This window comes from Amycolatopsis circi, assembly GCF_003385235.1.
GTDB lineage: Bacteria > Actinomycetota > Actinomycetes > Mycobacteriales > Pseudonocardiaceae > Amycolatopsis > Amycolatopsis circi.
The window spans coordinates 1-85,493 of sequence record NZ_PQIA01000026.1; the positions used below are offsets into that span (position 1 = coordinate 1).

Below are 85,493 nucleotides of genomic sequence, written 5' to 3' on the forward strand. Positions count from 1 at the left end.
CAGCTGGCTTGACGGCCTGATGTTCAACATCGGGGACTCGCCGGGTGGCGGAGGCGGGGCTGCTGCGGGCGGTGGTCCGGGTTCGGGAGGGCAGGGGTTCAGCCTCAGCCATGATGAGGCGATGAGCATGCTGAATCTGGCGCGCGGCATCCGCGACGATCTGGCGAAGATGATCCCCAAGGCAGAACGTCTCACGCATCTGAACCCGCCTGCCGAGGACCCTGCCAGCAAGGGCTACAACGCACTTCTTTCCGGATCAGGCGCGGGCGCCAGCGCATTCGGCCACGGCCTGGGCCACATTCAGCGCGAACGCGACTACGTCTCGACGCTGATCGAACGGCTGGAGAAGGCCCTGCACATCACCCAGAGCGGCGACGGCGACGCCGCCGGAGCGGTGCAGAACGCCGCGAACTCGGGCGGAGGACTCGCCTGATGGCTTCGCGCACACTCATGCAGTCAGCCGGGCTGGTCGTGCTCGCCGCGGTCGCGGCCAGCTGCAGTTCGCCCGGCAATTCCGGTTCCGGCCTCCCGACGTCCGCAGGCCCGTCGGCGAGCACCTCCTCCTCGGCAGCCCTGCCGCACAGCGGCGCGCCGAAGGTCGCGAACCCGCTGCCGTCGACGACCCTGGACGGCTCGCCCTGCGACGGCGGCCTCACCGGGGACCAGTTGAACGAGATCATCGGCCAGGCCCCGCAGGGCTCGCCCGACACCAAGTCCAGCCTGGGCCCCAGCTGCACCTGGATCAACAGCGTCAAGGGTTCCTACGTCGACGTCGCCTACGACACCAAGAGCGACGACGGACTCAGCTCGTGGTACGCGAACACCAAGCCCAAGTCGGTGGTGTGGAAGGAATCCGACGTGCTCGGGTTCCCGTCGGTCGCGCACGTGACGCAGAGCAGCGACTCCCCCGACGAGTTCTGCCAGGTCACCATCGGGATCAACGACCAGCGGACCGTGGACGTCTCCATCGGCCTCAGCGCAGCGAAAAAGGGAACCGTCGACCCCTGCTACGTCGCGAACGTCGCCGCCCAGCGGGTGATGACGAATCTGAAGCACAAAGCGGGTTCATGATGTCGATCTTCGATGTCCTGGGCGACGCCGCGAAAGCCGTCGGGCACGCCGTCGAAGGCGCCGTCGAGTGGGTCGGAGACCGGGCCAGCGACGTCGGCGGATGGTTCGGCGAGCTGTTCGAGGGCAACCTCGGCGAGCAGGCCGTGTCCCAGTCGGAACTGGTCAAGCAGATCATGGCGAGCAAGGGCGCGCCGGACTGGCACGGCGGCGCCGACCAGGCCGCGGAACTGGCCGAGCAGCACGCGCAGGTCAGCGGCCGCGTGCAGCAGCTGATGTCGGGCATGGAATCGTCCTGGACCGGTGGCGGCGCGGACGCCGCGCAGGCGCGGATCAAGCCGCTGGCGGAGGTGTCGCAGGCCGCGTCGCAGACCTTCACCGCGAACTCGCAGAACGCCAGCGGCCTGGCGCACGGGTTCGACCAGCTCAAGGCGTCGCTGCGGCCGATGCCCGAGACTCCGCCGCACCGGACGTTCCTGGACGAGGCACAGTTCTGGCGGACCACTGACACCGAAGCGAAAATCAACCAGTACAACGAGATCGCGCAGCAGAATCTCGACAAGTACAACTCCTACGCGGACACCGCGAAGTCCGCGGGCCAAGGCTTGAAGATCGACTACGGGCAATTGCAGGACTTCGGCGACGGCAACGTCGACATCACCTCACAGCCGAACGAGCCCGCCGACCACAGGACAGGCCCGGACAGCACTCACCAGCGCAGCAGAGGCCACCAGCCGCCCGTGGCAGCTCCGGGCACCAGCGGGCCTGCGCAGTCGTTCGCTCCCCCTCCGCCGCCGTCGACGCCGGTGCAGTACCAGCCGCCGGCCAGGGACGCGGCGGGGCTGCCGCGCTACCAGCCTGGAGGCGGACCCGGCGACGGGACGACCACAGCCGGATGGATACCGCCGGCATACGAGCGCCCGAACAGCCCGGGCTGGGCATCTCCCACGCTGCCGAACACCGGTGCCGGCGTCAACGGCGGCAACCCCTCGCCGGGGTTCGTCGCGGGCTTCGGCCCCACGGGCGGCTTCGGGCCCACCGGCGGACTGCCGGGGACCGGTTCGGGCAGTCCTGGCGGGAGCACGGGCGGCCGAGCCGGCGGGTCCGCCGGACCGGGCGCGGGTTCCGGTGCCGCGGAAGAACCGGGGGCCCGCGGCGGCGCGAACTCGGCCGCGGCCCGAGGCGCGGCCGGTGCCAAGGGAACGCCCGGGATGGGCGGCATGGCCGGCGGCGGCAAGGGCGGGAAAGGCGAGGAAGACAAGGAACACCAGCGCAAGTACGGGCTGGACGACGATTCCGCGTTCGACCTCACCGACGACGAGGACGGCCGGCTGCGCGACCCGCGCACCGGCCTGCCGCCGACCCCGCCCACCATCGGAGGCTGACCCGCGCCGATGACGATCATCGACAGACCGGTCCGGATGCCGCGACCGGCGTTCTTCGCCGCCTGGAACTACACCGGCCTGACCAGCCTCCCGGTCGTGGTAAGCCCTGAACACGCCTACATGACCGCCGAATTCGCCGCCGAGCGGGAGCGGCGAGCGATGGACCGGTTCGCCGCCCTCGGACTCGCCACCCCGGACGGACGGCTTACCCCGCAGTTCCGGGCCACCCTGGAACTGCTCGCCGCACCCGCCCGCGAGTGCTACTCCTGGACCGCGTTCGCCCACCGCCCGCACGACGACGGCGCGTTCTTCGTCGCCGCGGCCGGACGCGACGCCGTCCGGCTGATCACCGACCACCAGTCGATCCAGCTCGACCCGATCCCGCCCCGCAACCTCGCCACCGCACTAATCGAGGCCCTGCCGGAACACCCACCAGCCCGAATGACAACCCTGCGGATCCCCACGACCTACCTCGAAGACACCGACGTCGACCCGCTCTCGGAAATGTCCGGCCACGCCGACGACCTGCGCCACCTCCTCCGAAGCGAACGCACGGCTGTGCACAAGCTCCACGCCGCGGTCGGACACAGCGCCGACCGCGTCCACAGCACAGCCCTGACCGTCTACGACCTCACCCGCGCAGGCCGCGTGCTCGCCTTCACCAGCGACACCCCAGACGGCGGACTGGAAGCCACCGTATGCAGCGGCAACCGCACCAACCTCGTCGACGCGCTCAACCTCACCCTCAACGGACTCGCCTGAACCCATGGATCACGGCCCCCTGGCATACGCAATCCGATGCGGCTACCCGGACAGACGGTGATCCTGCCGCAGACACCCGCGGTCGCCTCTTCCGCGCTCAGCACTGGCTCCACGGGTAAAGCGCGCTGAACTGATCGAACGCGTCATTCAAATCCTCATCCCGAGCCAGACCGTCCACGACGACCGACGCTCCCGAAAGCACATCCGCAGCAGCGAGCACACCGACGACAGCTTGCACGACCGCGGCATACCGACCCGGCGGCACATCAGGCGGCAACTGCACCCGAAACTCACGAGGCACCACACGAGGAAGGCTGCCTGTCATCAGTTGGTGACGCCAACTCACGTTGTGACCGGACTTAGTCGCTGTCCGGCTGACGGATTTGCTTACGAGCGGTCAAATAGCCATCGGCTGGCGGGGCCACCCCTGCGACCGAATTACGATGTGCGACCGAAAGACTGAGGAAGGCACGGCACAACCTGCTAGCTGACGCCCTCGACGCCGACGTGGTGCTCATCCGCCCGAATGCCCTGGCCAGCACGAACTCTGCGTAGCGACAGTCCAGAGTGGACCATGGAATTTCCGGACATCCGCCCGGCAAACACGCGGATTCAGCAAGCTTACGGTTAGAACTTAGGCTGCCTCTGTGATCATCGCCATTGCCCTGCGCGTCGCTGTATGCCAGGTTCCTCTGGCCTCTTCCCAGCCCTGCCGATCCGGGCGATGACGCCGGTGCCCCTTCGGCCAGCTTTCGGTGCACCGGAAGTGATGCTCCAGCACCACCTGTGGATCTTTGAAGCCGTAGCCGCTGTCGAGGACGGCGCTGTCATAGCCGCCAGGACTGGCGAGGGCAACGGCAAGCCGAGGCGGATCGGTCCGGTCTGCAACCAGACTTACACGGTTCTTGTAGTCATCCACACGGTCGGCTGCGTAGTACCCGACCAGCGTCAAGTCCTCGGACTCTGCGCCTCGCCAGTCAGGATCGCCCGGCCAAGCGAGTACAGCGCCGGGGTGCAATATCCCGGAGACGACTGGCGCGGGCTGCTGAGCAGACATCGGCCCAACGGCCCGCGACCGACGGTCACGCAGACTCCAACCGAGGCCGGACAAAGGCAGAGTCAAGACCGCAGCTGACAGCCGTGGACCTCGTGTGGTTCGTCGTGGTCGACGCGCCGCCACATCGCGATACGTTCCTTCTCAAGCCCGGTCGGCCGGAACGGCCGGAAACGAACCCTGACGCCGTCCAACCACACCGCGTTCAGCTCGCCGAGCGCGTTCATCCCGGGGGAAAGCTCGCCCGGCTCGACTGTGCCGGTGTCCGGATTCTCCGCGAAGTGCAACAGTTCACGGACGACCTCCCACGCGTACGGGCCGCCGACCCAGTCGAGGTCGATGTGACCGTCAATCGTGCGCCACCGGTCCCGCTGCTGGACACCGTCGAGGATGTAGCTGTCGCGCAGCGCCAGCTCGATCGCGCCAAGGGCAGCGCGATGCTGGCGAACGGTCGGGTACGGCCGACTCCGCCGCTCCGGGTCCGTATCCCAGATCACGGGCAGATGTGGGTACTCGGCGGCGATCTTCAGCTCCCGCAGGATCTCGCGTTGGGCCTGTCGGAAAGTCACGTCATTCACGTGCTGGCGAGCACGAATGATCGCTTTTAGCTTGCGGTCCTGCGTCATGGCCGATGTCCTCACCGCGAGGTCTCCCACGCAGCCTCGCCGGGGATACAGGATCGAACCGACGGGTTTCTGCACGCGATTCTGAGAACCTTGTCCTCAACGCGCCGTCGGCGTGGGCGGATCGACGCTCGGAGACAGGCCTGCGTGCCGGCCCGCCATCACGATAGCCGCTCCGCCACGAACCGGCACCGCTGGGCGGAACCGCCCCTTGATCTTCAACATGGCGCTGGTTCGGAGCCGATAGCAGGCCATCGGTTACGAAACTCAGCTGCATCCATGCCGTAATCACCAGCATCACGGCGACAACGCCCATCCACCTCGGTTCGATGAAATTGATCTGTCTGATCGCCATCGCATCACGTCGCCGAAGCTCCCGCAGCCCAGTCTCCAGAGCGATCGCCGAGTTGCCGTTCCTGGCCGACTTTGGTGTTGAGATAGGTGGCTGTGGTGTAGGCGTCGATCATCCGGCATCGATGCGCGTCAGCGACATGGAGAACGTAACCCTTGCCCAGGCCACGCACGATGTTGCGGCGTCAATCCCTACCTCCAGTCGGGCAAGTAGATGCCTGCGGCTCGCACGTTTGCAGCAACTCCTCCCTGGCCTCGCTGTGGCGGCGATAGCCTCGCGCCATTCGCCCATTGGAGTGGCTCCATGTATCCACTCCATCACCGCCCGCCTCCTCTCCGGCACGACTGCGGTCCGGAGATGAGAGGAAACAAACGTGGATCCGAACTTCGACCTGGGCGCGTTGACCGAGCAAGCGGCTCAGGTGGTGGTGAAAGGCTTCATGACCGGCGCAGCAACGGCGCTGCGCGACCGTCTTGTGCAGCTGTTCACCCGGGGGAAATCCACCGAGGAACCGACGGCGGAGGAGCGCAGGCTCGACGAGACGAGCAACCAGCTCGAAGCGGCCTCCGACGACGAGCGACACGACGTCGCCGAGCAACTCGCCACGAGTTGGAGCCGACGCCTGCTGGTCTTCCTCGAGGACCACCCCGAAGCCGCCGAAGAGCTACAGCAGATCATTGCCGAATTCGCTCCGGACGAAGACGAAGAGGCCAGCAGGCCCCGGTCGGTATCCGCCAAAGCCGGAGACAACTCGATCGTCATCGCGTCTGGCCGGAATACCAACATCAAGGGTGGTGTCCAGCGATGACTGCCTCATACGAGGAATCGCCAGCCTTCCCGGAAGTTCCAGACACTATGGTCAGCGCGAGCGGCGGCGATCACAGCTCTGTTTACGCGGCGGGCCGCGACCTCACGATCCTGCTCGGGAAGGCGCTCGGGCTCCAAAGCCTGCAACCAGAATTACAGCAGGTGCAAACCTGCTATGCGCCCATCGCGGCGAGCGAGTGGGCCCAGGTCGTTAAGGCCTGGCGCGCATCGCGTCTGGTGATCATCACGGGTCCGCCCCGGGTCGGCAAGCGCACGGCGGCCCTACGGCTGCTCTCGCAGCGCGACTCGGACACCAAGCTCGCTGACTTCAGCCTGGCGGGAGTACGCGAGTTGCGCAAGGACTGGGAGACACCCGATGTCGGGATGCTCCCCGTCCTGCCAGGCACGTATCTGCTCGATCTGGGCGAGACACCAGCGGAGACCCTCCCCGAAGACTTCGGGGAGGGCTTGCGGTCATTCGTCGAGGACCCGGCGCACACGAAGATCCGACTCGTTGTAACGATGACCGACGACGCCAGTACGCGGTGCGCGAGCTCGTTGCACCAGCAAGTCGCGCGGGTGACGCGTCCTTCGCCGACCGACGTCGTCAAGGCACACCTGCAGCTGCTTGACCACGAAACACGCGCGGAATGGATCGATCACGAGCCACTGGACACACTGCTCACCGCGGATTCCTCACCACGGGATGCCGTGAGCCTCGCGCGGGCGATCGCGCACGCGCCCGACCCGGGAACCGACAAAGACAAGATCCTCGCCAGCGTCGCTGACGAGTTCCGGCGCTGGAGCGGGTACCTGACGGCCAAGTTCAACGGCCAGAACAGAAAGGCCGACGACGTCGCGCTTTTCATCGCCGCCGCAGTGGTAGACGGCGCCCCGCCGGACGTCGTCTGGAAAGCAGCCATGACGCTGCTCGGCCCGAATCGCCTGCACCCCACGGTCGAACAGCTCCTACTCGAAGACGATCTCGAAACCAGGCTTCGCGCCATCACCGGCCACGGAAACGACGCTGCCTTGGACCGCGTGTCTCTCGACGTTACGCGCCGCGGAATCAGCACCGCCGTGCTACCGCACCTGTGGCGCCAACGACCACAGCTCGTCCCGGCGCTTCTTGCCTGGATTCAGGCGATCACCGGCTCCGACGGCGTCGCCAAGGAACATCTGCCTGCGATCGGGGAACGGCTGGCTGTGCTGGCCGAAACACACCCGGGTGCCGGACTCGTCGACACCTTCCTGAAGTGGGCCGAGAAGGACATCGAGAACAGGCAGCTGGTGGCTGCTCTGCTGACTCGGCTGGCCGGTGACGGTGCCGTTGGCACCGAGATACGGAGGAGGACCTGGGACGCGGCCTACAACTACCACAAACGGACCACTACCACGACCTCCACGCATGAAGCGGCGGTCGTCGCAGAAATGTGCGCCGGCCGGTTCGCCATCGATTACCCCAATGAAACACTTGTGCGGCTGAAGTGGCTGCTGGACGGTCCGGCGTCGGAAGACGTCCACGCCCCAGCCCGCCGGGCGCTGCGCAAGCTCTGCACGTCCACCGATCAGGTCATGGCTCTCCTGCGCACCGCGCTGGCGTGGCGCAAGGAAGCGCCGAACGCGAGTGCCCGGGTCGTGCTGTACTTGCTCGACCCCGATGACGGAGAGACCTCGCTTGCGCTGCTCGAACTGGCCGAACGCCAACCGGAGGTGCTCGAAGCTGTCCGCGCCGGCTGGGGAATCCTGCTCGAAGCGAACGCCGTGCGCAGAGAAACCGCGAAGTTGATTCGAGAGTGGCTGACCGCGGTACCGTCCGGTGCGCTGCCACCCGAGCCGACCAAGACCGTGCTCGCCGAGGTTTTGCGTACCAGCGTCAGCAACAACGAGGTGGCTAAGGCGTTTCTGCCGGAGGGTGCCGACGATGTGCAGGGCCAACTCATGACCGAGATCATCGCGAAGAGCTGGCAGTGAGGCGATGGGGAAGCCGTCACGGCGGACGAGGCCGGATCCAGTTCACCGCGCGGCTGGACAGCAACCTGCCAACCGTCAGGTTCAGTGCGGCCATGACCGTAGGGTGGAATCGCACCACGGCGCAACAACAGGAACCTCTCGTCCGCGCGATCGTCCGGAAGGACGTGGAGGCAGCGCTCGGAAAGGAGTCCCCGCACGACCTCGGTGCAGCAGCCGATGCCGTCTGGTTGCACACAGGAGGCGGATTCAATTCCCAGCAGCACGGTCTAACTATCAAACTCGAGGCTGTCCAAATCAGGCTGGACGAGGAAGCTCGCAGAGCGCTCGCGGATCATGAGGAGGCTTCTCGGCTCGCCTGGCAACGCGCCGAAAACCTCACGATGCAAACGAAGTCATTGCGAGATCTGCTCAAAAGCCAGGACACCGGCCTGGCATGGCTGCTTCGCCAGCACGGCCAAATAGTCCTCACGAACTCGATCGACGCCGATCGTCTGATAACTATCCTGAACAATATCGCGGCCGTGCGACCGGTGCCGTCCGTCGGCAAGACCCTAGTCGACCAGCTTGTCGATCTGATGCGGCAGTTCGTCGCACCCATCACCGAACCAGCTCAGAAGCAGTTGTTCCTGCAGATGCTGCCTTTCTTCTTCACTCATTACGGGAGGGACGACCTGGCGCAACAAGCAGAAGAGCTCGCCAAGAATCCGATAGACGAGCGTCCGCCATAACCTGCTCGTCGATGAGGCCGCCAGTGAGCGTCATGCTCATACCGCACCGAGGCCAATAAGGGTACCTGCCTAACAGCGAATCGCGGAGGGAACGATGAGCGAGGCCATTGCGGAAGGCCCGGATTTTCGTGGCTCGACAGCACGAAACGGTGGCGCTGATGTTGGCCGACCTCGAGCCAAAACTGCAGCCTCGAACAAGACGGCATGCCTGCAACGATGGATCGCGCGGCTGCTCATGATCACCGCTGCACCAGGCATCTTGCCCTCGCACTTGTGGAGTGCGCCTCTGCGCGACGCGGAATCACGGTACCTCGCTGATAACGGAGTTCCGGAGCGCTATCGGGAACTGATCTTTCGGGCGACGCGCTGTCAGACCCGGATGACATTCATCGGCTTGCTCACGGTCGTGGTTGCCGTGGTATTGCTGGAGGTGGTGCTCGTGCTGCCGGTTCAGTTTCCTGCCATGCCACCGTTTCTGGTAGGCAGGGACGGGTCATTTGTTGCGGGTACTTTTCTTGCCTTCCTCTCGATGTGGGTGCTTTCGTTGCTGAACGGGTCGCCGCGAAGACGGCTCATGGTCTCGGTAGGGCGCGCGGCGCGCTTGGTCCTGCTTCTTGATCCACGCGCGGAGCAGTCCTGGCGCGGCCGCGTCCTTCAGTCCTACCTCGCGGAGCCCAGGGTCCGGCGCAGGCATGTCGAGGGAGTGGCGTGGGCGCTCACTCGAGACACCGCCATCCTCACAGGGCAGGACGCGGCTGCAGGCATGACGGTAGGCGAATTACTGCTCTGGTTCGCCGAGAACCCGGCCGACCGGCGACGACGACCAGTTCTCGGCATATACGTGGCTGAACTGGCGGCCGCTGCCGCAGGCGGATACTCCATTCCCCATGCCCAGTTCATGCCCGCGGCTCGATTTCGGACCCGGTCGCCCAGAGAACCGGCCTTACGTCGGCTACGCAGCTTCGTCGGCGGAGCACTGGCAACCGGGATCGTCGTCGCGATCGTCACGGCAGTCTTGCGCCTCTGGTTCAAGTAAAGTCCAGGATGACGATCAATCCCAACCTCGAGGTCGGCGGGCAGGACGCCGAGGCTTGGGCGGCGCGTGCAGTGACGGCTTCGGCAGGTACCCGTGTAAGCGATCACGATGCCAATGCGGGAGATCCGCGGCCAACCGGTGCCCCAGAGTCCGTCACGGAACCAGGCAGCACCCACACCACCTGGCCGAACGGGTCCAAGGCCCGCCGCCCCGTCGGGTGCCCGGGCGCAGTCTGCGTCGGCTGAGCACTCGGCCGCCTGCCCCGTTGTTAGCTTGTGCCGACCTGAGGTCTCGGTTAGCTCGCTCTGGCTTCTGCCGAGACGTCGGCGTCAGTCTGTTTAGCCTATGGTGCCGAGCACATAAAGTCGGGTCTGGATTCATGGGCCGCGGCGAGTTCTCATCTCTGCTAGCCTCGCAGCATCCTCCTGAGAGGTCGCGGCCGTGTGCGAAGGACTGCGATGGCATGTGCGGCAGGGCTCCGGTGCCCCCGCTGGCAATGCCGAAGGGTGTGGGGCACCCACTTCGCGCGCAGCGATGGAAATGATCGTAGGAACGTGACCATGTGCGGGCCGGAACGCAGAATGGATCACGCATGCCCTCATCACCCCGGCGCAAGCTAAAGGACATCCGGCGCTTGTACACTGGCGAAGACAAAGCGAGCGCGAAGGCCGGCGTAGGCAGGGGCGACCTCGGCCTCGATCGATGTTCGCCTCAACAGCGGCGATTCCGCGCGCTGCTGGCGGTCTACCTCTTCAACGCCAACATGGCTAACACGCCTTTCGCTGCTCAGCACAGCGCGAACGCGTTCCTGTCCTACAGCATGACCGTGTCGCCATGGTTCGACGCCTTCGTCTGCGTCATACCTAGTGCCGTCGAGAACGCCGTCGGCCGGCTTTTGGCCTCACCCACGGACGGTGACCTGCAGTACGGGATACCAGGGCTGCGCGTAACCGCGGCCGTCGACTTCAGGACGTACCACCTCGTCCACCTGTCCACCGGCGCGAAGATGGTGCTGGCTTCCCGGCCGGACTTCCCGCCCGTGAGCGAAATCCAGCGCATCGGCCCGTACCGCGAAACCTGGAGCGCCAAGCACTACGTCGGTGCCGAGATCCCGCTCACCGAGGTGGAACGCGGGGCCCTGTCCCGCATTCCCTCGATGTCTCCTGGAATCGAGCGGATTCTCGCGGCACTGGTAGCCCGGCTCGATGCGCGCGACCCCTCCGGCAAGTGGGCAATGGGGATGTGGTGGTACGACCCGCTCCTTCGCCCGCATCCGCTGGAGTATCGCCGCGGCCGCAAGATCTCGCTGTGGGGCCAAGGATCGACCTGGGAACTTCGGTGGAACGGCTGGCCGTCACCAGAGGACCTCACCGCGTGCGTGACAGCACCCGTCATCGGCGCCCCGCACCTCACTGCCACGCAACGCTCGTCATCCGAATGGGTCATAACACTCGACGGATGCAGGCTGACGTTGACATACACGCCGTACGAACGTCCATGAGCACACCGTGCATCCGCAGAGAGCGAGATCGTGTACGCTCGTCGGTGCTCGGAGCGCAAGGGGCCGGGGCTGCGGCGGATCTACCCAGACGATCCCGCTGGCGGCAAGAGGGTGTGGGGCACCCACCTTGCAATACAGCAGTGTTGGGTCGTCAGCACGTCTGGCACGTGTCTACAGTCGAGTCTGGGCGACAGGAGACGCGCCATGCCTGGAACTTCCCGACTGCACTTCGCCGGTCTCCGCAGCCAGTTCACTCGCGAACCGCGCTCGCTCGCGGCACGCGCTATCCCGCGGATCACTCCCGGCACCACGCCGTCAGCACTGGGGCTGGACAGCTGCAATCCTGCTCAGAAGCGATTCCGTGCGTTCGCCGCGCCCTTCCTGCTCAACACTCCAGACGTGCCGCCCTGGGTTCGGGACCCGCGCGCTCGGCCCGCCGCAAGGCCGAGCGCCGCCCGGGTCGGTTGGAACAGGGTTGTCGTCTCCCCTCAGTACAACGACTTCAGCATCCTCGCTGAGGATCCTGATCACCTGGTGCAGTACCTCGCAGACAACGACGACGACTATCTGACCCTCGGCATCCCAGGCTTGCGCCCTGCGGAGGTGGAGGGGCGTGGCGAGGCACTGTTGATGAAGCACCTCCCTACCGGAGCGTGGTTGCGGGTGCGCTATCACAACCGTTACACGCCCAAGCTGCGAACGCCGCCGTGGTTTTTCCCGACCAATTGGCGACATCTACGGCGTGACGTCGTCCTGGGACTGCAAGAACGCGACTCCCTCGACGCGATCCCGTCGATGGGCGAGGATGCCGTAGACCTGCTCGCTGGCTTGGTCGCGCGGCTCACGTGCCGAAGCGACGACGAGGGGTGGGCAGTCGGCTGGTTGGTCAGCGATCCCATGCAACGGGCGTCTCGCGAGCAGAGCTGGTTCGACTTCATACAGCTGTGGGGAGGTCAAGATCGCTGGATCTTGCAGTGGGGCGGCTACGGCTCGGTACCGGCGAGTGATCTAGCCCGGGCGCTCACGCATCCAGTCATCGGAGTCCTCGGTGCCCGCGCCACGAAGTCGGAGGAAACGCGCGCCGAAGTCCGGCTCCGGAAAGCGTGCTTGACGCTGGAACTACACGACGTTCCCACATCCATGCACTTCGCCAACGCTCACCGCGGTGCCTCTGGCGAGGCGACGCGATGAACAGCACACAAGAGCCGCTGTCCTGGAAGCACGTCGTGGACAGCTGCCTCCGCGATCACCGGCGATTCCGTCGCATGCTCGTCCTGGTCATCGTCCTCGCAGCCTTCACGCTCACACTCGTGGCCATCGCAGGCTGGCCGTTGGCCGGCATCGGCTCGATAGCAACCTGCGCCTTGGCGCGCCGCCGCACAAGACAACTGCACCCACGCGATTGACAGACAGCCCCGCAAAGAACCGTCTCCGTTATTCGCAACCGCTACCGGCATGCGACCCACCAGCCGATCACGGTGATGATCAGTCCGCCGCAACCGCTGGCGAGCCCCTTCAACAACCCCAGCGCGATCTCCGCACCTGCCCGCCGCCACAGTCCCTGCGACTGTTCGGTCTTCTTTTCAGTCATGTCCGTTCCCCCTTGTCGTGGATCGATGCAGGTCACGCTGCCGTATGGGCTGATGTTGCATCAATTGCAACGCGTTGCAAAAGGTTGTGCAACAGCTGGCCAACGCGCAGCTGCTGGGGTTTACTTGGCGAGTGCGGCACACCTCCGGTCACCTTGCGCCGCTCAGAACGGACCTCCCCGCCGAGCGATTCGCACTCGCGAATGCGCTGCGCGGGCAGTTCACGATGCTGCTTCCGATGTCCGTACGTGCATATGCAAGGAAGCAGGCGCTCCAGGCGAGTACAGTGACCCGCTACTTGAGCGGCGCGGTGCTACCGTCCGAGGACTTCATCAACGACCTCGTCGACGAGGTCCAGCTACGGTGCAAGAAACCGCAACCTGGGCAGCCCCGAGATCTGTTGAGCCTCCTGCACGCCGCTCAAGACGCTCAGAGCGGGACGTGGGGACACGCGAAGCGCTTGCAGAAGCAGGCGGCAGCTCTCCGAGCTCGTGTTGAGTCTCTCGAGCTGAGCCGTCAAGAGTTATTCGAAGAAAACCGCGAGCTCAGGAACCGTCATGCCTCAGCGAGCGAGTCCATACGCCAGCAGCTGCAGGTAGCGCACACCCGAATCACCGAACTCGAGTGCGAACGCGCTGCCCTCCTCGCACGTCTTGACGACTCAGCCGCCGCCCACCAGCCAGAAACACGAGCGCTCCGCAGAGGGTACTGGCACTTCTACCGAGAAACCCTGCAAGCCCAAGGCTGGTCCGCCCAGGCGATCGCCAACGCCGATTCCGTGGCCACCTCGGTACTCACGCGCTTAGCGGCTCCCTCGGCCATCGCGCCTGGTCACCGTAGAGGACTGGTGATCGGACAGCCAGGAAGCGGCCGAACTGCCGCCGCTATCGGGCTCATCGCGAAGGCTATTGACGCGGGATACCGCTTGGTCATCGTCCTCGGAGGCAACCAGAACGCACTCCGTCGACAGGTTCAGGACCGCCTCGACGAAGCGCTCCCCTCATTACCAGGCGAGCCTGCCATCATCCGCTTAACCGGCGCTGACCTCGACTACAGCAGGCTGGGCCCGCGCTTGCGCGGGCTGGAGTTCGAGAAGCAGCAACCGGACCAGCCGCTGAACTCACCGGACAACCTCAATAACACCGCAGTACGACTGCTCGTGGTCAAGAAGAACGCCGCAGTATTACGAAAACTAAACGGAGATCTGAACGCCGGCGCTTCGCTTGCCGAGGTCCCAACCATCATTGTCGACCTGGACACCGACATAGCACAGCCAGGGTTCGCCGTTGACCGGCACATCAACGGCCTGCTCCGCACTCTTCCAAATGCACAGCACGTTGCCTACGCCTACAGTTCGTTTGCCGACCTTCTAGCCGACGACGGAATCGACTTCGTCGTCGACTTGCCAAGACCCGCCGAATACATTGGTCCCGGCACCTTCCATGACACCGACCAGGACGTATCAGTCGAACAGCGGGACCTGGCCAGATCGGGAGAAGCTGCCTTCGTCCGCCGCGTCGATCCGCAGGAACGCGGCCTTGTGGCCTCAATGGACGCGTTCGTACTGACGGGCGCGATGAAGATTCATCGCACACCGCAGGTTGGCGAGGTGTTCGACAGACACACCCTATTCGTGCACGGATCAGCCCGGATCAAAGAACAAGAAGATCTTCGCGCTCAGGCTGCCGCCTTATGGCGGAAAACCAGCTACGCAAGCATCGAAAGCATCACCCGACTCCGCGAACTCTTCGAAACAGACTTTTTGCCAGTGTCGCGAGCTCGCAACACAGAGGTACAGCTGCCATCGTCCTTCGACGAGCTGATCCCTGCCATCAAGACAGCCTTGACTCGCATCGGAGAAAATCCGATCGCCCGCGAACCGGACATCGGTGCGAGCCGTTTGTGGAAGATCTTCGTATCCAATTCCCGCTCAGTAGGCGAACCCGCCAGCGAAGGACTCACCATCCTGCACGTGCGCGACAGCGCTGGACTAACGACAATCCTGAAGCTTGCGGACATCTGGTTCGGCTTCCGTCCGCACTATACAGACTTGGTGCGCCTTCACATTCCCACATCCAGCAAGTCCGGCCGCGACCTCTATACAGACCTTTCCGAAACCTGGCAAGAATCAGAAGAACTTCGCGCCGAAATATTCGGCCTAACAAATTCCACCCCTTCTGAACTCGAATGATCAGGCACACAGGAAGGCGACGGCACATCACGCCTTCACAACGACAGCGGTGATAATTAATCGAATAACAGACCAGCCGACATCGAGGTCCGCAGACATCTCCCATGCTGCAACTATGACTTCAAGAACCGACCCAGGAACCTCATGCGCGCCAGGCGGGCACCCTCCTCAAAGGCGGCGAACGCTACGAACTGCGGCTACCAGACCTCGAGAGATCGGACCACTCAACCCGCTACCAACGAATAAGGCCGGCGAGCTCATATCACGGCTGAGCGTCACCGCCTCGAAGCACACGCTCATCCCGGTGTTGAGCACTCGCCCCGGCATCGTGCGGCTGCTGCGCGAGTTCGACGACGACCCGACGCGGCCCGCAGGTTCCGCGCCGGTTACACGGGCCAAGGCTGTGATGGAACCAGTTCTGCCGCAGCGCGACCGCGCCTGCCGCAACCGCCGATCACCTCGAACAACCACAGACGGCCCGATGTCCTTCGCGTTCCACGGCACCGTGCGCGAGAGCGGCACCGCACATTCCGGCAACACCCACCAGCTACGAGACGAGCAACGAGGACGACCTCAACCACGCCGCCGAACGACAGCGACTCCGCCTCGTCATGCGATCACACCACCACCCATGTCCAGCCAGGCGATCAATGGCTCGGATACGGACATTGGCAGCTCTGGCTCGTCCCTCGCGCTCCCATCACCGAAATACAGTTCGATTGACGGACCATGGTCACTCGCCACCTGGAGTGATAGTGGGTGCCTCCAGCAGTCGTGTCTGAATTGCCCGGGCATGCTGCCCGATGAGGCGAGGGGGTGTTCGAATACCTAGACAGTGGATATCCCTGGCTGGCTTGACCAGGCTACGAAGGCTGAGATCCGACTCTGGCTGCGGGCTGCTTCAGGAGACTTCGTCGTCAATGAGCCCGTAGGGAGGTTGGTCTTCTCGTCGCGAGTAGCGAACAACGACGTCGGGGTCGGTGGAGCTCGGAGGCGCATTGTCAACGACAATGATCTGGGCGCCTTGACCCGCGCCTGCGAGCCACGTGTGCAGGTGCTGATAGAAATCCGTGACGGCAATGCTGTCAGCGAATTCGGTGTCGCGGTCGCCGCCCTGACCGAGGTTCTTTTGCGGGCTGTCGATCATGAGGAAGCCAGGGTGAGCGCTGCCGGTCTCCCAGGCGATCTGGAAGATTGCCAGTATCCAGGCCAGGGAGATCAGGGTGCGCCCCCCAGAGGAAGCGTTGGTATAGCTCATACCGCGCATGTGGGGGACGAGGCGACCGTCGATGAACGCCTGGTCGAGCTTGGGGTAGCGCCAAGAGGTGAGGATGGCAACATAGCGCTCGCTGATGCGGTGAATGACGTCGTTGCGGTCCGGCTGCATAGCGGCTTCGTTCATCTCAGTCCGCAACGCATCGACGTTGGTTTCGAGGCGAGCAACTGTAGCTCCGCGTCGGTCGAGGCTGTCGAGCATCCTGATCGCGGTCTTCGCCCGGTCCAGGCTGGCCGCGGCGGCCTGCTGCTGACGCATCAGGTCGTCGCGCTGGCTGAGGTATGGGCTCACCGCGGCGTTGGTCGCGGCGTCCACCTCGTGCGCGAGGCCAGCCTCGTTGTCGTTGGCTTGCTTGGCCTCGATACGCAGATGTCCGAGTTCTGATTCGAGCTCCTCGACGAATGTAGTGATTTCCGCCAAGCGTGCCTTGGTGGCTCGCAGCTCGGTGGAGACGTCGAACTTCGCCTCGGTTACGGTGCCTGCAGTGTCCTGCGCGGTGTTGTTCGCAGATGAGCCGTTGGTGGACGCGGTGGTGCCGGTGGATTCTGTTGCTGGCAAGGTGACTTCAGAGCTGCATAGCGTGCAGTGGCCGTCGGCGATGTGCGGGGCGTCCCGGAGCACAGTCAGGCAAGCGGGACAGACCTTCACTTGCAACGGATCGAATAACTTGCGCGCCTCGGCGAGCATTGTCAGCTTGGTGATGTCGGCGGCGTACTGGGCACGGAGAGGAACGAGGCGGCGTAGCTGGGTCTCACGGTCGCGCACGAGCGCCGCGGCCTGCTGTGCCTGCCGAGACGCATCGCGGTGCCTTGCGCGCAGGTCCGCGGCAAAGGTGGATGCAGCGCGGATCTCGGTGTCCAGGGTTTCGAGCGCGCGCGTGGCCTGTTCGACCTTCTGCTCGGCATCCCCGCGGATCAGTTCGATCTCAACGCGCGTGCCGAATTCCTGCTCGTCGAGGAACCCCTGGGTGGTGGTGTACTCGGCGCGAGCCTTGGCCAGTCGGTTCTCCAGCTCTCTGATTCGGCGGCCGAGTTCGACTGCCTTGTCGTCGTGGACGCCAAACACGACGTCGACCACTTGGCCGAGCTTGAGGCGCTTCATGGGAGAGCTCTCGAACAGCAGGTGCTTGTCGTCGAGTCGCTCGTTGGGCATGTAGCTGAGCCACAGCAGATCGCGGATGCTGAGCGGATCGGTTCCGGACTCCGCCTGGGTGGGTGCCTCGCGCAGCTCCACGCCTTCGAGACCGCAGTAAGACAGGAGGAAACTCGAGAGGCTGTCCGCAGCACCGGCAGGCCTGATCATCTTCTTGTCGAGGGGTGGGATCTCGACATCCCCAAGGCGTCCCGTCCTGACGAACGCGGCAGTGGATGGCTCACCGACAGCCCGCTCAATGACGTGAGGTTGCCCGTTGAGCTCGACTTCGAGGAGCGCCGACCTGACCTTGCGGAGGATCTCCGGATGCTGTGGGTGATCTTTTCCGCCAAGGCAGTAGGCAACGAACTCAAGCACCGAGGACTTGCCCGTGCTGAACGCCCCGGCGATGACAGATAGCGACCGCAGTTTTGTTTCGGTGTCCCGGAAGTCGACCTCGTAGTCGCGGTCGATGCCCTTGAGTCGGAGGCGCACGAGCCGGATACCACGGGGAACGACGATGGGCTCGGAGGAGCCACCCGCGGTGGGCGGGTTGTCCCGAACAGCCTTGCCAGGGTCATTCTCGGTGCTCATGTACGGCGTCCATCGTGGGGCGGAGGAACAGGTGCGTCGGCTAGGAGCAAGTCGGAGGCTGACGGGCTCTCCTCCACCAGGTGGATGGCGTCGAGGAGGTCGAGCGCTTCTGGACGCGCGGAATCGCGTGCCGTCATGGTCCAGGTCTGGACCGCATCGCGTAGACGGGAGTCGCTATAGCGGCGCAGCTTGGTGAGCAGAATCTCTGCAGACAGCCGGTATGACCTTGCGTAGACGGCGCTGAACCTCTCAGCGAGTTCGACGCCTTCGGCAGTCGCGGCGTACAGCACGCTCTTGTCCACCGCTGGCTCCACCAAGCCGTAGGCCACGAGCAGGGCCAGGTCATGCTGGAGGCGCTCCCGCCGGGTGGTGAAGCGGTGTGCCGGACTGGCGTAGCTCAATGCCCGACCGTCGAAGCCCGCCATAAGCAGCCGTTTCCGGTCCCGGTCTTCCTCATCGGTGAGCACCAGCATCGGGTTGGCCACGAGAAAGTCGTAGTAACCCAACCGCTCGATCGACGCTCCGGGAAGATTGAACTCACGTAGCGACGCAAGTAGCAGCACCAGCTGCGCCAGCCGGAAGACGACGTCGTCCTCCGGCACCACGACCGGCGGCCGGGAGCCCGAGCTCGTTGGGGCGTCGGTCGGGCTGGTCACGACGGCTCCGCTGTGGCCGCGGTGTCAGGAACCTCGCCTGGTTGCCCGGTCTCGGCAGGATTTACGTGGTCCTCCGCGACCTGCCGCCAGTGGCGGACCCACCCGGCCCGTCGGTCGTCGACGACTCGGTGCATCAGGCCGGTCGTGTGGACCGCACCTGCGGGAAGCCCAGCTCCCAGGGCTTCGTGCTGGGACCTGATCTCACCCATCACCGACTTCTGCAGGCCTGGCAGGCGCGAGCCCTCGTGGATCTGGCACGCGTCGTTGAAGTGGTCCTCCCACAGGCCATGCACCGCCGCGTCGGCGTGGGACAGTGCGGCGACCTCTGAGGGGACTCCCTTGTCCACGATTTCTCTCGCCATCAACTCGGCGTTGAAAAATTGGTGCTTGGATGCGGAGACTTCCACATGGCCTGCCTCACGGAGCTGACGCACGAACAACGCTGAATCTAGCCGGTCGGAGTCCTCATCGGCCAAGTTCACGACTTGGGCGACCGTGCGCACCGACCGAGCGGGCTCGTAGTAGTGCCTGCGCACAGCCTCCGCGTCAGGTGAGAGCAGAAGTCCTCGCAGCTCGTTCTCGTCCCACAACTCGATCAAGACCCCGTGCTGTTTCTCCGTCCGCTTCTTCCAGCCCGACCACCACTTCGATGTAGGCGCGTCCATGCTGGACGGTACGCAGAGAACCCACTGGTGCAATACGAACTTCTCGTTGGCGGCGTTCTTCACCGCCGAGTTGAAGGACTCCCGGATTTGCGCTTGATGGGTACTGCCCGCAACCTCGGGCATAAAGTACTTCGACTGCCAAATCGTGATGTGACCGCCAAGGTCGCCGATGAACACATCGATGCCCCAGTCACCGGGGTTGGCGGCAACCATCGCTGCCACCCCGGGCCGGACGGCGCGGACCAGCTGACCGATCATCTCCTCGAAGTCTTGTCGAGCGCCGTGGGTGTTCGCGCGAACTTCGTGCGCACGGAAATTGATAGGTGAACCGCCAGCAGCCACGCCCGAAGGCGAACTCGTCACCGCAGCCGTACCCTGCGACAACCTGATCACCTGCCTCCATCGCTCAGACTGGCTCTGACGTGCTCTGTTGCCCACCGCAACATCGACTTACTAGCGCGGCACGTTACCGCCATCGTGGTGTGTCGCCGGACCGTAATCGTCTTGTTCTTCGATTCACCTGTCCGGCGGGCCATCACACGGCGTGAACTGTCGACCTTCTCGACAGCGTGGGGCTTCTTACAGAGCACGAAGGCAGACGACGACCTGTTCCAAGATGACTGGCCGCATGCTGGCCCCAGCCGGCGGTCGCCGTTGATGTTGATGTTCTCGACGTCGGTGTCGGCCAGCGGCGACTGCAAAGCCGACCAGGACGAAAGACCTGGGCGGCTTGCAGCCGCCGCTGCTCGACGTTGGGCGGCACCAGCATTCCGCCAGCCGCGGAGTTGCGTAGCTCGGCCTGCGCGTGCGCGTTGGTCAAGATGACCTCGGTCAGCCAGCGGCGCGACGAGTCGTCCATCGTCGGCTGGCTGGCGGTCTCGCCGACGCGGTTGGGACGGTTAGTCAGGAGTTGGCCGCCGGGGATCACCCGCGTCAGCGGCAAAGCCGGTCACGGACGCCCAGTCGCTCCTACCGGCGCATTGTCGAGCCGCACCGCCGCCACGAGAGTCCGCGACGTTCCTGCTCCGACCCGAAGCTGCTTCCGCAGAGTCTCCGCGGAGATTGGACGTCGGTAGCGCCGCCAGTGCTCCGCGTCCGCCCGACGCGCTCGCCTCATGAGTTCCTCATCAAGGTCGGCGTCCCCACGGGCCGCTGCTCGGACCCGCTTTTCGCGCTGCAGACCTGCCGCGGCGGGCACCACCTGTTCCAGGCCGCCATCCATCGATTCCGCGGGCAAAGCCGCTGGCGACTGAACCGAGCTGGGATAGGGCCTCGCCACGCTCAACGCACGAAGGAGGCCTGGACCTGCTTCGCATACCCCGATTAGCAAGAGCGGGCCGACCGAGTCGAACGCGGCCTTACCCCACTGACCAGCAAACACCGGATCGGCGACGTTCAGCAACAGGGTCACCACGCTCGCCGCCAACAGCAGGCGTCGCGCCGGCCGCAGCACCTCCTTGCTGGCCCCGGCCAGCGCTAGCTGCCGCGTACCGACGAGCAACCCCAGCACCGTCAGGTCAACAGCAGGCGCCACCAGCGGTGCCACGAACGCTGGGACTTGAAGCTTCAACGCCAGGTTGAGGACGTTCCCAAACCCAAACAGGAACGTGAGCCCGATAACCAACCCCATCGTGACCGTGACAAACCGAGCAACCGCCTGCGAACTGGCGCTCATGCCGGGCCTCCGCCTGAGCCCGGAAGCTCGAAGCTCGCCTCGACCACCAGCGTGCCGCTGAAGAGTCCCTGGTCAGCCCCGTTCCCATCCTTTGGTAGTCCTGCCGAGGGCACATTACCGGCCGATACTCGAAATCACCTTCAAGGTGCGGGTATCGGCCATTTTCATTTCCGCCGCTCGACGTCACGCCGGGTGGATGAGGCGGCTTTCGTAGGCGAAGATCACCGCCTGGATCCGGTCGCGGAGTTCGAGCTTGTGCAGGATCCGGCCCAGGTGGGACTTCACGGTCGCCTCCGCGAGGTGCAGGGCGGCGGCGATCTCTGCGTTCGAAAGACCGGAGCCGACCTGGACGAGTACCTCGCGCTCGCGGGCGCTGAGTCTGCTCAGGCGCTCGTCGACAGCGGCGTCTGCGTCGGGCAGGTGCGGGCGGAATTTCTCCAGCAGGCGGCCGGTGATCCGCGGGGAGACCACGGCGTTTCCGGCGGCCACGGTGCGGATCGCGGCTAGCAGTTCTTCGGGCCGGGTGTTCTTGAGCAGGAAGCCGGAGGCTCCGGCTTTGAGCCCGGCGAAGGCGTACTCGTCCAGGTCGAAGGTGGTGAGGATCAGGACTCTCGTCCGCGGACAGTCCTGGAGGATCTGCCGGGTCGCCTCGATTCCGTCGGTCCTCGGCATGCGGACGTCCATGAGGACGACGTCGGGACGCAGGTCGGTGGCGAGGCGGATGGCGTCGGCGCCGTCCGTGGCTTCGCCGACCGGTTCGAGGTCCGGCTCGGCGTCCAGAACCATGCTGAATGCCATGCGCAGCAACGCTTCGTCGTCGGCGATCAGGACGCGGATCGTCATGCGGACTCCGCTGAGGCACCGAAGACCAGTCGGGTGTGCACTCGCCAGCCGCCGCCGGGAAGCGGTCCGGCCAGCACCGTTCCCCCGTAGGCGGCCACGCGCTCGCGCATGCCGGTGATTCCGTTGCCAGCACGGGTGATCTGGGCTGCCGACGGGCCGGTGTCAGTGACGTCCACGGTGACGGTCTCGGCGGCGCATTCGATCCGGACCTTCGCGCGGGTTCCGGCTGGGGTGTGTTTGAGAGTGTTGGTCAAGGCTTCCTGGACCAGACGGTAGACGGTCAGTTGCGCGGTCGCGGGGATGTGCGGATAGCGGCCGTCGAGGTCGAGTTCGGTCTGGAGCCCGGCGGCGCACATCTGTCCGGCGAGGGTCTCCAGTTGCGCGATGCCGGGCAGCGGGTGGCGCGCCGCGTCCGGTTCGCCGGTGCGCAGGACTCCGAGCGAACGCCGCATGTCGGTCAGCGCCTGCCTGCCGGTTTCGGAGACCTGGAGCATCGCCGCGGTGGCTTTGTCTGGAGACCGACGCTGCGCGGAGACGGCGGCATCGGTGAGCGCGACCATGACGGACAGGTTGTGGGTGACGATGTCGTGCATCTCCCTGGTGATCCGGGCCCGTTCCTCGGCAACGGCCCGTTCCCGCAGGGCTTCCAGGTAGGCGCGCGCGGTCCGGTTGTTCACCCCGAGGACGGCCGCGGCGACGACCATCGCGGTGAGCGCGGTGAACGGGGTCAGGAACGCACCGTCGCCCGTCCAGCGCAGGCAGGCGAGGACGGCCCCGATCTCCACCACGACGACAGCGACGAAGGTGACGCGCTTGCCCGAATTCGCGGCCACTGTGTAGAGAGCCACCAGCAGTGCGATGTCCGCGGGCAGTTGCACGCCCACCATCCACTGGACTGCCGCTGCGGTCGTCACCGCACCGAACACCGTCAGCGGGGCATGGCGCCGCCACACCAACGGGACCGCGAGCCCGGCGGTGAGCGCGGCGGCCACCGGCAACTCCGCAGGCGCCCACATGGTCAAGACGTGGAGGAGGAGAAGCGCGGGCAGCAGCGAGTCCCACGCTGTCGGCGGCAGCCGGGACGCCCAGCGCCGCTCGGTCATCACCCGGCAAGCGTAGGCCGACGGCCCGCCGCGCACATGAGCCCGGAGTCTGACTGTGGTGAGCCGGATTGCGACCGCAGCAGGAGTCCCGATACCTCCTGTAGTCGTAGTCCGGCCGGTGGTCCGGGGTGCTCGATTGCCACTGGAGACGGCACGGGAATCGCGCCCGGAGAGCGATGTGGCCGCACGGGTCCGGCACCGAATATGGCGACATGAACTTGTCCCCGCTGGAAATCCTGACTTTGCTCGGCGCCGTCGCGCTGGTGGTAGCGCGCTGGCTGCCCGCCGCGGCCCGCCCGCGCGTCACCATCGCGGCCGGGGCGGTGTTCCTGCTGTCCGCTCTCGTGCTTTGCGTGACCGGGATCCGCTGGCAACTGCTGCCGGTGCTGGCCAGCGGTGCGATCGCGGCGCCGTTCGCCTTCTCCCCGCTCGTCCGAAGCCGTACTCGGCGGGCCCGCTGGTGGCTGGCGCTGCCGGGATCGGTGGCCTGCGTCGGCCTGATAGTCACGGCCCCTGTCACGGCGTGGGCCTTTCCCGTCCCCGTCTTCCCGACGCCCTCCGGCAACTTCGCGGTCGGCACCCGAGTGCTGCAGTGGACCGACCCGGACCGCCCGGAAACCTTCACAGCCGACCCGCGAGACCGGCGCACGATCGTCGCCCAGCTCTGGTACCCCGCGCAGAACAGCCCGGCCGGCGCACCGCGTGCCCAGTACCTCGGACGCACAGAAGACGAAGCTCGCACCGTCTCCCAAGCACTCGCCCAGGGAGTCGGCCTGCCGGGCTTCCTGTTCGACGGTGTCCCCCGCGCCCGCACCCACGCGATCCCCGACGCCCCGGTGGCCGCCGAGGGCGGACGATTTCCGATCGTGCTGTTCTCGCCAGGGTCCAGCGGAGTGCGCACCCAGAACACCGCATGGGCGGAGGAAATCGCCAGCCACGGCTACGTAGTCGCAGCGCTGGACCATCCGTACGACTCCGCCGCCGTCGTGCTCGCCGACGGCCGGACGATCACCTCCGCGACCGTTTCCACCGGCGATCGGAACGAGGACGACCGGCTGGCCGACCAATGGACGTCGATCCGCGCCGCCGACCTCAGCTTCGCGCTGACCCGCCTGGAAAGGCTCGATGCCGACCCATTGACCGGACGCCTGGACACCGGCCGGGTCGCCGCGACCGGCCACTCCATGGGCGGTGCCGCCGCCCTGCAGGCAGCCAGGCGGGACCACCGGTTCGACGCCGTCATCGACCTGGACGGCTTCCCTCACGGCCCCCTGTCGCCTGCCCTCGGCCAGCCGACGCTCGCGTTCACCCAGGCCATTACCCCGGCTACCGACCCGCGTTACCCGTCTCAGCTCGCCGAGGTGCTTGCGCGCGGCACGGCGACGAACTACCGGCTCACCATTCCCGGTGCCGCGCACCTCACCTTCACGGACGGCCCCTTGTATCTGCCGCCGGTGCCGTCGATCGTCGGCTCGCTGGGGCGTATCGAGAGCCCGCGGGTGGTCGCTGCTGCCAGTCTGGAGTTTCTGGATTCCGTGCTGCGTAACGGATCTGGCGACTTAGCGGGCGCTTTGTCGAGCCACGGGGAACTTAAGATGTTCCCTCCTGGCAACGGCCGCTGACCGCCTCCGATCACGCCAGCGATGAGATTGCCCGCTGAGCATGACAGAGAGCTGACCCATCAGCTACGACGGATGGCGGTTGTCCCCCGCCCCACCAGCCGGTATTTCTACTTTTACAACGTTGTAACGAGTGGAGGCTGGTCTCCATGCCGCTGAACCGCAGACACTTCGTCGCCGGGGCCGTCGCCACTCTGCTCACCACGGCGTCCGTCGGGACCGCTGACGCCGTGCGCGGCCGGAAGCGCGGCGGTTTCTACACGCCCAACGCCGCCCCGCTCTCCCCCACCGCGTTCCTCAAACTCCCGCCCGGTGCGGTCAAACCGAAGGGCTGGCTCGCCGGTCAACTGCGGCTCCAGCTCGACGGCCTCTGCGGCCACTACCCCGAAACGTCGCACTTCCTCGACTTCGCCACCACCGGCTGGGTCCATCCCGAGCGCGGCGGTTGGGAGGAACTGCCGTACTGGCTGCGCGGGTACGTCGACCTCGCCATCGTGACTGGGGACGGCACCGCGCTGGACTCGGCTCGGCGCTGGATCGACGCGGTCATCGCCACCCAGCAGGCGGACGGCTTCTTCGGCCCGAGCGAACTGCGCACCAGATTCCGGGGCGGGCCGCACTTCTGGCCGTACCTGCCGATGATCCAGGCGTTGCGGTCGTGGCAGGAGTACAGCGGCGACGCGCGAATCGTCCCGCTGTTGACCCGTTTCTTCCGGTACATGAACGCGCAAAGCACCGACGTGTTCGACGCGGACTGGCTGAACATGCGCTGGGGCGACGGCCTCGACAGCGTCTTCTGGCTGTTCAACCGCACCGGCGACGCGTTCCTCCTCGACCTCGCCGACAAGATCCACCGTTACGGGGCCAACTGGGTCGGCAATCTGCCGAGTCTGCACAACGTCAACGTGGCACAGGGATTCCGCGAACCAGCGCAGTACTCGCTGCGTTCCGGCGACGCGAAACTGGTCCAAGCGTCCTATCAGGACTATGACCAGATCATGGCGGCGTACGGACAATTCGCCGGCGGCGGGTTCGCCGGAGACGAGAACGCGCGGCCCGGTTACGGCGATCCGCGGCAGGGCTTCGAAACCTGCGGAATCGTCGAGTTCATGGCGAGCCACGAATTGCTCACCCGGCTCACCGGCGACCCGATCTGGGCCGACCGCTGCGAGGATCTCGCCTTCAACTCCCTGCCCGCCGCACTCGATCCGGCCGGGCGCGCGGTGCACTACATCACCAGTGCGAACAGCATCGATCTCGACAATGTGCCCAAGACCGAAGGCCAGTTCCAGAACGGCTTCGCGATGCAGGCCTATCTGCCCGCCGTTGACCAGTACCGCTGCTGCCCGCACAACTACGGCATGGGCTGGCCGTATTTCACCGAGGAACTCTGGCTGGCCACTCCGGACAACGGACTCGCCGCTTCGATGTACTCGGCGAGCAGCGTCACGGCGAAGGTCGGTGACGGCACCTCGGTGACTATCGATGAGGACACTACCTATCCGTTCTCAGAGACGATCACCTTCACCATCCGGACGCCTAAGCCGCTGAATTTTCCTTGGTATTTCCGCATTCCGGCTTGGTGCACGACTCCACAGCTCACCGTGGCCGGTGCGCCGGTCGCGGTTCCCGCCGGGCGTGCGTATGCGAAAGTCCAGCGCGTATGGCGGAACGGCGAGGTGGTCACCTTGACCCTGCCGCAGCGAACCTCCGTGCGAACCTGGCGCGCGAACCACAATTCCCTTTCGGTCGACCACGGGCCGCTGACGTATTCGCTGCAGATCGGGGAACGATACGAGCAACTCGGCGGTTCCGCGCAGTTCCCGGAGTACGCCGTACACGCGACCACGCCGTGGAACTACGGGTTGGTCGGCGACGCTTCGGCGATGACCTTCGCCGCCACCGGCGGGCCGCTGCCAGACAATCCCTTCACTCCGGACGCCACGCCGGTCCGGATCACCGCTCCGGCGCGGAAAATTGCCGAATGGACCGCGGACGACCAGAATGTCGTGACCCCGCTGCAGCCATCACCAGCACGCAGTACGGCGGACGTCGAGTCGGTCACGCTGATCCCGATGGGCGCGGCGCGGCTGCGGATCACGTCCTTCCCGACCGCCGCACCCGACGGCACTTCATGGCTTCCCGGCGGAGGCGGCGCTGGGTTCCGGATCGTGAACTTGAACTCCGGCAAGGTTCTCGGCGTCGATCTGATGTCCACTGCAGACAGTGCGACAGTGGTGCAGTACACCGATAACGGCACCGCGGACCACGTCTGGCACCTGATCCCGAACGGTGACGGCTGGTATCGGATCCGCAACCACAACTCGGCCAAGGTGCTCGGCGTCGATCAGATGTCCACTGCGGACAGTGCCCAAGTCGTGCAGTACACGGACAACGGAACCGCAGATCACCTCTGGCGGCTCATCGACAACGGCGACGGCTGGTTCCGAGTCGTCAACCGCAACTCCGGCAAGGTCCTCGGCGTGGACCGGATGTCCACAGCGGACAGTGCCCGCGTCGTCCAGTACGCCGACAACGGGACCGCCGACCATCTGTGGCAGCTGGTGCCCGACGGCCAGGTGCGGATCGAGAACCAGAACTCGGCGAAGATCCTGGGCGTCGACCGGATGTCGACTGCCGACAGTGCCCGGGTCGTCCAGTTCGGCGACACCGGCACCGCCGATCACCTGTGGACCTTCGAGGCGGCCGGAGGATGGCTGCGGGTTCGCAACGTCAACTCGGGCAAGGTGCTCGGCGTCGACCAGATGTCCACCGCGGACAGCGCGACAGTGGTGCAGTACGCCGACAACGGCACTCCAGACCACGACTGGCGGCTGCTCGACGACGGAAGCGGCTGGTTCCGGATCGTGAACCGCAACTCCGGCAAGGTGCTCGGAGTGGACGGAATGTCCACTGCGGACAGTGCACAGGTGGTCCAGTTCAGCGACAACGGGACCGCGGACCATCGATGGAGGTTGCGTTAGGCCTGCCGCGAGGTCTTCCCGCTTTCCGCGACCCGCAGCAGCGCCTTCCCGATCACCGCCGCTTCCTCGTCGCTGACGTGCGCCGAGAAATGCCGTTCGATGCTCTGCAGATAAACCGGCGCGGTCTTGCGCAGCGCGCGGATCCCCTCGTCGGTGATCACCGCCCAGCTGACCCGGCGGTCGTCCGGTTCCGGCCGCTTCGTCACCAGCTCGGCGCGCACCATCTCGTCGACCAGCCGGCTCACCCGCGTCCGGCTGAGCACCACCCGGTCGGCGACCTCCGCCATCCGCAGCCCCTTCTTCCCCGCCGCGTTCAGTTCCAGCAGGACGTCGTACCAGGCCAGGGGCACGGTTCCGCCTCGTTGCACGTCGGTCTCGATGGCTCGCACCGCGGCGCTGTGCGCGAGCAGCATCGCCCGCCAGGCCTCCAAGCCAATCTTCGGGTCGCTCACCCGCCCAGTGTAGGTCATTGCGTGCGGGCGCACCTAATGTATAGAGTGCGTGCGTACGCACTTAAATCCTTCGAGGAGGACTGATGGTCGAGCCCATCACGCGGGACGAGGTCAAGCGGCGGATCGACGCCGGATCGGCGATCGTCGTCGAAGCCCTGCCCGCCGACTATTACGCGAAAGCGCACCTGCCCGGCGCGCTCAATCTGCCGGTGGACGACGTCGAGAAGCTCGCCCCCACCCTGTTGCCGCGCAAGGATTCCGCGGTGATCGTCTACTGCGCCGACTCGCCCTGCCAGAACTCGGGCACTGTCGCGAAGCACCTTTCGGAACTCGGATACACCCAGGTATTCGACTACGACGAGGGCAAAGCCGACTGGATCGCGGCCGGACTGCCGACCGAATCCGGCAATTGAGAGCAAAGGACTAAAGCGACATGACAGACGCAACCCGCGTGGTCGCCGGAACGGAACTTCCCGCCGCGGGGACGTGGAAGGTCGATCCCGGGCACGCCGAGGTCGGTTTCGTGGGCAGACATTTCCTGCTCACCAAGGTCCGCGGCCGGTTCACCGGCGTGGACGCCACGGTGGAAATCGGCGAGCGGATCGAGGACACCACAGTGCGCGCGGTCATCGACATGGCCACAGTGGACAGTGGAGATCAGACCCGGGACGACCATCTTCGTTCCGGCGATTTCTTCGACGTGGAACAGCACCCGCGCGCCACGTTCGAATCGGTCTCGGTCACCGCGACCGGCAGCATCGCGACCATGACCGGAAACCTGACCATCAAGGAAGTCTCGCGTCCGGTCACCCTCGCCGTGGAGTATCTCGGGCACGCACGCGATCCGTGGGGAAACGATCGCGCGCTGTTCTCCGCGCGCGGCAAGATCAACCGCGAGGATTGGGGACTGGTCTGGAACATGGTGCTGGAATCGGGCGGCCTTCTCGTGTCGAAGGAAATCGAACTCGTCCTGGAGATCGAGGCGATCCGCTCCTCCTGATCGAGCACCACTGAACCGGCCGGGTCGGCCGCCGTGCCGACCCGGCCGAGCGGGTCAAGTGGGTCGCTCAGTTCGCCTCGGTCAGCACCGCGGCAGCGAGATCGAACTGCTCCCGCGGCGCCGCGTCCTCACCCCGCGCCTGCCGACAAGCACCCAGCCGGTTCCGGACCTCGATCTCCGCCCACGGCGACATCTGGTCGGTCAGCACCCCCAGCGCCCGCAAGTGGTACGAGAGCGCGAGATCCAGACTCCCCAATTCCTGCTCCGCACTGCCAAGCCTCGACAGCGAACTCACCAGCAACAACCGGTCGTCGACCCGCTCGGCCAATTCCACCGCCTCGCGCAGAGGTTCCACTGCTTCCGCAGACCGGCCCAGGTGCAGCCGGACGCTGCCGATGTGGCTGGAAACGCGGCCCAGCATCGCCGGATTTCCGGTCGAGACCGCGACTTCCCGTGATTCGGCGAAACAGGCTAGCGAGAGTTCATAGTTGCCCTGCTTGAAATGCACATACCCAAGCCCGGAAACCGCGCGTTCGACCAGCCAGCTGTCCGCTACTTCGACTGCCAGCGCCCGGGCGTCGCTCAGCACCCGTTCCGCTTCCTCCAGCGGTCCGGCGAGCATCGTGACCATTCCCAGTCCGCACAGCCCTCGCGCCGTTTCGCGCCGATCGCCGGTTTCGCGGCTGATTCGCAGGCCTTCTTCGCACCATTGCCGAGCCTGCGCGGAATCGCCCAGCGCGAGGTGCGCCCAGCCGAGTCCGAAGCGCAGCGCGGTCGCCATCCGCCGGTCCGCCACGTTGTCTACTTCGGACAGTGCGACTTCCAGCAGGGCAACGCATTCGCGATACCGGATGCGCCGCACGAGGTAGTCGACGGCCCCCTCGGCGATCCAGCACGCGTAGTCCGGGTGGCCTGCGGCGACCGCGGACGAGACCACCTCGACCAGGTCGCCTGCCTGGTCCAGCCAGGCTGAAGCGTCGACCAGTCCGGCGAAAGGAGATTCGGTCGGTACCGGACCGCTGGGGAAACCGGGTTCGCCCCATTCGCTCGCGGCGCGGCAAGCGTGCAGATACACCCCGAGTCCGCTGGCGACGTCGGGTTCATCGGCGGCGAGTCGGCGCGCATAAACCGCGACCAGGTCGTGCATCCGGTACCGGCCCGCAGCGGGTGCCTGCACCAGGTTCGCGTCGACCAGATCTTCGAGTACGGTTTCCGCCGCGCGCCGGGAACAACCGAGCATCGCGGCGAGGACCAGTTCGTCGAACTCGGGTGCAGGTGCGCGGCCTAGCGTACGGAAAGCACGTTGCGTGTCAACCGGAAGCTGGTCGTACGAGAGCCGGAATGCGGCCTCGACGCTGCGTTCCTCTGCGGTCAGTTCGCCGAGGCGGCTGGTGTCGTCGGCGAGCCGGTCCGCCAGGTCGCGGAAAGTCCACATCGGACGGTTCTGCAGCCGGGCTCCCGCGATGCGCAGGGCGAGCGGAAGCCGTCCGCACAGGCTGGCCAGTTCGCGCACGGCGTCGCGTTCCCGACCCGCGCGCGCCCCGCCGACGATCCGGCTCAACAGGCCAGCAGCGGCGTCGGAAGTCAACGGTCCCAGGGAAATCCGGCGTTCAACGTCCAAACCGGGCAGTCGGCGACGGCTGGTGATCAGCACGCGGTTTCCGGTCCCGCCGGGCAGCAGCGGGCGGACCTGTTCGGCGCTGACGGCGTCGTCCAGCACCAGCACCAGGCGCAGCGGGGCGGTGGCGGCGCGCCAGTTCGCGGACAGTTCGTCCAAGTCGTCTGGAATGTTCTGATCGTTGACGCCCGCCGATCGCAGCAACCGGCGCACCACCCGCACCGGAGCGAGCGGGGCCCGGCTGGTGCTGTGCCCGTGCAGGCCGACGAACAGGCAGCCGTCGGGATGTTCCTCACGCAGCAACTGGGCCGCACGCACCGCCAGCGCCGTCTTTCCGGACCCCGGCACCCCGTCGACCGCCGACACCGCGCTGCCCGGCGCGGCGAGCCGGGCCAGCTCGGCGTCGCGACCAGCCAGCTCTCCGACGTCGTGCGGCAGCTCGTCCCGGATCCGGGGCGGTGCGGGAGGCCGTGCTGCGACGCCGAGCGCGCCATCATCACCGCGCAGCACCGCGTCGTGCACGCGACGCAGGTCTTCGCCGGGTTCGAGCCCCAGCTCGTCGAGCATCCGGCCGCGGAACTCGCGCCAGGTGTCGAGCGCGTCGGTCTGTCGGCCGGCGCCGTAGAAGGCCCGCATGAGCAGCCCGGTCAGCGGTTCGCGGTCCGGATGCTCGGCGAGCTGAGCCGACACCTCGCTGATCGCCGATTCGTAGTCCCCCAGCCGGATCAGCGCGTCCGTCCGGCCTTCGACCAGCCCGATCCGGCGTTCGACAAACCGGCGCCGCTCCCGTTCGGCGAACGGACCGGGCAGTCCGGCCAGCGGAACACCCTCGTAGAAGGCCAGCGCCTGGCCGTATCCGTCCGCCGCCGCGGCGAGCCCACCGGCCGCGGCGGCTTTCTTGGCACGAGCGGCGATTTCCTCGACCCGCACGGCGTCGATGCCCACGCCTGCCGCGGAGAACCGGTATCCGCCTGGATCGGTCCGCAGCACGGATTTCGCGTCCGCACCGGCCGCCGCCAGAGATTTCCGCAGCTGATAGACATAGCCGGGCACGCCGTCGCTCTCCGGCGGATGCTCGCCCCACACCCGGTCGACCAGCTCGGCCCGGCTGACCGTGACGTCCGGCCGCAGGAGCAGCGCGACCAGCATCGTCGTCCGCAGCACCGGCCCGAGTTCCAGCGGCTGCCCGCCGTACCAGCCGCGGACCGGTCCGAGCACGGCGAACTCCAGCCGGGACCCGGGCTCGCGTTCCGCCCCTCCCCGGCCGGCTCGCGCGGCGCCCGATGACATGCCCGGAGTTTAAGGCAGCTCTTTCCGAGGCCACGCGGATACGTCCGGTTTTCCTCGCCTCAGTAAGCCGCGGGCACTCGGCGGTTACGCCTTGGCAGCCCACTCGTCCCGGGTCAGTTCGTACTCGACCTCGCCGTGTTCGGTTCCCGGCAACGGGTCGTCGAAGTGGAGATGGAACGTGCGGACGTAAGTCAGCCCAGACCGTTCCATCACCCGGCGCGACGGGGTGTTCACCGCCATCGTCTGCGCCCACACCCGTCGCGTGCCCAGTTCGGTGAATCCTTTGTGGATCGCCGCCCGGGAGCCTTCCGTCGCGTAGCCCCGGCCCCAGGCTTTCGCCATCAACCGGTAGCCCAGTTCCAGCTCCGTGGTGCTGCCGTCTTCCGGCGGGTCCAGCGAAATCCAGCCGATGAACTCGCCGGTCTCCCGTTCGATCGCCGCCCACCGCCCGGCGGGGCCGCGCTCGTAGCCGCCGAGGATGGCGGGGAGCACCTTCTGCTCGATCTCCGCACGAGGCGTCGGCTCGCCGGTCAGGAACCGCATCACCTGCGGGTCGCTGTCGAGCTGGACCAGATTCTCGACGTCGGCTTCGGTGAATCGCCGCAGCAGCAACCGATCCGTCTCCAGGAACTTCACTGGACCACCAGTCCGGCCGCCTCCGCGATGCGGTCGCGCGATTCCAGCAACTGGGTCCGTAGCTTCGGCAGATCGACCCCCAGCAACCGGCCGTCCCGCTTGACCGCCCTTCCCCCGACGAAAACGCTGTCCACCAGTCCTGGATGCCCAGCGGTGACCACTGTGGACACAGGATCGTTGACCGGAAACACCGACAAGTCCTCCGCGTCGATGAGCACTAGATCCGCATCCTTCCCGACGCTGATGCTTCCTGCCCGGTCGTCTCGTCCACAGGTCCGAGCACCGTCCACAGTGGCGAACTCGAGCAGATCGCGCGCGACGAGACTGCCGTCAAGACCGCGCTGCGCAGCGAACGCCGTGCGCATAGCCGAAAACATGTCACCCCCAACTGATGGACAATCGTCAATCGACAACGACGGCCGGATCCCGGCAGCCAGCAGACGTCCGGTTTCCGGCCACCCGAACCCCATCTTCAGCTCGACATCCGGGCTGATCGTCACCGAACAGCCCGCGTCCCCGAGGATCGCAAGCTGTTCGTCGGTGAGACCGTTGCCGTGAACAATCGTCGTCCGGTCGTCAAGCAGGTTTCGCTCGTGCATCTCGGGAATCGATTCGCAAACCGAGCGGTGGATGTGCACACTCACCCGGAGTCCGAGTTCCCGCGCCAACGCGACATCGGCAGCTGTCGTGTCCATTGTGGTCAAGATCGGGCCGCGCAGCCCGAACGCCATTTCGTCGCCCGGCAGCCGTTTCCGCACGCGGGCGGCGTCCGCTGGTTCCATTGCGCTGTAACAGAAGATCGACCTTCCGGCAGCCTCGTCGAGGGCATCAATCGCCGCGTCCGCGCTCTCCGGAAGATCGGAGCAGTGGAACCAGTCAAGCATGGTCGTCACGCCCGAGTTGAGCGCTTCGAGCCGTCCCAGCAGGTTGCCGATGTACACGTCCTCCGGCCGGTAGTGCGGCCTCAGCTTCGCGTGCATGGCGTCGCGGTACTCAGCGAACGTCCAGTCCGCGCCGATCCCCCGGAACGCGGTCTGCCAGGTGTGCCGGTGGGTGTCGACGAACCCCGGCAGCACGATCTTGCCCGTCGCGTCCACGATCTCGGCTTCGGCTCGGATCGCGGGCCCCACCGCCGCGATCCGCCCGTCCTCGATCAGGACGTCGCCGCGCGGGAGATCTCCCACCGCCGGGTCGAGACTGATCACGGTTCCGTTCTGGAGCAACGTCCGCATGAACCCTCCCCAAAGTTGATGCATCAACTCTAGGACTGTCGCAGTTGATGAGTCAACTCACCGAGGTACGCTCCCTGCCCATGACGCCCGACGATTGGGAGCTGTGGAACGCCTGGGTGCGCGCTCAACGCCTGCTCACCCGCGAACTCGACCGCGGACTGCAACGTGCCTGCGGCATCTCGAAGGCCGAGTTCAGCGTTCTCGTGACCCTTTGGCGCACCACTGGCCACGAAGCGCGCGTCGCCGACCTGGTCGAGTCCCTCGGCTGGGAGAAAAGCCGCGTCTCGCACCAGCTGACCAGGATGGAGTCGCGCGACCTGGTCACGCCGACCCGCAGCGGCCCCAGCGGACGCCGCACTGGAATCAGCCTGACCTCCCATGGCCGTTCGGTCATTCAGGAGGCCTTGGCGGTCCACGGCGACAACATTCGCCGCCACTTCCTGGAGACGCTGTCTCCCTCGCAGACTGAAGCCATTCGGTCTTGGGCAGCACAGACGATCGAGCGTATCGAGCCAGGCGGTTGACCGGACGCTACCGTGTTCCGAAGATGACTACAGGTATCCGAAAGGTTGGTGCCGGATGAGCGACGCATCGGGCAAAGCAGCGTCGCCGGCCGCGGACCGGACGCTGACGGTGTTGGAAGCACTCGTACGGGCCGAGGAACCGCTGACGCTGACGGCACTCGCGAAGGCCGCCGGGGTGCCGCTCGCCACCTGCGCGTCTATCGCCTACACGCTGGAGCAGCGGGGTTACGCCGTGCGCCGGGTAGTCGGCCGAAGCCACTTCTGGCGGCCGACCCTGCGTCTTTACGGCCTGGCCATCGAGTTGGTCCGGAAGGTCGACCTGCCGTCCCTGGTCCAGGCTGATTTGCGGCGGCTTGCGGAAAGCCTTGGGATGCCTGCGCATGTCGGAATCCTGGAGGACGCCTCGGTGGTTTATGTCGCTAAGGCTTCCACGCCTGGGTTTGTTCAGTTCGATACTTATCGGGGGAAGGTCGCGCCGTTCGACTTGACCGCGTTGGGGCGGGCGATCGCTGCGCATCTTTCGGAGGCCGAACTGAAGCCGTTGCTGTCGCGGCTTTCGCGTGGAGTGGGGCCGAAGGCTGCTGCTCCCGATGCGGGGCAGTTTCTGGCGTTGTTGGCGAAGGTGCGGGCGGATGGGTATGCGATTGAGAGCGAGGAGGAGCAGGCTGAGATCGCTTGCCTTGCCGCGCCGTTCTTCGATGCCGAGGGCGCTGTCGCCGGGGCAGTTGGGGTGACGGGGTTTGCGCGGCAGTTGGTTGGGGAGAAGCGGAAGGCCGCGGTGCGGGGTGTGGTGCAGGTTGGACAGGAGGTCTCGCGGCGGCTGGGGTTTGTGTTGTGAATATCCCGAGACCTAGCCAGACACCATCTCGCTATTTTTCAGCGCCACATTGCCGAGCGGCCTTCGCTATTCACCGGTGAGACTGAAATTTCAGCGATCCGGCTGTCATCGTTGCCTCTGTCTTTTTCGCCGCTGATGCGACCGCGCACGGCGTCGTGTATCTCGCGGTCGACGTCACCCGGCCTGCCAACGGTACGGAGCCCGCGCTGCGGGTGCTGAAGGATCCAACCGACCGGTAAACCTCCCCCGCACCCCCGCTGCCCGGCCGGGTCCGACCTCTGGCCGGGCTTCCTCTTGCCTCCTCGCCAACGGCATTGCTTCTCCTGCCTCGATCGACTATCTTCCTGAATAAGGAAGATTTCTACGAAATACCGGAAGATAGGCCAACCGGAGTATCGGGGAGACGTCGTGGGCGCACTCTTGCGCTGGGCGGAGGCCGACCGCGCCGCGGTGCGCGGGGTGCTTTCCGAGGCGCTCGTCTTGGTGCCCATCGGCGCGACCGAGCAGCATGGGCCGCATTTGCCTACTGGCACTGACGCGTTTCTCGCGGCTGCCGTGTGCGAGCGGGCGGCTGAGGTGGCGGCACCGCGGGCCGAGCGGGCGTTGTTGCTTGCGCCGGCGATTCCGTACGGGGCTTCTGATCATCATCTTCCCTTCAACGGCACGCTTTCCCTTTCCACGCAGACCTTGTTGCACGTGTTGGACGATTTGGCGCGATCGATCGCGGTTCAGGGCGGGAAGCGACTGGTTGTGGTCAACGGGCACGGGGGCAACGTCGGCGTCTGCCACGCGTTCGCGGGGGCTGCGTCGACCCGGCATGGGCTTGCGGTGGCGCATACTGACTATTGGCGGGTCCTTGCGCCGGAGGACATCGTGCCTGGGCATGCTGGCCAGTTCGAGACCTCGATGATGCTGGCGGTTCGCGGGGAATTGGTTCAGGAGACGGCGGCTCGGAAGCAGCCCAAGCAGGTCGCCAGGGTGTCTGATGTGGACATTCATTCCGAAAAGGTCTGGCGGGACATCGACGGGTATACCGATCGGCCCGAGTTAGCTACGGAGGGCCAGGGCGACCAGTGGTTCGAGAGGATCACCAACGGGCTCGCGGACCGGTTTGTCGCGCTGGCGAAGGTGTTGTGAAGCCATGATCGTGGACGTGCACACTCACACTCCAACCCACCGAGCCACGGTGCCGGAGGATGAGCGGCGCGTTTACGAGGGGTGGCGTACCGACCGGGCTGTGGTTACCACGAATTCTTGGGACGACTACGACAAAGCCACTGAGGCTGCCGATCTGTCCATAGTGTTCAACATCGCGGTCGAGAAGCCGGAGGAAGCCACGGGGCTGCCGTATCGGTCGGAGGACACCAATACTGCCACTGCGGCGTTCATGGCGAACGACCCCGAACGGCGGATTGGGTTTATGTCGGTGAATCCGACTGCGCCTGAGGTGTTCGAAGAAGCCGATCGGTGTCGTGAACTCGGGCTGGTCGGGGTGAAGCTCGGGCCGAACTATCAGAACTTCGATCCGCTGTCGCAGGCGGCGTTGGACTTTTATGGGTACTGCGAGCGGCACCGGTTGCCGATCTTGTTTCATCAGGGAGCGTCGCCGATTCGGCAGGCACCGTTGCGGTACACGTATCCGCTGGTCACGGACGAGGTCGCGTTGCAGTTCCCGGAACTTCGGATCGTCATGGCGCACATGGGGCATCCGTGGGGGCGCGAGACTGTGGTGACCATCCGCAAGCATCCGCACGTGTACGCCGACGTCTCCTCGATCTACCTCCGGCCTTGGGTCTGTTACGAATCCCTGCTCGCGGCGCAGGAGTGGGGCGTGCCGCACAAGCTGTTGCTCGGTTCGGACTTTCCGATCGCCACGACCGCGGAGGCGATCGCGGGGATCCGCCGGGTCAACGACATCGTCGCGGGTACCGCGTTGCCGAAGATTTCCGATGAGCTGATCGAGGGAGTCATTCACGCGGACGCGGTCGGTGCGCTTGGCCTGGAGAGGAAACCCCGATGACGCCGATCCGCGGGGTTTCTCCCGTTCTCGAAGTGCCTTTTACTGACGACGGCGAGATCGATGTTGCCGGATTTCGGCGAGTGGTTCGGCATGTGCTCGGGACCGGGGTCGGCAGTGTGATGTTCCCGGGGTTCGCGTCGGAGTTCTACAAGCTGACCGAGGACGAACGGCACACGCTCACTGAGGTGTTGCTGGCGGAGACCGCGCCGCGGGCGGATGTTCTGGCCATTGTCGCGGTTCAGGATCACGCGACCCGGCTTGCGGTGAAGCGGGCTGCTGACGCGGTGGCGGCGGGGGCTGATTTGATCAATCTTCTGCCGCCGCATTATTTGCAACCTTCCCGAAAGGCGCTGGTCAAGCATATTCGCGAGGTGCTTGACGCGGTGACGCCGACTCCGGTGGTGTTGCAGTACGCGCCTGCCGAGACCGGTACCAGTCTTGACGCGGACGTGCTGCGCGAGATCGCGGCCAAGCACGCCAATCTGCGGCTGGTCAAGGTCGAGTCCAGTCCGCCGGGGCCGTTGATCGCCGAGCTGGCCGCCGGGGATCCGCCGATTCCGGCGGTCGAGGGGTACGCGGGGGTGCAGTTGCCGGACGCGATCCGGCGCGGGGCGGTCGGGACGCAGCCGGGGTGCTCGTTCACCGAGATCTACGTGGAGATCTGGCGGCGCTTCGAGAACGGCGACGACGTGGGCGGCGAGGAGTTGCACCGCAGGCTGCTGCCGTACATCTCCTACTGGATGCTCGACACCGAGCGGATTATCGCGACGGAGAAGCTGATTTCGGTACGCCGGGGGCTGTTCGCCAGCCCGTACTGTCGCGCGCCCGCGCATCAGCTGGACGCCGAGGACATCCGGATGATCGACCGGTTTCTCGTCGAATTCGGCGAGTTTCTGTGAATACGGTCGAAGACATCGAGATCACCGCGATCAGTCCGGTCGTCCGGCCGGAACTGGTCGTCGCCGGGGCGCGGGGGACGCATAGCCGTTCCGACTTCTTGCTGGTCCGAGTGACCACTTCGGACGGTACGACCGGGCTTGGCGAGGTCAGCGCGACGCTTCAGTGGAGCGGCGAAGACGCTGGTACTGCGGGATATCTGATCAAGCAGGCCCTTGCTCCGGCGGTCCTTGGCCAGCCGCTCATCCCAGTCGCCGATCTTGAGCGGCGCATGGACTACGCGGCGGCCGGTGCGCCGTTCACCAAAGCGGGGGTCTCGACGGCGTTATGGGATGCGTACGCCCGCACGCTCGGGGTCCCGCTCGCGGTAGCACTCGGGGGTCCATTAAGGACCGAGGTGCCGGTGAAGTGCTCGCTCAGCGGCAGCGGGCAACGGCTCCGTGAGGTCTACCAGGCCGCCTTCGAAGCGGGGTTTCGCAGCTATAAGCTGAAAATTGGCTTCGATCCCGAGGATGACGCACGTCGTCTTAAAGAGGCGCGAAAGCTCGTCGGGACGGACACGTTTCTCGGCCTCGACGCGAACGGCGGCTACCGACCTGCCGACGCAGCGAGGGCGATCGAGCTGATGCGCGACCAAGACCCGGCGTTTCTCGAGCAGCCGGTAGCACCCGGGGATCTCGCCGGGATGCGATCGCTGCGCGGACGTGGATTGTCCATTGTGGCCGATGAGAGCGTGTTCGGCACTGACGATCTCGTGTCCGTGCTCCGGGCGGAAGCGGCGGACGCGGTCAGCTTGTATATCGGCAAAGCGGGCGGACCGGGCCGAGTGGTGTCGATGGCGCACCTCGCGAACGCGTTCGGGCTGGACGTCGTGCTCGGGTCCAATGGGGAGATGGGCATCGGCGCGGCGGCCCAGCTGCACGCCGCGTGTGCGGCTCCTGGGCTGTCGGCCCGGATCCCGTCGGACATCATCGGTGCGCACTACTACGAGCGCGACATCCTCAAGACGCCGTTGCACAGCGATGGTCAACACGTCCGCCTCGGCGACGCACCTGGCCTCGGTGTCGAGGTGGCCGACGACATCGCCGCTGGGTTTACGAGCGTCCGGTGAAGCGGTCGAGCACGTTCGCCGTCACTGCGGAGACGCCGTCGTCTACGAGCACCGCGGACGTCCACGTGATCGATCCGACCGAGAACACCTCGCCCCCGCTGGCCGTGGAGTAACAAGCGATCTCGCCGCCGCCGTCGCCGGGGTTCAGGCCGCGCGCGAGGACGTGGGTCCCTTGTGGACTGTGCTGACCGGTCTTGTCGGTTTCGTGGCCGGATGCGCCGCCTGGGCATCGTTCGTGCAGACTCCGGACGCCGAACAGGTCGCCCTTGTCCAGTCCGGTGCCGCGGAAAGCCCAGTGGCCGGGATCGATGACCTCGTACGGTGCGCCGGTCATCGCGCCCGCGCTGGTGAAGACCACGCCGAACAGCTCCGACGTCGGGCGGAACGTGCGGTGCATCCGGCTCTCGTACGGGCCGGTCTCGACAGCTTGGGTACGGAAGCGCAGGGCGGCAGAGTCGAAGGCCACTTCGCAGTCAGCGACATTGCCGCCGAAGTTGGCCAGCTTTCCGCCGCGGTCGTGCACCCAGGAATAGACCGCGGAGTACATCTCGCGGGACCAATACTCCGGATGTGTGCTCAGGACCAGTGCCTGGTAGCTGTCCAGCGACAGAGTGCCGTCGTGCAGGTGTGCGTCGGAGTAGAGGTCGTATTCGTAGCCGTTGCGTTCCATCCAGCTGAGTAGTCGCCACTCCGCGGCGGCCAGGTGACACGGTTGCCTGCCGCGGATCGGGTCGTCCGGCTGAGCTTCGGCGCTGATCTGATTCAGCGGTTCCGGGCGTTCGAAGGACAGCGGCGGGTACGCGTCATCGGGCAGGGCGTGTTCGCTGAAGCTTGATTCGAGGTAGCGCGGCATTTCTAAGCGGGGCACCAAAACTGGCGCGGACGGCAGACCCGAGGCGTTGATGTAGTTGCTGCGGCCGCCGAAATTGTTGTAGGCGTTCCAGGTGTTCGTGGAAGCGACTACGGCGATCGGTGCGGTCGGCTGGCGCGGTGCGACCACCCAGGGGAAGGAGAATCTGGCACCGGATTCGCCTTCGACGTGGAAGTAGTACAGGCCGCTGCGCTCCGGAGCTGTGACGTACTGGCGGTGCGACGGATCGACATAGCCTTTTTCGTTGAACCGCACGCCGGTTTGCGTGTAGTCGCCGTCCGGGGTCACCTGCACGGTGGCTCGTGGCGCGTGTTCGTCGAACCAGCCGATCAGCGCTGTCTCCTCGGCCACCGCGCCATGTCGCCACAGGCTCAGCCGGTACGGCTCTGGGCTGTGGATCCGGAACTCGCCCTCGTCGCCGCTCCGGACCCACTTTGGCCAGATATAGCCGAAAATCTGGTCGGACAGCAAGCGGAATTGGTGCGGCTTGCCGGACCCGAGTACGAGGTCGACGTGTTTGGCGCCGTAGCCGTCCTTGGCGAGGGTGACGCGGTAGTCGCCGGGCGGAACGTCGGCGTGGATCGCGCCGGTGGCGGTGGACCGGGCGGTCCAGTGCGAATCGTGGTCGCTGATCTCGACGGTCGCGTCGGGCAAGGCGAGATAGCGTTCGTCGCTGACATACCCGAGCAAGGTCATACCGTCGCGGCTTTCGGTTCACCAGCTGGCTCCGGCAGCGGCTGTCCGGCGCGTTCGGGCAACATCAGCATCGCGACCGCGCTCAGCACGCAGCCGGCGATGACGTAGATCCCGACGCCCCACACCGCACCGGTCGCGCCGACCAGCAACGCGCTGAGGTACGGCGCGAATCCGCCGCCGAGCACCGCGGTGAGTTGATATCCCAGGTTGACGCCGGTGACGCGCGAGCGGGTGTCGAACAGTTCGGACAGAATCGTCTGGGACAGCGCGGACATCGCCATCACGAACACCGAGAAGCCCAGCACCATCGCGACCGCCACGAGGACCGGGTTCTTCGTTTCGAACAACCAGAACACCGGGAAGATCACCACGGCGAGCCCGACGCAGCCGCCCAGGAACACCGGTTTCCGGCCGATCCGGTCGGACAGCGCGCCCCAGGTCGGTGCGAGAATGATCTGTGCCCCGGCGGCGACCATGGTGGCGGTGAGCGCCACCGAAGCGGGCATTCCTAGATCTTTTTTGACGTACGACGCGCCGTACGTGGTGATGACGTAGCCGCCGATGCTGTTGGCGAAACCGAACAGAACGCCGTAGATCAAATTGCGCGGACGGCGCAGTACGGCAAGCAAGGGAATGCGCTCGCCGACGTCCTTTTCACGGGCGCGTTCGAAGTCCGGCGTTTCGCCTACTCGCAGCCGGATGATCAAACCCGCGACCAGCAGCACGAAACTCAGCAGGAACGGGATCCGCCAGCCCCAGGCCAGGAAATCCCGATCGGGAAGCGTCGCGAACAACGCCATCAAGCCGGAGGAAATGAGCAGCGCGACACCGGCTCCGGAAAGGAGCAAGGCACCGTAGAGACCGCGTTTGCGCGGCGGGGCGTGCTCGACGGCCAGCGAGATCGCGCCGCCCATTTCGCCGCCGGTCGAAAAGCCCTGCAGCAACCGCAGGATGACGAGCAGAATCGGGGCCGCGACGCCGATCTGGCGGTATCCGGGCAGCACGCCGATGAGAATCGTGGCGATCCCCATCAGCACGATGGTGAGGATCAAGGCCTTCTTGCGGCCGAACCGGTCCGCGAGATGGCCGATCACGATGCCGCCGACCGGGCGCAGCACAAACCCGACGGCGAAGGTGGCGAACGCCGACAGCTGCCCGGTGAGCGGGTCCGCGGACGGGAAGAACACGGCCGGGAACACGACCGCGGCGGCTAGGCCGAACAGGTAATAGTCGTAGTACTCGAGCAGCGTGCCGATACTGGAAGCCAGCACCGCGGACCGGCGGGCCGATCGCGCCGGGGCCGAGCCTGCCGAGTCGGAGCTGTCCGAGTGAGAGCTGTCTGCGCCCATGACGCCCGCACCTCCTGATCCGATAGTGGACCAAGGCCGGTCGACCTCGACCCGACAACCCCCGAATCACGTATTTCCGAGATACCGTAGATACGTCTTCTATTTCGGAAAGATTAGTCTATGCTGGCGGCGTCGGACAAGGGGAATCTCGGGCGGGCCAGCGGGTTTCTTCTCGTGCGCGCGGGCCGCCGAGCCGTGGAGGGGTCGTCCATGTCGTTGAGCCGTCGTCGTCTTTTGCAGTTGTCCGCGGTCGCGGCGGGCACAGCCGTGATCGGGACCGGAACCGTCGCCGAGGCCGCCGGAAAGGAGCCGGACTGGGCCGCGTTGCGCAGACGGCTGCACGGCGCGCTGCTGCAGCGAAATGACGCTGGCTACGAGGAAATCCGCCCGCCGTTCAACCTCCTTTACGACGATCGCTACCCGCCGGCGATCGCGCGCTGCACAGACGTCGACGATGTCCGGAAGTGCCTGGCTTTCGCCGCGGAAAACAAAATCAAGTTCGCGGCCCGCAGCGGCGGGCACAGTTATGTCGCATATTCCACTCCCGGCGACGGATTGGTCGCGGATCTCAAGCTGATGAACCGCGTGGAGGTCTGCCGGAACGGCACCGCGGTCGTCGGCGCGGGCACGCGGTTGATCGATGTCTATCACGCGCTGGCTGCCGAGGGACGCGCCTTGCCGGGCGGCACGTGCGGTTCGGTCGGCATCGCCGGGCTCACCCTCGGCGGCGGAATCGGCGTGCTGATGCGGAAGTACGGACTGACCTGCGACCACCTGGCCGGCGCGAAAGTGGTGACGCCGCGCGATCTTCGCGTGCATTCGGTCGATCCGGGTTCGAACCTCGGCTGGGCACTCACCGGCGGAGGCGGCGGGAACTTCGGCATCACCACGGAATTCACCTTCCGCACAGTGCCCGCGCCGCCGCGAGTCACGGTGTTCGTGGTGAACTTCCCCGAGGGCTCGGGCACCGACGTCTACGGTGCCTGGCAGGACTGGATCACTGCCGCGCCAAGGGAATTCTGGTCGAACATCTCGGTGCTCGGCGGTCCGAATCCGGCCGCCGGCGTCCCCGGCTGTCTCCTCGGCGGCGAACAACAGGCACGCGAACTGATTGCCGACCTGGAGCGCCGGGCCGGGGTCAAGGGCACCATCAGCGGATTCCAGGAGACGGACTACCTCGGTGCGATGGATTTCTGGTCCGGAAGCCTGGGGCGTCGTCGATTCATGGCCGCCTCCCGGGTGCTGGCGAAGAAAGCCGACCCGGCGCAGCTGAGCGCGCTTGTCACCGGCGAGACCAAGATCGCGCTGGAAGTGAACCCGCTCGACGCGGCGGTCTCCGACCCCCGTCCTACCGACACCGCGTTCGCCCACCGCGGCGTTTTCGGCGACGTGCAGGTCTACCTGAGCGCCGACCCGGGCGTCGACCGGGAGACCGCGAAGCGGGAAGTGAACGACGTCCAGGCGCGGCTGGCGAAATTCGCCACCGGCGGCGCGTACGTCAACTACATCAACGACGACCAGAAGGACTGGGCCACCGCGTATTACGGGGTGAACCTTCCGACGCTCCGGGCGGTAGCGGCGAAGTACGACCCGAGTGGGGTGCTCGCGTTCGAGCAGGGTCTCTCGCCGCGCCCGGTGTGAAAGCCGGTCTGCGGCCGGCGCAGGACTCCGGCCGCAGACCGGCGGGCTAGACATACGGCGACGACGTCCGTGAGGGGAACCCTGAGGGAATCAGAGTCCCTCAGGGTTCCCCTCACGGACTTCTCTCGGGAATGGCTAGGCGGCGACCTGCAGGATCCAGGTGACGCCGAAGCGGTCCCGGAGCATGCCGAACGCCGGGGCCCACTGCGACGGGCCGAACGGCTCGATCACCGTGGCGTCCTCGGCCAGCTTCTTCCAGAACTCGCCGACCTCGTCGACGGAATCGCCGCCGACCGACAGGAAGAACTTCTCCGTGGTGACGGTCATCCCGTTCTCGCGGGTCGTCTCTCCGACCGGCGCGGCGGCGGCGAGGCCGGGGATGTCGTAGGCCATCACCTGGAACCCGTTCTCGCCGACGACTTGACCGAACACGACGTGGTCCGCGCCGGGCGCGTCCTTCGGCATGCCGAAGTCGCCGTACGTGGCGACCCGGGCCTCCCCGCCGAACACCGACTGGTAGAACTCGAGCGCCTCCCTGGCCTCGCCCCGGAAGTTCAAGTGGGCGACGGCGTGCACTGCCATGATTTCGGCTCCTAGCTTCTCCGCCGGACTCGTTCCGGCGCTGGAATCGAGACTCGCAGCAGTAGCGGTCAGGCAGTGGCCGCTACCGCGCGAAATCTGCGAAAGTGCTCAGGTGACCGACGTCGTGCTGCCGCCGAAGCTCCAACGCGGAGACCGCGTCCGGCTCGTCTCCCCGGCGAGCTGGCCCACCGCCGAACTGCTCGCGGAATCCGTGCGGACACTGGAAAATTGGGGCCTGACCGTCGAGGTAGGCAAGCACGCCCTCGACCGGCACGGCTACCTCGCCGGGCTCGACGAGGACCGGTTAGCCGACCTCAACGACGCCTACCGCGACCCCGGCGTGCGCGCGGTCATCGCGACTCGCGGCGGGGCCGGGGCGTACCGGATCGCCGACGGGGTCGATTTCGCGGCCGTGCGCGCGGATCCCAAGCCGCTCATGGGGTTCAGCGACATCACCAACCTGCACCTCGCGCTGTGGCAGCACTGCCGGATCGCCGGAATCCACGGCTTCCTCGCCGGTGAGCGCTCCGCCGAATCGACCCGGCGGCTGCTGTTCGAACCGGAACCCACGACGCTGCACCGGGACCCGAACGCGCTCACCGCCGCGGTCTCGTTTCCCGGGACGGCCACCGGGAACCTGGTCGGCGGGCATCTCGGCACCATCATCGGGTTCATCGGAGCCGGTCTGCCCAGCCTCGACGGCGCGATCCTCTTCCTCGAAGCCCCGCGCGCGATCGGGCTGGGACAGGTCGACCGGCAGCTGACGCACCTCATGCGGTCCGGTTCGCTGCGCGGTCTGCGCGGGGTCGCACTCGGCCGGTTCCCCGGGTTCGAGGACTACACCGACCGCGGCTGGACCGTCCTCGACGTGTTGCGCGACCGGCTCGGCGCGCTGGACGTCCCGGTGCTCGGCGGCATCGACGTCGGCCACGGCGACGCCCCGTTGTCGCTCCCGCTCGGGCCGATCGCGAAGCTGGAAGCGGACACGCTCACCGTCGGGCCAGCGGTCAGCTAGAACCCCAGCTCAGGTGCCGGAAGTGCAGTCCGTTCTTCGACTCCTGCCACTCCCCGACGGTGTCCGGCTCCCGGCCGATCTCCGGCGCGTAGACGTCGCCCTCGAAGGACTCGCGGAGTTCGGTCACCTCGATCCGGTCGGCGAACGGCAGCGACTCCTCATACATCCGCGCGCCGCCCATCACCCACACGTCGCCGTCGGCGGCCGCAAGCGCTTGCTCCAAGCCGGGGAACGTCTCCGCGCCGTCCTGCGGCGTGCGCGAGACCACCAGGTTTCGCCGTCCCGGCAGCGGCCGGAAGCGCTCCGGCAGCGACTCCCACGTGCGCCGTCCCATGAGCACGGTCGCGCCCGCGGTCACGGTGCGGAAGTGCTTCATGTCCTCCGGGATGTGCCACGGCAACGCGTTGTCGCGGCCGATGACGCGGTTCGCCGACTGTGCCCAGATGAGTCCGATCATCAGACTGCCACCGGGGCCTTGATGCCGGGGTGCGGGTCGTAGCCCTCGATCGCGATGTCCTCGTAGCGGTACTCGAACAGGCTCTCCGCCGGCTTCAGGCTCAGCGACGGGAACGGCCGCGCGTCCCGGGAAAGCTGCTTGCGCACCTGGTCGACGTGGTTGTCGTAGATGTGGCAGTCGCCCCCGGTCCAGACGAAATCGCCGACGCGCAGGCCGACCTGGTCGGCGATCATGTGCGTCAGCAGGGCGTAGCTCGCGATGTTGAACGGGACGCCGAGGAAGAGGTCCGCGCTGCGCTGGTAGAGCTGGCAGGACAGCTCGCCCTCAGCCACGTAGAACTGGAAGAACGCGTGGCACGGTGGGAGCGCCATCTGCGGGATATCTCCGACGTTCCACGCTGAGACGATGATCCGCCGGGAATCCGGGTTCTCCTTCAGGGTGTGCAGCACCTCGCTGATCTGGTCGACGTGGCCACCGTCGGGCGTCGGCCAGGAGCGCCATTGTACGCCGTACACCGGACCGAGGTCGCCGTCCTCGGCGGCCCACTCGTCCCAGATTGTGACGCCGTGGTCACGCAGCCAGTTGACGTTCGAGTCTCCGCGCAGGAACCACAGCAGTTCGTACGCGATGGAGCGGAAGTGCACCTTTTTCGTGGTGATCAGCGGGAATCCGTCGGCCAGCCGGTAGCGCAGCTGGTGCCCGAAAACCGACCGGGTGCCCGTCCCGGTGCGATCTCCCTTCCGGGCTCCCGTGTCGAGCACGTGCTGAAGCAGGTCTTCGTACTGCGTGTCCGGCATGCCTGCGAATGTAGCCGAGACTGCGCGGTGCCAGCCGGATATCAGCCGGATGTCAGCCGCCGCGGTGACGCTGGTCGCACCACCACAGGGAGGGGATCCGAAGATGACACGCCCACCTGGCCTGCCTCTCGACCGCGACGCAGGCCCGTTCGCTCCGCCGTCCGCCATCACCCGGCTGCGGGAGACCCGGCCGGTGAGCCCGCTGAAGTTCCCGGACGGCCACGACGGCTGGCTGGTCACCGGCTACGACGCGGTCCGCCAGGCGCTGGCCGACCCGCGGTTCAGCTCGCGCCAGGACCTCGGCCCGCAGCACGTGCCCTACGAGATGCCGAGCATGCCGGCGGGTCCGGACGGGTTCGAACCGTCGCCGCAGGTGCCCGGCCTGTTCATCTCGATGGACCCGCCGGACCACACCCGGCTGCGCAGGAAGCTCACCGGCGCGTTCACCGTCAACCGGATGAAACGGCTCGAGGAGCACATCGCCGAAATCGCGGAGCAGCAGCTCGAACACCTCGCCGAATGCCCGCAGCCGGTCGACCTGGTGACGGAATTCGCGCTGCCGGTGCCGTCGCTGGTGATCTGTGAAATGCTTGGGGTGCCGTACGCGGACCGGGAAATGTTCCAGAAGAATTCCTCGCAGATCATGGTTCGGGACCAGAGCGTCGAGGACAAGATCGCCGCCTGGACAGCGATCTCGTCGTACCTCGGCGAACTCGCGGTGAGCAAGCGCGCGGAACCCGGTTCGGACATCCTGTCCGACCTGGCCCGCGACGACGACCTCAGCATCGAGGAACTCGTCGGCATCGGATTCCTGCTGCTGCTCGCCGGGCACGAAACGACGGCGAACATGCTGGCGCTCGGGACTTTCGCGTTGCTGGAGAACCCGGAGCAGATGTCCGCGCTGCGCGCCGATCCGGACCTGATTCCCGGCGCGGTCGAGGAATTGCTGCGTTATCTCGCGGTGGTCGACGTCCTTTTCCGTTACGCCTCCGAAGATCTCGAACTCGGCGGCGAAAAGATCAGCAAGGGGTCGACCGTCCTCGTTTCCATGCTGGCCGCCAACCGCGATCCTTCGCATTTTCCCGACGGCGAATCCCTTGATGTCGAGCGGAAAGCGCGTACGCATCTGTCGTTCGGCCACGGCGTGCACCAATGCCTCGGACAGCAGCTCGCCCGGATCGAAATGCGCGCCGGATTCGCCGGGTTGCTGCGCCGCTTCCCGAAGCTCGCGCTCGCGGTCCCGCCCAGCGAGGTGCCGCTGCGGACCGGCATGAACATCTACGGCGTCCACGAGTTGCCGGTGACCTGGTAACCCGCGGATCCGTCAACGTAGTGCGCGCGGCGAGAGCCGGGCGCCCACTGGGAACGGCTGGGGGCGGAGTACGGCAACTGGTCCAAACAGGCGATGCAGCAGCACTATCGGCGGCGCGGCGGGAAACGTTCCTGGCCGACCGGGAACGCCCGTCGCGCGCCGAGTCGCCGCACCGGCTGACCGACGAAGACCTGGACCCGGCCGACGTCGCGAACGTGCGCGAGGCGATCAGCGCCCTGCTCGCCACCGCGCACGACGTCACCGAAACGCACCCGGTCGACGGGGTGTGGACCGCGGGCGAACCCGTCCTGGAGGAGATCTCGACGATCGGGCTGGAACCGTCCTTCGCGAACGGCACGTCCGACCGCAGCCCGCGCGGGACGAGCACCAGAGCTTCGCCCGCGAAGCTGACGCCGATCGCGAGCTGATACGGCCGCGCTCAGCACTGGTCAGCCCCTTGAAACCGACCGCTCCCGCGACGCCGATGGCGATCAACACCACCGGCGACGCGACCGTATCGCGCCAGTTCAACGGCTCCCCGAGCATCCGGAACACCAGCATCACCACGACGCCGGCGACCAAGCTCACAAGCACCCACCCGCTCATCGCGGACCCCCTGCCCCAAGCGCTGGACCTCGTGCGTGTTTGTGCCGGTTAGAACCGGCACAAACACGCACGAGCCCCAGCGGTGCCGGAGGACTGGCGGAACGGCGCGCGATGATGATCTTCACCATGGACCAGCTCGGACGCCGGATCGGCGAGCGCGTCGCGGTCCGCGCGGACCGGCTGCTCAACGCCGACACCGACCGCCGGACGCTTGTCGAGGACCTGCTCGCCGAGTTCCTCCCGCTCGACGACGACCGCCGGGACGAAGCGATGGCGTGGCTGGCGTTCACCGTCGCCGCCCGCACGCGTCCGGCGTTCCGCGCGAGCGCCGACGCCCAGCACCAGTACGTGCGCGACCTGATCACGCGGATCCTGCGCGAAGCCGTCGCGCTCGGCCGGCTCTCCGGGGAACTGGATCTGACCGTCGAGTCGGTCCGGCTTTCCGCTCTGCTCGACGGACTGACCATGCAGGCCGTCCTGTACCCGGATTCGACGCCGCCGGAACTGCTCCGGAAAGCGCTGCGGCGAAGCCTGCCGTAATCCTGGGTCCCTTGTGGACGAACACTCCTCCAGCGCGATTCATCGGTTGTGAACGCGCTGTGAATATTGCGAATTACCTGTCACCGCGATGAGCGAAACCGCGGCGGTGCCAGTCTTTTCCGCGCAAAACCGGCTGTGAACACTCACACGGCGTGCCGGAGCCGTTGCTCTGCGGCAACGGGCGAGCACACAGTGATGCTCGGCCGGGTCACCCCGGCAAGCTCCCTTCCCCGTCTGGCACAAGGAGATTCGATGACTTACCGACCCACCCGGAGGACAGTCCGGATTACGGTGGCGACCGGGGCAGCCGCGCTTGCCGTGGCGCTGCTGCCGGGCACCGCGCTGGCCCAGTCGACCAACGACGCGAACCAGCCGAACGGCCTCATCAAGACCGCCACGCACACCAAGGTGGTCGAAGTCCAGCCGCTCGGCGGGCACCTGAACCGCGCGGCACTGCCCGCGTCGAAGCAGCTGGACTACAACCAGCAGGTGCAGGAAAACGACCAGTGGTGCTGGGCCGCGGACGGCTCCAGCATCGAGCAGTCCCAAGGCGGCACCGCCTCGCAGGCCGATTTCTGCGCGGCGGGCAAGGGCACGCAGTCCGGGTACTGCCCGAACGAAGGCGGCCAGATCTCGGAAATCGTGCAGGGCTTCCAGGGCACCGGGTTCTCCGCGCAGAACGCGAACGGACCGATCAGCTACGACTCGATCCAGAACCAGGTCAACTCCGGAATCCTGAACCTGACCGGCATCTACTGGACCTCCGGCGGCGGCCACGCCGAGGTGATCTACGGATACGACAGCTCGAACAACTCGATCATGCTCGGCGACCCGTGGCCGAGCTACCAGCGGTACCAGACCTGGGATTACAACCAGTACCAGAGCAACGCCCAGTTCACCTGGAACGACACCGTCGTCAACATCAAGAAGGGCTGACGAGCCGCCATGGGTGAGATCTGCCGGAAGTTCGCCGCCGGCGCGGCGATCGCGGTCGCGGCGCTCCTGTCCGCCGGTCCCGCCGAGGCCGCCGGGGCCTCGTGGGTCGCGCCGCCGTCGGAGCAGGACGTCGCGGCCGCGGTCAAAGCCGCGGAAACGGCGCGCGCGATCAGTTTCGCCACGTCGAACTTCCGGCAGGTCGACCACGGCGAGCCCGGCCGGATCACGGTCGGGCACAAGGGAATCCCGGTCTACACGCTCAATCCCGACTTCGTCGCGGCGAAGCCGGGAGCCCCGGCCGGGGTGCTGCGGTCGATCGCGGTGACCGCCACCGCGGCCACCGGTGCGAAAGCCACCCTCCGCGCCGCGCCCGACCGCGCCGCGCCGAGCGGCTGGTCGGTCGGGAACGTGTTGTCCGGCAACGACGAGGAGACGCTCAGCGCCCGGCTGCGCCCGGGTTCGGTGCTGCTGAACGAACCGCAGATCAACGGGTGGTACGACCTCGGCCGCGACGGCGTCGTGCTCCTGCAGGCCAGCCTTCCCCAGTCGCCGGTCGGCCAGTTCACGCCGATCGCCGACTACGAGCAGCAGGTGCACTCCCGCTATGGCGACAAACTGCCCGGTTCGCAGTACCAGCGAGGCGGCGGGATCGGGTTCAAGCAGACCGTCCAGCAGCGCGACACCGGACCGGCCGGTTCGCTGACCGTCGGGCTGATCGTGCTCGGCTCCGCGGTGGCGGCGGGCGGCGCGTTCCTGTTGTGGCGCTGGACGAAACGGCGGATCAGTCCCAAATGAGATCGACTCCGGCGATGCCTACGCCGAGTTCCTCGAAGTAGGCGCTGACCGTGTTCCCCGGCCCGCAGAAAAGCGGCTCGCGGACCAGCAGTTCCAGGTCCTCCCTCGGCCGGATGGTCCGCAGGCAGCGCGCGGGCAGCGCGGCCGGGTCGAAGCGCAGCCGCAGCAGGTACGCCGACATGCGGGAGCGCACGACCCGGTGGAAATTCCCCGGCCGGACCGAGGCGGCGGGACGCAGCGTGAACCCGAACGTGTGCGTCTCCCCCTCGGCGAGGCCGCGGTCGAAGAGCACCTCGAACACCATCCCCGCCGACTGGACGCTGCGCCGCACCCGCCCGACGCGGCAGCCGTCGACCGCGATGATCTCGGTCGCGGTGACGTCGCTGCCGTCCTCGTCCTGGTGCGTGACCAGGAAGCTGTCCGGACCGGATCTTCGGGCCCGCACCACCATGGTCGACGTGATCTCCTCGGTCCGGCCTTGCGCGCCGAGCGTCAGCACGTCTACCACGGTCGCGACGTCGAGGTCCGCGTTCTCCTCGCTGCCGGGCATCCCGCTCAGCTCGTCACGCAGCGCGAACGTTTCGGCCCAGCTCTGCTGGAGTTCCGGCAGCGACGGCCTGCGGTCGGCGTCGGCGGTCCGGTGCGGCCCGATCAGCACGACCAGGCTGTCCGGCGGCAGGTTCAGGACCGATTCCAGAGCGCGCACGACGTCGAGCGACCGCGGGGCGGACGGGCTGCGCAATCCGCGCTGCCAGTAACTCAGCGTGGACTCGGCGACCGAAACCCCGTGCGCGGCGAGATGCGCGCGAAGGCGGGAAAGGGACAGCCCGCGCCGGTCGACGGCCTCGGACAACGCGCGGTGGAACGGTCCGGACCGGATTGTTCGCGACGACCACCGGACCGCCAAGCTCTGCTGCTGCATCTGGCTTCCCCTGCTCGTACCGAATAACTGTTCAGCATGAGCAGTTCGTGACCGGGCAACAACCGTCCATGGTCGAGAATCGGACATTTCCCCGCACTTGGAGAGGCTCAGCCGTCCTCGAGGGTCCGCCAGATGCCCGCCAGAAGGCGCAGCTGGTCGTCGTCCAGCCGGTCGAAGAACAGCGTCCGCAGGTCCTCGTGGTGCCGGCGGCGGGCTTTGCGGATCAGCGCACGGCCCTGCGCGGTCAAAACGGCGTCGAAGCTGCGGGCGTCTGCCGCCGATTGGCGGCGCTCGATCAGCCCTCGGCCGACGAGCCGGTCGGCCAGCCGGGTGAAGCCGCCGGTGGACATCAGGCGGCGCTGAGCGAGGTCGGTCATCCGCATGCCCGCGTCGCCGGCTTCGGCCAACAGGGCCAGCACGCTGTACTCCGCCATGCTCACGTTCAGCGGCGCGAGCCCGTCCGCCAGTGCGCGCCACAGCCGCTCGTGCGTGAAGAGGAACCCGCTCCACGCCTCCTGTTCCAGGTCTCGCAGCCCGTCGCTCGCCATGGCGACACGGTAACCGGGACCCGGCAAACGGGTGATCGCGGCCACCGCCGGAAATAGTTGTCTGCGCAGACAGGTTAATTCCGGCAGGCTCGGCCGCGGCGTGCGACCGGGCGCCCGAAAGGAGTCGGCCATGGCTGAACCGCAGACCGCGCAGGCCGTTGAAGCGCGTCCGTTCGAAATCGGCATCCTGACGTTCGGAGAACTCACCAGGGACCCGGTTTCCGGCGCGCTCCCCTCGCCGCGGCAGCGGGCGCGCGAGACGATCGAGCAGGCACAACTCGCCGACGAGGTCGGACTGGACGTCTTCGGCGTTGGCGAGCACCACCGCACCGACTTCGTCGGGTCCGCGCCCACGATCCTGCTCGCCGCGGCCGCCGAGCGCACCGAACGGATCCGGCTGACCAGCGCGGTGACCGTGCTGAGTTCCGAGGACCCGGTGCGGGTGTGGGAGCAGTTCGCGACCATCGACCTGCTGTCCGCCGGCCGCGCCGAGATCGTCGCGGGCCGCGGGTCGTACACCGAGTCTTTCCCGCTTTTCGGCTACGACCTCGCCGATTACGCCGATCTCTTCCGCGAGAAGCTCGACCTTCTGCTGGCGATCCGCGAGCGGAACCCGTTGACCTGGAAGGGGAAGTTCCGCGCCGCACTCGATGACGCCGACATCGCGCCGCGTGCCGACGGCCTGCCGATCTGGGTGGGCGTCGGCGGGTCCGCAGCATCAGCGGTCAGCACTGGACGGCGCGGGTTGCCGATGGCGATGGCGTTGCTGCTGGGCCCGTTGACGCAGCACGAGCAGACCGCCGCGCTCTACCGGCAAGCGGCTCGGGAAGCCGGGCATGAACCGGCATCGATCAGCATCAACGTGCACGGGTACGTCGGGCGCACCAGTCAGGAGGCGCGCGAGACGATGTATCCCTACTTCGCGCAGGGCATGCTGGAGAACAACCATCAGCGCGGCGAAGGGATGCGGCTCTCCCGGTCCGCCTTCGAAGCACAGGGCTCGCCCGGGTCGGGGCTGCTGGTGGGGAGTTCGGCGGAGCTGATCGAGAAAATTCTTGCCTACCACGAGTTTTACGGCTTGAACCGGGTCCTGGTCCAGCTCGGCTTCGGCGGGATGCCGCAGAAGGAACACCTCGAAGCGATCGAACGGCTCGGCACGGAGGTCGCCCCGGTCGTGCGACGGGAGGTGCCGGCGTGAGCGGACTGCGGGTGGCGGTCGTCAACGGGAGCCCGAGCCAGCCGTCCAAGACGATGGGCCTGGTGGACGTCATCCTGGAAACTCTCGGCGGGCTGGTCCCCGTTTCGGCGGCCCGGATCGACGTTTACCGGCTGGGCCTCGCCGGAACGATCGAGCGCGCGGACGTGCCGCCGGACGTCGAGGCGGCCTTGCGGAGCGCCGAAGAAGCCGACCTGCTGATCGCGGCGACGCCGGTGTTCCGCCGCTCGTATCCCGGGATGTTCAAGCAGTTCTTCGATCTTGTCGACCAATACGCACTTGTCGACAAACCCGTCCTGCTGGCCGCGACCGGCGGCGGCGACCATCACGCGCTGGTGCTGGAGCACGCGTTGCGGCCGTTGTTCGGGTTCTTCCAGGCCCTGACGCTGCCGGTCGCGATCTTCGCTGCCAGCGGGGACTTCGACGGCACCGTGCTGTTGAACCCGCGCGTGCACGGGAGAATCCAGATCGCGGCCGAGTCCGCGGTCCGGTTCCTTCCGGCGATGGCTCAGGCCGCGAAGTAGGCCGTCGCGAATTCCGTCAACCGTTGTGCCGCGGCGGAAACGTAGGTGTCCGCTCGCTGCACCACCGTCAACGTCCGATAGCAATCCGGAACGTCCAGCTCCAGCCCGACAGCCGCCTCGTCCTTGGCGGCCTGTCGGGCTACCTCCGGTACCAGGCCGATTCCCAGCCCGCTCGCGATCAGCTGGCCGGTCGCGCCGGGTTCGTCGCTCTCGCAGGAGTAATTCGGTTCCAGTCCCGCCTCGGCGAAGAGGCGGTCCGCGAGGGTGCGCGGCCAGTAGCCGGGCCGGGTCGTCACCATGGGCTCGTTCGCGAGGTCCGCCATCCGCACGCGTTTGCGCTTCGCCAGCCGATGTGTGATGGGCACGGCGAGAAGCACCTCCTCGCGTAGTAGTTCGCGAGCCTCCAGTCCGGGTTGCTGCAGCGGCTGCGACGCGAAGCAGAGATCGACCTCGCCCGCGCACAGCTGCTGCGCCATGGTTTCCGCCGACGACTGGTACAGCCGCAGCTCGACGCCGGGGTACTCCGCGCGGAAGGCGCTCATCAGTCCGGTGAGCGTGAGCAGGGTTTCCGACGCGACGGCGACCCGGCCGTGGTCCAGGCCGGCCAGGTCGACGAGTTCCTGGCGGGCGTCGTCGAGTTCGCGCAGGGCCCGGTCGACGCGGCGCAGGAACGTGGTGCCGAAGTGGTTGAGCCGCAGCCCCCGCCCGGCGCGTTCGAACAACGGCACGCCGAGATCCGCCTCCAGCCGCGCGATGGCCCGGCTCAGCGACGGCTGCGCGATGTGCAGTTCGGCCGCCGCCTGGCTGAGGTGGCCGCGGTAGGCGACCGCCTGGAAGTAGCGCAGTTGCAGCAGGTCCATCTCATAGCTCCGAGGTCATGAGTACATGGCGGATTTGGTCTTGGACGGCATGAGAAGTTCAGCTTAGCGTCTGTTCGGGGGAAGACTCACGCGCACAAGGGGGGACAGTGGCCGAAGCGACCCACATTCGCGGGCGGACGTTGCTGGTGGTGATGCGGGCTTTCGTGACGGTGCACGCCGTCGCGATCCTGGGCCAGCCGGTGTTCGCCGGGCGGTATCTGATCGGCGACTACGACATGTTGGCGATGCACGAACTCGGCGCGAACGTCGTGTCGACCGTCGCGCTGGTGCAGCTCGTGCCTGCCGCGCTGTACTGGTGGCGCGGCGGCGTCCAATGGCCGTTCTGGGCGAGCCTGCTGATGGCCGGCGGCGAGACCGCGCAGTACTTCGCCGGTCAGGCCGGTGCCCTCGACCTGCACATTCCGCTCGGCGTCGCGCTGGTCGCGATCGCGCTCGGAACGCTGTTCGGCATCTGGCGGACCGGAGCGCGGCGATGAGCGGGATGTCGCGACGCCGGTTTCTCGGATTGGCGGGCGGTGCCGGCGCGCTGTTCACCGCCGGGTTCGTCGCCCCGCGGTTGTTGCGGCCCGCTGCCGCTACCGGAGAGCTATTGCTTAGCGAAGTGCCGCTGCCGCAACCGTTTCAGGCTCCGCTGCCGCTGCCGCCGGTGTTGAAACCAGTGTCGCGTGACGGCGGTGTCGACCGGTACGAGATCGTCCAGCGGGCGAGCACAGCCGAGATCCTGCCCGGCCTGCGTACGCCGATTTGGGGCTATCAAGGCACTTTCCCCGGCCCCACGATCGAGTCTCGCAGCGGCCGGACCACGATTGTCCGGCATCGCAACGAACTTCCGGTGCCGACGGTCGTACACCTGCACGGCGGACGCACGCCGCCGGAGTCCGACGGATACGCGACCGACCTCGTCCTGCCCGCCGACGGCCGGTATCTGGCCGGCGCCGGGCACGGGCATTCGGGGATGGCCGATCCGGACGCCATCGTTGCCACTGGCACCCGCAAGTACACGTATCCGTTGCAGCAGAAGGCCGCGATGCTCTGGTATCACGACCATCGGATGGATTTCACCGGCCCGGCCGTGTATCGCGGGCTCGCGGGCCTGCACATCATCCGCGACGCCGAGGAAGACGCCCTGCCGCTGCCGCGCGGCGAACGGGAACTTCCGTTGATGATCACCGACCGCGCGTTCGCCGAAGACGGATCAATACGGTATCCGTCGCTGGACCCTTCGCTGCGGACCGTGCCCGGTGTCGAAGACGCCTACGCTGCCGGGGTTCTCGGTGATGTGCTGCTGGTGAACGGTGCACCGTGGCCGGTCGCGGAAGTGTCGGCGACCAGGTATCGGTTGCGGTTCCTCAACGGTTCCAACGCCCGTCGCTACGACCTCGCGCTCGATCCGCCGCCCCCGAGCGGTCCTGCGTTCACACAGATCGGCTCGGATCAGGGCTTGCTGGACTCCCCGCGCGGCCACGAGCATCTGCCGATCGCGCCCGCCGAACGGTATGACCTGGTGGTCGACTTCGGTGCCTACCCGGTCGGCACTGACGTGACTCTGGTCAACCGTCTCGGGACCGGGACTACCGCACAGGTCATGCGCTTTCGAGTGGTCCGCCGGGCGAAAGACGACAGCCACATCCCGGCCAAACTGTCCGAAGCGGAGCGACTCGACCGTGCACAAGCGACCGTGACGCGCGAGTTCGCGTTCCGAAGTGGACAGTTCAACGGCCAGCACGGCTGGACCATCGGCGGCGAGGCCTTCACCCCGACCCGGATCGCAGCCCAGCCGAAACTCGGCGATGTCGAGATCTGGCGGTTCATCGCGGATCTGCACCATCCGATCCACCTGCACCTGGTGCACTTCCAGGTACTTTCCCGCGGCGGCAAGGAGCCTGCTCCGCACGACGTGGGTCGCAAGGACACTGTGGACCTTCGACCCGGCGAAGCGGTCGAGGTGATCGCGCGGTTCGACGGCTATCGCGGGCGGTACATGTTTCACTGCCACAACGCCGAGCACGAGGACATGGGGATGATGGCCACGTTCAAGACCGTCTAGCCAGGCCGAGCACCCGGCCGCCGACGGACCCGGCCCGCAACGTCCGTGAAGGACTCCTTGGGGGAATCTGATTCCCTCAAGGAGCCCTTCACGGACAGCGAGCTGGGTTCAAGCGGGCGAGGCGGCGAGGCGGTAGCCAGCTCCGGCGACCGTCTCGATCACCGGCGGCAATCCGAGCTTCCGCCGCAATGTCATCACCGTGACGCGCACCGTGTTCGTGAACGGATCGGCGTGCTCGTCCCACGCCTTCTCCAGCAACTGCTCGGCACTCACCACCGTCCCGTCCGCGCGCATCAGAACCTCCAGCACCGCGAACTCCTTCGGCGACAACGGCAGAAACCGGCCATCGCCGGACGCCTGGTGGCGCGGCAGATCCAACACCAGACCAGCCGCCTCCAACACCGGCGGCAATGCAGGACGCGCGCGGCGAGCCAGCGCATGCACCCGGGCAACCAGCTCCGCGAACACGAACGGCTTGGTCAGATAGTCATCGGCACCCAGGTTCAGACCTTCGATCCGATCAGTGACATCGGCCGCTGAGGTGAGCATCAAGACCCGCGTCGACGATCGCCGCGCACACCTCGTCGCCGTGCACGGTGATCTCGGTGCTGGAACGCCGGCGTGAGATCGGGCTGCGCCGCGCGCTCGGTGCGACCCGACGCCAGATCCGCGGGCAGTTCCTAGCCGAGTCAGTGCTGCTGTCCGGGCTGGGCGGGCTCGTCGGGGTGGTGATCGGGGTCGGCGCGACGGCGGGCTACGCGCTCAGCCAAGGCTGACCCGCAGTGCTGCCGCCGGTCGCACTCGTCGGCGGGGTGGCGGTTTCGGCCGCGGTCGGCGCGATCGCCGGGGCGTATCCGGCGATGCGGGCCGCGCGGCTTCCCCCTGCTCAGGCCCTGGCTTGAGCCCTCGGAACCGAACCGCGTGAACGCCATCCGGTCGTGCGGGCAATTATCAACACTGGACTCCCGTCTAGTGCTATGGTGCAACTACGGTTACAAGTACTAACGTTCGATTGAGTTCCTAATCAACTCCGGCCTGCCGAGGTGTCGCAGGCGCTGCCGCGGCTCGGCAGCGCGGGGGATCGCCCTCGCGCCGAACTGCGGATCCTCGGCCGAGGCGGAGGCGGGCGGAGCACGCGGCGCTGCCGCCGGGAACGACTGGTCTGTGAGCTGACATGAGCGCATTGCCCGAACGAGTGGCGGTCATCGCCAATGACCCGATCAGCGGCGAGGGTGCCGCCGCCTACCTGCGCGCCTCGCCCCGCTACGCCGTGATGGGCCCAGGCGAGGTGCCGCGCGCGGACGTCCTGCTCGTGATCGTGCCGGAGGTCCGCGAGAAAACCCTGCTCGACCTGGCCCGGATCCGCCGGACCGCTCTCGTGCCGGATGTGCGCGCGGTGCTGGTCGCGGACCGGATCGAGAAGGCCGAACTGAGCAGGCTCGGCGGATTCGGCCTGTCCGCGGTGCTGTACCGCGGTTCCGCGACGCGCGACAAGATCCTGGAAGCGCTGGCTGCCCGGGTGCCAGCGGCCGAACCTGAGGAGGTCCGCGCGACCCGGCTGACGAATGAGTTCCGCGCGAGCGAGGGCGAGGCCCGGTATCCCCGGGGTTTCCTTGACCGGCACCGGCTGCAGAGCCGCGAGGTGGAAATCCTCGGGCTGCTCGCGGACGGCTTCGGCACGGTCGAAATCGCCGACCGGATGTCGTATTCGGAGCGGACGATCAAGAACATCATCAGCACGCTGCTGGTGCGGTTCGATCTGCGAAACCGCTCGCACGCGGTCGCGTACGCGCTGCGGACCGGCATCATCTGAACGCCGTCCCACGTTGCCTCGGTCAACTTCGGCGGCGGAACACGGCGATGGCGCGCTGGGCCGCGTCAGCCGCTCCGATTCGCCGCGATCAGCTTCGGCAGCGGAACGACCTCGGCGACACCAGCAGACAGGCCAGCACGCGACGACGGCGCTCGCCGAACAGCGTCAAGCCGCTCCAGGCCTCAGATCGCGCCGTTCCGTAGCGCGTACGCCACCGCGTGCGTCCGGTTCCGCAAGTCCAGCCGCTGCGACATGTCGTGGATGACCTTCTTCACCGCACGCACGGAGAAGTTGATTTTCTCCGCGGTTTCCGCGGTGTCGAGGCCGTCGGCGAGCAGGCGCAGCACGTCGATTTCCCGTTGCGTCAGACCGGAACTGTGCGTCGGGCGCGGATCCATCGGACGGCGGAAATGGCTGAGCAGCGTGCCCAGCGCCGCCGGGGGCAGGATTCCGCCGCCGCGCGAAGCGGTCAGCACCGCGGCGGCCAGTTGCTCGCTCGACATGCGCTCGCGGTTCAGCAGGGCGACCACGTTGCACTCCACCGCCGTCAGCACCGCCGCGCCCGAGGCCTCCTCGTCGACGAGCAGGACCACCGGAGCGTCCACAGTGGCCTTCAGCCCGCGCAACGTCGACGCTACCTCCACCGACAACAGCTCGGCCGCGACGATAATGACGTCCACTTCTTCGGAAACCACGGAAAACTCGGGTCTCGCCTGCAGCCAGCTCCGGATCCCCGTGTCGGTAAGCGGATCCGCGGCTTGAATCAGCACTCGGACCGCTTCGTCGTGCACCGCCGCCCCGTTCATCCCACTCCCCCTGCCGCCGGTCCTCCCGAAGTCTCGAATCTATGGCCCCGGCGGGACGACCGGCGATCCCGCGCGGGGTAAAGACCAGGTACAGCCAGCTGTACTGCCAGCGGAACTGCCCATGGTCCCGCGATACTGGACGGGACGGAAGGACATCCATGGCACGGACGGGACGCCGCCCCGGGCAGACCGAAACGCGGGAGGCCATTCTGGCCGCCGCGCGGGACCTGTTCGGCCGGAACGGGTACGAGGGCGCGACGATCCGCGCGATCGCCGCCGAGGCGGGGGTGAATCCCGCGCTCGTGCACCATTTCTTCGGCAGCAAGGACCAGGTTTTCGCGACCGCGCTGCACCTTCCGGCCGACCCCGGCGTCGTGGTCGCCGCGATCCTCGACGGCCCGCGCTCCGAGGTCGGCGAACGCCTCGTGCGGCTGTTCTTGACGCTCTGGGAAACCCCGGCTTCGCGCGACGCGTTCTTCGGGGTGCTGCGCTCGGTCTCCACCACCGAACAGGCCGCGGACATGCTGCGCGGCTTCATCCAGGGCGCGCTGCTGGACAAGATCGCCGACGCCCTCGACATCCCGCCCCTGCGGGTCACCGGCATCGCCGCCCAGCTCGTCGGCCTGGCGATGGTCCGCTACGTCGTCCAGGTCGACCCCCTCGCTGGGGCCACGCACGAGGACGTCATCGCGTTGATCGCTCCCGCGGTGCAGCAGTACGTCGACCAGGCCTGACCCGCACCCTCCGGAACACAGCTGCCGCCCCCGGCTTCGCCCTCCCGGCCAAATGTCCGTGAGGGGAACCCTGAGGGACTCAGAGTCCGTCAGGGTTCCCCTCACGGACCTTCACCGCGCCGGAGCAATCCCCTCGGCCGCTCCCGCGCCGGTTCTTGACAGGGAAATTCCGCGCGCGCAGAATTAAACGCATGACTAATTCCGCGGTGGTCATCGACGGTCTGCGGGTCGTCCGAGGTGGCCGGGAGGTGCTGCGCGACGTGAGCTTCCGCGTCGGGGCCGGTTCGGTCACCGGGCTGCTCGGACCGAGCGGCTGCGGGAAGACCACGCTGATGCGCGCTGTCGTCGGCGTGCAGGTGACGCACGGCGGCGCGGTCACTGTGCTGGGCGAACCCGCCGGGAGTCGTCGGCTGCGCAAGCGGATCGGGTATGCCACTCAGGCACCAGCGGTCTACGCCGACCTCACGGTCACCGAATCCCTGCGTTACTTCGCCTCCGTGCTGGGCGCGCCGGCGCGTTCGGTGGCCGACGCGATCGAACAGGTCGGCCTCGGCTCGCACGCCGACGCGCTGGTCGGCCGTCTTTCCGGCGGCCAGCGCAGCCGGGCCAGCCTCGCCGTCGCGCTGCTCGGCAAACCCGAACTGCTCGTGCTCGACGAGCCGACCGTCGGGCTGGATCCGTTGCTGCGCGAGCATTTGTGGAACCTTTTCCACCGGCTCGCCGCGGAGGGCACCACGCTTCTCGTGTCCAGCCATGTCATGGACGAAGCGGCGCGCTGCACCCGATTGCTGCTCATGCGCGACGGCGTACTGCTCGCCGACGATTCGCCGGACGCCCTCCGCGCGGCCACCGGCGAACAAGACCTCGAACGCGCGTTCCTGCACCTGGTGAAGGCTCAGCGATGACTGTCTCGATCACTCTCGCCACCACCCGCCGGATTCTGGCTCAGCTGCGGCACGATCCGCGCACCGTCGTGATGCTCGTCCTCGTGCCGACGCTGCTGATGTTGTTGCTGCGCTTCGTGTTCAACTCGGCCGAGGTGTTCAGCCGGATCGCGCCAGCGCTGCTCGGCGTGTTCCCGTTCGTGATCATGTTCCTGATCGCGTCGATCACCACGCTGCGCGAGCGCACCGCGGGCACCCTGGAACGGCTGATGACGATGCCGCTCGGGAAATTCGACCTGCTCGCCGGGTACGCGCTGGCCTTCGGGCTCGTCGCGGTGCTGCAGGTGGCGGTCGCGACGGCGGTCAGCCTGTGGTGGCTCGGGCTGACGGTGGCCGGTTCGGTGTGGTCGCTGCTGCTGATCACCGCGCTCGACGCGTTGCTGGGCATGGCGCTGGGCCTGTTTGTGAGCGCGTTCGCGACGAGCGAGTTCCAGGCCGTGCAGTTCATGCCGCTGTTCGTGCTGCCGCAAGCGTTGCTGTGCGGGCTTTTTCAGCCGCGCGAGCAGATGGGCTGGGTGCTGCACTGGCTGTCGGACGTCATGCCGCTGTCCTACGCCGTCGAAGCGCTCACCCAGGTGACGCACAGCTCGGACTGGACGATGACGTTGACCCGCAACATCTTGGTCGTGCTCGGCTGCGCAGTCCTGGCGCTGGGGCTCGGCGCGGCAACGCTACGTCGTCGTACGCCTTAAAGCCGCCTCGCCGCTGCCTCGTAGGCCGCACGGTTGCGGTTGAGCCATTTCGCGAAGTACTGGTCGGACTGGGTGTAGACAAATCCCGGCGGGACGAACAAAACGGCGAAGACCCCGAAGGCACCGAGCCCGATGATCGCCAGCTTCAGCACAGCGTCCGGCGGAGTATTGGACATAAAGGACAGTCCACATACGACAGTGGCCAGAAGACCCATTCCCGCCGCGGCAAAGAAAGCCCCGCGCACGTTGCCCGGCGTACGACCGGCAGGCGGATGCGAACCCGGGTTCAACGCCCGTTCAGTCGCGGGCCTGCTGCGCCAGATCAGCGTTCCGCCGAGCCACAGCACCGCGAAGAAGACGCCACCGCCCGCCAAGCTGAAACCGCCCGCGGCGGAGTGGGCCAGCACTCCGACTAAGAGCCCGCTGATGCCGAAGAGCCCGGCGAGACTGGCCGTCATCACCCGGTAGACCCGGCGCGTGGTGACGATCGCCTGCAGCCGGGCGGTGTAGTCGCGCAGCCGTTGTTCGGGAGTGTCCGCGACCGCGCGGACCTGGTACCCGCTCATGGCTTCCGGACGAAACCGGCCGCGCGGAGCCGGTCGGTCTCGCGGACGTCGATGCTCGTGCGAACCCCGTTCGTCACGGTCACGTCGCCGTTCAGGACACCGAGCGCAATGATCACGAAGCCGAGCGTGCGGATCAGCATCGCCCAGCCCGCCTTGCCGAGCCCGATCCGGCCGCCGTCGCGGAGCCGGACCAGGCGGATCCCGTTGAACAGCGCGCCGAGGCCGCGTCCGTTGCCGTAGAACCAGCCGTACAGCAGCGGCAGCACGAACAGCCCCGCCACCCCGAGCACGCTCGCGCCGACCGCGGCGTCGACGCTGTAGGACTTGACGTAGTACGCCACCGCCGCGCCGACCGACAGGCCGGTGACCAGGAGGAAGTCGACCAGCCACGCCCAGAGCGTGGAAGCGGTGCGCGCCTCGACGTACAGGTCGCCGTTCTCGAACGCGCGAATCCGCGCCGCCGCGCCCTTGCCGAGGACGGGTTCGGCCTGGGTGCGGAGGCGGGCCAGGACGTCTTGCTCAGTCTTCACACCGACCTCGACGCCGATCCGGGGCTGGAGGTTCCCCTGACCGGTGCACATCACCCGCGGCTCACGCGAAGCTGTAATCCTCCAACGGGAACCGCGCCGCTTCCCGGTGGGCGCTGATCGTCGACGTCGGGCGCAGCAGGGTCGCCTCGCCGTGCTGGTTGAAGTAGTAGCTGTTGGCCGTCGCGCACTGGCCGAGCGCGAACACCGAGTGCCCGACCTTGTGTTTCATCCGGTCGAGGAACTCGTCGTTCGCCCGCTGGGTCACCTCGAACACGTCCGAGCCGCGGGAGCGCATCCCCTTGAACAGCCGGTCGATGTGCTTCATCTGGCACTCGATGGTCGTGAAGTACGACAGGCCGCTGTAGGAATACGGGCTGTTGAGCGAAACCAGGTTCGGGAACCCGGGCACGGTCACGCCCTCGTAGGCCTGGAACCGGTTGTCCCGCCACCATTTCCCGAGGTTCTTGCCGTCCTTCCCGATGATCTCGATCGCCGGGAAGTTCACGTCCCACAGGTTGAAGCCGGTGGCCAGCACGAGCGTGTCGATCTCGGTGCGGTTGCCGTCCGCCGTGACGATCCCGGTCTCGTCGATCCGCTCGATGCCGGTGGTTTCGAGGTGCACGTGCGGGCGGGTGAAGGCCGGGAAGTAGCCGTTGGAGAACGTCGGCCGCTTGCAGCCGAAGGAGTAGTCCGGGGTGAGCTTGCGGCGCAGCTGCGGGTCGCGGACCTGGCGATAAAGGTGTGCGCGGCACCAGCGTTCGGCGATCCGGTTGGCCCCGCGGAACTGGCGGTACTGCACGACGCCGGAGATCATCATCAGCTCCAGCACCGAACTGCCCGCCAGCCGCACCGCGCGCTGCACCAGCGGCAGCTTCGCGAACGCCTGCTGCAGCGGCTTCGGCACGGCGTAGTCCGGCTTCGGGCTGACCCAGATCGGCGTGCGCTGGTAGACGGTCAGTTCCGCGGCGACCTTGGCGATCTCCGGGATGAGCTGGACGGCCGTCGCGCCGGTGCCGATCACCGCGGCGCGTTTGCCGGCGAGGTCGTAGCTGTCGTCCCACGCGGTGGTGTGGATGACCTTGCCCGCGAACTTCTCGATGCCCTCGATGTCCGGCATCTTCGGCTGCGACAGGAATCCGGTGGCGGTGAGCAGGTACTTCGCGGTGACCGTCTCGCCGCCTTCGATGCTGACCCGCCAGCTGGAGCCGTCCCAGGTCGCGCCGGTCACCACCGTGCCGAACCGCATCGAGGCGCGCAGGCCGTACTTGTCCGCGACGTGCTCGGCGTACTTCTTCAGCTCCGCGCCCGGCGCGAACAGCCGTGACCAGTACGGATTGGGTTCGAACGAGTACGAGTAGGTGGACGACGGGATGTCGACGGCCAGGCCCGGGTACCGGTTGACGTGCCAGGTCCCGCCGAGGTCGTCCTCGCGATCGAGAATCAGCAGGTCTCGGTAGCCGAGGCGGCGGAGCTGGATGGCCGCCCCCATGCCGCCGAAGCCCGCGCCGACGATGACTGCGTCGTACTGCGCGTCCATGTCCGACCTCTCGTCCGGAATTACTTGTCAGTAACGGAACGGTATGTCACTTCGCGGGACTTGGCAATACACTGCAGTGCGTGACAGCCCAGGAGAGCGCCCGCACCACCCGAGCCGAGCGCAAGAAGCAGGAACTGCGCCGCGAGATCATCGACGCGGCGTTCGACTGCTTCGCCGACCTTGGCTACCACGCCACCGGCATCTCCGACATCGCCACGAAGCTCGGCATCGGGCACGGCACGTTCTACCGCTACTTCCAGAACAAGCGCGACATCGTCGACCACGTCATCGACGACCTGGTCGCGCGCATTGTCACGGCGCTCACCGCGGAGAACGCGCCGGACGCGGTGTCTACTTTGGACGCCTACCGCGAGCAGACCGCCCGGATCGGCGACGCGCTGGCGCAGATCTTCGGCGAGGACCCGCGCGTGCCGCGACTGCTGCTGTTCGAAGCGGCCGGTATCGACAAAGCGATGGCGGCGCGGGTGCTGGACTTCTTCGAACTGGCCACGGAGCTGACCGCGGCGTATCTGTCGCACGGCGTGGAACTCGGCTACCTGCGCGCGGACCTCGACGTCGACAACAGCGCGCGGGCGATCAACGGGATGATCCTGGCGTCGGCGATCGCCTCGCTGCGCAACCCGGATCCTGACGAACAACGCCGGCTGAGCGAGGCCGTGCGGCGGATGATGTACGACGGGATCGCGGCTAGGCGAGAGTGATGCCGGTCAGCTTGTCGGGGTTGCGCACGAAGCACAGCGTCGACACGCCCTTGTTGTTCGCTCGCACGGTGACGGTGGTCGTCGCCTTGCCGTCCTGCAGGAAAACCGCGCCCGCGCTGCCGTTGATGATCGCGGGCACGATCGTCACCTCCTCCATGGTGGAGATTCCGATGAGGAACTGCGCGATCCGGTCCGGGCCGAACAGCGGCTTGCGCGCGGCCAGGACCTTGCCGCCGCCGTCGGAGTACAGGACCGCGTCCGGCGCGATCAGCGCGGCGACCTTGTCGATCTCGCCGGACAGCACTGCGTCGGCGAGCTTCGCCAGTGCCTCGGCGTCGCGATTTCCCTGATCCGGCAAGGAATCGCCGATCGCCGAGGTCACCGCCCGTTGCGCACGCGAGACGAGCTGCCGCGCCGCCGCGGGCGTGGTCTCCAGCACCGCGGCGACGGAGGGGTAGTCGACGTCGAGCACCTTGCGCAGGACATACGCCGCCGCCTGCTCGGGCGTCAACGTGCTCAGCACGAAGTCAAGCGCTTGGCCCAGACCGTCGCGATGCAGCATCTCCCACTCCGGCGAATCCCCCTCCACCACCGGATCCGGCAGCCAGGGACCCGGATAGTTCTCGCGCCGACGCCGCTGCGCCCGGACCGCGTTGAGGGCCAGCCGCGACACCATCACCGACAGAAACGCATGCGGGGTGCGGACCGTGTCGAGGTCCACGCGAGACCAGGTTTCCCACGCGTCCTGCACGACGTCCTCCGCGTCGTGGCGCGATCCGGTGATGTGGAAGGCGGCGGCGAGCATCGTCGACCGATGCGCGGTGAAGACGTCGCCGTGATCCATGCTGGCCAAGTCTAGGCGCCCGCCGGCCACGAATAGCGGCCCGCGCGATCCCGCTCCTGCGTCAGCCACCGCACGGTCATCCGGCAGATCGTCTCCTTGACGAGCCCGCCAGCCCGGCCGTCGATCGCGATCGCGCGCTCGGTGTCGTCCGGGTGCAGGAACTGGACGCGTCCGCGTCCGCTGCCGAGATCCGTGCACTGGAGCACGTAGCCCATCCGAAACGCTTCCCCGGCCTGCCCTTCGCGGCGCGCGGTGATGACGTCGGCGGCGTGCGCGCCCATCGGCAACGCCGTCGCGCACGCGGCGCGGAGGTAGGCGGGCGCTTCGAGATGCACAGCGTCGCCCGCGCCGAGGATGTTCGGGTGCCCCTTAACGGTCAACTGCTCGTCCACCAGCAACCGGCCGAATTCGTCGACCGGCAAACCCGAATCGGCGGCAAGGCTTGGCACGGTGAACCCGGTGGTGTCCACGACGAGCCCCTCGATCTCGGCCGGGTCTACGCGGCCGACCTCGATCTCTACCCCTTGTTTGGCGAGAAACCGCAGGTGCGCCTGGATCGCACGACGGTCCGGAGCGGTGGAGATCAGCTTCACCGCGCGTCCGGCCTCGCGGAGCGCTCCGGCGAGTTCGACCCCGGTCAGGCCCGCGCCGACGACGGTGACCGGAGCGTCCGGTGCGTCGGCGAGGGCGGTGCGGAGCCGTTCGGTTTCGTGCTCGGAGACGATTCGGTAAGTGCCGTTCTGGGCGCTGGCCCCGGATCCGACTGCGTAGAGGAGGGTGTCGTAGGGCAGGTTTTCGCCGGAGGCTAGCTGGAGCTTGTCGTCGCCGATCTTGGTCGCGGTGTCTTGGATGACCTCGACGGCGGAGTTCAGCACGGTGCCGAGGTCGAGCCGGGCGTTTTCCCGGAGGCCGGTTGCCACGCGGTGGAGCCGGATTCGCTCTACGAAGTACGGGTTCGGCGTGACCAGCACCACCTCCTCGCCGCGTCCGGCCAGCCGGTTCGAGGCCATGACCCCGGCGTATCCCGCGCCGAGCACTGTCGTCGTCATGCTGTCCTCCTCCGCTTCGGGGTCTTTCAGTGGATGGACACCGGTCGCGGAAAATCTGTGACAGCTTCAGATCTGGCGAGTCAGGTACGTGCTGTTCGGGTCGTCCCGGTACTTGCCGAACGGTGCGCACGGCGTGAAGCCCGCTCGCAGGTACAAGGCGCGAGCCGGGGCGAAGAACGCCATGCTGCCGGTCTCCAGGGAGATGCGTTCGATGCCTCGGTCTTTGGCGTCCTGGAGCAGGTGCTCCAGCAGCGTGCGAGCGATCCCTTGGCCCCGTCGGGCGGGGTCGGTGCGCATGCTTTTCAGTTCCTCGTGCCGTGGTTCCAGTGCCGCCAGGGCGGCGGTGCCGACGATGTGGTTGTCGTCCTGGACGGTCCAGAGCCGGACGCCGGGACGCTGGAGTGCGGCCAGGTCGAGGGCATGGCGGCTCTCAGCTGGGGCGGTGGGGGCGAGATCGTCCAGGTGCGCCTGCAGGAAGGTCTGGAGTTGTGGGTCCGCGAAGTCGGCTCGGTTGATCAGCAGAGGCATGGGCTCAGATTGCCCCGCGGATGTTTCGCGGTTGTTGCCGCCCGATGTGGCGTCGAGCGCACCCGACGCCACATCGGAACGGCCTAAAGCGCCAACCGCGGCCAGGCAGCCGTGTCACGCAACAACTGCCGGTCATGCGTGGCCACCACCACCGCGGCCGGGGTCTCTTGCAAAGCAGCGGTCAACTCGTCGACCAGCGTCGCGGACAGGTGGTTCGTCGGCTCGTCCAGCAGGAGGACCTGCGGACGAGCCGCCAGCACCAGCGCCAGATCCAGCCGCCGCCGGGCTCCGGTCGACAGCTCGGCGATCGGGCGGTTCCGGTCGTAGCCGCTGAGCAAGCCCAGGTCGGCCGTGCCCGGGAACCGTTGCTCGAGCAGTTCGGCGGCGGTGCGCCTTCGCGGGAGGTCGGATTCCTGGCCCAGCCAGCCGATTTGTGCCGACCTCGCGTGCGTGACCGTGCCCGACGTCGGCTCCAGTGCCCCAGCCAGAACCGCCAGCAACGTCGACTTCCCCGCCCCGTTCGGGCCGGTGACGACGAGCCGGTCCGCGCCGCCGAGGGTCAGGTCGACCGGATGGTCCAGCCGTCCCGCGACGGTCACCCCGGCGGCCCGCAGCGCCACTGTTCCTTGGTGCTGCGGCAATTCCGGCATGCCGAACCGCGCCGGTGGCGGCGGAACAGCCACCACGTGCGCGGTCAACTCCTCCTGCCGTCGATGGACGGCACGGACCAAGCCGGGCGCACGGGTCGCGCGGGCGTGCTTGCCGTGCCCCTTTTCCGGACGCCAGTTGTCGCGCAATCGGTTCTGTGCGGCGGAAAGGTCGTCCGCGAGGCGTTGCCGTTCGGCGAGTTGCTCGGCGTGCAGTGCCTCCCACCGAGCCCGTTCAGCCTGCCGGGCCTCGACGTACGCCGAATAACCGCCGCCGTAGCCGCGCGGGCGGCCGTCGCTCGACGGGTCGAGGTCCAGCACGGACGTGGCGACGTCGGCGAGCAACGCCCGGTCGTGGCTCACCAGCACCACCACTCCCGGGTACGCGCGCAACTGCGCGGTGAGATGCGCGAGGCCGGATGCGTCGAGGTGGTTGGTCGGTTCGTCCAGCAACAGCACGGAATGTCCCGCGCCGAGCAGACACGCCAGCCGGACCCGATGCCGCTGCCCGACCGACAACGTCCCGAGCGGACGGCTGCGATCGTCGACTGCATTCAGCGCGGCCAGCGATACCTCGACCCGCCGATCGGCATCCCACGCGTCGAGGGCTTCGGCATCCGAGAGCGCGGCAGCGAAAGCGTCCTCCGCGCCGGGTTGCCCTTCGGCGAGCGCGGTCGTCGCAGCTTCCAAGCAAGCCAGCGCACTCCGTACGGCGGCCAGTTCGAGATCGATCAGGTCGCCGACGGTTTCCTGGTCTCCCAGGGGAATCTGCTGATCGGCGACCCCGATCGCACCCGCGCGGCGGACCTCGCCGTGGTCGACCGGCTGAGTCCCGGCCAGCACGCGCAACAGGGTGGTTTTGCCACGGCCGTTCTCGCCGACAATGGCGACCCGGTCACCGGCCGCCGCGACCAGATCGACCCCGGCGAGCACCGGACGGCCGCCGAAGGTGACGTGGACGTCGGACAGCCGGACGTGCGCCGTGCGCACAAGCGAAAGCGGAGATGTCATGAGGGAAATGCCTCCGAAGAAAGTGATGAACAGCAAGGACGAGGGCCGGTGCCGCGAACGCGCGCGGTACCGGTGGAGGCGGAGATCCCTCAGAGGTAGAGCTGGTGCTGTATCACGATCGTCAGGGTAAAGATCTTCCCGGCGACGCGCATCCGAATTTCAGGCCGCGAGCGACGGGAGCTTCGCCGCGGTATCAGGATCGGCAGGCAAGCAGGCGACCAGCTTCCGGCCGGTGTCGTCCATAGTGGACAGCTTCACGTAATCGAAGGCAAGGACGCCCGCCCGCGGATGGTCGACGACCCGCCGGTTGCCGGTGAACGGCGCGACGTCGTGCGCGGCCCACCATTCGCTGAACTCCGGGCTGGCCTCACGCAGCGCCCGCACCAGTCCCGCCGCGCGCGAATCCTCGGCCCGGTGCGCGGCGTCGGACGCCGGGATGGCCTCCGGCGTGCTCGCGACCGGACTGCAGATCGGCGGGGCGCTGGGGGTCGCGGTGATCGGCGCGGTCTACTACGCCGGGTCGCCATCGCGCGCGCTCTCCTTGGCCGTCGGCGGCATTCTGGCGCTCACCGCCGGTGCGATCGCGATTCTGCGGCTGCTGCCCCGGAATTGACGCGGGCTCGAACTGCCAGCACGATCGGCAGCGGATCCCCGGTTTCGGCGAACCGGTCGAGAGTCAGACCAGCGTCGATGAACCCGTTCATCAACTCGGGCAGCGGCCAGTGCGCGGCGCCGACCTTGTCGCGAATCCCCCGATCAGTCCACGAGTCTTTGGTCCAATGCCCGTCGAGATAGCCAGGGCGGAGGACCACCGCGGCCGGATCGCCGCGGTCGGCGAACCCACCGCAGAAGCACGGATGGACGCCGACGTGCACGAACACTCCGTCCGGCCGCAGCACCCTGGCCACCTCGTGCAGCACGGCGAAATACGCGGGCATGTCGGTGTGCACCAGCACCGCGACCACCGCGGCGACGCTGCGGTCCCGGATCGGCAGCCGCGCGGCGTCGGCCTGTGCGATCGGCAGCCGGGTTCGGGCGTGCCGCAGCATCCCGCCGGACAGGTCGACGCCGAGCGGAGTCCAGCCCAGCTCGCGCACCAGGTCAGCGTGCACGCCGGTGCCACAGCCGATCTCCAGGCACAAGCCGCTGCCCTCGCGGAGAAGGCCGCGCAGCGCCTCGGGACCGGCACTCAACTGCGGGAAGTCCTCTTCGTACCAATCCGCGATCTCGTCGTATGCCGCCACCGCTCCAGTGCACTACCGAACCGCACCTGGCCGCCACCGATTACGCGTTCGGCGAAGAAACCTTGCAAGCGCAGAGAATCGTGTCGTGCAATTCCCCGCCGGGAACTTTCCGCGTGCGGTTCTCGGCGAGCGTGATCACCCATTGCTCGGGGTCCAGCCCTACGTCGTGGACGGTGATCGTCGACTCCGGCGGATGCATCTCCCCGTGGTGATGCCCGACCACCAGCAACGTCCCGCCCGGCGCGACCCACTCCGCGAGCCGCTCGAACAGCGGACCAGCGGCGTGCACGTAGTGCGTGGCGACGAGGTCGAACTGCCCCGGCGGCGTCCATTTCAGCAGGTCAGCGCAGACCCAATCGACCGCGCTCGACCGTTCGCGCGCGTGCCGCAGCACTTCCTCCGACAGGTCGACCGCCGTCACCTGCCATCCGTTCTCAGCGAGCCAGATCGCCTCGGTGCCTTCCCCGCAGCCGGCGTCGAGCGCGCGTCCGGGCGGGAGTTTTCCGGCCTCCCCGACCAGTCGCGGATGCGGTTCGAGCTGCGCGTGCCCGGCGGCGCCAGCCCAGTGCTCGTCCCAATAGGACTGATCGAATGCATGCGGCACAACGAGTTCCTTTCCTGGTTCCCGTTCCACCTTGCAAACCTTCCGGCACGACTGGCAAGCATTGTTGCCAATCTGTCAAACTTGGAAGATGGACGACGATCGTGCTCTGGACGCTGTCGGCCCCCGGCTGCGCGAACTGCGGCGGAAGCGAGAGGTCACGCTGGCCGACCTGGCCGCGCAAACCGGTATCGCGGCCAGCACGCTGTCCCGGCTGGAATCCGGCAACCGGCGGCCCACCCTGGAACAACTGCTGCCGCTGGCCCGCGCGCACGGCGTGACCCTCGACGAACTGGTCGACGCCCCGCAGACCGGCGATCCGCGCATCCACCTCCGCCCGATCAGCTGCGCTGACGGCGTCACGATCCTGCCGTTGACGCGCCGTCCGGGCGGGATCCAGGCGTACAAATTCGTCCTGCCCGGGCAACGGAAAAAGCAGGAACCCGATCCCAAGACGCACGAGGGCTACGAGTGGACCTATGTCCTCAACGGACAGCTAAGGCTGGTGCTCGGCGAGCACGACCTGACGCTTTCGCCCGGCGAGGCAGCGGAATTCGACACCCGGGTGCCGCACTGGTTCGACGCGGCTTCGGCGGAACCGGTCGAATACCTGTGCCTGATCGGACGACAGGGACAGCGTGCGCATGTCCGGGCAGCGCCTAAGGCGTGACCGAGGCGGGCAACCCGAACGCCGGGAAGTGCTCCGCGCCGAGGAACGACGTGAGGTCGCTGATCCGGTCGTCGCGCAAAGTCAGGACGGTGATCGACCACGCCTCGTGCGGGACGGTCGCCGAACCGCCGAGGTAGAACGCCACCGCGGGCTGGGCGTTCGCGCTGGTCAGCCGGAACCGCCAGCTCGGGCACCGCGTCATCGGGACCTGGAAGGCGAAATCGGCCACGGAGGTGCGGCCGCGGTACCAGTGCGGCAGCGGCGGCATCGACCAGGTGACGTCGTCGGTCAGCAGGCTGACCAGACCGTCGACGTCGCCTTCGGAAAGGGCGGTCGCGAAGCCGTTCACCAATTGCCGGAGGCTGGTGTCGTCGAGAGCGCGGAGTGTCTGCTGCTGAGTGCGGGCGGGGACGTGCGCCGAGATGGTCCGGCGGGCGCGGGCCAGGGCGGAGTTCACCGAGGTCACGGACGTTTCCATCATCGTGGCGATCTCAGCGGCGGAGAAGCCGAGGACGTCGAACAGCAGCAGTGCCGCTCGCCGGTTGCTTGGCAGGTGGCGGCACGCGGCGACGAAAGCCAGCTCGACGGCCTCGCGTTGTTCGTAACTGGCCGCCGGAACATCGGGGTACGGCCCCAGCCAGGCCACGTCCGTGCGCGGAGCCGAATCGAGCACGGCCTGCTCGCTCGACGGCCCCAGATCGATCGGCAGCGCGCGACGGCCGCGCTGCTCGATGAGGTCGAGGCAGGTGCGCGTGGCGACCGTGTACAGCCAGGTGCGCAGCGCACTGCGACCCTCGAACCCGGGCAGCCCGCGCCACGCTCGGAGCAGCGCCTCTTGCACGGCGTCGTCGGCATCGTGGATCGAGCCGAGCATCCGGTAACAGTGCGCACGCAATTCCGCACGCAACGGGGCCACCGCACGGGTGAACGCGGCCTCGGAAGAAAGTTCCCCCACGACCGACGATTCTGCCGCATCCGGCCGGTCTCACCTGACAACGACTACCGAGGAGAACTGGAATGACCGCCACCTGGCCGCAGATCCACACCGAACGCGCCGCGCTAGCCGACGACCTCGCCAACCTGTCCGACGCCCAATGGAGCACGCCTTCGCTGTGCCAGGGACTCTCCGTCCGGGAGGTGCTGGCCCACCTCACCGCGGGAGCGTCGCTCACGCCGTTGCGCTGGATGGCGGGTGTGCTCCGTTGCCGGTTCGACTTCGATCGGCAGGTCGCGATGCGCTTGGCCGAGCATCTCGGCGACAACCCGGCCGACACGCTAGCCCGCTTCCGCCGGGTCGTCGCCAGCACGACCAAACCGCCGTTGCCGGTCGTCGCGATGCTGGGCGAGATCGTCGTGCACGGCGAGGACATCCGCCGTCCGCTCGGGATCCGGTACGAGCCTCCGATCGAAACGCTCACCGCCGTGGCCCGCTACTACCTCGGTTCCGACCTTGTCGTGCTCGCCAAAGGACGCGTCCAAGGCCTCCGCCTCGAGGCAACCGACAGTGACTTTTCCGGCGGCTCGGGACCCCTCGTGTCCGGCCCGACGCTCGCGCTGATCATGGCGATGACCGGCCGTTCCCGGTTCCTCGACGAGCTGGACGGCGACGGCGTGGAGGTCTTGCGGCAACGCTGACGGGGTTGCACTCTGCCGCCAAGAGTTCTATAACAGTGGAGACAGTTCTAGAACTTTAAGGAGATGCTCATGCGCACCCCGACCCAGAAAGGACGCTTCGGGGAGTACGGCGGGCGCTGGGTGCCGGAATCCCTGGTGCCCGCCTGCCTCGAGGTCGCCGACGCGTTCGAAAAAGCCTGGGTCGACCCCGGCTTCCGCGAGCAACTCCAGACGATGCTCGCCCGGCACGTCGGCCGGCCCACGCCGGTGACGCCCGCCGAGCGGCTGTCCGCCGAACTCGGCGTGACCGTCGCGCTGAAGCGGGAAGACCTCACGCACACCGGATCGCACAAGATCAACAACGCGGTCGGCCAGGCGCTTCTCGCGAAGCGGATGGGCAAGCAGCGGCTGATCGCCGAAACCGGGGCCGGGATGCACGGCGTCGCGACGGCCACCGCGGGCGCGCTGCTCGACCTGCCGGTCACGGTGTTCATGGGCGAACAGGACGTCGAACGCCAGTCGCACAACGTGTTCCGCATGCGCTACCTCGGCGCGGAGGTCATCCCGGTCCGCAGCGGCAGCCGCACGCTCAAGGACGCGACCAGCGAGGCGATGCGGCACTGGGTCAGCTCGACCGAGGAGGCGCACTACTGCCTCGGCTCGGTCGTCGGGCCGCATCCGTATCCGTGGATGGTGCGGGAATTCCAGCGCGTGATCGGCGAGGAAGCCCGGGAACAGCACGTAACCGTGCCGGATTTCGTCGTCGCCTGCGTCGGCGGCGGATCCAACGCGGCGGGCACTTTCGCCGGGTTCGCCGACACCAGCGCGCGGCTCGTCGGGGTGGAAGCGATCGGCGGATCGGGCGCGACGTTCGGCCAGGCCGGGGTGCTGCACGGTTCGCGGTCGCTGTTCCTGCAGGACGAGCACGGGCAGATCCTCGAAGCCCACTCGATCGCCGCCGGACTGGACTATCCCGGTGTCGGGCCCGAACACGCGCACCTGCGCGACCTAGGCCGGGCACGATACGTCGCGGTCAACGACGAAGCGGCGATCGCCGCGGCCTCGCAATTGGCTCGCACCGAAGGAATCATCCCGGCCCTCGAATCCGCGCACGCGCTCGCCTGGGTGGCCGAAGCCGCTGGCACGCCGGATCTTCCGGCGGGCTCGACGGTTCTGCTCACTCTGTCCGGCCGCGGCGACAAGGACATCGCCACGCTGATCGCCCGTTCCGAGGAGTCCCGCGCATGAAAACCGACCGCAAGATCCTGATGCCATACATCACCGGCGGAATCACTCCTAAGTGGACAGACTACCTACCGGCGCTGGCTGCTGCCGGTGCGGACGCGATCGAGGTCGGCATCCCGTTCTCCGACCCGACATTGGACGGCGTGACTATTCAGGAGGCGTCGAACCTCGCACTCGCCAACGGAACGACTCCGCAGAGCGTCCTCAATGCACTTTCAGAGACCACAGTGGACGTTCCGATCATCGTGAGCACTTACGCCAACTTGGCCGTCCGAAAGGGTTTCTGCGCGGGCCTGAAAGAAGCCGGAGTCGAGGGCCTGATCGTGCCGGATCTTCCGTTGGAGGAAGTGCCCGAGATCGAGGACGAAATCGACCTGGCGCTACTGGTCTCCCCCGCGACGCCAGCCGACCGCGCACAAGAGATCGCCGCCCGGAGCCGAGGTTTCGTCTACGCCGTCTCGTCCATGAGCACGACCGGTGAACGCGACCACCTGCCCGCCTCCGCGATCGACCTGGCCACCCGCTTGAAGAACGTCACCGACCTGCCGATCCTGATCGGCTTCGGCATCTCCCAACCAGCGCACGCCACCGAGGCCGCACGGGTGGCCGACGGCGTGATCGTGGGCGCGGCGATCATGCGACGGGTGCTCGACGGCGCTGGTCCAGTGCAGGTCGGCGAGTACGTCGCGACCCTGCGAGCCGCGCTGGACTAGAATCCGCTGGTCAAGCCAAACTGGACCAGAACGGACGCGCATGGCCCGATACCGAGCGATCGCCGCGGATCTCGCCGCGAAGATCCGCGCCGGGGAGTACGCGCCCGGCGAGGCCCTGCCGCCGCAGCGGGAACTCAGCGCGTCCTACGGCGTCACGCTCATGACACTCCGGCAAGCGCTGCGCGAACTCAGCGACGAAGCCCTGATCGTGCAACAACCCGGCCGCGGCACCTTCGTGGCGCCGACACCGGCCTCGTACCAGCTGGGCTCCTTGCGCAGTTTCACGGAGGACCTGCGCGATCAGGGTTACGTCGTGCGTACCGAGGTCGTCAGCCAGTCAGTACGGCGGCTGCCCGCTCGCGTCGCCGCACGCCTGCAGGCTCGGGCTACTGATTCCGGCCTGCGACTGGAGCGCGTACGCGAGTTCGGCGGCCGCCGGGCGATCCACCAGGTGTCCTGGATCGCTCCCCCGCACGGGGAACGCCTGCGGGACATCGACTTCGCCACCATGTCACTCTACAGTGCACTGTCCGAACTGGACGTCGTGGTGGACCGGGCTGCTGAAACCATCCGCCCGCACGCGCTCGACGACAAGCTCGCCCACCTCCTCAACGAACCCGTCAACACGCCGGTCTTGGTCAGCGAACGCACCACCAGCACCCCGGACGGCACGATCGTCGTCATCGACCGCGCGACCATTCTCGGCAGCATGATGCACATCAGCACCGAGCGGGCCGCCGACCGCCTGTCACTGCGCTGGGGAGCCGGAAGCTGAATTGCGATGGCCGTGCGCCAACACGGCCAAGTGCAACGAAAGCCGAGTGTCCGGATCAGACAGCTCCACGCCAAGCAACCGCTCGATCGTCGCCAACCGCGAATACGCCGCCGGACGGCTCAGATTCAACGCCTTCGCGAACTCCGTCATCGAATAACCCGCCTCCACAAACGCCCGCAACGTCGCAAAAGCCCGACTGGCACGCGGTTCCGGCAACGTCAGCAACGGCCGCAATTGAGCCTCAGTGAACTCGTGCAACCGCGGATGCTCCCGCAACCACCACAACAACCCGCGCACCCCCAAGTCACCAGCGCGCCGAAGCCCAGGCACACCAGGCGATTCGACGTCCGCGACATGCACCGCTTCTTGGAGCGCCGCCGGTAACTCGCCAAGCCGACGCACCGGCCCGGCCGCTCCGAAAGCCGCCGCCAACCCGGCCGGAACACCGGCGACCACCCGCTCCAGCAAAGCTTTCTCCGCCGTGATCGAGGAACACGGGAACACCGCCGCCACCCGGCCTTCCGCCAGCACGCCGCCGATTCCGTCGCTGGTCAGCACCGCGTCCAGCAGCGCTCGCTCCTGCCCAGCCCGAGCCGGACGGCACACCAGCACCGCGTAGTACGCCGCCGAGGCCAGCCCCAACGCCCGGGCCCGCGCGCGGACCGAACCCTCGTCCGCGCCGTGCAGCAGATCCCGCAGCAAATCGCCCTGCGCCTCGACTTCCACCGACAGCGGCGAGCGTTCCAGCAGCTTCCCGACGGTCAGCGCCTCGGCCGCGCGTTCGAGCACCATCCACGCCGCGGGCTGTTCCGCCGACCGCGCGGGCACCACCAGCCGACCCCAGCGTTCGCGCGGCGGTCCGACCGGCGTGCACATCCAACTCTCCGGACCGCCCACCTCGGTCGCCGCGGAGAACGGCACTCGCCGGGACCGGGCTGGCCAATCGCGCAGGAGAGATTCCGCCGAGCCGACGCCGGCGAACGCGAGCGCCCGATGCGTCCGGTCCTCCAGCACGACCGGCAGCCCGATCAAGTCGGCCGCGTGCGCGAGGACCGCGTCCGGGGCCTGCGACGCCGAACCGACCGTGCTGAACGCCTCGTGCGCGCGCTCGGCCAGCCGCAACCGCTCGTAATGCGCGTTGACGATCCGCGCGTGCACGATCTCGGTCACCTCGATGAAGCGGACCGTGCTGCGCAGCTCCACCAGCGGAAACCGCGCGGCGCGGGCGGCCTGCACCAGAGCGCTGGGCAACGATTTCAGATGCTGCCCCGGCTCCACGACCAGCCCGATCGCACCCGCGTCCCGCAGCGACCGGACATACGCCACCGCGTCGAAGCCCGGCTCGGTGAACGCCCTCCCGATGGAGAGCACCAGAACGTCGCTGGTCAACGTCCCGGCGACGTCGCTCAGCTCGCTCACGTGCACCGAGCGCACCGGCACGTCGACCGCGTCCGCCGCCGAACGCACGACGGGAGCCCCGGCGGTCATCACAGGCAGCTCGAGAACGTCTCGCAAGGTCAGGTCCACCACGGCAGCATAACCCGACGATCTGTAAACAGATCCCCGCGCAAACCGACGTTTCGTCGGTTACCCGCGACCCGCCCGGGCGAGACCCTCAGAAGGCGCTGTGAAGGTCCGTGAGGGGAACCCTGAGGGAATCAGAGTCCCTCAGGGTTCCCCTCACGGACTTGAGGCCACAGAGGGCGAATACCAGGAAGAAAGGTGGCTCGATGAGCGATTCCGTGCCGACGCTGTCCCAGTGGATCGCCGGCGGTGAGGCAGCAGGAACGCCGGACGGCTACGGGGACGTCACGAACCCGGCGACCGGGAAGGTCACCAAGCGCGTGCCGCTCGGCTCGGCCGCGGACGCCGAGGCCGCGATCGCCGCCGCGAAAGCCGCCTTCCCCGCCTGGCGCAAGACTTCCCTGGCGAAACGCAGCCGGGTGCTGTTCCGGTTCCGCGAACTGCTCGACGCACGCGCGCACGAACTCGCGGAGATCATCACCGCCGAGCACGGCAAGGTGCTGTCCGACGCGGCCGGCGAAGTCGCGCGCGGCCTGGAGGTCGTCGAGTTCGCCTGCGGGATCCCGCAATTGCTCAAGGGCGCGGCGACGGCCAACGCGTCGACCGACATCGACGTCACGTCGCTGCGCGAGCCGCTCGGCCCGGTCGCGATCATCTCGCCGTTCAACTTCCCCGCCATGGTCCCGATGTGGTTCTTCCCGATCGCGATCGCGGCCGGGAACACCGTCGTGCTGAAGCCGTCGGAGAAGGTGCCGACCGCGGCGAACTGGCTCGCCGAGCTGTGGCGCGAAGCCGGTCTGCCCGAAGGCGTGTTCAACGTGTTGCACGGCAACAAAACCGCGGTCGACGCGCTGCTGCACAGCCCGGACATCGAAGCGGTGTCGTTCGTCGGATCGACACCGATCGCGCAGTACGTCTACGAGACCGGCACCGCGAACGGCAAGCGCGTCCAGGCGCTCGGCGGCGCGAAGAACCACATGGTGGTGCTGCCTGACGCCGACCTCGATTTGGTCGCCGACCAGGCAGTTAGCGCCGGTTTCGGCTCCGCGGGCGAACGCTGCATGGCGGTGTCGGTCGTGGTCGCGGTGGGCGACGTCGCCGACGCGCTGGTGCCGCGGATCGCCGACCGCGCGAAGACGCTGGTGACCGGCGACGGCACCCGCGGCTGCGACATGGGTCCGCTGGTCACCGAGGCGGCGAAGGACCGCGTGTCCGGCTACATCGCCGCCGGTGCCGAAGCTGGCGCGACACTGGTGTTGGACGGCCGGGAAGGCAAGTTCGACGCGGACGGCAACGGATTCTTCGTCGGCCCCACGGTGTTCGACCACGTCCGCCCGGACATGCCGATCTACACCGACGAGATCTTCGGCCCGGTGCTTTCGGTGGTGCGCGTGGAGACGTTCGCCGACGCGATCGAACTGATCAACGCCGGTCCGTACGGCAACGGCGCGGCGATCTTCACCAACGACGGCGGCGCGGCCCGCCGGTTCTCCGCCGACGTCGAGGCGGGCATGGTCGGCGTGAACGTCCCGGTGCCGGTCCCGGTGGCCTACCACTCCTTCGGCGGCCGAAAGAACTCGCTGTTCGGCGACACCCACGCACACGGCGGCGAGGGCGTGCACTTCTTCACCCGCGCCAAGGTCGTCACCACCCGCTGGCCGGGAGCCGGACAGGGCGGACTCGACCTCGGCTTCCCGCAGAACGTCTGAGAAGGGATCTACAATGGACACTCAGTCGGCAGCGGCCCGGCACCTGTGGATGCACTTCTCCCGCATGGGAAATTACCAGGACTCGCCGGTCCCGGTGATCACCCGCGGCGAGGGCGTGCACGTGTGGGACGACCGCGGCCGCCGCATCCTCGACGGGCTGGCCGGGCTTTTCGTCGTGCAGGCCGGGCACGGCCGCCGGGAACTCGTGGAAGTCGCCGCACAGCAGGCGAACGAGCTGGCGTACTTCCCGATTTGGGGCTATGCCACGAAACCGGCTGCGGAACTGGCCGAACGGCTCGCGCACCTCGCACCGGGCGACCTCAACCGCGTCTTCTTCACCACCGGCGGCGGCGAGGCCGTGGAGTCCGCGTGGAAGGTCGCGAAGCAGTACTTCAAGCTGACCGGAAAACCCGGCAAGCACAAGGTGATCAGCCGCGCGGTGGCCTACCACGGCACCCCGCACGGCGCGCTCGCGATCACCGGGCTGCCCGCGATGAAGAAGGACTTCGAACCGCTCGCGCCGGGCGGCTTCCGCGTGCCGAACACGAACCTGTACCGGCATCCGGAGTTCGCCGACGACCTCGAAGCGTTCGGCCGCTGGGCCGCCGACCGGATCGAGGAAGCGATCCTGTTCGAGGGCGCGGACACGGTCGCCGCGGTCGTGCTCGAACCGGTGCAGAACTCCGGCGGCTGCCTCACGCCGCCGCCCGGGTACTTCGAGCGGGTGCGCGAGATCTGCGACCGGCACGACGTGCTGCTGGTCGCCGACGAGGTGATCTGCGCGTTCGGCAGGCACGGCACGACGTTCGCCAGCGAGAAGTTCGGTCTCCAGCCGGACCTGCTGACCTGCGCCAAGGGCCTCAGCTCCGGCTACAGCCCGATCGCCGCGCTGATCGCGTCGGACCGGGTGATGGAGCCGTTCCTCGGCGCAGGAGTCGGCTTCCCGCACGGGTACACCTTCGGCGGGCATCCGGTGTCGGCCGCGGTCGCGCTCGCGAACCTCGACCTGATGGAGCGGGAAGGGCTCAACCAGCGCGTACTGGACCATCAAGACTCGTTCGGATCGACGCTGGGCAAGCTGCTGGACCTGCCGATCGTCGGCGACGTCCGCGGCGACGGCTATTTCTGGGCCGTCGAGCTGGTCAAGGACAAGGCGACCCGCGAGACGTTCAACGCCGACGAGCGGGAACGCCTCGTCCGCGGCTTCCTGCCGGGCGCGCTGTTCGACCGCGGCCTCTACTGCCGTCCGGACGACCGGGGCGACGTGGTCGTCCAGTTCGCTCCGCCGCTGATCGCGGGGCAGGCGGAGTTCGACGAGATGGAGCAGATCCTGCGGGACGCGCTGCTGGAGGCGCAGAAACTCGTTTAAGCCAACTGGCGAGGGAGGAGGCCGGGACCGGCTGGTCCCGGCCTTCTTCCGTGCCGTCGCCTATCATGAGTGGCCGGAGTCCTGACCGCGAGGCGGCGCGCATGCCCGAGCACGACCCCAGCCTCGACCGCCGGCTGGCCGACGCCATCGAACGGCTCGGGAACGGCCTGCGCGCCCTTTCCCAACGCAGCGCCCGCACGCAAGGCCTTTCGCCACTGCAACAACAGGCGGTGCTGTCCCTGTCGCGCCAACCCGCGACGCGGCGCGAGGTGAACACGCTGGCTGCGGAATTCGACGTGACGACACCGACGATGTCCGACGCGGTCAGTGCTCTGGAACGCAAGGGACTCCTCACGCGCTCACCCGGTTCGGACGGCCGACGCCGCCTGCTCACCCTGACCGACCGCGGCTTCGAGGTCGCTGCTGAACTGGCAGAGTGGGATGAGCAGCTGGTGCGATCGCTGGCCGCGCAGCCGGAGCCGGATCGGGCCACGACGTTGCATACGTTGTTGCGGGTGATCGCGGATCTGCAGCGCGGCGGCGCGATCAGCGTGGCCCGGGTGTGCACGACGTGCCGGTTCTTCGGGCGTGATGCGGAAACCGTTGGCACTGACCGAATTGCGCACCGACTGCCCGGAACACGTGCAAGCGACCGCAGGTCCGTGAGGGGAACCCTGAGGGAATCAGAGTCCCTCAGGGTTCCCCTCACGGACAGCCGGTCACAACGCCCCGAACTCCTCGCACGCCTTCCGCACCCCCGCCCCGTAAGCCGGATCCGCCTTGGCGCAGTTGTCGATATGCCGCTCCACCGTCTCCCTGCGCGCGCCCTTGATCCCCCGCGCCGTGTTCTCGAACAGCCGCTGCCGCGCGCCCTCGTCCAGCAGCCGGAACAAGTTGCCGGGCTGCTCGAAGTAGTTGTCGTCGTCCTCGCGGTAGTCGAAGCGATCCGTGACCTCGCAGGCTTTAGCGGCAAGGTCGTACCGGATTCCGAAGGGGGATTCGCTGCGACAAACAGCGTAAATTGCTCGGTCGAACCATTTCCGGCGAGCCAATTCGCATTCTATCGGAGAACACGCTCTCATTTCCGAATATCTGCGTGCTTGCGGCTCGGCGGTGAGATTTGCGCGCTGCTCACTCCTCGCTGTCGCGCACCACCAACGCGATCTGCACCCGGTTCGCCACGCCGAGCTTCGCGAACAGGCTGCTCGTGTGCGCCTTCACCGTCGCCACGCTGATGTGCAGCCGCGCCCCCACCTCGGCGTTCGACAGCCCCTCCGCGATCGCCCGCGCGGTGTCCCGTTCGCGCTCGGTCAACGCGGCCAGTCGCGCCTGTGCCGCTTCCCTCGCGGTACGCCGGGTCTCCGACGACTGCGGCCCCATCGCCGCGGTGATCAACCGGCTGGTGGCCGCCGGAGACAGCGCGGGATTCCCGTCCGCGACCGAGCGCACCGCCGCCAGGATGTCCCGCGGCGGGGTGTCCTTGAGCACGAACCCGAGCGCCCCGGCCCGCAGCGCGCCGAGCACCATCTCGTCGGAGTCGAACGTGGTCAGCACCAGGATCCGCGGCGGGTCCGGCCAGCTGAGGATCGCTTCGGTCGCGCTCAGGCCGTCGCGTCCGGGCATCCGCACGTCCATCAGCACGACGTCCGGCCGGATCCGGCGGACCTCGGCGATCGCGGCGTCGCCGTCCGCGGCCTCGCCGGCGACCTCCAGGTCGGCTTCGCCGTCGAGCATGAGCCGCAACGACATCCGCACCAGCTGATCGTCGTCGACGATCACGACCCGCACCCGGTCCAACTCACTCGCTCCCTTCGCCGCGGGCAGGCCACGGCAGCCACGCGGTCAGCACGAACCCGCCGCCCGGGTCCGCGTGCTGGTCAAGTTCACCACCAGCCAGCTCGACGCGTTCGGAGAGCCCCAGCAACCCGAACCCGGCCGACGGCGGCGGCTTCTCGCCCCTCGCCGCGCCGGAATCGCGCACAGTCACGCGCAGGCCGTCGCCTTCCCTGCCCTCCACGGTGACACCCACTTTCGCGCCAGGCGCGTGTTTACCGGCGTTGGTCAGTCCTTCTTGGACAATCCGATACACCGTGCGGGCAAGCAAATCCGGCGGCTTGCCGACAGACTCCGGCGTATAGACCACGTCGACCCCGAGCGCCCGAGCGTCCGCGACCAGCGCAGGCAGAGTCGCGAGCGACGGCTGCGGCGGCTCCAGCCCACCCGGGCTGGCCCGCAACACCCCGAGGACCTCCCGCAACTCCTCCAACGCCTGATGCGCACCGTCAGCGATCCCGCGAGCCAGCAGTGACACCTGCTCAGCGGGCAAATCGGTGCGATGCCCCAGCACCCCAGCCTGCATCGCGACCAGCGAAACGCGATGCGCGAGGACGTCATGCATCTCGCGCGCGATCCGATGCCGCTCGACAATCCGCGCCTCAGCCGCCCGCGCGACCTGCTCGCGTTCAGCACTCTCCGCACGTTCCCGCAGCGACTGCAACTCCTCGCGCCGCGCCCCGATCGCCGCCCCGACCGCCACGACGATGCCGGTGATCAGCAGGATGAACGAAACCGACAACCACCAGGGGTCGGGATCGGAGCCGCGCGGGTAAATACTTTCGGTGATCGCCCCGGTCCCGACGCAGGCAAACCCGATGAACGCGGTCTCGAGCGGCCGGCGCCGGGTAGCGAGCGACCCGAGAACAAGCAGCGCCGCACCCCCGGCGGACGTCGACACCGCTGAGACGATCACCACCCCGGTCGCGATCGACAGGGGATACTTCCGCCGCCACAGGCTCACGACCAGGCAGCCGACGCCGACGATCGGGTCGCCGAAGAGCAGCCACCCGGTGCGCGGGTCCGCGGATCCCTCCGGCAGCCGCGAGGCGACCGCCAGCCAGGCGAACACACCGAGCAGCGCGGCGACGACCAGCCGCCACCCTTGCTGCCACGGCTTGAGCTTGACCTGCGAAACGATCACCAGTCCATCTTCGCCGATCCCGCCCCCGCCGTGCAGCCGCCCGCGGCACAGCCTGTGCCCTAGACCAAAGTCGTACCCCTCGACTTTGGTCGGCCTCCACTAGCTCCGCAGGTCCGATGCGTCCCATGGCACCGACCGCCACCCTCGAGGTCACCACGAAACCAGAGGAGGACGCATGAGCAAGGGCGGCTACGCAGCGGTGCAAACGGTCGGCATGGTGCTCACAGTCGTATGCGCACAAGCCGGGATCCGCAGTTTCTTCGACCACGACGCACGCCAACTGTGGGGCGCGTTCACCTGGGTCCCCGGCGGTTGGGGCGGACAACTAGTCGCACTCTTGGCGCTGACCCTCATCGGAATGGCGATCGCCGGCTGGGCCCATGATCGAGCCAAGCCGAAAAGCTGAGTCCACGACGGACTCAATGCACCTCCGGCCCGAGCGCCGCATACGTCTCCGGCCGCTTCCGGCGTAAATACGCGGCCATCGCCAACCCCGCGACAATCAGGATCGGCAACAACCACGGCAACAACCCGATCCACGCCGCGTCCGACCCAGCCATCGTCGGAAAGTTCAACACCGCCAGCACAATCACGACAATGAGCCCGGCCCCGCCAAGCCCCGGCGCGACAAACGTGCTCCACCAATGCGGATCACGCCGCTGCCGGAAGAACACCACCACCGCGATCGACGCCATGGCCTGCAACACGAGGATCGCCAACGTCCCAAACCCAGTCATCGACGACGTCAAGAACGCGACCGGATCGAGCCCGAGCACCGCGAAGATCGCCGCTACCACAGTAGCGAACCCGATCTGCGCAGCACTGGCGTTGCGCGGCGAACCAGAAACCGTACGTCCCAACACCTTCGGCAGCACCCCGTCGCGAGCGAGCGCGTAAATGTAGCGACTGGCAGAGTTGTGCAACGCCAACAGCGCGGCAAAGAGACTCACCACAAGCAACAACTGCATGATATCGGTGAGCACAGTCCCCAGAACATCCTGTGACGTAGCGAGCAACAAGTCGCCCGCCGCAAGATGATCCTGCGCAACGGATTTCGCGTTCCCCACACCGATCGCACTCACCAGCGCAAGCGACGTAACCGCAGCGAAAACGCCAATCGCGATCACCGCGATGTAGGTAGCACGCGGCACCGACTTGTTCGCGTCCCGCGCCTCCTCGCTGAACAACGCAGTCGCCTCAAAGCCGATAAAACAGGTGGCAGCAAACAACAACCCAAGCCCGATAGACCCAGACGTCACGACCGCAGGCGACAAGGCACTGAACGAATATCCGGACTTCACGAGCACCGCGACGTCGAACACGACCAGAATGCTGACCTCGAGAATCAACGACACGGCAAGCACCTTCGCCGAAACGTCAACCCCGCGACGGCTCAGCAGAAACACCGCCGCCACCGACAACCCAGCCCAAAACTCCCACGGCAAATCAAGATGAAACACCCGGTTGACCACACCCCCGGTCAACGCGCCAGAGGTCCCCACCGCCCCCGCCACGAAGCAGTTATACCCACCCACCGCGACAAACGCCCCTGCAAGCCCCGCAGGACGCCCCAACGCGGCGGTAAGATAGGCGTAGAAAACACACGCGTTGGAGACGGACACCATCATCCGCGCACACCCCAACCCAAACAACAGCAACA

Annotated in this window: 87 protein-coding genes and 3 pseudogenes; 50 read left to right on the forward strand and 40 right to left on the reverse strand. The window is 67.2% G+C overall.

Going from position 1 to position 85,493, the window contains the following annotated elements:
• The 4 genes from D0D37_RS14165 to D0D37_RS14180 form a co-directional block, all read left to right on the forward strand.
• Window positions 1–433 (forward strand): hypothetical protein (locus D0D37_RS14165; protein ID WP_208719943.1); only part of this gene is annotated, 433 nt, incomplete at its 5' end.
• Window positions 433–1,071 (forward strand): DUF3558 family protein, encoded by a 639-nt coding sequence (locus D0D37_RS14170; RefSeq protein ID WP_116200989.1) that lies wholly within the window; start codon window positions 433–435, stop codon window positions 1,069–1,071. The genes D0D37_RS14165 and D0D37_RS14170, both read left to right, overlap by 1 nt.
• Window positions 1,071–2,453 carry a hypothetical protein gene (locus tag D0D37_RS14175; protein WP_116200990.1) on the forward strand — a complete coding sequence of 461 codons (1,383 nt, stop codon included), beginning with the start codon at window positions 1,071–1,073 and terminating at the stop codon, window positions 2,451–2,453. Before D0D37_RS14170 ends, D0D37_RS14175 begins: the two co-directional genes overlap by 1 nt.
• Window positions 2,454–2,462: 9 nt before the next feature.
• The gene (locus D0D37_RS14180) at window positions 2,463–3,215 is read left to right on the forward strand and encodes an ESX secretion-associated protein EspG (protein ID WP_116200991.1); all 753 of its coding nucleotides are present in this window, start codon (window positions 2,463–2,465) and stop codon (window positions 3,213–3,215) included.
• Window positions 3,216–3,849: 634 nt separating this feature from the next.
• Here the strand turns inward: D0D37_RS14180 and D0D37_RS46590 are convergent.
• Both D0D37_RS46590 and D0D37_RS14185 read right to left on the reverse strand, forming a co-directional pair.
• Window positions 3,850–4,167, reverse strand: a complete 318-nt coding sequence (locus D0D37_RS46590) for a hypothetical protein (RefSeq protein WP_162834232.1) — start codon at window positions 4,165–4,167, stop codon at window positions 3,850–3,852.
• A 167-nt stretch (window positions 4,168–4,334) separates the two neighbouring features.
• The gene (locus tag D0D37_RS14185) at window positions 4,335–4,838 is read right to left on the reverse strand and encodes a hypothetical protein (protein ID WP_162834233.1); all 504 of its coding nucleotides are present in this window, start codon (window positions 4,836–4,838) and stop codon (window positions 4,335–4,337) included.
• Between the two features lie 779 nt (window positions 4,839–5,617).
• Between D0D37_RS14185 and D0D37_RS14190 the strand changes: the two genes are divergently transcribed.
• The 7 genes from D0D37_RS14190 (at window position 5,618) to D0D37_RS46595 (ending at window position 12,696) form a co-directional block, all read left to right on the forward strand.
• Entirely contained in the window at window positions 5,618–6,052 is a 435-nt protein-coding gene (locus D0D37_RS14190; RefSeq protein WP_116200993.1) for a hypothetical protein, read from the forward strand.
• On the forward strand, window positions 6,049–8,025 hold the full coding sequence (locus D0D37_RS14195; RefSeq protein WP_162834234.1) for a hypothetical protein: 1,977 nt from the start codon (window positions 6,049–6,051) through the stop codon (window positions 8,023–8,025). Before D0D37_RS14190 ends, D0D37_RS14195 begins: the two co-directional genes overlap by 4 nt.
• A gap of 92 nt (window positions 8,026–8,117) precedes the next feature.
• The gene (locus D0D37_RS14200) at window positions 8,118–8,753 is read left to right on the forward strand and encodes a hypothetical protein (RefSeq protein WP_116200995.1); all 636 of its coding nucleotides are present in this window, start codon (window positions 8,118–8,120) and stop codon (window positions 8,751–8,753) included.
• Between the two features lie 94 nt (window positions 8,754–8,847).
• A complete protein-coding gene (locus D0D37_RS14205) occupies window positions 8,848–9,789 on the forward strand; it encodes a hypothetical protein (protein ID WP_162834235.1) in 942 nt (313 codons plus the stop codon).
• Window positions 9,790–10,381: 592 nt separating this feature from the next.
• Window positions 10,382–11,290, forward strand: coding sequence for a hypothetical protein (locus D0D37_RS14210; protein ID WP_162834236.1), 909 nt, complete (start codon window positions 10,382–10,384; stop codon window positions 11,288–11,290).
• 204 nt (window positions 11,291–11,494) lie between these two features.
• Window positions 11,495–12,481, forward strand: a complete 987-nt coding sequence (locus D0D37_RS14215) for a hypothetical protein (protein WP_162834237.1) — start codon at window positions 11,495–11,497, stop codon at window positions 12,479–12,481.
• Window positions 12,478–12,696, forward strand: coding sequence for a hypothetical protein (locus D0D37_RS46595; protein ID WP_162834238.1), 219 nt, complete (start codon window positions 12,478–12,480; stop codon window positions 12,694–12,696). Before D0D37_RS14215 ends, D0D37_RS46595 begins: the two co-directional genes overlap by 4 nt.
• 41 nt (window positions 12,697–12,737) lie before the next feature.
• On the opposite strand, the gene D0D37_RS46600 is transcribed toward D0D37_RS46595, so the two are convergent.
• Complete coding sequence (locus D0D37_RS46600) at window positions 12,738–12,881, reverse strand: hypothetical protein (protein WP_162834239.1); 144 nt, start codon at window positions 12,879–12,881, stop codon at window positions 12,738–12,740.
• 131 nt (window positions 12,882–13,012) lie between these two features.
• Here D0D37_RS46600 and D0D37_RS14220 point away from each other — a divergent pair, with 131 nt between their 5' ends.
• Complete coding sequence (locus tag D0D37_RS14220; RefSeq protein WP_162834240.1) at window positions 13,013–15,070, forward strand: Z1 domain-containing protein; 2,058 nt, start codon at window positions 13,013–13,015, stop codon at window positions 15,068–15,070.
• 901 nt (window positions 15,071–15,971) lie between these two features.
• Here D0D37_RS14220 and D0D37_RS14225 read toward each other — a convergent pair.
• The 6 genes from D0D37_RS14225 to D0D37_RS14250 form a co-directional block, all read right to left on the reverse strand.
• Window positions 15,972–18,071, reverse strand: a complete 2,100-nt coding sequence (locus tag D0D37_RS14225; RefSeq protein ID WP_208719944.1) for a hypothetical protein — start codon at window positions 18,069–18,071, stop codon at window positions 15,972–15,974.
• Window positions 18,068–18,727, reverse strand: coding sequence for an ABC-three component system middle component 2 (locus D0D37_RS14230; protein WP_116201000.1), 660 nt, complete (start codon window positions 18,725–18,727; stop codon window positions 18,068–18,070). The genes D0D37_RS14225 and D0D37_RS14230 overlap by 4 nt, the downstream gene beginning before the upstream one ends.
• Window positions 18,724–19,734 (reverse strand): hypothetical protein, encoded by a 1,011-nt coding sequence (locus D0D37_RS14235; protein ID WP_208719945.1) that lies wholly within the window; start codon window positions 19,732–19,734, stop codon window positions 18,724–18,726. The genes D0D37_RS14230 and D0D37_RS14235 overlap by 4 nt, the downstream gene beginning before the upstream one ends.
• 607 nt (window positions 19,735–20,341) lie before the next feature.
• Window positions 20,342–21,067 carry a hypothetical protein gene (locus tag D0D37_RS14240; protein ID WP_116201001.1) on the reverse strand — a complete coding sequence of 242 codons (726 nt, stop codon included), beginning with the start codon at window positions 21,065–21,067 and terminating at the stop codon, window positions 20,342–20,344.
• Window positions 21,068–21,250: 183 nt separating this feature from the next.
• A complete protein-coding gene (locus D0D37_RS14245) occupies window positions 21,251–21,910 on the reverse strand; it encodes a response regulator (protein ID WP_116201002.1) in 660 nt (219 codons plus the stop codon).
• A complete protein-coding gene (locus D0D37_RS14250; RefSeq protein ID WP_116201003.1) occupies window positions 21,907–23,013 on the reverse strand; it encodes a sensor histidine kinase in 1,107 nt (368 codons plus the stop codon). The genes D0D37_RS14245 and D0D37_RS14250 overlap by 4 nt, the downstream gene beginning before the upstream one ends.
• A 212-nt stretch (window positions 23,014–23,225) precedes the next feature.
• On the opposite strand from D0D37_RS14250, the gene D0D37_RS14255 reads away from it, so the two are divergent.
• Both D0D37_RS14255 and D0D37_RS14260 read left to right on the forward strand, forming a co-directional pair.
• Window positions 23,226–24,635 carry an alpha/beta hydrolase family protein gene (locus tag D0D37_RS14255; protein WP_244223509.1) on the forward strand — a complete coding sequence of 470 codons (1,410 nt, stop codon included), beginning with the start codon at window positions 23,226–23,228 and terminating at the stop codon, window positions 24,633–24,635.
• A gap of 146 nt (window positions 24,636–24,781) precedes the next feature.
• Window positions 24,782–27,616 (forward strand): RICIN domain-containing protein, encoded by a 2,835-nt coding sequence (locus D0D37_RS14260; RefSeq protein ID WP_116201005.1) that lies wholly within the window; start codon window positions 24,782–24,784, stop codon window positions 27,614–27,616.
• Here D0D37_RS14260 and D0D37_RS14265 read toward each other — a convergent pair.
• A complete protein-coding gene (locus D0D37_RS14265) occupies window positions 27,613–28,068 on the reverse strand; it encodes a MarR family winged helix-turn-helix transcriptional regulator (protein ID WP_244223510.1) in 456 nt (151 codons plus the stop codon). The genes D0D37_RS14260 and D0D37_RS14265 overlap by 4 nt on opposite strands.
• 83 nt (window positions 28,069–28,151) lie before the next feature.
• Between D0D37_RS14265 and D0D37_RS14270 the strand changes: the two genes are divergently transcribed.
• Both D0D37_RS14270 and D0D37_RS14275 read left to right on the forward strand, forming a co-directional pair.
• Entirely contained in the window at window positions 28,152–28,481 is a 330-nt protein-coding gene (locus D0D37_RS14270; RefSeq protein WP_116201007.1) for a rhodanese-like domain-containing protein, read from the forward strand.
• A 20-nt stretch (window positions 28,482–28,501) separates the two neighbouring features.
• Window positions 28,502–29,068, forward strand: a complete 567-nt coding sequence (locus D0D37_RS14275; protein ID WP_116201008.1) for a YceI family protein — start codon at window positions 28,502–28,504, stop codon at window positions 29,066–29,068.
• 67 nt (window positions 29,069–29,135) lie between these two features.
• On the opposite strand, the gene D0D37_RS14280 is transcribed toward D0D37_RS14275, so the two are convergent.
• The 3 genes from D0D37_RS14280 to D0D37_RS14290 all read right to left on the reverse strand — a co-directional run bounded on the left by D0D37_RS14280 (window position 29,136) and on the right by D0D37_RS14290 (window position 33,844).
• Window positions 29,136–31,976, reverse strand: a complete 2,841-nt coding sequence (locus D0D37_RS14280) for an AfsR/SARP family transcriptional regulator (protein ID WP_116201009.1) — start codon at window positions 31,974–31,976, stop codon at window positions 29,136–29,138.
• Between the two features lie 84 nt (window positions 31,977–32,060).
• Window positions 32,061–32,612: a GNAT family N-acetyltransferase gene (locus tag D0D37_RS14285; protein ID WP_116201010.1), complete on the reverse strand. Its 552-nt coding sequence runs from the start codon at window positions 32,610–32,612 to the stop codon at window positions 32,061–32,063.
• Window positions 32,609–33,844 carry an amidohydrolase family protein gene (locus D0D37_RS14290; protein WP_116201011.1) on the reverse strand — a complete coding sequence of 412 codons (1,236 nt, stop codon included), beginning with the start codon at window positions 33,842–33,844 and terminating at the stop codon, window positions 32,609–32,611. Before D0D37_RS14290 ends, D0D37_RS14285 begins: the two co-directional genes overlap by 4 nt.
• Before the next feature lie 80 nt (window positions 33,845–33,924).
• Here D0D37_RS14290 and D0D37_RS14295 point away from each other — a divergent pair, with 80 nt between their 5' ends.
• The 6 genes from D0D37_RS14295 (at window position 33,925) to D0D37_RS14320 (ending at window position 39,234) form a co-directional block, all read left to right on the forward strand.
• Entirely contained in the window at window positions 33,925–34,368 is a 444-nt protein-coding gene (locus tag D0D37_RS14295) for a MarR family winged helix-turn-helix transcriptional regulator (RefSeq protein WP_116201012.1), read from the forward strand.
• Window positions 34,369–34,423: 55 nt separating this feature from the next.
• Window positions 34,424–35,206 carry an IclR family transcriptional regulator gene (locus tag D0D37_RS14300; protein ID WP_116201013.1) on the forward strand — a complete coding sequence of 261 codons (783 nt, stop codon included), beginning with the start codon at window positions 34,424–34,426 and terminating at the stop codon, window positions 35,204–35,206.
• A 408-nt stretch (window positions 35,207–35,614) separates the two neighbouring features.
• The gene (locus D0D37_RS14305) at window positions 35,615–36,343 is read left to right on the forward strand and encodes a creatininase family protein (RefSeq protein ID WP_116201014.1); all 729 of its coding nucleotides are present in this window, start codon (window positions 35,615–35,617) and stop codon (window positions 36,341–36,343) included.
• A 4-nt stretch (window positions 36,344–36,347) separates the two neighbouring features.
• Window positions 36,348–37,226, forward strand: coding sequence for an amidohydrolase family protein (locus D0D37_RS14310; RefSeq protein ID WP_116201015.1), 879 nt, complete (start codon window positions 36,348–36,350; stop codon window positions 37,224–37,226).
• Window positions 37,223–38,125 carry a dihydrodipicolinate synthase family protein gene (locus D0D37_RS14315; RefSeq protein WP_116201016.1) on the forward strand — a complete coding sequence of 301 codons (903 nt, stop codon included), beginning with the start codon at window positions 37,223–37,225 and terminating at the stop codon, window positions 38,123–38,125. The genes D0D37_RS14310 and D0D37_RS14315 overlap by 4 nt, the downstream gene beginning before the upstream one ends.
• Entirely contained in the window at window positions 38,122–39,234 is a 1,113-nt protein-coding gene (locus D0D37_RS14320; RefSeq protein WP_167493528.1) for a mandelate racemase/muconate lactonizing enzyme family protein, read from the forward strand. The genes D0D37_RS14315 and D0D37_RS14320 overlap by 4 nt, the downstream gene beginning before the upstream one ends.
• Here the strand turns inward: D0D37_RS14320 and D0D37_RS14325 are convergent.
• Together D0D37_RS14325 and D0D37_RS14330 are read right to left on the reverse strand one after the other, a co-directional pair.
• Complete coding sequence (locus tag D0D37_RS14325; protein ID WP_116201017.1) at window positions 39,218–40,801, reverse strand: carboxypeptidase-like regulatory domain-containing protein; 1,584 nt, start codon at window positions 40,799–40,801, stop codon at window positions 39,218–39,220. The genes D0D37_RS14320 and D0D37_RS14325 overlap by 17 nt on opposite strands.
• On the reverse strand, window positions 40,798–42,150 hold the full coding sequence (locus D0D37_RS14330; protein ID WP_116201018.1) for an MFS transporter: 1,353 nt from the start codon (window positions 42,148–42,150) through the stop codon (window positions 40,798–40,800). The genes D0D37_RS14325 and D0D37_RS14330 overlap by 4 nt, the downstream gene beginning before the upstream one ends.
• Before the next feature lie 120 nt (window positions 42,151–42,270).
• Between D0D37_RS14330 and D0D37_RS14335 the strand changes: the two genes are divergently transcribed.
• Complete coding sequence (locus tag D0D37_RS14335) at window positions 42,271–43,791, forward strand: FAD-binding oxidoreductase (protein WP_116201019.1); 1,521 nt, start codon at window positions 42,271–42,273, stop codon at window positions 43,789–43,791.
• 135 nt (window positions 43,792–43,926) lie between these two features.
• Here the strand turns inward: D0D37_RS14335 and D0D37_RS14340 are convergent, their stop codons facing one another.
• The gene (locus D0D37_RS14340) at window positions 43,927–44,373 is read right to left on the reverse strand and encodes a VOC family protein (RefSeq protein WP_116201020.1); all 447 of its coding nucleotides are present in this window, start codon (window positions 44,371–44,373) and stop codon (window positions 43,927–43,929) included.
• Between the two features lie 112 nt (window positions 44,374–44,485).
• Here D0D37_RS14340 and D0D37_RS14345 point away from each other — a divergent pair, with 112 nt between their 5' ends.
• Window positions 44,486–45,388, forward strand: a complete 903-nt coding sequence (locus D0D37_RS14345) for a S66 peptidase family protein (RefSeq protein WP_208719946.1) — start codon at window positions 44,486–44,488, stop codon at window positions 45,386–45,388.
• On the opposite strand, the gene D0D37_RS14350 is transcribed toward D0D37_RS14345, so the two are convergent.
• Both D0D37_RS14350 and D0D37_RS14355 read right to left on the reverse strand, forming a co-directional pair.
• On the reverse strand, window positions 45,381–45,845 hold the full coding sequence (locus tag D0D37_RS14350; RefSeq protein WP_116201022.1) for a dihydrofolate reductase: 465 nt from the start codon (window positions 45,843–45,845) through the stop codon (window positions 45,381–45,383). The two genes, D0D37_RS14345 and D0D37_RS14350, sit on opposite strands and share 8 nt — an antisense overlap.
• Window positions 45,845–46,642, reverse strand: coding sequence for a thymidylate synthase (locus D0D37_RS14355; RefSeq protein WP_116201023.1), 798 nt, complete (start codon window positions 46,640–46,642; stop codon window positions 45,845–45,847). The genes D0D37_RS14350 and D0D37_RS14355 overlap by 1 nt, the downstream gene beginning before the upstream one ends.
• A 103-nt stretch (window positions 46,643–46,745) precedes the next feature.
• On the opposite strand from D0D37_RS14355, the gene D0D37_RS14360 reads away from it, so the two are divergent.
• The 6 genes from D0D37_RS14360 to D0D37_RS14380 all read left to right on the forward strand — a co-directional run bounded on the left by D0D37_RS14360 (window position 46,746) and on the right by D0D37_RS14380 (window position 50,831).
• Window positions 46,746–47,954 (forward strand): cytochrome P450, encoded by a 1,209-nt coding sequence (locus tag D0D37_RS14360; protein WP_116201024.1) that lies wholly within the window; start codon window positions 46,746–46,748, stop codon window positions 47,952–47,954.
• Between the two features lie 20 nt (window positions 47,955–47,974).
• Window positions 47,975–48,382, forward strand: a complete 408-nt coding sequence (locus D0D37_RS14365; RefSeq protein ID WP_116201025.1) for a hypothetical protein — start codon at window positions 47,975–47,977, stop codon at window positions 48,380–48,382.
• Window positions 48,383–48,411: 29 nt separating this feature from the next.
• On the forward strand, window positions 48,412–48,612 hold the full coding sequence (locus tag D0D37_RS46605) for a hypothetical protein (protein WP_162834241.1): 201 nt from the start codon (window positions 48,412–48,414) through the stop codon (window positions 48,610–48,612).
• Between the two features lie 74 nt (window positions 48,613–48,686).
• Window positions 48,687–49,100 (forward strand): TetR family transcriptional regulator C-terminal domain-containing protein, encoded by a 414-nt coding sequence (locus D0D37_RS14370; protein ID WP_208719947.1) that lies wholly within the window; start codon window positions 48,687–48,689, stop codon window positions 49,098–49,100.
• Between the two features lie 252 nt (window positions 49,101–49,352).
• Window positions 49,353–50,036: a papain-like cysteine protease family protein gene (locus D0D37_RS14375; RefSeq protein WP_116201026.1), complete on the forward strand. Its 684-nt coding sequence runs from the start codon at window positions 49,353–49,355 to the stop codon at window positions 50,034–50,036.
• 9 nt (window positions 50,037–50,045) lie between these two features.
• Complete coding sequence (locus D0D37_RS14380; protein WP_116201027.1) at window positions 50,046–50,831, forward strand: hypothetical protein; 786 nt, start codon at window positions 50,046–50,048, stop codon at window positions 50,829–50,831.
• Here D0D37_RS14380 and D0D37_RS14385 read toward each other — a convergent pair.
• Together D0D37_RS14385 and D0D37_RS14390 are read right to left on the reverse strand one after the other, a co-directional pair.
• Complete coding sequence (locus D0D37_RS14385) at window positions 50,818–51,753, reverse strand: helix-turn-helix domain-containing protein (RefSeq protein WP_116201028.1); 936 nt, start codon at window positions 51,751–51,753, stop codon at window positions 50,818–50,820. The two genes, D0D37_RS14380 and D0D37_RS14385, sit on opposite strands and share 14 nt — an antisense overlap.
• Before the next feature lie 107 nt (window positions 51,754–51,860).
• On the reverse strand, window positions 51,861–52,301 hold the full coding sequence (locus tag D0D37_RS14390) for a MarR family winged helix-turn-helix transcriptional regulator (protein WP_208719948.1): 441 nt from the start codon (window positions 52,299–52,301) through the stop codon (window positions 51,861–51,863).
• 130 nt (window positions 52,302–52,431) lie between these two features.
• Between D0D37_RS14390 and D0D37_RS14395 the strand changes: the two genes are divergently transcribed.
• Window positions 52,432–53,499 carry an LLM class flavin-dependent oxidoreductase gene (locus tag D0D37_RS14395; RefSeq protein WP_116201029.1) on the forward strand — a complete coding sequence of 356 codons (1,068 nt, stop codon included), beginning with the start codon at window positions 52,432–52,434 and terminating at the stop codon, window positions 53,497–53,499.
• Entirely contained in the window at window positions 53,496–54,041 is a 546-nt protein-coding gene (locus D0D37_RS14400; protein WP_208719949.1) for an NAD(P)H-dependent oxidoreductase, read from the forward strand. Before D0D37_RS14395 ends, D0D37_RS14400 begins: the two co-directional genes overlap by 4 nt.
• On the opposite strand, the gene D0D37_RS14405 is transcribed toward D0D37_RS14400, so the two are convergent.
• Window positions 54,026–54,901, reverse strand: coding sequence for a LysR family transcriptional regulator (locus D0D37_RS14405; RefSeq protein WP_116201030.1), 876 nt, complete (start codon window positions 54,899–54,901; stop codon window positions 54,026–54,028). The genes D0D37_RS14400 and D0D37_RS14405 overlap by 16 nt on opposite strands.
• 107 nt (window positions 54,902–55,008) lie before the next feature.
• On the opposite strand from D0D37_RS14405, the gene D0D37_RS14410 reads away from it, so the two are divergent.
• Both D0D37_RS14410 and D0D37_RS14415 read left to right on the forward strand, forming a co-directional pair.
• Window positions 55,009–55,398, forward strand: coding sequence for a hypothetical protein (locus D0D37_RS14410; RefSeq protein WP_425266939.1), 390 nt, complete (start codon window positions 55,009–55,011; stop codon window positions 55,396–55,398).
• Window positions 55,395–56,969, forward strand: coding sequence for a multicopper oxidase family protein (locus tag D0D37_RS14415; RefSeq protein ID WP_116201031.1), 1,575 nt, complete (start codon window positions 55,395–55,397; stop codon window positions 56,967–56,969). The genes D0D37_RS14410 and D0D37_RS14415 overlap by 4 nt, the downstream gene beginning before the upstream one ends.
• Before the next feature lie 108 nt (window positions 56,970–57,077).
• On the opposite strand, the pseudogene D0D37_RS14420 reads toward D0D37_RS14415, so the two are convergent.
• Window positions 57,078–57,564, reverse strand: a pseudogene (locus D0D37_RS14420) (response regulator transcription factor); the annotation flags it as partial.
• Between the two features lies 1 nt (window position 57,565).
• Here D0D37_RS14420 and D0D37_RS14425 point away from each other — a divergent pair.
• Window positions 57,566–57,871, forward strand: a pseudogene (locus D0D37_RS14425) (ABC transporter permease); the annotation flags it as partial.
• Window positions 57,872–58,143: 272 nt separating this feature from the next.
• A complete protein-coding gene (locus D0D37_RS14430) occupies window positions 58,144–58,782 on the forward strand; it encodes a helix-turn-helix transcriptional regulator (protein WP_116201032.1) in 639 nt (212 codons plus the stop codon).
• Between the two features lie 182 nt (window positions 58,783–58,964).
• Here the strand turns inward: D0D37_RS14430 and D0D37_RS14435 are convergent, their stop codons facing one another.
• Window positions 58,965–59,588 carry a response regulator transcription factor gene (locus D0D37_RS14435; RefSeq protein WP_244223511.1) on the reverse strand — a complete coding sequence of 208 codons (624 nt, stop codon included), beginning with the start codon at window positions 59,586–59,588 and terminating at the stop codon, window positions 58,965–58,967.
• 158 nt (window positions 59,589–59,746) lie between these two features.
• On the opposite strand from D0D37_RS14435, the gene D0D37_RS14440 reads away from it, so the two are divergent.
• From D0D37_RS14440 to D0D37_RS14450, 3 genes are all read left to right on the forward strand, one after another.
• On the forward strand, window positions 59,747–60,322 hold the full coding sequence (locus tag D0D37_RS14440; protein WP_116201033.1) for a TetR/AcrR family transcriptional regulator: 576 nt from the start codon (window positions 59,747–59,749) through the stop codon (window positions 60,320–60,322).
• A gap of 191 nt (window positions 60,323–60,513) precedes the next feature.
• On the forward strand, window positions 60,514–61,227 hold the full coding sequence (locus D0D37_RS14445; protein WP_116201034.1) for an ABC transporter ATP-binding protein: 714 nt from the start codon (window positions 60,514–60,516) through the stop codon (window positions 61,225–61,227).
• On the forward strand, window positions 61,224–61,958 hold the full coding sequence (locus D0D37_RS14450) for an ABC transporter permease (RefSeq protein WP_116201035.1): 735 nt from the start codon (window positions 61,224–61,226) through the stop codon (window positions 61,956–61,958). Before D0D37_RS14445 ends, D0D37_RS14450 begins: the two co-directional genes overlap by 4 nt.
• Here the strand turns inward: D0D37_RS14450 and D0D37_RS14455 are convergent.
• The 3 genes from D0D37_RS14455 to D0D37_RS14465 form a co-directional block, all read right to left on the reverse strand.
• Window positions 61,955–62,524 carry a hypothetical protein gene (locus D0D37_RS14455; protein WP_116201036.1) on the reverse strand — a complete coding sequence of 190 codons (570 nt, stop codon included), beginning with the start codon at window positions 62,522–62,524 and terminating at the stop codon, window positions 61,955–61,957. The genes D0D37_RS14450 and D0D37_RS14455 overlap by 4 nt on opposite strands.
• A complete protein-coding gene (locus D0D37_RS14460) occupies window positions 62,521–63,054 on the reverse strand; it encodes an RDD family protein (protein WP_244223512.1) in 534 nt (177 codons plus the stop codon). Before D0D37_RS14460 ends, D0D37_RS14455 begins: the two co-directional genes overlap by 4 nt.
• A 61-nt stretch (window positions 63,055–63,115) precedes the next feature.
• Window positions 63,116–64,591 (reverse strand): flavin-containing monooxygenase, encoded by a 1,476-nt coding sequence (locus D0D37_RS14465; RefSeq protein WP_116201038.1) that lies wholly within the window; start codon window positions 64,589–64,591, stop codon window positions 63,116–63,118.
• A gap of 80 nt (window positions 64,592–64,671) precedes the next feature.
• On the opposite strand from D0D37_RS14465, the gene D0D37_RS14470 reads away from it, so the two are divergent.
• Complete coding sequence (locus D0D37_RS14470; protein WP_116201039.1) at window positions 64,672–65,313, forward strand: TetR/AcrR family transcriptional regulator; 642 nt, start codon at window positions 64,672–64,674, stop codon at window positions 65,311–65,313.
• Here D0D37_RS14470 and D0D37_RS14475 read toward each other — a convergent pair.
• The 5 genes from D0D37_RS14475 to D0D37_RS14495 all read right to left on the reverse strand — a co-directional run bounded on the left by D0D37_RS14475 (window position 65,300) and on the right by D0D37_RS14495 (window position 69,890).
• Window positions 65,300–66,157, reverse strand: a complete 858-nt coding sequence (locus tag D0D37_RS14475; RefSeq protein WP_162834242.1) for a sigma factor — start codon at window positions 66,155–66,157, stop codon at window positions 65,300–65,302. The genes D0D37_RS14470 and D0D37_RS14475 overlap by 14 nt on opposite strands.
• An 11-nt stretch (window positions 66,158–66,168) precedes the next feature.
• Window positions 66,169–67,206, reverse strand: coding sequence for an NAD(P)/FAD-dependent oxidoreductase (locus tag D0D37_RS14480; RefSeq protein ID WP_116201041.1), 1,038 nt, complete (start codon window positions 67,204–67,206; stop codon window positions 66,169–66,171).
• A gap of 66 nt (window positions 67,207–67,272) precedes the next feature.
• Window positions 67,273–67,734, reverse strand: a complete 462-nt coding sequence (locus D0D37_RS14485) for a GNAT family N-acetyltransferase (RefSeq protein ID WP_116201042.1) — start codon at window positions 67,732–67,734, stop codon at window positions 67,273–67,275.
• 83 nt (window positions 67,735–67,817) lie between these two features.
• Window positions 67,818–69,392 (reverse strand): ABC-F family ATP-binding cassette domain-containing protein, encoded by a 1,575-nt coding sequence (locus D0D37_RS14490; RefSeq protein ID WP_116201064.1) that lies wholly within the window; start codon window positions 69,390–69,392, stop codon window positions 67,818–67,820.
• 159 nt (window positions 69,393–69,551) lie between these two features.
• The gene (locus D0D37_RS14495) at window positions 69,552–69,890 is read right to left on the reverse strand and encodes an MmyB family transcriptional regulator (protein ID WP_162834245.1); all 339 of its coding nucleotides are present in this window, start codon (window positions 69,888–69,890) and stop codon (window positions 69,552–69,554) included.
• Here D0D37_RS14495 and D0D37_RS46610 point away from each other — a divergent pair.
• Window positions 69,829–70,005 (forward strand): hypothetical protein, encoded by a 177-nt coding sequence (locus D0D37_RS46610; RefSeq protein WP_162834243.1) that lies wholly within the window; start codon window positions 69,829–69,831, stop codon window positions 70,003–70,005. The genes D0D37_RS14495 and D0D37_RS46610 overlap by 62 nt on opposite strands.
• Here the strand turns inward: D0D37_RS46610 and D0D37_RS14500 are convergent.
• Window positions 69,959–70,636 carry a class I SAM-dependent methyltransferase gene (locus tag D0D37_RS14500; RefSeq protein WP_116201044.1) on the reverse strand — a complete coding sequence of 226 codons (678 nt, stop codon included), beginning with the start codon at window positions 70,634–70,636 and terminating at the stop codon, window positions 69,959–69,961. The genes D0D37_RS46610 and D0D37_RS14500 overlap by 47 nt on opposite strands.
• A 40-nt stretch (window positions 70,637–70,676) precedes the next feature.
• Window positions 70,677–71,240: a class I SAM-dependent methyltransferase gene (locus D0D37_RS14505; RefSeq protein ID WP_116201045.1), complete on the reverse strand. Its 564-nt coding sequence runs from the start codon at window positions 71,238–71,240 to the stop codon at window positions 70,677–70,679.
• Window positions 71,241–71,328: 88 nt separating this feature from the next.
• Between D0D37_RS14505 and D0D37_RS14510 the strand changes: the two genes are divergently transcribed.
• Window positions 71,329–71,907, forward strand: a complete 579-nt coding sequence (locus D0D37_RS14510; RefSeq protein ID WP_116201046.1) for a helix-turn-helix domain-containing protein — start codon at window positions 71,329–71,331, stop codon at window positions 71,905–71,907.
• On the opposite strand, the gene D0D37_RS14515 is transcribed toward D0D37_RS14510, so the two are convergent.
• On the reverse strand, window positions 71,897–72,862 hold the full coding sequence (locus D0D37_RS14515; protein ID WP_116201047.1) for a sigma-70 family RNA polymerase sigma factor: 966 nt from the start codon (window positions 72,860–72,862) through the stop codon (window positions 71,897–71,899). The two genes, D0D37_RS14510 and D0D37_RS14515, sit on opposite strands and share 11 nt — an antisense overlap.
• Before the next feature lie 62 nt (window positions 72,863–72,924).
• Between D0D37_RS14515 and D0D37_RS14520 the strand changes: the two genes are divergently transcribed.
• The 4 genes from D0D37_RS14520 (at window position 72,925) to D0D37_RS14535 (ending at window position 76,254) form a co-directional block, all read left to right on the forward strand.
• On the forward strand, window positions 72,925–73,542 hold the full coding sequence (locus D0D37_RS14520; RefSeq protein ID WP_116201048.1) for a maleylpyruvate isomerase family mycothiol-dependent enzyme: 618 nt from the start codon (window positions 72,925–72,927) through the stop codon (window positions 73,540–73,542).
• A 69-nt stretch (window positions 73,543–73,611) separates the two neighbouring features.
• The gene (trpB, locus tag D0D37_RS14525) at window positions 73,612–74,769 is read left to right on the forward strand and encodes a tryptophan synthase subunit beta (protein ID WP_341867982.1); all 1,158 of its coding nucleotides are present in this window, start codon (window positions 73,612–73,614) and stop codon (window positions 74,767–74,769) included.
• Complete coding sequence (trpA, locus tag D0D37_RS14530) at window positions 74,766–75,479, forward strand: tryptophan synthase subunit alpha (RefSeq protein WP_116201050.1); 714 nt, start codon at window positions 74,766–74,768, stop codon at window positions 75,477–75,479. The genes trpB and trpA overlap by 4 nt, the downstream gene beginning before the upstream one ends.
• A gap of 40 nt (window positions 75,480–75,519) precedes the next feature.
• Complete coding sequence (locus D0D37_RS14535) at window positions 75,520–76,254, forward strand: GntR family transcriptional regulator (protein WP_116201051.1); 735 nt, start codon at window positions 75,520–75,522, stop codon at window positions 76,252–76,254.
• Here the strand turns inward: D0D37_RS14535 and D0D37_RS14540 are convergent.
• Window positions 76,228–77,781 carry a PucR family transcriptional regulator gene (locus D0D37_RS14540; protein WP_116201065.1) on the reverse strand — a complete coding sequence of 518 codons (1,554 nt, stop codon included), beginning with the start codon at window positions 77,779–77,781 and terminating at the stop codon, window positions 76,228–76,230. The two genes, D0D37_RS14535 and D0D37_RS14540, sit on opposite strands and share 27 nt — an antisense overlap.
• Window positions 77,782–77,984: 203 nt before the next feature.
• On the opposite strand from D0D37_RS14540, the gene D0D37_RS14545 reads away from it, so the two are divergent.
• From D0D37_RS14545 to D0D37_RS48995, 3 genes and pseudogenes are all read left to right on the forward strand, one after another.
• A complete protein-coding gene (locus D0D37_RS14545; RefSeq protein ID WP_116201052.1) occupies window positions 77,985–79,487 on the forward strand; it encodes a CoA-acylating methylmalonate-semialdehyde dehydrogenase in 1,503 nt (500 codons plus the stop codon).
• 13 nt (window positions 79,488–79,500) lie between these two features.
• On the forward strand, window positions 79,501–80,856 hold the full coding sequence (locus tag D0D37_RS14550) for an aspartate aminotransferase family protein (protein ID WP_116201053.1): 1,356 nt from the start codon (window positions 79,501–79,503) through the stop codon (window positions 80,854–80,856).
• A gap of 101 nt (window positions 80,857–80,957) precedes the next feature.
• Window positions 80,958–81,179: pseudogene (locus D0D37_RS48995) on the forward strand (MarR family winged helix-turn-helix transcriptional regulator); the annotation flags it as partial.
• Between the two features lie 36 nt (window positions 81,180–81,215).
• Here the strand turns inward: D0D37_RS48995 and D0D37_RS47405 are convergent.
• The 4 genes from D0D37_RS47405 to D0D37_RS14570 all read right to left on the reverse strand — a co-directional run bounded on the left by D0D37_RS47405 (window position 81,216) and on the right by D0D37_RS14570 (window position 83,833).
• On the reverse strand, window positions 81,216–81,482 hold the full coding sequence (locus D0D37_RS47405) for a hypothetical protein (protein ID WP_208719951.1): 267 nt from the start codon (window positions 81,480–81,482) through the stop codon (window positions 81,216–81,218).
• A 93-nt stretch (window positions 81,483–81,575) separates the two neighbouring features.
• A complete protein-coding gene (locus tag D0D37_RS14560; protein ID WP_244223513.1) occupies window positions 81,576–81,908 on the reverse strand; it encodes a catalase-related domain-containing protein in 333 nt (110 codons plus the stop codon).
• A gap of 79 nt (window positions 81,909–81,987) precedes the next feature.
• On the reverse strand, window positions 81,988–82,653 hold the full coding sequence (locus D0D37_RS14565) for a response regulator transcription factor (RefSeq protein WP_116201055.1): 666 nt from the start codon (window positions 82,651–82,653) through the stop codon (window positions 81,988–81,990).
• A gap of 1 nt (window position 82,654) precedes the next feature.
• Complete coding sequence (locus D0D37_RS14570) at window positions 82,655–83,833, reverse strand: sensor histidine kinase (protein WP_244223514.1); 1,179 nt, start codon at window positions 83,831–83,833, stop codon at window positions 82,655–82,657.
• 175 nt (window positions 83,834–84,008) lie between these two features.
• Here D0D37_RS14570 and D0D37_RS14575 point away from each other — a divergent pair, with 175 nt between their 5' ends.
• Window positions 84,009–84,239 carry a hypothetical protein gene (locus D0D37_RS14575; protein WP_116201057.1) on the forward strand — a complete coding sequence of 77 codons (231 nt, stop codon included), beginning with the start codon at window positions 84,009–84,011 and terminating at the stop codon, window positions 84,237–84,239.
• A gap of 13 nt (window positions 84,240–84,252) precedes the next feature.
• Here the strand turns inward: D0D37_RS14575 and D0D37_RS14580 are convergent.
• Window positions 84,253–85,493: APC family permease (locus D0D37_RS14580; RefSeq protein WP_162834244.1), on the reverse strand; the 1,241-nt coding region annotated here is incomplete at its 5' end.

Coding starts and splice junctions, on each gene's coding strand:
- D0D37_RS14270 (WP_116201007.1), top strand. CDS start 28,152: ATGGTCGAGCCCATCACGCGGGACGAGGTCAAGCGGCGGATCGACGCC.
- D0D37_RS14480 (WP_116201041.1), bottom strand. CDS start 67,206: ATGACGACGACAGTGCTCGGCGCGGGATACGCCGGGGTCATGGCCTCG.
- D0D37_RS14340 (WP_116201020.1), bottom strand. CDS start 44,373: ATGGCAGTGCACGCCGTCGCCCACTTGAACTTCCGGGGCGAGGCCAGG.
- D0D37_RS14405 (WP_116201030.1), bottom strand. CDS start 54,901: ATGGACCTGCTGCAACTGCGCTACTTCCAGGCGGTCGCCTACCGCGGC.
- D0D37_RS14395 (WP_116201029.1), top strand. CDS start 52,432: ATGGCTGAACCGCAGACCGCGCAGGCCGTTGAAGCGCGTCCGTTCGAA.
- D0D37_RS14315 (WP_116201016.1), top strand. CDS start 37,223: ATGACGCCGATCCGCGGGGTTTCTCCCGTTCTCGAAGTGCCTTTTACT.
- D0D37_RS14225 (WP_208719944.1), bottom strand. CDS start 18,071: ATGAGCACCGAGAATGACCCTGGCAAGGCTGTTCGGGACAACCCGCCC.
- D0D37_RS14250 (WP_116201003.1), bottom strand. CDS start 23,013: ATGACCGAGCGGCGCTGGGCGTCCCGGCTGCCGCCGACAGCGTGGGAC.
- D0D37_RS14175 (WP_116200990.1), top strand. CDS start 1,071: ATGTCGATCTTCGATGTCCTGGGCGACGCCGCGAAAGCCGTCGGGCAC.
- D0D37_RS46595 (WP_162834238.1), top strand. CDS start 12,478: ATGAACAGCACACAAGAGCCGCTGTCCTGGAAGCACGTCGTGGACAGC.
- D0D37_RS14510 (WP_116201046.1), top strand. CDS start 71,329: ATGGACGACGATCGTGCTCTGGACGCTGTCGGCCCCCGGCTGCGCGAA.
- D0D37_RS14415 (WP_116201031.1), top strand. CDS start 55,395: ATGAGCGGGATGTCGCGACGCCGGTTTCTCGGATTGGCGGGCGGTGCC.
- D0D37_RS14490 (WP_116201064.1), bottom strand. CDS start 69,392: ATGACATCTCCGCTTTCGCTTGTGCGCACGGCGCACGTCCGGCTGTCC.
- D0D37_RS14280 (WP_116201009.1), bottom strand. CDS start 31,976: ATGTCATCGGGCGCCGCGCGAGCCGGCCGGGGAGGGGCGGAACGCGAG.
- D0D37_RS14260 (WP_116201005.1), top strand. CDS start 24,782: ATGCCGCTGAACCGCAGACACTTCGTCGCCGGGGCCGTCGCCACTCTG.
- D0D37_RS46610 (WP_162834243.1), top strand. CDS start 69,829: ATGGCCTCCGGCGTGCTCGCGACCGGACTGCAGATCGGCGGGGCGCTG.
- D0D37_RS14465 (WP_116201038.1), bottom strand. CDS start 64,591: ATGGACGCGCAGTACGACGCAGTCATCGTCGGCGCGGGCTTCGGCGGC.
- D0D37_RS14335 (WP_116201019.1), top strand. CDS start 42,271: ATGCTGGCGGCGTCGGACAAGGGGAATCTCGGGCGGGCCAGCGGGTTT.
- D0D37_RS14180 (WP_116200991.1), top strand. CDS start 2,463: ATGACGATCATCGACAGACCGGTCCGGATGCCGCGACCGGCGTTCTTC.
- D0D37_RS14295 (WP_116201012.1), top strand. CDS start 33,925: ATGACGCCCGACGATTGGGAGCTGTGGAACGCCTGGGTGCGCGCTCAA.
- D0D37_RS14355 (WP_116201023.1), bottom strand. CDS start 46,642: ATGCCGGACACGCAGTACGAAGACCTGCTTCAGCACGTGCTCGACACG.
- D0D37_RS14325 (WP_116201017.1), bottom strand. CDS start 40,801: ATGACCTTGCTCGGGTATGTCAGCGACGAACGCTATCTCGCCTTGCCC.
- trpB (WP_341867982.1), top strand. CDS start 73,612: ATGCGCACCCCGACCCAGAAAGGACGCTTCGGGGAGTACGGCGGGCGC.
- D0D37_RS14370 (WP_208719947.1), top strand. CDS start 48,687: ATGGACCAGCTCGGACGCCGGATCGGCGAGCGCGTCGCGGTCCGCGCG.
- D0D37_RS14385 (WP_116201028.1), bottom strand. CDS start 51,753: ATGCAGCAGCAGAGCTTGGCGGTCCGGTGGTCGTCGCGAACAATCCGG.
- D0D37_RS14245 (WP_116201002.1), bottom strand. CDS start 21,910: ATGACGATCCGCGTCCTGATCGCCGACGACGAAGCGTTGCTGCGCATG.
- D0D37_RS14545 (WP_116201052.1), top strand. CDS start 77,985: ATGAGCGATTCCGTGCCGACGCTGTCCCAGTGGATCGCCGGCGGTGAG.
- D0D37_RS14455 (WP_116201036.1), bottom strand. CDS start 62,524: ATGAGCGGGTACCAGGTCCGCGCGGTCGCGGACACTCCCGAACAACGG.
- D0D37_RS14240 (WP_116201001.1), bottom strand. CDS start 21,067: ATGAGCGCCAGTTCGCAGGCGGTTGCTCGGTTTGTCACGGTCACGATG.
- D0D37_RS14485 (WP_116201042.1), bottom strand. CDS start 67,734: ATGCCTCTGCTGATCAACCGAGCCGACTTCGCGGACCCACAACTCCAG.
- D0D37_RS14205 (WP_162834235.1), top strand. CDS start 8,848: ATGAGCGAGGCCATTGCGGAAGGCCCGGATTTTCGTGGCTCGACAGCA.
- D0D37_RS14440 (WP_116201033.1), top strand. CDS start 59,747: ATGGCACGGACGGGACGCCGCCCCGGGCAGACCGAAACGCGGGAGGCC.
- D0D37_RS14350 (WP_116201022.1), bottom strand. CDS start 45,845: ATGATCGGACTCATCTGGGCACAGTCGGCGAACCGCGTCATCGGCCGC.
- D0D37_RS14380 (WP_116201027.1), top strand. CDS start 50,046: ATGGGTGAGATCTGCCGGAAGTTCGCCGCCGGCGCGGCGATCGCGGTC.
- D0D37_RS14275 (WP_116201008.1), top strand. CDS start 28,502: ATGACAGACGCAACCCGCGTGGTCGCCGGAACGGAACTTCCCGCCGCG.
- D0D37_RS14170 (WP_116200989.1), top strand. CDS start 433: ATGGCTTCGCGCACACTCATGCAGTCAGCCGGGCTGGTCGTGCTCGCC.
- D0D37_RS14520 (WP_116201048.1), top strand. CDS start 72,925: ATGACCGCCACCTGGCCGCAGATCCACACCGAACGCGCCGCGCTAGCC.
- D0D37_RS14210 (WP_162834236.1), top strand. CDS start 10,382: ATGCCCTCATCACCCCGGCGCAAGCTAAAGGACATCCGGCGCTTGTAC.
- D0D37_RS14550 (WP_116201053.1), top strand. CDS start 79,501: ATGGACACTCAGTCGGCAGCGGCCCGGCACCTGTGGATGCACTTCTCC.
- D0D37_RS14430 (WP_116201032.1), top strand. CDS start 58,144: ATGAGCGCATTGCCCGAACGAGTGGCGGTCATCGCCAATGACCCGATC.
- D0D37_RS14435 (WP_244223511.1), bottom strand. CDS start 59,588: ATGAACGGGGCGGCGGTGCACGACGAAGCGGTCCGAGTGCTGATTCAA.
- D0D37_RS14475 (WP_162834242.1), bottom strand. CDS start 66,157: ATGGATCACGGCGACGTCTTCACCGCGCATCGGTCGACGATGCTCGCC.
- D0D37_RS14195 (WP_162834234.1), top strand. CDS start 6,049: ATGACTGCCTCATACGAGGAATCGCCAGCCTTCCCGGAAGTTCCAGAC.
- D0D37_RS46600 (WP_162834239.1), bottom strand. CDS start 12,881: ATGACTGAAAAGAAGACCGAACAGTCGCAGGGACTGTGGCGGCGGGCA.
- D0D37_RS14535 (WP_116201051.1), top strand. CDS start 75,520: ATGGCCCGATACCGAGCGATCGCCGCGGATCTCGCCGCGAAGATCCGC.
- D0D37_RS14300 (WP_116201013.1), top strand. CDS start 34,424: ATGAGCGACGCATCGGGCAAAGCAGCGTCGCCGGCCGCGGACCGGACG.
- D0D37_RS14330 (WP_116201018.1), bottom strand. CDS start 42,150: ATGGGCGCAGACAGCTCTCACTCGGACAGCTCCGACTCGGCAGGCTCG.
- D0D37_RS14255 (WP_244223509.1), top strand. CDS start 23,226: ATGAACTTGTCCCCGCTGGAAATCCTGACTTTGCTCGGCGCCGTCGCG.
- D0D37_RS14445 (WP_116201034.1), top strand. CDS start 60,514: ATGACTAATTCCGCGGTGGTCATCGACGGTCTGCGGGTCGTCCGAGGT.
- D0D37_RS14390 (WP_208719948.1), bottom strand. CDS start 52,301: ATGGCGAGCGACGGGCTGCGAGACCTGGAACAGGAGGCGTGGAGCGGG.
- D0D37_RS14200 (WP_116200995.1), top strand. CDS start 8,118: ATGACCGTAGGGTGGAATCGCACCACGGCGCAACAACAGGAACCTCTC.
- D0D37_RS14215 (WP_162834237.1), top strand. CDS start 11,495: ATGCCTGGAACTTCCCGACTGCACTTCGCCGGTCTCCGCAGCCAGTTC.
- trpA (WP_116201050.1), top strand. CDS start 74,766: ATGAAAACCGACCGCAAGATCCTGATGCCATACATCACCGGCGGAATC.
- D0D37_RS14450 (WP_116201035.1), top strand. CDS start 61,224: ATGACTGTCTCGATCACTCTCGCCACCACCCGCCGGATTCTGGCTCAG.
- D0D37_RS14375 (WP_116201026.1), top strand. CDS start 49,353: ATGACTTACCGACCCACCCGGAGGACAGTCCGGATTACGGTGGCGACC.
- D0D37_RS14290 (WP_116201011.1), bottom strand. CDS start 33,844: ATGCGGACGTTGCTCCAGAACGGAACCGTGATCAGTCTCGACCCGGCG.
- D0D37_RS14310 (WP_116201015.1), top strand. CDS start 36,348: ATGATCGTGGACGTGCACACTCACACTCCAACCCACCGAGCCACGGTG.
- D0D37_RS14575 (WP_116201057.1), top strand. CDS start 84,009: ATGAGCAAGGGCGGCTACGCAGCGGTGCAAACGGTCGGCATGGTGCTC.
- D0D37_RS14360 (WP_116201024.1), top strand. CDS start 46,746: ATGACACGCCCACCTGGCCTGCCTCTCGACCGCGACGCAGGCCCGTTC.